The sequence below is a fragment of the Kribbella endophytica genome, from assembly GCF_054781295.1.
Window position 1 is genome coordinate 786,394 of record NZ_BAAGUR010000001.1, and the last position, 113,473, is coordinate 899,866.

A 113,473-nucleotide genomic window follows, 5' to 3' on the forward strand; every position below is an offset into this window, starting at 1 on the left:
CACCCCGGCGTGGCCGGCGTGCTCGACTACGACCTGCAGGGCGACCGGCCGTACCTGGTGACGCGCTTCATCCCGGGGCGACCGCTGGACGAGCAGGTGGACGACCGCGGGCCGCTGACGCCGCAGCGCTGGCTGCCGCTGGCCGGCTGCCTGGCCGAGTCGCTGCAGGCGATCCACCAGGCCGGAGTGATCCACCGCGATCTCAAGCCCGGCAACGTGATGATGTTCAACGGCAAGCCGGTGATGATCGACTTCGGCATCGCCCAGGCGGCCGACGACCTCCGGCTGACGCAGACCGGGCTCGTGATCGGTACGCCGGGCTACCTGGCGCCGGAGCTGATCGAGGGCGAGATGGTGTCCGAGTCGGCCGACTGGTGGGGCTGGGCGGCGACGGCTGCGTACGCCGCCACTGGTCGCAGGCCGTTCGGCAAGGGCCCGTTCGAGGTCGTGCTGAGCCGCGTCCACAGCGGGCAGGCCGACCTGGAGGGACTGGACCCGCGGCTGAAGCCACTGCTCGCCGCAGCCCTGTCGCCTGACCGACGGAACCGGCCGACCCAGCTCGAGATCATGACCGGCCTCAACCGGTACGCCGAGGGCCGCGACGCGCTGGTCCCGTCGACCGAGGCCAAGACGGTGCTGACCGCGCCCGAGACCATCCAGCTGCACCCACCGACCACGGTGATGCCTACTGCTGAAGCCGGCACTCAGGTCATGCCTGACGGCACCCGCGTGATGCCCGGTGATCCGGACCCGGCTGAAGTCGCTCAGCTGGTACCACCAGTCATTCCACCGTTGTCGGCCTTCGCTCCGCTCCGCGACAAGCTGCGGGACGTCGCCGCCGAGCAGAAGGCGGCGCGGCTGGCAGCGAAGGCAGTGCCGGTGCACCCTGCTACGTACAGCCCGGTCCCGGGCGCTGCTGCTCCGGCAGCCATGCCACTGCCGTACCAGGCTGCGCCTGCTGGTCTCGGTGGGCCCGCGACCGGGCCGAACTACGCTCCGCCGACCGGACCGATCTACGCCCAGCCGCAGAACTATCCGGTCCCGCAGCAGCAGCACCACCCCGTACCCCAGCAGAACAAGGCCTTGGAGCAGCGACCGTCCGGACCGCCGCTGCCGCCGGTATCGCGTGGCGGCCTGCTGTTCGCGATCCTGCTCGCTCTGGCCGCGCTGATCGCCGTACTGCCGGTCCTCGGCATGCTGGTCGCCGCCGCACTCACAGTGCTGGCCCGCATGGTCGACAAGTCCAGTACGGCGTTGCTGCGCCGACGCGAAGCGCGCGGCTACCGCGGCAGGTCGGACGGACTCATCGCTGTAGCCGCCAGCCCGGTTCACCTCGCCAGTGCGACGCTGGTGTCGCTGCCGAGCGCGCTGCTGCCGATCATCGTCGGCTTCAGCGTCGGTGGGATCACCACGCTGATCATCGCGCTGGCCATGGGCTTCGACTGGGCTCCACTGGCTCCGGCGAGTGTTGCTGTCGGCGCTGTGTTCGGACTGCTCACCGCGTGGGGTGGTCCGGGTGGAGGGTCGCTGCGGCGAGGTGCACGGGCTGGTCTGCGGTCGGTGTTCCGGCCGGCCTGGCTGAGCACTGTGGTGTCGATCGCGCTGCTGGGTGTCACTGTCGTGCTCGCCCTTCGCGCCTACGACACGGGCACGAACTGGACTCCGCTGGCCGACGCCTTCCGGCTGCCCGACCTGCCGAGCCCGACCATCGGCGACCTGCGTCAGCTCCCGGTCATCCGCGACCTGCCGTTCGTCAACTGAACAGGCTCCTCACAGCACGCTGTGAGGAGCCTGGTGTGCGTTCAGCTCAGTTGCGGGTGTCGAGCATGATGATCTGCGAACGCTCCGGGCCGACGCCGACCGCCGAGATCGGCGCGCCGCTCATTGCCTCGACCGTGCGGATGTAGGTCTGCGCGTTCTTCGGCAGGTCGTCGAAGTTGCGGCAGCCGGTGATGTCCTCGTCCCAGCCGTCGAGCTCCTCGTAGACCGGCTTCGCGTGGTGGAAGTCGGTCTGCGTCATCGGCATCTCGTCGTGCCGTACGCCGTTCACGTCGTACGCGACGCAGACCGGGATCTTCTCCCGCCCGGTCAGCGTGTCCAGCTTGGTCAGCACGAAGTCGGTGACGCCGTTGACCCGGGCCGCGTACCGCGCGATCACCGCGTCGTACCAGCCACAGCGCCGCGGCCGGCCCGTCGTCGTACCGAACTCGAAGCCCTGCTGGCGCAGCCACTCGCCGTCCGCGTCCAGCAGCTCGGTCGGGAACGGACCCTCGCCGACGCGCGTGGTGTAGGCCTTGACGACCGCCATCACCCGATCGATCCGGGTCGGCGGGATGCCGGCGCCGGTGCACGCACCCGCGGAGATCGCGCTCGACGACGTGACGAACGGGTAGGTCCCGTGGTCGACGTCGAGCAGCGTCGCCTGACCGGCCTCCATCAGCACGGTCTTGCCGGCGTCGAGCGCCTTGCCGAGCAGCAGGCTCGTGTCGGCGACCATCGGGCGCAGGCGCTCGGCGTACCCGAGCAGCTCGTCCAGGACCTCGGAGATCTCCACCGCGCGACGGTTGTAGACCTTCACCAGCAACTGGTTCTTCTGCTCCAGCGCGCCGGTGATCTTCTGCTCGAGGATCTTCTCGTCGTACAGGTCCTGGATCCGGATCCCGATCCGGTTCATCTTGTCGGCGTACGTCGGCCCGATGCCGCGGCCGGTGGTGCCGATCCGGCGGCTGCCGAGGAACCGCTCGGTCACCTTGTCCAGCGTCCGGTTGTACGGCGGGATGACGTGCGCGTTCGCGCTCACCACCAGCCGGCTGGTGTCGACCCCGCGGGCCTGGAGCGCGTCCAGCTCCTCGAACAGGACGCTCAGGTCGACCACCACGCCGTTGCCGATCACGGGGGTCACCCCCGGGGTCAGGATTCCGCTCGGCAACAGGTGCAGCGCGTACTTCTCGGTGCCGATGACAACGGTGTGGCCGGCGTTGTTGCCGCCGTTGAACTTCACCACGTAGTCGATCGCGGTCCCGGTGTTGCCGAGCAGATCGGTCGCCTTGCCTTTGCCCTCATCGCCCCACTGGGCGCCGACGAGCACGATTGCGGGCATCTCAGCCCTCCTCTTCAACGCGTCGACCCAAGGCGTCATCGCCTTCGAGGGTCGGCCGCTGACTGTATCCCTAAGGAAATGGTGAAGCCCGGCACACTTCACCAGACGTTCATCCGGTAAGCGTTCCAGGCTCTTACGACCGAAGCCTACCGGACCGGCGGACCGCGCAGAGGTTTCCGTGTCAGTGATCTGGACCGCGAACCGGGGTTGCCATTTTCCGTGATCACGTGCACACTCTTAGTCAGCGGCCCGCCGAAACTGCCGCAGGGGACGGTTCCGGCGGGCCGCTTCCTTGTGCCTGGGCTGATTCTGCGCCCGGGCTTTCTGTTGCCCTAGGCCTCGTCCAGCCCTTCCGGGTTCGACGCCAGCCACTCCTTCACCCGCCGGTCGGCCTCCTCCGGCGAGACGTTCTCGACCTTGGTCAGGATCGCCCAGCGGTGGCCGAACGGGTCGATCACCGTGCCGTACCGGTCGCCGGTCATGAACGTCGAGACCGGCTCGACCTGCCGCGCGCCCGCCTCGAGCGCCTTCGCGAACGTCGCGTCGACGTCCGGCACGTAGTGCACCAGCGACGAGTGCACCCACTCGCCGTTCGGGGCCCGCAGCCCGATCTGCGGCATCTGGTCGCTGAGCTGCAGCATCGAGTTCCCGAACCGCAGCTCGGCCTGCCCGAGCCGGCCATCGGGCATGTCCTGGCGGCTGACCACCTCGGCGCCGAAGACCTGCTGGTAGAACTCGATCGCCTTCGGCCCGTTGTCCACGGCCAGGTACGGGGTCAGCGAGTGATAACCGTCGGGGACGGGGTTTACCGTGTTCGTCGTCATGACGTTCAGTCAACGCCGTACCGGCCCTCCCGGTCTTGGAAGAAAGCGACAGCCACCGTGACGCAGCCCTCGGACAGCGAGAAGGGCATCCTGCACCCGCAGGAACAGGCCCGGCACCGCACGCTGAGCCGGCTCGCGCCCGGACCGACCGTCGGCCGGTTCGTCGAGTGGTACTGGATCGTCGAGTGGGAGCTGACCGAGCCGTACGTCGCCGAGGTGCTGCCGTACCCGAGCGTGAACGTCACCTTCGAGCAGCCCGGCGGCGCGTTCCTGAACGGGGTCTGCACGCGCAAGTTCGAGCGCGAGCTGGTCGGCCGCGGCCGGGCCTTCGGGGTCAAGTTCTGGGCCGGCGGGTTCGGGGCGCTGACCGGGCGCGACGTCGCGTCGTTCCGCGACCAGGTGCTGCCGCTGACCGACGTCTTCCCCGACGCGGCCTTGCTGGCGGACCTGGTCTTCGCCGAGGAGTCGGACGTACGGCGGCGCGCGGTGATCGAGGCCTACCTGGCCGACCACCTGGTCGCCGACGATCCGTCGTACGCGCTGGTCCGGCGGATCGTCGCCGCGATGGCCGAGGACCGCTCGGTGACCCGCGTCGACCAGGTCACCGAGCAGTTCGGCGTACCGATCCGCACCCTGCAACGCCTCTTCCGCCGGTACGTCGGCGTCGGCCCGAAGTGGGTCCTGCGCCGTTACCGCCTGCACGACGGCGCCGAGCTCCTGGCCCGCGGCGAGGTCACCGAGCTCGCCGACCTGGCCGTCGCCCTCGGCTACTTCGACCAGGCCCACTTCACCCGCGAGTTCAAGGACCAGATCGGCCTCACCCCCACCGACTACGCCGCGCGCACCGCCGCCGAACGCCAGATCACCTACCGGTGACGTTGTCGACGGACAGCCAGACCGAACAGCGTTGCCGTCAGCGCCGCCACGAGGGCGAGAGCGAAGCCGTGGCGGGCGGACTGGCCGTCCACGACCTGGCCGGCGAAGGCTGCGCCTAGGGCTACTCCGGCGGCGCCGCCGGAGTTGAGCCAGGTGAAGGCCTGGGTGAGGACACTCGGTGCCACCTCCTGCTCGGTCATCACCGCCGACAGGGTCTGGATGGGGGCGATCGCCAAGCCTGGAAGGGCTAGTGCGAGGCCCAGGGCCAGTGGGGTGTTGGCCAGGAGTAGCGGGACGGTGCTGATGGTCAGCGCTGTCAGGGCGAGGACGAACTGCTTCGACGGCTGCATCGGCCAGTGCTTGGCGCCGTACGCGAAACCGCCGAACAGGCTGACCAGACTGGTGATGGCGTAGAGCGGACCGGCCAGTGATGGGCTGCCGTTGCCGACGGCGAAGGCTGTGACTGACACCTGCATGCTGCCGAAGAACAGGCCCATGCCGATGCTGGTGGCAACCAAGGCGAGGAAGCCCTTGTGTAGAAGGCGCGCTGAGCTTTCTCTCTGGTGCGCCTGGGTTGTTGGTGGGGCCGTGCTGCGTTGTACGGCGAGTGACAGACCGCCTGTTACCAGGAGTCCTGTGGCCAGGGCTGAGCCGGCTACTGGGGTGGTGAGTGAGCTGACTGTGCCGATGAGGGCTGGGCCGACCATGAAGGCGACACCGGTGCTCAGGGCCTCCAGTGTGAAGGCTGTGTTGAGTCCTGGTCTGCCGCGGAGGGCGTAGGCCCAGCGGGCTGAGGTCTGCGCGCCTACCTGGGGCAGCGTGCCGCCGGCGAGGACGCCTGCGGCGATGAGCATGCTCTGTGGTTGGTGACTGGTGGTGAGAGTGATCAGCAGCGCGACCGCGGCCGCGTGGAGCAGCAGGGTGATCGGCAGCATGCGGGTCTGGCCGTAGCGGTCGATCAGCCTCGCCACCTGCGGGCCGGCCAACGCTTCGGCGACGGCGAAGCCGCCGGTCACGGTGCCGGCCACGGCGTACGAGCCGGTGGAGCCGTGCACCAGCCAGACGATGCCGAGGCCGGTCATGGCGATGCCGATGCGCGCTGGAGCCGCTGCCAGGAAGAACTTCCACGCTCCCGGCGTCCTGAGGACGCTGCCGTAGCTGGTGCGGGGCGTGCTGATCCGTCCGGTGAGTGCCGGCACGGGTGAGCCTTTCGCTACCCGGCGGGGCGGTGATCTGACCGTGGGCGTCCAGCTCGTTCGGTCCGTCAGTGCCGCCTACAACCGTCCATTTTCGGCAGGAAGCGGGGACGCACGCCGCCTGCCGGCTATGTCGCCGGGCAGAACATCGATGAGGGTGTTCTAGCGCGTTCAGTCTACTACGAAGGCCCCACCCCGCAGGACCGGAACGGACTGGCTGCTGCCCACCTCCGCCGCGATCGCCACGTCCTGCGGGAAGCTGTACTGCGTCAGCTCACGCCCACCCGCGCAGTCGTGCAGGAGCTCGGGCAGCTCGTCGGCAACATCCCTGTACGCCGCCGCAGCCGCTCGGGCTTCAGGCGAGAGCGGACCAACGCCGAGGTCTTCCAGCGCAGCGATGAAGGCACCTGCACCCCAAAGGTCCTCCACAGCTGGACGCAGCGACCCGTCAGCCCAGCGCTCACCAGCAGCGATAGCTACTACTTGAGTTGCTTGGGCTGCATGGTGTGCGGCTGCTTGGTAGTTCCGCAGGGAGACAGCCAGGACAGTGGAACCACTGTCCGCCAACTGTTGAGAGATGGTGGAGCCGTTGGGGCTGGGGAGGACCAGGCGTTGCACGTTCTTCGCCTGGCGGATGCTGGCTGGGGACAGGCTGATGCCGTCGGCGCCTGCCTCCGAGCGACCGACCGCTAGCGCGGCGGCGTGCTGTTCGGCGTACTGGATCGCGCTGCTGTCCCGCCAGCGGTACGGCAGGACCGTGATGCCGCGGTCGGCGGCGACCGTCACCGAGGTGGTGAACGAGAGGACGTCGACGACCGCGACGAGCGCACCGGGCACGGCGGCGGCACCGGCTGGTCCCCAGTCGAAGCCGACGCGGTACCCGGACTGCGAGTAAGGACTGGTCACCGGCGAGATGTTGCCCCGCCGGCGCCCGCCGTACAAGCAGGTTTCAGCTCAGGCTGTGTCAGCTCAGTACGTCGGCAGCAGTCGGCGACGAGTCGCGCAGGAAGGTGGCGCAGCGCTCGGCCTCCTCCTTCTCCTCGATCACCGCCGCCGCCTTGCCGAGCACCGCCAGGCAGCGCAGGAAGCCGCGGTTCGGCTCGTGCTCCCACGGAACGGGGCCGTGGCCCTTCCAGCCGTTGCGGCGGAGCAGGTCGAGCCCGCGGTGGTAACCGGTGCGGGCGTAGGCGTAGGCCTCGATGGTCCGGCCGTCGGCGAAGGCGGCCTCGGCCAGCTCCGACCAGGCCAGGGACGAGGTCGGGTACTTGGCGGCCGCGTCCACCGCGGGGAGTCCGGCGGCGAGTTCCGCCGCGGCCGGGTCCTCGGGGAGTAGGGTCTCGGGAGGACCGCTCAGCAGATTGTTCAATTCCATAGGCACATCTTCGCCGATCACGCAGCCGACCCGGCACGTGACCGTCTGACGAAATCCGTTGACCGTTCATGTACCGGCCACGGATGCTTGAGACCCTGCGTCGTACCGCCGTGGTTCCCAGCTACGGCCGGAAAGGAGGCACCGGATGAGTGTCATCGTCCTGAACGCGTCGTACGAGCCACTGCACACCGTCTCGATCCAGCACGCCATCCGGATGCTGGTGCGTGAGGTCGCGGTGGTCGAAGAGGCGCACGGCGAACGGACCATCGGCCCTTTTCCGGTCCCCAGGGTGCTCCGGCTGGTGCGCTACGTGGTCACCCACTGGCGCTATGCGGCCGGCCGGATGAAGTACAGCAAGCACGGCGTCCTGCGGCGCGACAGGTTCCGGTGTGCCTACTGCGGCCTGGACAATGCGGACACGATGGACCATGTCCAACCGAGATCCAGGGGCGGCCGCACGGAGTGGCTGAACGCGGTCGCCGCACATGCCGCCTGCAACGAGCGGAAGGGCAACCGGACGCCGTCCGAGGCCAACATGCCCCTCCTGTGGCAACCCTGGGTGCCAACCCGCGCGGAGCTCGTCATCGAGACATGACGGGCCTTTTTTATGCCCTTTTCCGGGGTCGTCCACAGGGCTGGTGAAGGTCGCCGTACGACGGGCTGATCGCGGCATCTTCTGAGGTGTGAACCCAACTCTCAACGTGCTCCGCGCGATCCGTGGCGGCGTCTTCACCCGCGCCGACGCCCGCGCCTGCGGCTACTCCGACCCCGACATCGACTCCCTGCTCAGATCCGGCGGCTGGCGCCGCATCCGCCCCGGCCGGTACGCCGGCTTCCGCGACCTGGCCCTGGTCACCGACGAAACCCTGCACGTCCGGCGGACCTTCCAACTGCTCCGCGAGTCCTCAGGCCGCACCGCCAGCCACCAGTCGGCAGCAGCCCTGCACGGCCTGCCCTTGTGGGGCCTAGACCTGTCCAAGGTGCACCTGACCCTGGAGGAGGTCCCCGAGGTACTCCGCGGCCGAGTGGTCGGCGGTGCGGACCGTACGCCGAGGGACCGTCAGCCGGCAGACCGCGCTGCCGACGTCGAACGGGCAGACCGCGCTGTCGACGTCGAACGGGCCGGCCGTGCTGTCGACGTCGAGCGGGCCGGCAGCGGCGGCAGCGCCCGGCGGGGCGTCGAGGACGACGATGTTGTCCGGCACGTGCGCAGCCCGTTGGGACCTGGCGTCGTCGTGTGGAACGGCCTGCGGGTGACCTCACCTCCGCGTGCGGTCGCCGAGGTCGCCGCGACCTGTCCACCTGCTCCTGCCCAGGCTGTCGCCGACGCCAGCCTGTACTCCGGGCTCGCCACGATCACGACGCTCCGGAAAGCGACCGACCACCTGACCGACGGGATCGAGCAGGCACGTTCCGTCGTCGCCCGTGCGACTCATGAGTCGGCCTCGGTCGCCGAGTCCCGGCTGCGTGTGATCCTCGCCGACGCCGGACTGCCCACGCCGTCCTCGTCTCCCCCACCAGGCGTCGACGCCGACCAGGTCGGCTGCTCGCTGTGGTTCCCGGCCGAGCGGACCGTCGTCGAGTTCGACCCACACCGCCCGTATTGGTCGAACGCCCCCGACGAAACCACCACTCCCGCCCTGGCCGCGTACCTGGCCGAGGCCGCCGACCGAGCCTTCGGCGTTCCCCGCCCCGGTCTCCCCGCCGATCCTTCGCCGGCCGGCTACTGCTGGATCTCCTGGCCCGACCTCGACGATCCACCCGCCGTCGTCGAAGAGATCCGCACAACCTTCGCAAGAGCCCTGCGCTCCACCGCCGTCAGGCCCTTCGACCCCGCCCGCCGAAAGCGACTACCTCGGGGCCGAATCCCCCGTCCGAGCTAGTCGCTTCACTCCCCGGAGGGATCTCCCCCGCCCCCAAAACGACAACGGTGGTTGAAGAAACCGAACCCAAGGAGCCGAACCAATGTTGTCCGCCCGACAAAGAGTCCTCCGCGCCACCACCGTCGGCCTAGCCGCCGCGAGCCTGCTCGCCGCCCTCACCGGGACGGCAGCACAGGCAACGTCCTCCACCCCGAGCGGTCCAACGGCCGCACCCCTCCGCGCTTCCCCCACCTCGACGATGCAGGTGAAGGGCAAGGCCGGTGGAGTCCTCGGCGAGGAGTGGGGCCCTGACTACGCGGGTGACCCGGTGAGCTTCGAGGTCGATGCCCGAGGCGACGACCCGCTGCACCCGACCGGCACGTTCCACGTCATCCATCGCAACCCCGACGGCAGTCTCGTCGCCGAGTTCAGCGGCAAGGTCTCCAGCCTGTACGCCGTCGACGAGGTCGGGATCCTCACCGGCACGATCGGCCGCGCCGACCACCCCGGCGTACCGCGGGAGTTCATCGGTAAAGAGATCGCCCTCACCGTGTACGACGGCGGGCGCAAGGGCGACCGGATCGGCTGGGTCTGGGGATTCTTCGACGCCCCGGTCAGCCGCGTCCAGGGCACCGCCCCGCACTTCCCCGTCACCTGGGGCAACTTCACCGTCCACGGTGACGCAGGCCAGCAGGCGTCACCCGCCGCCACCAACTCCTCTTCCCAGTCGTCGCCCGCCGCTACCAACTCCTCTTCCCAGCGGGTTGAGCTGAAGTCGGGCACCACCGGGACGAACGTCCTCGCCGTGCTCGGAGGAACGAGCAAGACCCCAGAGTTCAACGGCGACCCGCTGCGCTTCACGGTCGCCGCGCGGATCGCTCCCGGCGACAACGCCCTGCAGGTGAAGGGCGGCTTCCATGTCACGCACCACAAGCCCGACGGCCGACTCGTCGCCGACTTCCAGGGCCGCATCACTTGCCTAGCCGTCGGCGGTCCGGTCGGCGTCGCCACCGGCGTCGTCACCAAGTCCGCCGACCCCGCTCTGGTCGGCAAGCCCGTCTCGTTCTCGCTGAAGGACGGCCGCACCGACCGCCTCGGCTGGCTCTGGGGCTTCAGCTCCACCGACGAACCGATCACCGACTGCCAGTCGATCACGCCCTTCTACGCCCCCGACTGGGGAGGCCTCCTGGTCCGCTGAAACCAGAACGGACCCGCTGCAGGAGCAGCGGGTCCGTCGAGTGGAGCTGGTGGGCGGCGATCCGGCGCACCCGATCGTGCTTTGCTCAGGCGTTGAGCGAGGTGCCCGTCGAGCGCAGGTTCTCGCAGGCCTCGGCGACGCGCTGGGCCATGCCGGCCTCAGCCGCCTTGCCCCAGGCGCGCGGGTCGTACGCCTTCTTGTTGCCGACCTCGCCGTCGATCTTCAGCACGCCGTCGTAGTTGCTGAACATGTGCGCGGCGGCCGGGCGGGTGAACGCGTACTGCGTGTCGGTGTCGACGTTCATCTTGATGACGCCGTTGTCGACCGCGGCCCGGATCTCCTCCAGGGTCGAGCCGGAACCGCCGTGGAAGACCAGGTCGAACGGGCGGTCCTTGCCGACCTTGGCGCCGACCGCGTCCTGGATCTCCTTCAGGATCTCCGGACGCAGCTTGACCGAACCCGGCTTGTAGACGCCGTGCACGTTGCCGAAGGTGAGCGCGGTCAGGTAGCGGCCGTTCTCGCCGGTGCCGAGCGCCTCGACCGTCGCCAGGCCGTCCTCGACGGTCGTGTACAGCTTGTCGTTGATCTCGTTCGCGACGCCGTCCTCCTCACCGCCGACGACGCCCACCTCGATCTCCAGCACGATCTTGGCCGCGTGCGCGCGGGCCAGCAGGTCCTTGGCGATCTCGAGGTTCTCGTCCAGCGGAACGGCCGAGCCGTCCCACATGTGCGACTGGAACAGCGGGTTCTCGCCGCGGGCGACGCGCTCGGCGGAGATCTCCAGCAGCGGCCGGACGAAGCCGTCCAGCTTGTCCTTCGGGCAGTGGTCGGTGTGCAGCGCGATGTTGACGCCGTAGTTCTTGGCGACCTCGTGCGCGTACGCCGCCAGCGCGACCGAGCCGGTGACCATGTTCTTGATCGTCGAGCCGGACAGGTAGTCCGCACCGCCGGTGGAGACCTGGACGATGCCGTCCGAGCCCGCCTCGGCGAAACCGCGGATCGCGGCGGTCAGCGTCTGCGACGAGCTGACGTTGATGGCCGGGTAGGCGAAGCGGTTCTGCTTGGCCTTGTCCAGCATCTCGGCGTAGACCTCAGGGGTGGCAATAGGCATGTCTCGCGGTACTCCTCACAGCAAAGTTCATGTGGGTTGTAGCTCCAGTATTGCGGCCGGGCACCTCGTCGTACTCGGCGGGCCACCTGCTGAGCCGGCCGGGTGACCGGGGAGCGAACAGCAGGGAACAGACCAGTGGCCCAACAGGACAGGTCCAGTTGGATCAGGTGGAGGAACCGGTCCGCGGGCCGCGCGGGGTGAGGGCCATGTGCAACCGGTAGCGGTCGGCGCGGTAGGCCGACCAGGACAGCTCGACGACCTTGCGGCCGGCGAACGTCGTGCGCTCGAGGACCAGCAGGGGTGCCCGCCGGGCCACGCCGAGCACCCGGGCGACGTGACCGTCGGCGTTGTCCGCCCGGACGGTCTGCTCACCCGAGGTGACGACGACGTCGTACTCGCTGGCGAAGACGTCGTACAGGGTGCCGAGCTCACGGCCGAGCAGGCCGGGGAACAACGCGGACGGGTAGTACCCGACCTCGTACGCCATCGGGGACGCGTCGGCCGTGCGCAGCCGCTCGACCCGGATCACCTTCGTGCCCTTCGCGACCCGCAGCCCCTTGGCCGTCTCGTCGGACGCCTCGATCTCGGTGGCCGACAGCACCACCGTGCCGGGCTCCAATCCTCGGGCCCGCATCTCGCGGGAGAACGAGGTCAGGTGCAGCTGGGAGTCGACCTGCGGCCCGGTGACGAAAGTCCCCTTGCCGTGCACGCGTTCCAGCGCACCGGACTCGACCAGGTCGCTGATCGCCTGCCGGACGGTCACCCTGGAGACGTTCAGTTTGTCGACCAGCGCGCGCTCGGAGGGGATCGGGTCGCCGGGGTGCAGCTCGACGTCGATCAGCCGTTCCAGCACCGACCGGACCTGGGCCCGCTTGGTAGCCACCATCGAATCTCGATCCTCCAGACCATCGGCGTTGCCCGCGGGGGTGCCCCGGACGACCGCTCACTGCTATCGTGCGCAGCATACCTGTTAAGACCAGATAGGACCAGTGATCCCAGTGGTGTCTGTCCCCGCCTCTGCCACCCAGATGGCACGCGAGATCGCCGAGCAACCGGCCGCCTTGGCCGCGACGTTCGAGCACGTGCTGCCCAGCCGGCACGACATCACCCGGCTCGCTGCCGGGCGCCGGAACGTGATCTTTCTCGCCCGGGGCTCGTCCGACAACGCCGGCGTCTACGGCCGCTACCTGACCGAGATCCACGCCGGCCGGCAGGCCTCGCTGGCGGCGCCGTCCGTGGCGACCTTGTACGGCGCGAACCTCGACCTGTCGAACTCGCTGGTCGTCGCGGTCAGCCAGTCGGGCGCCACGCAGGAGATCGTCGACACCGCCGAGTGGGCCAAGCGCAACGGTGCCGCGATCGTTGGTATCACCAACGATGCGGACAGCCCGCTGGCGTCGACCGCCGACGTCGCGCTGATCACGCAGGCCGGCAAGGAACTGGCGGTGCCGGCGACCAAGACGTACACGACGCAGCTCGCGGCGATCACGGTCGCCGTCGACGCACTCGCGCAGAAGCCCGGCACGCTCGACGCCGACATCGCGCGCGTCCCCGACGCTGCCGCGAAGATGCTCGAGGGTTCCGTCGAGGCTGCCGCTGAGCTGCTCGCCGGCGCCCACGACGTCCTCTCCAGCGGCCGAGGCCTCACCTTCGGCACCACGCTCGAGGTAGCCCTCAAGCTCGAAGAGACCTGCCTCCAGCCGGTCCGAGGCCTGTCGTACGCCGACCTCAAGCACGGCCCGATCGCAGTGGTCGACGCCGACCTCGTCACCATCCTGGTCGCCGCCGCCGACGGCCCCGCCCTCCCCGGCATGACCGAGCTCGCCACCATCGTCCGCGAAAAGGGCAGCAAGATCCTCGGCATCGGCGGAGACGCCAAGTTCGCCAGCCTCTGCGACGTCAACCTGGCCGGCCCCGACCTCCCCGAAACCCTCGCTCCGTTGGCGCTGGTCATCCCCGCCCAGCGCGCCATCGAGGCCCTCGCCCGCAAACTCGGCCTCGACCCGGATGCTCCCCGCGGCCTCCGCAAGGTGACCCAGACCGACTGACCGAACTGCAGCCCGGCACGCCTGCGGCCGGGAATGTCTGCCGTGGCTGATGCCGCGGCGGCCGGACAACAGTTGTAGACGAAGCAATTGGCCTGAGGTTGAGGAAGCGGGGGAAGTCCCCCGCTTCCGGTCCCGCAGGAGCCTCAGATGCGGCCTCGTTGGCGTAGGGCTGTGCCGATCTGGTCCGCACACTCCTGCAACGGCTTCAGCGACTCGGTCCGCAGTGCCGCCTTCGTACTGCGGGAGGCGTGCGCCGAGACGTTCAGTGCGGCAGCCGCCCGGCCGCGCGAGTCCAGGATCGGTACGGCGATCGACCGCAGCCCCAGCTCCAGCTCCTGGTCGACCAGCGCATAGCCATCGACGCCGGCCCGCTTGATGACCTCCCGCAGCTCGTCCGGCGAGGTCAGCGTGTGCTCGGTGAGCTGCTCGGTCTCCACAGCCTCCAGGTACGCCGTCAGCTCGTCGTCGGGCAGCCCAGCCAGCAGCACCCGGCCCATGGACGTCGCGTACGCCGGCAGCCGGGCCCCGACGCCCAGGGCGACCGTCATGATCCGCCGGGTCGGCACGCGGGCGACGTACACGATGTCGGGCAGGTCCAGCGTCGCGATCGAGCAGGACTCCCGGGTCTGAGCGCTCAGCTCCTCCATGAACGGCCCAGCGATGTCACCGAGGTCCAGCGAGGACAGGTACGCCCAGCCCAGTGCCAGCACGCGCGGAGTCAGCGTGAAGCGCCGCCCGTCGCTCCGCACGTATCCGAGCTGCTCCAGCGTGAGCAGGATCCGCCGGGCGGTCGCGGGCGTGATGCCGACGTCGCGGGCGACCTCGCTGAGCGTCAGCGACGGCGTCTCCGCCGAGAACGCGCGAATCACCGCCAGGCCGCGCTCGAGCCCTTGGAGGAACGTGCCTGTGGACGCGTCACCGGACATCGGCTAGCCTTTTCGTTGAAAGAAGAACTTTTCGCTGAGCGAAATCCTAGCGGAGCTTCGATGCCGAGTCCAGTACTTCTCCACGACGCCATCGCCGAGCACGTGCACGACGGGGACACGGTCGCGCTCGAGGGCTTCACGCACCTGATCCCGTTCGCCGCCGCGCACGAGATCGCGCGCCAGGGCCGCCGGCACCTGACCCTGGTCCGGATGACGCCGGACCTCGTCTACGACCAGCTGATCGGACTGGGCGTCGCCGACCACCTGGTCTTCTCGTACGGCGGCAACCCGGGCGTCGGCTCGCTGCACCGCCTGCGCGACGCGGTCGAGAACGCCTGGCCGCACCCGCTGTCGGTGCAGGAGCACAGCCACGCCGGGCTCGCGAACGCGTACTCCGCCGGCGCCGCGCGGCTGCCGTTCGCCGTACTGCGGGGTTATCGCGGGACCGATCTCGAGCAGCAGCGCGACATCATCTCCCGCGTCACCTGCCCGTTCACCGGCGAGGAACTGGCCGCGGTGAAGGCGGTCAACCCCGACGTCACCGTGATCCACGCGCAGCTCGCCGACCGCGACGGCAACGTGATGCTCTGGGGCATCACCGGCGTTCAGCGCGAGGCCGTCCTGGCCGCGGACCGGGCGATCGTCACCGTCGAGGAGGTCGTCGACGAGTTCCCCGAGCGGACCGGTGCGGTGATCCTGCCGAACTGGGTGCTGTCCGCGGTCTGCGTCGTCCCGAACGGCGCCTGGCCGTCGTACGCCGCCGGCTACTCGGTCCGCGACAACGACTTCTACCAGCGCTGGGACGCCATCGCGCGGGACCGGGAGTCGTTCCTGACCTGGGCGGCCGAGAACGATCTGAAGGAGAGCGCGGATGTCTGACTGGGACAGCGCCGAGATGATGAACGTCGCGGCCGCGCGCGAGCTGTACGACGGCGACGTCTGCCTGGTCGGCGTCGGGCCGCCGAACCTCGCGGCCAACCTCGCCCGGCACACGCACGCGCCGAACTGCCGGCTGGTCTACGAATCGGGGGCGATCGACGCCAAGCCGCAACGGCTGCCGTTGTCGATCGGCGATGACGACCTGGCCGCGACCGCGACCGCCGTGGTGTCGGTGCCGGAGATGTTCAACTTCTGGGTCGGCGCCGGGCGGATCGACGTCGGGTTCCTCGGCGCCGCGCAGATCGACCGGTTCGGGAATATCAACACGACAGCGATCGGCGACCACGCGCATCCGAAGGTGCGGCTGCCCGGAGCGGGTGGCGCGCCGGAGATCGCGGCGGCCGCTCGGCGGGTGATCGTGATCGTGAAGCAGTCGCCGCGGACGTTCGTGGAGACCGTCGACTTCGTCTCGTCGGTCGGCTACGGGCCGACCGGGCAGGAGCGTCAGGCTCCGGGCGCTGGGCCGACGCTGGTGATCACCGACCACGGCGTGCTGGAGCCGGATCCGGTGACGCACGAGCTGACGATGACGCGACTGCATCCGGGGGTGACGGTCGAGCAGGCTGTCGCGGCGACCGGGTGGACGCTGAAGGTTGCCGACGACATCGAAGAGGTGCCGGCGCCGACCGGGCACGAGCTGGCGGTACTGCGGAAGCTGCGGAACCGGGAGCCGATCGATGCCTGAATCTTTCGTGCACACAGGGTTTTCGAGCCGGGTGGTTTTCGGGGCCGGGGCTTTGGATCAGGTCGCGGGTGAGGTGGAACTACTCGAGATCTCCCGGACGCTGGTGATTGCTACGGGGTCTGCTCGGGATGCGGCGGATGTTGTCGAGCTGGGGCTCGGGGAGCGGTTCGCGGGGCGGATCGACGAGGTGCGGCAGCACGTGCCGGTCGAGCGGGCGGACGCGGCGCGCGCGAAGGCCGCCGAGATCAGGGCCGACGGGATCGTCGCGCTGGGCGGCGGTTCGGCGATCGGACTGGCGAAGGCGATCGCTCTCTACAGCGGGCTGCCGATCGTCGCCGTACCGACGACGTACGCCGGTTCGGAGATGACCCCGGTCTGGGGCCAGACCGCCGACGGCAGCAAGACCACCGGCACCGATCTCGCCGTACTCCCCCGGACCGTTGTCTACGACCCGGTCCTCACTCGCGGCCTCCCGCTCGCCATCACCGCGGCCAGCGTCGCGAACGCGCTGGCGCATTGCGTCGAGGCGACCTGGACGGTCAAGGCCGATCCGATCACCGAGATCACCGCGGTCGAGGGAGCTCGCGCGTTGCACGACGGGCTGCTCGCCGTCATCGAGGACCGGAACGACTTGGATGCCCGAGGCAACCTCCTGTACGGCGCGAGCCTGGCCGGCTCGGCGCTCGCCTCGGCCGGGACCGGCCTGCACCACAAGCTCTGCCACCTGCTCGGGGGCACCTACGGCCTGCCGCACGCGGAGACGCATGCGGCCGTCCTTCCCCAGGTAACACACCTGAACGCGGCCGCCGTACCGCGCGCGAAATCGCGGCTGGAATCTGCCATCCAGGCGGAGGATCTGGCCACCGGTTTGTACGATTTCTTCAGCACCACAGGCGTTCCGACCAGCCTCCGCGCCCTCGGTCTCACCGAACAACAGGCCAGGGAAGCCGCCCGCCAGTTCGCCGCTACCAACCCGGTGAACATCGTGCCGGTTGACGAGGCGACCCTGACAGACCTCCTGCTCGCCGCCTGGTCCGGCGAACGTCCTTCGCTGCAAGGAGTTGGGCAATGACCTCCGCGTTCCTGTACGACGCCGTCCGCACCCCCGTCGGCAAGCTGGGTGGCGCACTGGCCGGTGGACGACCCGACGACCTCGCCGCCGTCACCCTGCGCGAATTACTCGTCCGCCACCCCGGCCTGGACCCGGCGGAGATCGACGACGTCTTCCTCGGCAACGCCAACGGCGCCGGCGAGGAGAACCGGGACGTCGCGCGCATGGCCGCGCTCCTCGCGGGCTACCCGACCAGCGTCCCCGGTACGACGGTCAACCGCCTCTGCGGCTCCGGCCTCGAAGCAGCGATCCAAGCAGCACGAGCCGTCGAGACCGGAGACTCCGGACTGGTCGTCGCCGGTGGCGTCGAGTCGATGAGCCGCGCGCCCTGGGTCCTGCCGAAGCCCGATCGAGCCTTCCCCCATGGCAGCATGACCGCGGAGTCCACCTCGCTCGGCTGGCGGCTGGTCAACCCCCGGATGCCGAAGCAGTGGACCGTCTCCCTCGGCGAGGCGACCGAACAGCTCGCCGAGAAGTACGGCATCACCCGCGAGGCGCAGGACCTGTTCGCGCTGGAGTCGCACGAGAAGGCCGCGAAGGCCTGGGCGGCCGGCACGTTCGACGGCGAGATCGTGCCGTGGGAGCACCTGGCGCCGTACCTGCCGGCAAAGACACAGCCCCTGACCCGCGACGAGTCGATCCGCGAGGGCGGGACCCCCGAGGTGATGGCCAAGCTCAAGCCGGCCTTCCGCGACAACGGGACGGTCACCGCGGGCAACGCCTCCACGCTGAACGACGGCGCGTCCGCCGTACTGATCGGCGATGAGCAGACCGCGCAGCGCCTTGGCATCAACCCGCTGGCTCGGATCGTCAGTCGTGGGGTGCACGGCGTCGAGCCGCAGTACTTCGGCATCGGCCCGGTCGAGGCGTCCCGCAAGGCGCTCGCGAAGGCCAGCATCGGCTGGGACGACCTGAAGCTGGTCGAACTGAACGAGGCGTACGCCGCGCAGAGCCTGGCGTGCCTGGGCGAATGGCCCGAACTGGACCGCGCGAAGGTCAACGTGAACGGCGGCGCGATCGCCCTCGGGCACCCGCTGGGCAGCTCCGGCACAAGGATTCTCACCACTCTCGCGCACGAGCTGCACCGGCGCGGCGGTGGCTACGGCCTGGCGACGCTGTGCATCGGCGTCGGCCAGGGACTGGCGATGGTGATCGAGGCATGAGGGGACACGACATGAGCGACAACCTGACCGACGAGGTGGTGGCCAGCTTCGACGGCAGCCCGGACGCGCGGACCAAGGAAGTGCTGGGCGCGCTGGTCCGGCACCTGCACGCGTTCGCGCGTGAGGTCGACCTGACCGAGGAGGAGTACTTCCGGGGCATCGACTTCCTGACCCGGACCGGGCAGATCTCGACCGCGACCCGGCAGGAGTTCGTACTGCTGGCCGACGTGCTCGGGTTGTCGATGCTGACGGTCGGGCTGGACACCAAGCTCCCGGCGGAGGCGACCGCGGCGACCGTGTTCGGCCCGTTCTTCGTCGAGGGCTCCCCGGCGTACGAGCTCGGCGACGACATCGCCAACGGCGCTCCCGGTACGCCGTGCCTGGTGAGTGGCCGGGTGCTCGACACCAAAGGCCAGCCGGTCGGCGGCGCGTTGCTCGAGACCTGGCAGGCCGACGAGGACGGCTTCTACGACGTCCAGAAGGATCTCGACGTCCCGCAGAACCGTGGCCACTTCACGACCGATGCCGAGGGAAACTTCTCGTTCTGGTCGGTCCGCCCGGTCGCCTACCCGATCCCGGACGACGGCCCGGTCGGCGAGCTGCTCCGCGCCGGCGGCCGCGGCCCGATGCGCCCGGCGCACATCCACTTCATGGTCACGGCACCCGGCTTCGCCCGCCTGATCACGCACGTGTTCGCGGCCGGTGACGAGCACCTGGTCGACGACGCCGTGTTCGGCGTGAAGGACTCGCTGATCGCCGAGTTCACCGAGCACCCCGCCGGTACGGCGCCGGACGGCCGCGCGGTCGACCAGCCGTTCGCGTCGGTGCACTACGACCTCGTACTCGCGACCACCGAGGAGACGCTGTGACGGATTCGTTCGAGACCGACGTCCTGATCGTCGGCACCGGTCCTGCCGGTGGCGCGGCGTCGCTGTTCCTGTCGTCGTACGGCGTGGACAACGTCGTGCTGACCCGCTACCGCTGGACCGCGAACACCCCGCGGGCGCACATCACCAACCAGCGCACGGTCGAGCTGATGCGGGACATGGGCATCGAGGACCAGATCACCGACAAGGGCACCGAGCATGCGCTGATGGGCCAGACCGCCTTCTGCACCAGCCTTGCCGGTGAGGAGATCGGCCGGATCCGGACGTGGGGAACGCACCCGCGCCGCCTGGCCGACTACACCGAGGCCTCACCGACGCTGCCGTGCGATCTCCCACAGACGCTGTTCGAGCCGATTCTGGTCAGTACGGCGGCCAGCCGCGGCGCGCGCGTCCGGTTCGACACCGAGTACTTATCGCTCGAGCAGGATGCCGACGGCGTCACCGCACACGTGCGCGATCGGCTCAGCGGCTCGGAGTACGACATCCGGGCCAAGTACCTGATCGGCGCGGACGGCGGCCGGAGCAAGGTCGCGCAGGACATCGGCCTGCCGATGGCCGGCCAGATGGACGTCGAGGGCTCGATGAACATCGTCTTCGAGGCCGACCTGTCCAAGTACGTCGCGCACCGTCCGAGCGTCCTGTACTGGGTGCTGCAGCCGGGCGCGCAGATCGGTGGCATCGGCGCCGGGCTGATCCGGATGGTCCGGCCGTGGAACGAGTGGCTGATCGTCTGGGGCTACGACATCAACCAGCCGCCGCCGGTGGTCGACGAAGCGATGGCGACCGAGATCGTGCACAACCTGGTGGGTGACGACACGATCGACGTGAAGCTCAAGGGCACCTCGGTGTGGAGCGTGAACCACATGTACGCCGAGCAGGCGTCGGTGGGCCGGGTGTTCTGCATGGGCGACGCGATCCACCGGCACCCGCCGAGCAACGGGCTGGGCTCGAACACGTCGATCCAGGACGCGTACAACCTGGCCTGGAAGCTGTCGCTGGTACTGAAGGGCCAGGCCTCGCCGACGCTGCTGGCGTCGTACGACGAAGAGCGGGTGCCGATCGCGCGGCAGATCGTCGAGCGAGCGAACAAGAGCCGGACACAGTTCGGGCAGATCTTCCGCGCGCTCGGCATGACGCCTGACGCGCCGGCCGGGCGAACGATCGACTCGCGCAAGGACGATACTCCCGAGGGCGTTGCCCAGCGCAACGAACTGCGGGAGGCGATCGAGCTGAAGGACTACGAGTTCAACGCGCACGGGGTGGAGCTCGGCCAGCGCTACGCCTCGTCGGCGGTCGTGCCGGACGGGACGCCCGAACCGGCGTACGAGCGGGATGCCGAGCTGTACTACCACCCGACCACCTGGCCGGGCGCGCGGATCCCGCACTGCTGGCTGACCCGCGGTTCGGAGACGGTCTCGACGCTCGACGTGGTCGGCAAGGGTCGCTTCACCGTGCTGACCGGCATCGGCGGCGAGTCCTGGGTGAAGGCCGCGCAGGCCGTCTCCGAGTCGCTCGGTCTCCCGATCGAGGCCGCGGTCGTCGGCCCGGGTCGCGAACTGGAGGACCTGTACGGCGACTGGGCGCGGCTGCGGGAGATCCCGGACAACGGCTGCCTGGTCGTCCGGCCCGATGCTCACATCGCCTTCCGGTCCAGCGACCTTCCGGAGGATCCGACGGCCGCCCTGCAGGAGGCTTTCGCGGCGGTCCTAGGTCGCTAGTTTCCAGCTGTGCGCTTCGACGACGGGCTCTGCTACTTCCACAGGGAAGCGGTAGGGCTCGTCGCCGACGTTCAGCAGGAGGGTGAGGCTCTGCCCGTCAGCGGCTGACCTCAACGCGACGGCTTCATTGGTGAGGTGTTCGACGGTGGTCCGTGCCCTGACCAGCCAGGGATTGCGACGGCGTACGCCGATCAGCTCCTGGTAGAGCGGATCGGGCTTGCCGGGCTTGTCCGGGAACTGCTGACGGATCGCGTCGTCGCCGCCTTCGCGGTCCTCCTTGACGCCCTGCCAGCCGAACTCGTCCCCGGCGTACACGCTCGGAATGCCGGCGACCGTGAAGAGGATCGCGACGGCATGCCCGAGGTGGCGCTCGTCGGTGAGCTTGCTGGCGATCCGGGTGACGTCGTGGTTGCCGACGAAGGTCTGTGGGACGAACGTGTCGAGCAGCTGGTCGTGCCGCTCGAGCGCGTAGGCCAGCTCGTAGAAGTTGCCGTCGTTCAGCGAGCTCCAGATCGCCTTCCACAGTTCGTACTGCGTGATCGAGTCGAGCGTGCTCTCCTGCGCGTACGCCGCGTAGTCGCCGTGGATCAGCTCACCGAAGAACCACGCCTCCGGGTACTGCGCGCGGACCTCGGCCAGCACGTCCCGCCAGAACGACGCCGGTACGGCGTACGCCGCGTCCAACCGCCAGGCGTCCACTCCGCGCGCCATCCAGTGCGTCATCACGTCCACGACGTACCGGCGTACGGCGGGCAGGTCGTGGTCGAGGGCCACCAAGTGGTCGTGCCCCTCGAAGTAGGCGAGCCCTTCGTCGGTCCGGCGGAACCACTCGTGCGGACCCGCGAACGACCGCGCGACGTGGTTGAAGACACCGTCCAGCGCCACCCGCAGACCCCGCGCGTGCGCGGCCGCGATCAGCTGGTCGAAGTCCTCGTCGGTGCCGAGCCGCGGGTCGATCCGGAAATGGTCGATCGTGTCGTAGCCGTGCGTCTCGGACGCGAACACCGGACCGAGCAGCAGGCCCGAGCAGCCCAGCTCGATCGCGTGGTCGAGCCAGTTCTCCACATGCTCGAACCGGTGCCGCGGCTCGGAGGTCAGGTCAGCCAGAGCCCGCTCGGCGCCGGTGAAGCCGAGCGGGTACACGTGCCACCAGATCGCATGGTCGGTCCACATCCTTCGACCGTACCGGCTCAGCCCGGTGGAGTGACGATGCCGTTCGTGATCGCGTAGGCGACCGCCTCCAGGCGGGAGTGCACGTCGAACTTGGACAGCACCGACTGGATGTGGGTCCTGACCGTCGTTCTGGAGATGTGAAGATCGGCCGCCATCGAGTCGGTGGTGGCGCCCTGGACGAGCAGCTCCAGGACTTGGCGTTCACGCTTGGTCAGGTACCCGGCGAGGAACTGGGCGTGGGCCCGGTCGGGATCGGTGTCGAGGCCGAGCGCGTCGCGCAGCAAGGTGTCGTCGCAGAACATCTCGCCCTCGGCGACCCGGCCGATCGCGCGCACCACCTCGTCGATGCTGCGGTCCTTGGACGCGACCCCGCTCGCACCGGCCGCCATCGCGTCCCGCAGCACCTCCGGCCCGGTCCGCGCGGTCAGGACGAACACCCGTACGCCGGGCGCCGCCTCCCGCAGCTTGCGGGTGAAGTCGATCCCGTCCGCGTCCGGGAAGCCCAGGTCCATCACGCACAGGTCGACCGGGTCCTCGGCCAGCAGCTTCACGGCGTGCCGCGGGTCCTGCAGTACGGCGGTCACGTCGTACCCATGACCGCGCAGGACCGCGGCCAGCGCCTCGGCGAACACCCGGTGGTCGTCGCAGACCGTCACACGGACGGGTCCGCCCGGGTCAGTTGAGGTGGGCAACGGGGAACGTCACTGTGACCCGGGCGCCGCCCAGGTCCGCAGTGCCGACCTCGAGACTGCCCCCAGCAGCCTCCACCAGCGTTCGAACGATGGTCAGCCCGCGGGACGCGAGCCCCGGCGGCCCGGCACCGAACCCCGGACCGGAGTCCGCGACCACCACCGCCAGACCGTTGTCAACGGCAACGGCCGACAGCTCGACCACGCCGTCCTCGCCGGCGGCGCGGATCGCGTTCTCCAGCAGGTTGCGCAGCACGCGACGCAGTGACACCCGCTCGATGCCGATCCGCAGCGCCGGTAGTTGCCCCGACACCCGCACCTGGGTGTGGGTGGTCGGTGCGACCGCGCGGACCAGGTCGGTCAGCGCGGCCGGCACGTACGCCGGCTCGGCTGTCTCCTGGTCGGTCCGCAACTGCCGCAGCAGCGCGGACACCGCCTCGGCCTCCGCCTCGATCAGCATCAGCATCGCCCGCCGGGCCGTCTCGTCGGACGCCCCCAGGGCAGCCGCCGTCAGGGCACGCACCGTCGCCATCTCGTGGGTCAGGTCGTGCCAGATGTCCGCAGGTTGTCGTGCTGCCGGTCGCGTCGCGACCGGCACCACCGTGATCCCGTCCAGATCTCCTGGTCGGTGCACGTACAGGCCAGAACTCACCGTCTTCCCCCCATGTCGTCGCAAACCCGGTACGGCACGCAAAGGCACGCGCCGTCCCCGCCCGAGTTGGGACAAACTTGTGTGTCGAAACCCCTGCCATCAGGCTTGGAGTCCGGAGCGACGGCCGGTCGAACACGACATTGCGACCAGACCACAGTCTGTCGGCGATCCCGTCTCGTCCCGCGTCACTCACCCTGCTAACGCGCCGATCGGCCAGGGGTTACGCGCAGTTCGAGCAGTTCATCGTCCGGTGACCGCCGGTACGCCGGCCCGGCGCCCGATCGCGGCCGCCTGCACCGCCGTCCGCGCCCCGAGCTTGCCCAGCACCCGCTGGACGTGGGTCCGCCCGGTGCTCTCGGCGATGCCGAGCCGATCGGCCAGCGCCCGCCGGTCCAGCCCACCGATCAGGCAGCTGAGCACAGTCCGCTCCCGCTCGGTCAGACCGTCCACCAGCCGCCGTGCGTCGTCCGAGCTCTCCCCCACCGACCGCGCCGGGCTGGCCAGCACCGCTGAGCTCACCCACATGCCACCCGTCCCGACAGCCCGTACGGCGGCCTCAACGTCCGTCAGCGGGTCCGTGGCTGCCACCCAGCCGTGCGCACCGGCCCGCAGGGCCTGCAGCACCGGCGCCGGGTCGGCCGCGTCAGCCACCATCAGCACCCGGGTCTGCGGTGCGACGTCACCGACCACCCGGACGATCGCCGCGGCCGCGAGACCCAGCTCGGCCGGCTCCACGATCGCCACGTCGGGCTTCTGGTCGGCCACGACCCGCAGCAGGTCGTCCAGCGTGGAGACGCTGCCGACGCTCTGCAGCCCGCGACAGCTGCCCAGGTGGAGTGCTACGGCCTCGCCGATCACCCGGACCCGGTTGCAGACGACGACGCTCAGCACGGCTGCCGATCCGGCCCGAGGTCGAGCGGTTTGCGCATCGAGCTCATCCGCAGTTCCCGTGCCTTCGCGCAGAACTCCTCGGTCGCCACGTCGTACTCGACGTGCAGAACGGCCTTACCTGCTTGAAGAAACGGCCGCAGCTCGTCGCACTCGTCGTACCGCATACACTCCTCGTTGACCGCGAAGTCGAAGTCGGGCTGCAGCTGCTCGATCTGGTCCAGGTCGTTCTTCAGCCCGACCGACATCCCGCGTTCGTGCGCCAGCGCGGCGATCCGCCGGTTGAAGGTCAGCTGGTCCTCGGCACTCAGCGGGAAGCCGGTGTCGTTGGCGTAGCCGTCGACGTTGTCCGGCTCGACCGCGTCGAACCCCTTGGCCCGGCACTGGTCGAAGCGGGCCGCCAGCAACGGCTTCAGCTGGTCCCACTGCCGGATGTCGAGCCAGCGCTCGTCCGGCCAGCCGTCCAGCGCCTTACCCAGTACGGCGGCCGGGAACTGCGCCTGGTCCGGCCGGAAGTTCTCGTACGAGCCGACGCTGACGTAACAGATCACCCGCCGGCCCTTCTTCTGCAGCTCGGCCACCTGCTCGGCCGACGTCTTCTCGTAGTCGACGTCGTACACCGGTACGTCCACCGAGAGGTCCAGGTCACCGGACAGCTGCCACTGCCAGGGCGCACCCTGCTCGGGCGCCCACAGGTCGCTGCTGCGGGGTTTGATCGGCTGCGTGGCCACCGGCTCGTCAGCAGCCGAGTCCGAGCACCCCGCCAGGATCAGCAGGAAGGCCGCGACACCTACCAAGGGCCTCAACATCGTGCGGACTCCCACGACGGCAGCCGGTCCCACGGATGCGGCGACGGCCGGTCCGTCACGAACACCAGCTCAGCACCCAGGTCACCGGCTCGCTCGGCCACGTGCTCCAGCTCCTCCACCGGTACGCCGTGCACCAGGTGCCAGCGCCGGGCGGTCGTCACCGGCGGCTCGATCCACGCGTGCGCGGCCGCGTCGTCCTCGAAGACACAGGTGATGTCGAACAGGTCCAGCAGTTCGGGGCACGGCTCGACGCCCGGGTTGGCGACCAGCGTCCGTACGCCGGCCCGCCGGGCCAGCAGCGCGAGGATCCGGTTCTGCCCGAGCGCCTCGACTCCGGAGGCGACCTGGTCGTACATGATCTCGTCGACGTCGTACAGGGCCTTCCAGCTCTCCACGTCGGCAGCGACCAGTGCTGGGCTGCGGCGGCCGTAGTCGACGTCCACGTAACCGAGCAGACGGATCCCGTGGGCGCGCAGCATCGCCAGCGCCTGCGGGTAGTAGGCGTCGCCAGGGAGTCCCGGGCCGTCGGCAACGTTCACGACGGCGAACTCGACCTGCTCCGCCAGCGACGCCAGCCGGCGCCACTGCTCCGGAGCCTCGGCCGGGTGGACGTACCAGGGCACGGCGAGCCGCGTCATCGATGGACCTCCACCCGTGTCAGTCGCTGCCAGGCCAGCACCGAAAGCGTTGTTGCCAGGGAACCACAGATCGCCAGGTACCACACGGCCAGGACGAACGCCTGATCCATCAGCAAATAGCGGCTGGCCGCCAGCACGACGCCCAGTCCGGTCACGACGACCACCGGCAGCACCTGGCGGTGCGCGACCAGTAGCAGCGCGGCCAGGAACGCCCAGCCGAGCATGACGGTGGACGCGAGGCGCAGTACGACGACTGTGGTCAAGTCGCTCGTTGCAGCAACCAGCACCGTCAACAGCACGAGAGCCAGCAGGTAGCCCGCCGCACACTTCAGCAACGCGCCACCGATCTGCCGAGCGAACTCACCAGCGGACGTGGTCGTCTGCAGAATCAGTCCGGCGCGACTGCGGTACTGCTCCAGCTGCCACTCGGCCACGACGACACCACCGACCAGCGGGATGAGCGTCAGCCCTACCCCAGGCGTGGGCGCGACGAGCCCGTCCACAAGTCCAAGCGTGAGCAGCATGGCCAGGCACGCACCATAGGCGGCGTACAAGCGGCAGTCGGACAGGACCGCTTGCCGGACCGGACGGCTGGGCGTTCGACCACCTCTGCACATCCACACCGCCGCGCCCACAGTCGCCGCGACAGTGACTCCAATGCCGGAGAGAACGAGCGGCCTGGGCAGCCCGGTGAACAGCAGGTCCGGCACCGCGACCAGCACTCCCGGCACCAGCGCCGCAAGCATCACACCGGGCCGCCTGAGCACGACCCCGATGGTCGAGCCGAGCACGTACGCGATCTGGCTGACGGCAACCGCCAGCACGTACCCGGCGGCGGGTAGCCGCCACCAGACGAGGCCTGCTCCGACCAGCGCGGGGATCAGTGCCAGGACCGCCAGATCACGCATCAATCGGCGGGCCTCGGGCAGGGACCCCGCGCTGGTCAGGGCATAACCGGCGTACGCGACGCCTTGGCCGGCAGCCCATCCGTAGGCCACCGCGGCCAGCAGGAGGACGACCTCCAGCTGAGCAGACCGGCCACCCATCGCCGAAGCGGTCAGCAGGGCCGGCAAGACGAAGACCAGTCCACGCTGCAAGGTCGGAACGACAAGCACCCGAGCAGCCCGTACGACGGGCGTATGGCCGACCGCCTCCATCCGCAACGACGGCAGCAGGTCAGCACCGAGCGCGAACACATCCGGGCGGCCGTACCGCTCGCGTGCTGTCCGGTCGCTGATCCCGCTGGCCTCCAGCGCGGCAGCGACCTCGTACGCGTCGACCGGCGGCGCCGAACCGGGCCGCTCGACCAGCTCGGACGCCTGCTGGTGGCGCTGGCCCGGCAGCAGGACGCAGTCAGCGCTCATGCGGGCAGCTCCAGGTCAGCACCGACCGTGGCCTCGTACAGCATCCGGTACGTGTCGATGGACTTGTCGAGCGTGAACGTGGCCAGCGCCCGCTCCCGCGCGGCCTGACCGACCCGCTGCCGCAGCTCCGCGTCCCGCAGGTAGACCAGGCAGGCATCGGCGAACGCCGACGGATCCCGCGGCGGTACGACGGCGCCCGCGGCGGCGACCGCCTCCGCCGTACCGCCGACGTCGGTCGAGACCGTCGCGCGGCCGCACATCATCGCCTCGATCACGGTGTAGGGCATCCCTTCCGAAATGCTCGACAGGGCCACCACGTGGCCGGCCTCGAACGCGATCCGGGACGACGGCACCGGCCCTTCCAGCACCAGCCCGTCCACCACCCCGAGCCGCTCGGCCAGCGCCAGGCAGCGGCGTTCGTACTCCTCGTTGCCGTCCGGCGTCGGACCGAACAGCCGCAGCCGGGTCTCCGGCAGCTGCTCCCGGACCAGCGCGAACGCCGCCACCAGGGTCTCCAGGTCCTTCAGCGGATCGACCCGGCCGACCCAGCTGATCGTCGGCACCTCCGGCTCGTCCTCGATCGCGGTGTACCGCTCCGGCTCCACCCCGTTGTAGATCGGCACGACAGCTGCCGGATCAGCACCGAGCCGGTGCTCCCACCGCGCGTTGAACCGAGCCACCGGTACGACGAAGTCCGCCGAGCGGTAGCCGAGCTCCGCGAGCTGCCGGAGGAAGCCGAGCACGATCGTCTTCACTCCGGCCGGGTAGTGCAGGTCGCGGAAGGCCAGGTAGCGCTCCCGCAGGTAGACCCCGTGCTCCGACATCACCAGCGGCGTCCCGCGCCGCCACTTCTCGGCCAGCCCGACCAGCGTGGGCAGACCGTTCGCCACCGCGTGGGTGAGCCCCAGGCCGGGGCCCAGGTCCACCCGCAGCGGCAGCAGCGAGCGCTCGACCAGTTCGGCCGCGACGATCGCGTCGTACACGGTCAACGGCTCGGCCGCCGGCCACAGGTCGAGCAGGTCACCGGCCAGGTCGCAGGAGCGCAGCACCCGGTCGAAGCCGGGCTCACCGGCCAGCCGGGCCAGCTCCCGCAGCCCCCACTCGAAGCTGACCGGCTGGGACAGCACCGACCCGGCCAGGACGGCCCGGGCGGCGTCAGCCACCCGAGCCCGGTTCCGGCCCCGCCGAGGCGTGGCGGCCGGTCCCCAGAGGGGGAACGGCTGCACCGCCTCAGCGTTGTCCGGCAGGTCCCACGTCTGCTTCTCGGTCCCGTTCGCGACCAGCGTGACGAGACGGAAGGTGTGTTCGGGCAGCCCGCGGATCAGCTTGTCGCACCACTGGCTGACACCGCCCTTGACGTAGGGGTAGGTGCCTTCGTTGATCAGTGCGACGTCCATGACCCGGTGATCTCGCCGGTCCGGAACGGGCCGAGCTTCGCCGACTCCCGCAGTACGGGCAGCTTCTTCTCCGGAGCCTTGACCACGGCCGTCGCCGGAGCCGGCGTGGCCGCCGGGACCGGGTAGCCCGCGCCGGACGGCAGGCCGAGCTTCAGCGAGCCGAGCCAGCCGAGCGACTTCTGCTCCGACCGCTCACCGGCGTACGCCGTACCGAACGCTCCGGCCGGCAGCCCGAGCAGGCCGAGCACTCGGGTGCCCTCCGGCATCGTGACCGGGACCGGGATGGTCGTTGACGAGTTGTTCTGCACCGTCACCGTGCCGCCGGTGACGTAGGCGGTCACGTTCTGCTTCTGGGTCTTCCAGATCGTTGCCTGCTGCAACAAAGTCGCCGACTCCTTCATCGTCGGGTGCAGCAGCGGGCTGTTCGCGGCGTACGCGGCGGCGAACCGGTCGATCACGCCGTCCAGGACCGGGTACACGATGCGGTCCTCGGCCAGGTTCGACTGGTGCGCGTAGTGCGGGCGCGGGTCGTTGCCGAGCACGTGCCGCAGCGCGATCCGGACCTCGAGCGGCACGATGTAGTCGCGGAAACCGGTGACCGTGCTCTGCGGCGCGATGCAGGTCGTCGTACCGGGGTTGTCCTCGCAGATCCCGCTGCCGCCGTTGGCGCGGCTGGTGTAGATCCAGTTGTACTCGTCCATCTCCTCGGCCTCGGTGGCCACGTTGTAGAAGATGTTCATCGGGTAGCGCGGCACGGTCAGCGCGTTGCCGATCGAGCGCTGCTCCTTCTCCCGCGACGCGTCCGAGGCGATGTACTTGATCCCGCGCTCGTTCAGGGCCGGGCCGAGGTTCGGGTTGTCGACGAGCATCTGCGGCAGCGTCTTCAGGCCCGAGTGCTCACCGGTGACCAGTTCGGACTTGTCCAGCGTCACGCCGTTCGTGGTGGCCCAGTCGGTGTTCTTCTTGATCTCGGTGGAGATCGTCGCCTTCGACGCGTACTGGATCGTGCCGGTGGTGTTGGTCGCGCACTTCCACGGCAGCGTGCTGAAGTCCTGCACGCAGCCCAGGTACGGGTGCGACCAGGTGTGGTTCAGCCAGCGGAACGAGGCCTTGTCCGCCTTGTACTTCGCGGCCAGCGCGGGCGCGGTCGCGACCCCGTCGGCGTTGTAGGTGACGTCCAGCGGCATCCCCGTCCGGGCCTGCCAGGCCTTCTGGAAGTCCACGTCCGCGGTGTTCATCAGGATCGGCGGTGTGTACGGCTGCACGTTCGGGTCGAGGTCGACGTTGCAGTTGTCGCCCGGCGTACAGTCACCGTCCTTGCTCCAGCGCAGGTCCTCCAGGAACACGTCGTCGATGTGCGCGGAGAAGTAGTTGCGCTCGTAGCCGAGGTGGACGCCCCGGGTCATCCAGCTGATGATGCCGTGCGCCAAGTACTGGAACTGCTCCTGGTACTCGTTGTAGACGAAGGTCAGGACGAGCTCCTCACGCCCGTCGTGGCTGTAGACCCCCATCAGCGAGCCGGTCAGGTCGGTGCCCGGGATCGGCGCGCCCACCAGCGTCTTGAAGTTCGCACCGGCCAGCGGGGTGGCCAGGTAGCCGTAGCTCTCGGAGTAGGTCTGGTCCGCGTCCTCGAAGCCGAGCGGCCCGTCCAGATAGCGCAGCTCGGCCGCACGGCCATCCGGGGTCGCCGTCGCGGTGACGCCGTCCAGGGTTCCGATGTAGCCCGGGTCCGCGGCGTAGTTGAGGCCGACGCCCGGGTGCGCCCAGGTGGAGGCGTTCACCTGGCGTACGGCGAAGTTGCGCTCGAAGGTCTGCAGTGCCGTCAGTTCGGCCGCGGTGAGGTTCGCGGGCGCTTCGTTCGGCAGGACGACGGCCTGGTACTTGGCGCGCGGCGTCGACCCGACCTTGTCGGACAGGAACGCGGCGGTGACGGCCGGCCGGGACCCGCTGTTGAGGTCGAGCTCGGTGTACGGCACGCCCTCGGCGTCCAGCTCGCTGGCGATCGCCTCGACCGGGGAACTGCCATCGTTGACCACCAGGACCTTCAGGTCGATCCGGGGCGTCACCGCGGCCCGGGCGCTGGGCAAAGGCGCCAGCAGACCGACCGCCAGGACGGTCAGCGCGGCGGCCCAGGCTCCGCGTCGTACGGATGGGCGGACAGTTGTCACTTCGAGCTCCTTCGGACGGGTCGCCACGACTGCGGCAGCATTCAGCGTGGCGGTCCGGCGGGCAGCGTGGATCAGGCCGTTGATGGAGTGCCGACTCGTCCATCTGCAGTACGCCGGGCACCGCCGAACGCCCGCACCGGCCTGGTCCGCGTGCACGTTCTGCCCGCGCCCGCGGGCAACCAGGCTTGGGCCATGACCTCGACCTGGCTGATCACCGGCGGCGCCGGCTACATCGGCGCCCACGTCGTGCACGCCCTGACCCGCGCCGGCCGCCGTACGGTGGTCGTCGACGACCTCAGCACCGGATCGGCCGCACGGCTACCCACCGGCGTACCGCTGGAGACCTGTTCCGTTCTCGACACCGCCGGACTGGCCGAGGTGATGACCCGGTACGACGTGACCGGCGTGATCCACCTGGCCGCGAAGAAGGCCGTCGGTGAGTCGGTCGACCGTCCGCTCTACTACTACGACCAGAACGTGCGTGGCACGGCCAGCCTGCTCGAGGCGATGCGCGCCGCCGAGGTACGCCGCCTGGTCTTCTCCTCCAGCGCCGCCGTGTACGGCGTACCGCCTGCTGGGCCGGTCACCGAGTCCACTCCGACCGCACCGATCAACCCGTACGGCACCACCAAGCTCGTCTGCGAGTGGATGATCCGGGACGCGGCTGCTGCACAGGGCCTGTCCTGGTTGAGCCTGCGCTACTTCAACGTATGCGGAGCGGGCAGTCCGTCACTGGGCGACCCGGGTGTGGCCAACCTGCTTCAGCTGACGCTGCGGGCGCTGACGGCCGGGCAGCGGCCGAAGGTGTTCGGTGCGGATCACCCGACGCCCGACGGCACCTGTATCCGCGACTACCTGCATGTTGCGGACCTGGCGGACGCGCATGTCGCCGCGGTGGAGGCGCTGCTCGGTGCTCGCGGTTTGGCTGAGTACTACAACGTCGGGACCGGCTTGGGCGCCAGCGTGCTCGACGTACTGGACACTGCTCGGGAGATCACCGGTCTGCACCAGCCGTACGAATTCACGGCCCGCCGACCGATCGATCCGCCCGAGGTGGTCGCCGACCCGACCCGCATCGCCGCTGAGCTGGGCTGGAAGGCGCAGTACGACCTGTCGGCCATGGTCGAGTCCGCCTGGGCCGCGTGGGAAAGCCCGGTCGCGGCGATCGCCTAAGGCTGCTGCTCGAAGGTGTGGCGGCGGATCCAGGCGTGCATGGCGATCGCCGCCGCCGCGCTGGCGTTGATCGAGCGCGTCGAGCCGTACTGGGCGATGTTGAGGACGTCGGTGCAGATCTCGTGGGCGGCCTCGGTCAGACCGGGGCCCTCCTGGCCGAACAGCAGGATGCAGGCCTCGGGGAGCTGATAGGTCTCCAGCGGCACGGATCCGGGCAGGTTGTCGATGCCGATCACCGGGACGCCCTGCTCTTCGGCGTACGCCGCGAGGTCGGCGAGCTGCGGGTGGTGCCGAACGTGCTGGTAGCGGTCCGTCACCATCGCGCCGCGGCGGTTCCACTTCCGGTTGCCGACGATGTGCACCTCGCGGGCCAGGAACGCGTTCGCAGTCCGGACGACCGAGCCGATGTTCAGGTCGTGCTGCCAGTTCTCGATCGCGACGTGGAACGGGTGCCGCTGGGCGTCGAGATCCTCGACGATCGCCTCCAGCCGCCAGTACCGGTACTTGTCCACCACGTTGCGGCGGTCGCCCTCGGCGAGCAGCTCCGGATCGAGCCTCGGATCGGTCGGAAGATCACCCTGCCAGGGGCCGACGCCGACCTCCGCGGTGCCGACCAGATCGGCTCCGACCAGGTCAGCGGCACTGTCACGATTAGCCTGTTGCACAGGTGGGGACGCTACCCTGTCGGCGTGATGATGCAGATGGCGATGCTCATGCCGAACTGGATGGACCCTGAGTTCCTGCTGAACTGGCTGGGCGACTGGGCTCTGTGGGGCACCGCCGCGGTCATCTTCATCGAGTGCGGACTCCTGTTCCCGATCCTGCCGGGTGACTCGCTGCTGTTCGCGGTCGGCCTGTTCGTCGCCCTCGGCACGATCGACATCCCGCTCTGGCTGGCCTGCGTGGTGCTCACCGTCGCGGCCTTCGCCGGCAACGTCTCCGGCTACTACATCGGCCGCGCGCTCGGGACGACGCTGTTCAAGAACCCGAACGCGAAGTTCCTGAAACCCAAGTACATCGAGGACACCCACGCGTTCTTCGACAAGTACGGCCCGCGCGCGCTGGTGCTGGCCCGGTTCGTGCCGATCGTGCGCACGTTCATCACCGTCACCGCCGGCGCCGGCCGGATGGACCCGCGCAAGTTCTTCTTCTGGACCGGCATCGGCGCCGTGCTCTGGGGCACCGGCGTCACGCTGCTCGGCCACGCGCTCGGCCGGATCAAGTTCATCCACGAGAACCTCGAGTCGGCACTGATCCTGCTGGTGTTCATCTCGATCATCCCGATGATCGTCGAGTACGTGCTGGCCAAGCGCCGCGCGAAGGCGCACGACAACGGCGCCGGCCACGACGAGCGCTACGACACCGAGGCCGAGCGCACCGCGGTGATGGAGAAGCTCAACAACGAGTGACCTCCCCCTAGTGGGCAAAGGGGAAGTGCGGCTCCGACCAGACGAAGTCGGTGCTCAGCGTGATCAGCGCGGCCACGGCCACCTCGCCGTACGGCAGCGGCCCGATCACCTGACCGGAGCCGAGTGAGCAGGCCACCCGGATCCGGTCCACCGCCTGGTACCAGACCAGCGCCCCCCGTGGCGCCGACCCCTCCCGCAGGAGGGCGTGGTGATCGAGCCACTGCAGTGCGTCGGCCGAGTCGTGCCAACCGCTGTCGTTGGCGTAGCCGAACGCCATCCGCTGGAACTTCAGCGTCCACTCCTGCCAGGCCGTGGAGCCGACGCGCTCCAGCTGCCAGTCCAGTGCGGACTCGGTGTCTCTCGGGTTCGTGACCCGTTCTGCCATCTGGCGCTCCATCACGCTCTCCCCCCGGCCGTGCTCCCCCGCCCGCCGGCCCTCACGCCGTGGCAGAACCAGCCTGTCGTGCCGGCATACAGCGTCCGTACATTCCAGATTTCAACGACGTACGGCGTACGGCGGGTGGGCCGAGGGGGAAGGTCAACGTCAGCTGACGGCGAGGTCGGTGCCCAGCTCGGTCAGCTGCACGCGGGCGTCGGCCACCCGGGCGTCGTTGCCGATCTGCTGCCAGGCCCGCACCGCGCGGTTCAGGTACCGGCGGGCGAAGTCGCTGTTGCCGGTCGTCGCGTGCAGCCGGCCGAGGTGGAACGCCGCCTCGCCCTCGACGCTGCGGTCGCCGAGCCGGTGGCCGATCTCGATCGCGTCCAGCAGCATCTTGCGGGCCGCCGCGTCCTCACCGACCGCGACCAGCGCCCGCCCGAGATCGGCCCGCGCGTACGCCGCGCAGTGGTCGTCGCCGATCTTGGTGAAGATCGCCAGCGACGCCTGCAGTTGGCGGACCGCCTGCTCCGGGCGGCCCTGGTGGGACCGCAGCGTGGCGATCCGTCGACGCACCTTGGCCTCCCGGTGCCGGTCGCCCCGCCGTACGCCGAGCAGGAACGCCTCGGCCAGGTAGCGCCCGGCGATCACCGTGTCGTCCCGGGCCAGCCAGATCGACGCGGTCGCGCTGCGGGCCACCGCCTCGCCGTTGGCGTCACCGACCTCGACGAAGGCCCGGACCGCGTTCTCGTAGTGGGTCAGTGCGTCGTCCGGCCGACCGCGCTCGCGCAGCCAGGTCCCGACGCCGACCGCGGCGATGCCCTCACCGAACCGGTCCCCGACCTCGGCGAACAGCTCGGCCGAGGTGGACAGGTGCTGCCAGGCCGCGTCCCAGTCGTCCTGGTAGAGCGCGAGCTGGCCGAGGTTGCGGTGCAGGATCGCGGCGCCGCGACGGTCGCCGCAGGCGATCGCGCTGAGCAGACCGGGCTGGTGCGACTCGTTCCAGTCGTCGAAACCCGCGCGCATGTCGAGGTACGGCCCCCAGGCAGCGGCCAGCCGCCAGGCGTGCTCGTGCAGACCGTTCTGGGCGGCGGCCCGGATGGCCGGGACGAAGCTGCTGCGCTCGCTGTCGAACCAGGCGATCGCATCCGTGTCGGTGAACGGCTGCGGGTCCGGTGACAGCAGCGGGCCCTCGTAGTCGAGGTTGCCGAAGTAGCCGAACGGCAGAGCCGCGGCAGCCCGTCGTACCTTCGCCAGCAGGGCGTCGAGCAGTGTGGCCAGGTCCTTCAGCGCGTCGGCCTTCTCGTTCTCGTTGCCAACGCCGATCGCGTGCAGCCGCAGCAGGTCGTGCACCCGGTAGCGCGCCTTGCCGGTGGGGTCGATCGAACTGATCTGCACCAGGTTGACCTCGATCAGCCGGTCCAGACTCCGCCGTACGACGGCCGGACTGGCCACCGGCTCCAGCACCCGAGCGGAGAACTCCCCCACCGCAAAGTGGCCGATCAGCCGGTAGAGCCGGGCCTCCTCCGGGCTGAGCGAGTCGTAGCTGAGGTCAGCGCTGGTCCGGACGGCCAGCTCGCCGATGGTCAGCTCGTCCAGCCGGTGCGTCTCGTCGCGGAGCCGCCGGGCCAGTTCGCTCGGGCTCAGGTCAGGCCGCTGGGCCAGACGGCTGGCGACGATCCGGATCGCCAGCGGCAGGTTCCCGCAAGCCAGCAGGATCTCCTCGGCCGCCGGAGAGCCCCGATCGATCCGTCCAGCGCCTGCAACGCGCAGCAGCAGCTCGGTGGCCTCGCCGTCGTCGAAGGTGTCCAGCGGCATCGGGTCAGCACCAGCGAGGTCCATCAGCCTGTTGCGGCTGGTCACCACGACTGCGGACGCTCCGGTGCCCGGCATGAGCGGCGCGACCTGGCTGGCCGACGCCACGTCGTCCAGGATGATCAGCACCCGTCGGCTGGCCAGCTCGGAGCGCAGCATCGCGGACCGGCGGTCCGGGTCGGCCGGTACGGCGAAGTCCGGCATGTTCAGGCTGAGCAGCAGGTCGGTCAGCGCACCCGCTGGATCGCGGGGATCGGTGGCCCCGCGCATGTCCAGGTAGATCTGCCCGTCCGGGAAGGATTCCCTGACCAGATGGCCCAGCCGAACGGCCAGCGAGCTCTTGCCTGTCCCGGGTGCTCCGGAGATCACCGCGATCGGCGGACGGACCGGGTCGCGTCCGCAGACCAGGTCGCGCAGCTGGTCCAGGTACTCGGCGCGGCCGCTGAAGTCGGCCAGGTCGAGCGGCAGCTGGGACGGCGGGCGTTGCGGCTCGGTCAGTGCGAGTGCGGACATCGGACCGGGTGGTTCGGTGGACTCCGGCTCCGGCGTACGGACTGCTGGGATGCCGGGGTCGGGCCAGTTCGCGGTGTGGCCGTTCTGGGCTCGTGCGCCGGATGCCTCGAGCTCCGGGCCTGGCTCGACGCCCAGCTCGTCAGCCAGCGTGCGGACTGCCTTGGTGTACGCCGCTCGCGCCTCGCTGGTCCGGCCGGCCGCCACCAGGGTGTCGACGAGCCGGCGCCAGAGCTGTTCGTCGTACGGGTCCTCGGTCAGGCGATCACTGAGCAGTACGGCGGCGCCGGCTGGGTCGCCGTACTGGAGTCGCAGGTCGAGCAGGCTGTCGACCAGCCCGCGGTGCTGCGCTTCCAGGCGGGCGATCGAGCCCTCCCAGGCCGAGGAGATGCCCAGGTCGGCCAGCGGGTGGCCGCGCCAGAGGTCGTAGGCCCGGGAGAGCACCTGCATGGCCTGGCGGGTGTCGCCCTCGTCGCGCAGGTGGCCGCCCTCGGCCAGCAGGGACTCGAACATGCTGGAGTCCAGCTCGTCGACGCCGACCTCGATGCTGTAGCCGGCGGCCGAGGTGTCGATCGGCGCGGGCAGGCCGGCGTCCTGGAGAGCGCCTCGGAGCGCGCGCACGTAGGTGCGGATGTTGGCGGTCGCGGAACGCGGCGGGGAGGTCTCCCAGAGCGCGTCGGCGATCAGGTCCGTGGAGACGAAACGGTTGGGGTGGAGGAGGAGGGTGGCGAGCAGCTGGCGGGGCTTACTGGCGCGTAACTGCTGGCTGGAGAGGTGCGCGACACGCAGAGGCCCGAGGATCTCGTACCTCAGACTGTCCACTTGGCTGCCCTCTCAACTGTTCCGCTCGCGCCCCATGTTGGCATCCCGAGGTCTGTCCGGGAAGCCTCGGCTTGATCGATGTACGCACCGATGTACGCCGGATGTATGCGGGCCGGGCAGTCTGGGAGCAGGTACCGGGGGGAGGGCAGGCCCGGGGATGACGGACTAGACGCCGTCGCCCCCGGGCCTGAATTTTCTTTTAACTATTTAATTTTTAGTAGTTTTTGTTGTCTGTTGAGTCCTGGGGCGGTAGCTGCGGGTTGTTACCACCCGGCATCTGCGGGTGGATCTGGCCCGAGGACTGGTTGCCGGCCGGCATCTGCGGCGGGGCCTGCTCACCGGCGACCGAGCCGATCGTGCCGAACGAGACCTGCGGCACCGAGCGCACACTCTCGTCCTTGACCTCGAAGTAGCCGGCCTTCTCGAACTTGAAGCTGCCCGCGATCAGGTTCGACGGGAACGCCTCGATCCGGGTGTTGTAGTCGCCGACGTTGGCGTTGTAGAACCGCCGCCCGGCCGCGATCCGGTCCTCGGTGTCGGTCAGCTCGCGCTGCAGCCCGAGGAAGTTCTGGTTCGACTGCAGCTGCGGGTACGCCTCGACGGAGATCATCATCTGCCGCAGCGCGCCGGACAGCTGTCCCTCGGCCGCGGCCCGCTGCTCCGGCGTAGCGCCCTCGGCGCCGACCGCCTGGGTGCGCAGCCGCGCGACCTCCTCGAACACGTGCCGCTCGTGCGCGGCGTACGCCCGCACGGTCTCGACCAGGTTCGGGATCAGGTCGTAGCGCCGGTGCAGCTCGACGTCGATCTGCCGCCAGGACTCCTGGATCAGGTTCCGCTGCTTGACGAACCGGTTGTACGAGACGATCAGCGCGATCGCCAGGATGACGACGAGCGCCACGACGATGATGATGACTGCGGTCATTTCCCTGCTCCCGTGGTCGGTTACCCGGCGACTCTAGTCCTCGGCGGGTCCGCTCCCGCGGTGCGGCGCGAGCGCGGTCAGATCGTCAGAACCAGCCGGCCCGCGATCTGTCCGGCCGCTTGGCGCTGCCAGGCCTCCGAGACCTCGGGCAGTCCGACGGTCTGGTGGGCGATCGTGATCGACCCGGCCGCGGCGTGCCGCAGTACGGCGGCCAGCGCCTCGGCCCGTTGCTCCGGCGTCAACGCGTTGTTCGTGTACCCGAGCACGCTCGCGGATCGGCTGCGCAGGACGGCCGAGGAGAACGTCGCCTCGTCGCCGGAGGCGCCACCGAGGTTCACCAGTCGTCCACCCGGCGCGAGCAGGCGGCTGGCCGCGGTCGCCGCCGTACCGAAGACGGGGTCGATCACCACGTCCACTGCACCTCCAGTCGCTGCCGCGAGACGCGCCGTGACCTCGTCGACGTCCGCAGTGAGCAGCACCGCTTCCTCCGCGCCGGCCGCGAGTGCGCGTTGCCGTGCCTCCTCGGACCGGCACAGGGCCGTCACCCGGCCGGCCTCCAAAGCACGCGCGGCCCCGATGGCGATCTGCCCGACCGCGCCCCCGCCACCGAGCACGAGGACCCGCTCCCCCGGCCGCGTCCCCGCCCGCCAGGTCAGCGCCATCCAGGCCGCGACCCCCGACAGACCGAGCGCCGCGACCACGGTGTCCGGGACGTCGTCCGGCAGGACGACGAGGTCCGCGTCCGGTACGGCGCAGCGCTCGGCGAAGCTGCCGTCCCCGGCCGCCATCCCGGCCGAGGTCGCGAAGAAGACCCGGGTCCCCGGCGCCACCGCCGCCGAGTGCTCGACCACACCGACCCCCTGGACGCCGGGCACGTACGGTACCGGCGGCGCACCGAAGTACGACGTACCGGAAGCGCACAACAGGTCGAGCGGTACGACGGGCGCGGCGACGACCCGGACGACGCTCCAGCCGTCGGCCCGGACCGGGTCCGGGTGGTCGGTCAGGGACGGGGGTTCACCCAGGATGCCCACTACTGCGGCGCGCACGACGTTCTCCTCGCTGTCAGGTGGCGATGTCGGGGTACGGCAGGGTGAGGTGCTCCATCGCCTTGGCGTAGGCGAGCTGGTACTCCAGCGGACCGTGGTCACGCTCGAACACCGCGATGAACAAGGTCAGCGTGAGGAACGGGTGAGCGCCCAGGCCGAACAGCGCCACGTGGTCTCGCTCGCGCAGCGCCGTACGTTCCTCCTCGGTGAAGGCCAGCCACGTCGTCCGCTCGTCGCTGGTGCAGTTCAGCAACTTGTTCGCCAGCTCCGCCTCCCACCACTCGACGGTTCCGGCGGGGTCCTCCCGGTAGCGCTCGACCAGCTCGGGATCGCGGTCGACGGTGTAGAGGAACTTGTCGAGCAGGTACTTGCTCATGCCGGCGCTCCGTTCGGGTACCAGGTGAAGTAGGCCTCCATCGTGTGGAACAGGTCGAGCGAGTCGACGTGGTCGGCCTTGGCGCCGTCACCGGCCGCGCCCATCATCAGCAGGAAGTCCATGAACCCGTGGGTCGCGTTGCCCGGCAGGTGCAGGCTGTCCAGCGTCACCTCCGCCAGCGCGCCCTCGATGTCACCGGAGCCGATCCACCCGACTGCCTTCCGGTCGAACTCCGGATCGGGGCCATGGGCACCGAACTGGCGCGGTCCACCGAGCTCGAGGGACAGGTGGCCGGTGCCGATGATCGCCACCCGCTGGTCGGTCGGCCAGGACTCGACCAGCTGCCGGATCGTCCGGCCCAGCTGCACGAACCGCTGCGGCCGCGGCAGCGGCGGCGCGAAGATGTTGGTGTAGATCGGCACGATCGGCAGGTCCGCCTCCGGCCGGAGCGTGATGATCGGGCAGGTGATGCTGTGGTCGATCCGCAGTTCGTTGCTGAAGGCAAGGTCGAAGCCGGCGTCCAGGCCGTCGCGCAGGATGTGCGCGGACAGGTCCTCCTGACCGGCCAGCGTCATCCGGGGCAGGCCGAACTCGCGTTCCTCGTTGTAGAAGTTCGCGTCGAAGTACGGCGCCTTGCCGACCAGGAACTGCGGCATGTTGTCCAGCCAGAGCTGGTGGAAGTGGTCGCTGCCGACCATCACCAGGACGTCCGGCCGGGCCTTGGTCAGCGTCTCGCGGAACGCCTCGATCTTGGCCACCCACTCGTCGGCGAACGGCGGCCGGTCGGCGCCGGTCGCCGTACTGGCGCGGTAGTAGAACGGGTGGTGCGTGGACGCGATGACCGCGACGACTTGGGCCATGACGTGCTCCTCGTGGTCTCAGGCGGTGGGGTCTCAGGCGGTGGGGTCTCAGGCGGTGGGGTCGACGTACACGGCGTTGCGGTCGACGGTCAGGTAGGCGTCCATGCCGATCGGGCGGCGGTGCTCCTCGGCGAGCTGCCCGAGCAGACCGGCGGCCCGGGCCAGCAGGGCGAAGCCGCGGAGCAGCTCGATCGGGAGCCCGAGGTCGGCCAGCGCCGCACCGCACACGCCGGCGCCGTTCAGCGGCAGGCGACGACCGAGGACCTGCTCGTGGACCCGCCCGATCGCCTCGAACAGTCGCAGGTGCGGGCCGTGGAGCCCTTCCTCCTCGGCGATGCCGATCAGTACCGGCGTTCGTGGATCGCGCACCTTGTGCACCGGGTGACCCAGCCCGGGCACGAAGCGCCGAGCCGCCTTCGCCTCGCGAACGACGTCGAGCGCGACGGCGTCCCAGCCTTCGTCGTCGTCCGGCAGTTCGCCGTCGAGTCGCTCGAGCGCCGCGTGCAGGAACGCGCCACAGTCCTCGGTCACCCCCAGGAAGCGGGAGCCGCCCCCGAGCAGGCCGGCCGCGAGGGCCCCCTGCAGCGAGTCCGGCGCGGACAGATAGGTGAGCCGGGCGGCGATCGCCGTCGGCGTGAAGCCGTGATCGGCCAGCGCGACGAGCACGGCCTCGAAGACCCGGACCTCGGAGGGCGTCGGGCGGCGCAGCGCGACCAGCCAGAAGGCCAGCTCGCCGAAACCGACCTTGCCCATCAGGTCCTCGGTCAGGTCCTGCCCGAGCAGCCGGATCTCGTCGGCCGTCGACGTCCCGAGCGAGGTCGGGAACCTGGGAGTCTCGGTCATACCGGTCCTTCCTCCGTACGCCGTTCGCTCGCGAGCCACCGCCGGATCTCGTCCCCGTGCTCGTCGAGCGCGGGAGGCGGCAGCAGGTAGTCGGCCGGCGTCTCCGAGAAGGTGATCGGGTTGCGCACGCCCGGTACGGCGTGGCCCGCCGAACCGACGGTCACCACCGGGTCGAGCCCGATCTCCTCGGCGAAGGCGACGCCGCCGTCCACGGTGTTGATCGGTCCGCACGGCACACCCGCGGCGATGATCGCGGCGAACCACTCGCTCTTCGTCCGCGTCCTCAGCCGCTCGACCAGCAACGGCCGCAACTCGTCCCGGTTCTCGGTGCGCTTCTCGTTCCGCTCGAACCGCGGATCGTCGGCCAGCTCGGGTACGCCGAGCACCTCGACCAGCTTCCGGAACTGGCCGTTGTTCCCCGCCGTGATGATCAGGTCGCCGTCGGAGCACGGCAGCGGTTCGTACGGGAACAGGCTCGGGTGGCTGTTGCCCATCCGGGTCGGGACGACGCCGCCCGCGACGTACGCGCTGGACTGGTTGACCAGGCCGGACAGGGCCGAGGACAGCAGGTTGACCTCGACGTGCTGCCCGCGACCGGTCGCGTGCCGGGCGTTGAGCGCGGACAGGACGCCGATCGTGGCGTGCATCCCGGCCATCACGTCGAAGACCGAGATGCCGGCCCGGAACGGCTCGCCGTCGGGATCGCCGGTCAGGCTCATCAGCCCGGAGATCGCCTGCACGATCAGGTCGTACCCGGGCAGCGCGGCACCCTTCGGCCCGCTGCCGAACCCGCTGATGGACGCGTAGACGATCTTTTCGTTGCTCGAAGCAACTGTGTCGTAGTCGAGTCCGAAGCGGGCCAGCCCGCCCGGCCTGAAGTTCTCGATCAGGACGTCGGCGCGCCCGGCCAGGGCCTGCGCGACGGCGAGGTCGTCGGGGTCCTTCAGGTCGAGCGCGATCGAGCGCTTGTTGCGGTTCACGGCCAGGTAGTACGTCGAGACGCCGTCGCGCACCGGCGGCTGCCAGGACCGCGTGTCGTCACCGCCGGGCGCCTCGACCTTGATCACCTCGGCGCCGAGGTCGGCCAGCAGCATGGTCGCGTACGGGCCGGCCAGGATCCGGGAGAAGTCGGCGACCACCAGACCGGCGAGTGGGCCGGAGCGCGGAGCGGTCATGCACCCAGCTCCTCCCGCTACGGACACTTGTCCGTTGAAGTCTCTGCGCCTTGCAGTCCGAGTGTCAAGGGCAGGCGGTTGAACTCTTGACAGCCTCGAACGACGCTTCGATAGTGAGGATGACCGTCATACGGACGCTCGTCCGCTGCTCCATCGGGAGGAATCCATGACCACATCCGAGGCTCCCGCGCCCGGCCGGCCGGTGGTGCTGCGCGGCGGCACCGTGCTGACCATGGACGACGCCCACACCGTGCTCGCCGAGGCCGACGTCCTGGTCGTCGACGACCGGATCGCGGCGGTCGGGCCCACGCTCGACGTGCCCGACGGGACCTTCGAGATCGACGCCCGCGGCGGCCTGGTGATGCCCGGCATGATCGACACGCACCGGCACATGTGGCAGACCGCGATGCGCGGGTACGGCGCGGACTGGACGCTGACGCAGTACTTCGTCTGGTACTACCTCGAGCACGGCAAGGTGTTCCGCCCCGAGGACATCCGCGCCGGCAACCTGCTGTCGGCCTGGGAGTCGCTCGAGGCCGGTGTCACCACCACCGTCGACTGGTCGCACGGGTTGCAGACCGTCGACCACGCCGAGGCCGCCGCCGACGCGCTGCAGGCCGTGCCGGGTCGCTTCGTGCTTGCCTACGGCAACATTCAGGCCGGGCCCTGGGAGTGGACCGCCGACCCGGCGGTCCGGTCGTTCCTGGACCGCCGGCGGACCGGGGCCGGAGACCTGTTCGGCGTCCAGCTCGCCTTCGACGTGACGGGCGACCCGGCGTTCCCGGAGCGGGCCGCCTTCGAGGTGGCCCGCGACCTCGGGCTGCCGGTGACGACTCATGCCGGCGTCTGGGGTGCGACCAACGACGACGGCATCAGGCTGATGCACGAGAACGGTTTCCTGACGCCTGAGACCGTTCTCGTGCACGCAGCCACCCTGACCACCGACTCCTACCAGCGGATCGCGGCGAGCGGCGCGTCGGTCTCGGTGTCGACGGAGTCCGAGCAGAGCGCCGGTCAGGGCTACCCGCCGACCTGGCAGGTCCGCCGGTACGGCATCGGGGTGTCGCTCTCGATGGACACCAGCGTCTGGTGGAGCGGCGACCTCTTCTCGGCGATGCGGACCACGCTCGGCGCCGACCGGTCCCGCGAGCACCTGGAGGCGCACGTCAAGGGCGAGACGGTGACGCACGTGCACCTGCGGGCCGAGCAGGTGGTCGACTGGGCCACCCGCGGCGGTGCCCGGGCGCTGGGCCGTGACGACCTCGGCAGTCTGGAGGTGGGCAAGAAGGCGGACGTCGTACTGATCAAGAACGACGCGTCACCGGTCTCCTTCCCGCTGCTGAACCCGTACGGCCAGGTCGCGTTCCAGGCCCAGCGCGGCGACGTCCACACGGTGCTGGTGAACGGCCGCGTCGTGAAGCACGAGCACCGGCTGGTCGGTGCCGACCTGCCCGCCGTACGGCGTGAGGTCGAGGCGACGGTCGAGCACCTGCGCTCGACGCTGGGCGAGGAGGCCTGGCTCGGCGGGATGAACCCCGGGCTGCCGGACGAGGACGTGCTGGACAACCCGTACCAGTACACGGCGTACAAGTCGGAGTCGACCCGGGAGGCGCGGGGCAGCATGTTCGGCGAGCCGGGCGCGGGGACCTGACCGGAACGCGCTCGCCGGGGCCTTAGGCTCGTCGGCGACGACCGGCCCGCGCCGCGGGCCGCGGCAGATGTGGAGGCAGGCACCGATGGCAGGACGAGGAGCGGGTCCCGATTTCGTCGAGTCACTGGCTCGCGGTCTCGACGTGCTCGCCTGCTTCGACGCCGACCGCCGGAGCATGTCGCTCAGCGAGGTCGCGACCGCGGCCGGGCTCGCCCGGCCCACCGCGCGCCGCCTGCTGCTGACCCTCGAGGAGCTCGGCTTCGTCCGCTCGACCGGCGGCGCTTTCCAGCTCACGCCGAAGGTGCTGACGCTGGGCATGGCGTACGTCGGCGCGCTCGGTCTGTGGGACATCGCCCGGCCGCACCTGGAGGACCTGGTCAGCCGGACCGGCGAGTCGTCCTCGATGGCGCAGCTGGACGGATCCGACATCGTCTACGTGGCGCGGGTGTCGGTGCCGAAGATCATCGCGCTCCGGGTGGACATCGGCACCCGGTTCCCGGCGGCGCAGACCTCGCAGGGCAAGGTGCTGCTCGCCGGGCTGTCACCCGACGAGCTCGAAGAGACCCTCGCGCAGCCGAGCCGGGCCGGGCTGCCGGCGTACATCGGCCGCTCGGCGGACCAGCTCCGCGAGCAGCTGACCGAGATCCGCGCCCGCGGCTGGGCGCTGGCCGACGAAGAGCTGGCGCCCGGCGTACGGTCTGTTGCTGCTCCGGTGCGGGACGGCACCGGAACGGTCCAGGCCGCCATGAATGTCACGGTGCACGCCGCCGAGACGTCGACCGACACGCTCCTGACTGACTACCTGCCCCTGCTCCTGCGCACCGCCGGTGACGTCAGCGCCGAGTGGGCCCTGTGGCAGTCACGCCCGCACGTCGAGCTCGATCGCGCTCAGGACTCCCGAGGGTCGACGCCTGCGTAGTCCCGCCAGACGTACGGCGGGACCTGGTCGATCACCTGCTGCAGCAGGTGCAGGCGGTTCGTCACTTCGGCGGGGTCGTGGGCGCCGCCGTCCCAGCCGATCAGGGAGTTGCCCTCGATGCGCCAGCCGATCTCGCCGCGGGCGAGGAGGAGCTCCATCATCCGCGGGTGCACGACGGCGTGGCCGAAGCGTTCGTCGTCGGCCTTGACGCGGAACGCGCGGTTGAACTGGTCGCTCTCGAACTGCAGGTCGCGGAAGCCGAGCGCGTTCGCGACGGCGCCGCCGAAGATGCCCTCGTGGGTGACCTGCAGGTGGGGCAGCGGGCCGGGCAGCTGCATCACCACGACGCCGAACTTGTGGGTCTGCGTCGTCCGCTGACCCTTCGAGTCGGTCGAGTGGGTCTGGTAGCTGTAGTCGAAGGCAACGATCTGCCGGCCCTGGAACGCACCGGTCAGCACGTTCTTGGCCCGCCGGTGGTCACCGCGCTCGAACGGCTCGCCGCTCCACTGCCTGGCCAGCCCGTTGTTCTCCGGTGTGTACGCCAGCCCCTGCTGGGCGGCGAAAGCGGCGAACTCCTCGCGCCGCTTCTTCGCCGCCGCGTAGTTGAACCAGATCACCGCACCGACGACCACCACGCCCAGTACGACGATCAGAACGGGATCCATCAGCTCAGCCCGAGGTCGTCCAGACCGAACAGCCAGCGGTACTCCAGCCCCTCGGCCTCGACCTTCTCCTGCGCGCCGGTCGCGCGGTCCACGATCACCACGACCGCGACCACCTCGGCACCGGCCTCACGCAGCGCCTCGACGGCGGTCAGCACCGAGCCGCCGGTCGTGGAGGTGTCCTCGACAGCGAGCACCCGGCGACCCTTTACCTCAGGTCCCTCGACCCGGCGCTGCAGACCGTGCGCCTTCTCGGCCTTCCGTACGACGAACGCGTCCAGCTTGCGTCCCTTCGCGGCGGCGGCGTGCAGCATCGCCAGCGCGACCGGGTCGGCGCCCAGCGTCAGACCGCCGACAGCGTCGTACTCCAGGTCGGCGGTCAGCTCGAGCAGCTGCGGCCCGATCAACGGCGCCGCCTCGGCGTCCAGGGTGACCCGGCGCAGGTCGACGTAGTAGTCGGCTTCCTTGCCCGACGCCAGCGTCACCTTCCCGTGCACGACGGCCTTGGTCTTCACCTGGTCCAGCAGGGCATCCCGATCTGAGCTCATGAACCGACAGCCTAAATCAGGACTTGTGCTCGGTTTTCACCAAGTGCGCGAACGCGACCGATCGGTCCGGGGAGTGGAACAGGTCCTGGCAGGTGGTGAGCGTGAGCATCGGAGTGGTGGCGGCCTGTTCCGGCTTGCCGGGGACCGGGTCGAGGACCCAGGTGTCGGCGGGCTTCACGGTCAGGTCCTTCGGGGAGCCGTCCAACTCGTAGGTGTAGACGGCGTCCGCGGTCTCGACGATCACCTGGTCGCCCTTGGTCAGCTCCAGCAGCTTCCGGAACGGCGATCCGTGGGTGACCCGGTGGCCGGCGAGCGCGAAGTTGCCCGGTTCGCCCGGCAGCGCGGTCTGCGGGTAGTGCCCGATCCCGCGGGACAGCTCGTCCTTGCCGACGCCCTCGACGACCGGCTTCTCCCAGTCCGGACCGAACTTCGGGATCCGCAGCAGCGTGATCGCCGTACCGGTCTCCGGCTTTTTGTCCGGAGCGATCGACGGCGCCTGCCAGCGGTCGCGCAGGTCCTGCTCGAGCTGGTCCATCGTCCGGTTCGAGGTGATCCCGGTGCCGAAGTACTGCCAGCCGACCCAACCGAGCAGCCCGACCCCGGCCAGCACCAGCACGATCCCCAGTCCTCTGACCAACCCCCGACCCATGGCGACCAGTATGCAGATCGACTGCAAAGCCTGTGTACGACGTGTCGATGGACGCGCACCGTTGCCGAGGACGACGATGTGACGGCGACTCGTCGAGGAGGATGCAGTGAAGGCGCTGGTGAAGGCGAAGAACGAGCCCGGCCTGTGGTTGCAGGACGTCCCGGAGCCCACGATCGAGGCCGACGAGGTCCTGATCAAGGTGCTGCGGACCGGGCTGTGCGGCACCGACCTGCACATCCAGAACTGGGACGCCTGGGCGCGGAAGAACGTGCCGGTCCCGATGGTCACCGGGCACGAGTTCTGCGGCGAGGTGGTCGAGATCGGCGCCGGTGTCCGCGACGTCGCGGTCGGTGACGTGGTCAGCGGCGAGGGTCACCTGGTCTGCGGCCGCTGCCGCAACTGCCGGGCCGGCCGCCGCCACCTGTGCATCAAGACCCGCGGCCTCGGCGTCCACGTCCCCGGCGCGTTCGCCGAGTACGTCGCCCTGCCGGCGATGAACGTCTGGGTGCACCGCGACCCGGTCGACCTGGACGTGGCCGCGATCTTCGACCCGTTCGGCAACGCCGTCCACACCGCGCTGTCGTTCCCGGTGGTCGGCGAGGACGTGCTGATCACCGGCGCCGGACCGATCGGGATCATGGCCGCGGCCGTCGCCCTGCACGCCGGCGCGCGGAACGTGGTGATCACCGACCTGTCCGACTACCGGCTCGACCTGGCCCGCAAGCTCGGCGTGACCCGGGCGGTCAACGTCGGCGAGGAGAGCATCGCCGACGCCCAGCGCGGGCTCGGGATGCGCGAGGGCTTCGACGTCGGGATGGAGATGTCCGGGCAGCCGGTCGCGCTGCGCGACATGCTGGCGAACATGAACCACGGCGGCAAGATCGCGATGCTCGGGCTGCCCTCGGACGAGATCGCGATCGACTGGGGCACGGTCGTGCTCAACATGCTGACGATCAAGGGCATCTACGGCCGGGAGATGTTCGAGACCTGGTACTCGATGTCGGTGATGCTGGAACGCGGCCTCGACCTGGCGCCGGTGATCACCCACCGGTTCGGGTACGCCGACTTCGAGCTCGCCTTCGACACCGCGCGGCACGGGCAGTGCGGCAAGGTGATCATGGACTGGACCACCCCGACGTACGAGGAGAAGCACTGATGCTCGGCCGGATGCGCGACGACCTGAAAACCACGATCGGCGAGATCCGGGACGCCGGGCTCTACAAGTCGGAGCGGGTGATCAGCTCGCCGCAGAACGCCGCCATCTCGGTGGCCTCCGGCCAGGAGGTGCTGAACTTCTGCGCCAACAACTACCTCGGCCTGGCCGACCACCCCGAGGTCGTCGGGGCGGCGCGCGACGCGCTGGACCGGTGGGGCTTCGGGATGGCGTCGGTGCGGTTCATCTGCGGCACCCAGGAGATCCACAAGGACCTGGAAGGTGCCCTGAGCAACTTCCTCGGCACCGACGACACGATCCTGTACAGCTCTTGCTTCGACGCCAACGGCGGCCTGTTCGAGACGCTGCTCGGCGCCGAGGACGCGGTGATCTCCGACGAGCTCAACCACGCGAGCATCATCGACGGGATCCGCCTGTCGAAGGCCAAGCGCTACCGCTACAAGAACCGCGACATGGCCGACCTGGAAGCGCAGCTGAAGGACGCCGCCGACGCGCGGTACCGGCTGATCGCGACCGACGGCGTGTTCTCGATGGACGGGTACGTCGCTCCGCTGGACGAGATCTGCGACCTGGCCGAGCGGTACGACGCGCTGGTGATGGTCGACGACTCGCACGCGGTCGGCTTCGTCGGCCCGGACGGCGCCGGTACGCCGTCGCTGTTCGGCGTGAAGGACCGCGTCGACGTCGTCACCGGCACGCTCGGCAAGGCCCTCGGCGGTGCCTCCGGCGGCTACGTCTCCGGCCGCGCCGAGATCGTCGAGCTGCTGCGCCAGCGCTCGCGCCCGTACCTGTTCTCGAACTCCCTGGCCCCGTCGGTGACGGCCGCTTCGCTGAAGGCTCTGGAGCTGATCGGCGGGTCCAGCGACCTGCGTGACAAGCTCGCCGCCAACACCGCCCTGTTCCGCACCAAGATGACCGAGGCCGGCTTCGACGTCCTCCCGGGCGACCACCCGATCTCGCCGGTGATGATCGGCGACGCCGCCGAGGCCGGCCGCCTGGCCGACAAGCTCCTGGAGCTCGGCATCTACGTGATCGGCTTCTCGTACCCGGTCGTCCCGCACGGCAAGGCCCGCATCCGCACGCAGCTCTCCGCGGCGCACTCCACCGAGGACGTCGAGAACGCGGTCGCCGCCTTCATCGAGGCCCGCGCCGCGCTCGCTTAAGGCTTGCCCGGCCCGCCCTCGATCGGGGGCGGGTCGGTGTGCCGCCGTACGGCGTCCAGGTAGATCCGGTCGGCGCGTTCCTGAACGCGCTCCTCCGACTCGATCCGCAGCTGCTCGCGCTTGGTCAGCTCACGCTCCCGGGCCATCGCCAGCTCGTGCTTGCGCTGGCGGCTCTGCGTGACACCCCAGATCAGCCAGCCACCGCAGCTCAAGCCGAGCACGAACAGGATCCCGAGCAAGGTCTGCAACAGTTCCATCAGGCCGCCTCCGTCGCTCTCCGCTTCCAGACTATGGCCCAGCGCAGCAACCCGCAGACCGCAACGGCCTCGACAGCCAGTACGGCGACAGCCGCGCCCGGGCTCCACAGGTCGGCCAGGGTGAGGTACCAGCTGCGGACCAGCAGCACGATCGCCGGCCCGAGGATCGCGGTCGCCAGTACGGCGTACCCGGTGTAGATCACCTTGGCCCGGCGCGGGTACCCGGCGATCCCGGCCGGTCCACGCCGCAGGAACGCCCCGGCGTACCGGAACGACTCTCCCTGCAGGTTCGACGTCGAGGTGGCGTGCTCGAGCATGTGGTACCCGTCCAGCTTGAGCACAGGGACGAGGTTCGCCACCGCCGCGACCACACCGAACAGCAGCAGCGCGGCCGCGAGGCCGTGCCACCAGCCCGCTTGCGGTCCCCACCGCCAGAGCGCGGCGAACGGGATCAGCGCGATCAGGTTGACGTAGATCCCGGCGAACGACGTGACGACGCGTTGGCCCGGCCGCGGGAACGTGACGACGTCGTCGACCTTGCAGTACGGCGCGATCATCGGGAACCGCCACATCACCCCGATCTCGGACGGGCGCCCGCCGTACCGGACGCAGGCGATGCCGTGGAAGAACTCGTGCCCGGCGATCACCAGCCAGCCGACGGTCAACCCGACCAGGGTCGCGGTCCAGCGCGAGGGCGAGTCGGCGACGGCCGACCACAGCGTTGACCAGTTCAGCAGGACCAGGACCGCTACCAGCGAACCGATCAGCGTGAGTGGCACCGCCGCCCACGGACTCAGCAGCCAACCGATTCTGCGAGCCAGCGGTACCGCGAGCTCGGCCGCGCCGGGAACGGGCCGACGCCACAGCAGCGGAGACCGTCCGGCGGCCCGACGGGCCACCGCGGCCTTCTCCCGTACGGCGTCCAGCTGCTCGGGCACGGCCGGCTCGACCAAGGCATGGGAGTGCAGCAGACCGAGCAGCTGCTGCCAGTGCGCCTCGCCCAACCGTTTGCCGAACTGCTCGGCGTAGGCGGTGCTGATCTCGGCCAGCGTCCGGCGACCGTCGAGCTGCGCCATCAGGAACGCCTCCCGCGGACCGACCTTCAGGAAGGCCTGGGTCTCGCGGTCGCCGATGATGTGAACGACCGAGGGCCCCTTGAGCAGACCAGGACCGATCCGGACCGTCGCGCGCAGGGCGGGCCGGGCCTCGGCCAGCCAACTGCCGGCCGTTGGGTCGCTGACGGTCGTCATACCGATGCCTGGGCCGCAGCGGGTTCCAGCGCCCGCTCGATCAGGTACGACAGGTAGATCTCGTCCAGGATCGCCACCCCGAGGCGGTTGTTGGTCATGTGGATGTAGGAGCTCAGCAGCACCGCCGCCCGCGCCCTCGGATCGGCGATCGGCTCGCGACCGGTGCCGCCTGTGCGGCTCGGGAACAGCAACTGGCCGGCCTCGGCGTCCACCTTGCTGCGGAGTTCGCGGCAGTGCGTCAGCCAGGTCCGCTCGATCCCGGACAGCTGCTGCCCGGACTCCCCCGCGCTGATCGTCCGGATCCGGTCGACCCGCTCGCTCAGCGACGCCCGGGTCAGCTCGAAGCTCTTGTCGAAGGAGTCGTGGTAGTCGTCCGACGGCTCCTGGTACGACGTCTCCCAGAACCCGCGGTAGCGCTGGAAGAACTCCCGCACCGCCTCGTCGGTCTCGAGGAACGAGTACGCCGTCAGCAGCGACAGCTGCGTAGCCAGCCCGAGCAGGACCGGCCGGACGTGCGTGTTCGAGGTGGCGAGCAGCTTGGCGACCAGGTCGCTGGAGGCCTCGAAGTGCCACTCGCCGAGCTCCATGCCGACGGGTCCGCCGTACCGGTCGAACTCCTGGTCGTACTCCATCAGCGCGACGCTGTTGTTCGGCCGGAACGGCATGACGCCGTCGACGCCGTACTCCTCGACGAAGCGCTCCTCGCCGTACTCGGCCAGGTACATCTTCTTGTAGATGTCGCCGAGGCCCTCGATGTCGGTGTCGTAGAGCGCCGGCCGCCGGGCCAGGAACGCCTCGACCGCCGCGGTCGCACGCTGCGTCACCTCCTCGCGCAGCTCGGGCCGGGACGGCCGGAACCTGATCCGCAGGTGCGGTCCCTCCATCCAGTACTTGATGAAGAACCAGCGATCGATCATCTTTTCGTCCCGTAGTTCGTCGACCAGCGGACGGACCGCCTCGACCAGGATCGGATTGGCGTCGCTGGCGTAGAAGACGTGCAGGGCCACCCATTCATTCGTCATCGTTGTCCCTCCCGGTGTCGTAGAGCTCCAGCAGCAGTTCGCAGACGTGCGGCCGGCCGTGCTCGTCGGTCAGCCAGAGTTCGTCGGTGTCCGGGTTCGCCTCGGTCAGCACGATCCGCGCCGAGGCGCCCATGGCCAGCTGTTCCAGCAGGTGCAGGGACATCCAGCTGTCGAAGTCCACCGGCAGCGGTTTGCGGCCGGCCTTGCGTTCGGCGCCGGGCGTCTCCGGGGCATCGGGTTCCGCGCCGTCGTCGACCGCGGACTTGGCCGCCGCGTTGTCGATCTGGGCGAACAGCCGCGCGGGCAGCCCGTGGTCGAGCCGCCATCGCCGTACGCGGAGCAGGTGCTCGGCGTCGGAGTGCCGCGGATCGCGGAACGGGAAGACCGCGGTGTTCAGCTTCCACATCCGCCGCTGCAGCACCAGATCGCCGAGGACCAAACGCGGGTACGACTGGATGCCGTCGACCGGGATCGGGTCGCCGGTCCCTGCCCACAGGTCGATCTGGGCCATGCCGCTGGGTGAGAAGCACAGCAGGATCTGCTGGATCTCCGGCAGCGCCATCGGCATCAGGAAGCCCAGGTAGACCGGCACGACCTCGCGACCCAGCCGGGTCGACATCAGCCGCACCCGGTCGGCCGCGGCGTCGTGCACGAGGAACAGGTCGTCCAGCGCGATCTGCTCGTCCTTCGGCCGCGTGCTCGCGTCGCCCGGACAGACGATCTCGTACTGCGTGACGGCCGGGTGCACGTTGAGGTTCGTCGTCTCGTAGCCGCCGCGCAGCTCGGCCAGGACCGCTCCGTCCGGCGCGTAGTCGCGCAGGATCTCGCTGATCAGGTCGCGCGCCCGGGTGCCCTCGGTGTCGAGGCTGTGCGCGAACCGCGAGAACATCAGCGTCAACCCGGCGTAGGCCTGGTTGAGGATCAGCCGACCCGGCTCACGGTCCCCTGTGGCCAGTTGGACGAAGAAGGACCACGGCTGCTGCTCACCCGGCGGCAGCTCACGTCGTACGGCGTCGACGAAGTCGGGGCCGAGACGGATCTCCTCGACCGGTCCGGGATCGTTCGAACGCAGGTCGCGCAGGTGCAGCGACGCGGCCTCGCGGGCCTTGTCGACCGCGACGATGTCCGGCAGCTTGAACCAGTTCTCCTGCGGCACGAACGCGTTGTCGTCGTCGAACTGCCGGCGCCGCAGCGATCGCCGCGTGTAGGGATCGAAGAAGTCGCGCTGGAACTCGTGGCAGAACCGGACGACGTCCTGGCAGTCGCCGCCGACGCCGTACCGGGCCTTGAAGAATCCCTTGGCAGTAAGGCGTCTGGACACGTTGAGGTCGAAGGCCGGCAGCAGATCCGCCAGGTCGGCGAGATCCGGGAGCAGCGTGCGCTCCCACAGCCCGCGGTCCACGTCCATCCCGTCAGCGGTGATCGTGGTGTCCTCGTAGATCACCGTCCGCGGCACGAGCTGGTCGGACGCACCGAGCTGCTCGAAGCACGCCCGGACGTGATCCCGTACGCCGCTGAGCATCGCCGCGCGACCGCGCGCCGGCGTACCGGGGTAGGCGTCGATCAGATCCACGGCGGACTGCAGCGAACCGGCCAGCTGCCGCAGGGCCGGGTGGTCCTGCGCTTCCAGCGCAGCGATCAGGACCTTGGTGGGGTCACTGGCTCGCAGGTCGATCTGGAGGTCGGGCGCGAGCAGAAAACCCAGCCGGAGCAGGTGCCCAATCAGCTGGTCCGCCTCGGCGAGCGTCCGCCCGTCGGCCTTGGCCGCGATCAGTCGGCTCAGCTCGGCCAGCGTCGGCCTGTCGTCGCGGGTCAGCTCCACCACGTCGTCGAGCGCCGGGCCGGTCGGCAGGAAGAACAGGTTCTCGTGAACGTTGTCGATGGCAACGACCGCGTCCGGGTCGCTGCTGGACGCCGTACGACGACGGACGTAGCGCATCGTCTCGCCGTCCGAGCTCGCACCTGGCGCGAGCGCCACTCGCAGACCGGAGCGCAGGGTGGAATCGGCCAGCACCACCGCGGAGAGCCGGGCCAGCACAGCGATGTTCAGTCGGACCGTCGAGCGCTGCTCCAGCGACGTGGGCTCGGGTCGCGGCCGCGTTGCCGTGTCGGAGAAGCGGCCGAGGCCGACCGAGGTCAGCGTGCTGAACGGACTGGTCTTGAGCGCCGCCCGGTAGAGCAGCTCCAGGAGCGTCCGCTCGACCTGGCGGCCGTGCTTGTCGACCTTGCGCGTCGGGTCGAGGTACCGGTCCATGTTCTTCTCGAGGACCTCCGACTGCAGCAGTACGGCGCTGCGCAGCTTGTCGTCGGCCAGGATCTCCCGGGCCCGAGCACGAGCTGCTGTGAGGTCCTCACCCAGTACGGCGACGCCCTGGTCGAGGAGCTCGCTGACGCGGTTGTACGCCGCGATCCACTGGTGCGTCAGGGCGCGGGGCGCATCCGGCAGCAGCGGCTCGGCGCGGGTCACCGTGGCCGGTCGCGGACGCCGTCCGTTGAAGGCGTCCCGGCGGAGGTTGATCAGCGCCACCCGGTCCGGGTCTTCCGGATCACGAGCCGCCAGGTCGGTTTCGAGCACCTCACGGACTTCGCTCGCCAGCGCATCCCGGGCGGCCTCGGCGGCGAGCACCTGCTCGGTCCAGGCGACGGCGGCCGGCGTACGCAGTACGGCGACCGCCTCGGCGGGCTGACCCGCGACGCGCAGCAGGAAGCCGGAGCCGAGCCGCCAGCCGGACGTCGTACCGGTCTCCGGGCTGTAGGGGTTCGAGAGGACGTCGGTCATCGTGGGTCTCCTTGGGCCGGACGGTGGTGCACGCCGTGGTCGTAGCCGGCCCGGCCGGCGCGTTCGTGGCCGAGCAGGAGGAAGAGCATGCTGCGCTCGTCCGTCTCCTCGAGGCCGAGGAACTCGTCGGCGGCAAGGTTGTCGATCCCGAGGACTGCTCCGATGCCCAGGCCGCGGGCGGTCGCGGCGAGGTAGCTGGTCTGGGCGAGCTGGCCGACCTCGACACTCAACATGCGATAGCCGTGGGCGCCGTAGGCCTCGACCAGCGCCTCCAGGCGTCCGGTGATCACCAAGACGGCGGCGACCTCGCTGAGGTTGTAGTTGGTCAGCGCGTAGTGCCGCTGGACTTCCCGGTAGTCGAACTCCCCGCGGGCGATCAGCTGGTGAGCTGCTGGGTCGTAGGCGTAGGCGCGCTTCTCCAGGCCGTCTACGGCGTTCGGCAGCACCCAGAGTCGCGTCCAGGGGTCCTGCCGCGGTGCCGGTTCGACGTCCGACCCGGCGCGAGTCATCTGGGCAGTGGTCGCCAGTACCGAACCCAGGTCGGCGGTCGACAGTTTGGGATGTGCGGAGAACAGGCCGAAGCTGGATCGCCTGGTGCGCAAGCTGGTGGTGAGGTCTTTCGTCGCCGGGTCGAGCGGAGGCAGCTGTACGACGGCGCCGGTGATCGGCGGTGGAGCGACCGAGGTGGCCCGGGGAGGCCTGGGCTGGTTGCCGACGAGGGCTGCTGCGTGGACACGCTCGACCAGCTCGAAGTCGCGGACGCGTTCGGACTTCTCCCAGACCCGCAGCTGTGGCGGCTCACCAGGCTGCGCTTCGGTCTTCATTGTTCGGCTGGGACCCAGCGGGACGACCACGAAGGGTCCTTCGGTGCGGCCGTCCACGGCGAGCGCCGTACTGACCGGTCCCTCGTCGAACCACAGCACCGGCTCGACCGTGTAGCCGGCCGCCGCGAGCACGAGCCGCCAGGAGGCGAGCAGCGCGCCCACGTCCTGGGTCACGACGTGGTAGCTGAACGAGTTGTACTTGAACGCGTTCTTCCAGAACTTCAACGTGGCCACGAGATACAGCCCGGCGTCGACGCCCGTTGCCGCTGCCAGCTCGGCGCAGCGGTTGGCCGAGGACAGGCGGTCGAGACTGTGGTGAGCCGTGTCGTAGTGGTAGACCCCGGCCCGCAGCGGCGCCTGGCCGCCGGCCACCAGGTAGCTCTCGGCCGGGTACATGCCTCCGCCGGACGCGGTCGGCCGAGCCCAGACCGGCGCCGCGGGCCGCAGCTTCGCGGCGCTGTCCTCGTTCCAGTTCAGCCCGGTACGCCGGTCGATCAGCCCGTAGCAGCCCAGCACCGAAGCCAGTACGTCGAGCGAAGGCATCCGGTCGTCCGCAGGACCGGCCGCACGCGCCGCGGCCTCGTCCACCCCGAGCGACGGCAGGTTCGCGAACGGTACGGGCAGCGGCAGCTTGGGCGCGTCGACGTACAGCTTGTGCCTGGACGGCTGGTCGCTCCAGTCCACCTGGAAGCCGAGCGGCGGCAGTGGCACCCGCTGGCGCTCGAACATCCGGCGTGCGTAGTCCATCGCGACTTCCGCGCGGTTCGGCCCGGCGGCGGCATCGATCTGGCTGGTCACCTGCGCTCAACTCCTACGGAAGACTGTTGATTGGCTACGGGAACGGGTGCGGCACTCGGTGCAGCTGCTCGGGCTCGAGCGGCTGGGAGGTCAGCCCAGCGGCGTACGGCGCCCACAGCGTGCGTGGCATGGTCAGCACCCGCTGGCGCCGCCAGCCGAAGTCGATCGGGATCAGACCGGGCACGATCGTGGCGACCGTGCGCAGGCCCATCGCGAGCTGCTCGGGCGTGGTCTGGTCCACCACGACCGTGTCCATCCCCCGCTCGGCGAACAGCGCGACGATCTCCTCCACCGGCTCCCGCAGGTCGGTGGCCGGAGCACGCCCGGTGGTCCAGTTTGCGAACACGTCGTCCAGCGAGGTGACCTCGGTCTGCCGCAGCCAGTGCTGCGCGTGCTCGGCCATCTCCGGCATCCCGAACAGCAGCGCGTGGTGCGCCAGCTCGCCGACGTTGCGGTAGTCGGTCACCATCGGCCGCACCTCGTCCAGGCTCTCGGTCACCCGCTCCTCGAACCCGGTGACGTACGACGCCACCTCACACACAGCAGCCCGTACGGCGTCCGCCGGATCCAGCGAGGCGCCTCCGGCGAAGCACAGCGTGCCCGGACCACCATCACGCCGTACGGCGACCGCCCCGACCGCCGGCACCGGCAGATCGACCCGGATGTCGAAGCAGCGCAGGTCGTAGCCGAGCAGGTCGACATGGGCCCTCATCTGGCGGACCAGCGGGCTGTCGACGGTGTCCAGGTCGATCTCGACCGGCGTGAGCCCGGAGTACCAGCTGATCAGGAAGGCGTCCCGCTCGATCAGTTCGAGCTGGCCGTGCAGCACGGCCTCGGTCACCGAGCTGCCGGAGGCGCACCCGTTCGAGCACTCCTGCACGGTGTTGCGGTGGTCCTCGCGATGGTCGAGGTAGTAGACGATCTGCTCCGGGACGAGCAACGCGCGATCGTCGCGAACGGACCAGCCCCAGACCCACGGGACCTTCGGGTTGGTTGCCCAGGGCACGTACTTGTCGGCGTGGTCGACGTAGAAGTCCGGGGTGTAGAGCCCGCACTGCTCCATCTCGACGTACGGGACGGTCAGCTCGGCGGGCGTGGCCCGGAGCGCGACGTCCAGACGGCGCGGCTTCTGACCGGTCTCGCGTTCCAGGCCTTCCAGGGCGCCCAGCAGCTCACTGCGCCGGTAGCTCTCGGCGTGGCCGCTCCACCACATCTCGTGCAGCCCGTACTTGCTCCGCACCTCGAAGTGGCCGCTCGCCGGGGCGGTCGCCGTGGCGTGGTACGCGCGGATCGCGGGCCCGCCGAGCATGCCGCAGACCGGGTTCGCCAGGGCGTCCATCGGGAGGTCGAGGTCCTCCGGCTTCCGCGACCGGCCGCTGCCGGGACTCGACGCCGGCGTGGAGACCAACTGGATCCGGGCGCCGTCGGCGGTGTCGGGTGTGGGCTCGGCGCAGACGTCGCAGGACGAGTCGCGGATGAGTCCGTAGCGCTCGACCTTCGCCGTACGGGTGTCGATCTCCCACACCGGGTACGACGGGCCGTCGGTGCTCGCCTCACTCGCGATCCGGCTCAGCGTGGCGGCGATCGCCAGCGCATGGTGGGCCGGAGTGGTCCACGCGGTGGTCAGTACGCCGTGCGGGTGGTCCAGGATGCGGCGCTCGACAGTCGGGCGGCAGACCACCCAGCGCCGGTCGAAGCAGGTCGGGCAGGGTCCGGCACCACCAGGGGTCGCGGCGACGACCAGGGTGCCGGCGTAGATCCGGATCGTCACTGTAGCGGCCGACTCCGGCGGACCGATCGTGGTCCGCTCCTCCTGGCCGGGCAGGCCGAGGACGGCGACGTCCAGCGTCAGCACCGGACCGGGCGGCAGCAGCGCGGCGATCGCCGTACCGACGGTGGTCGCCGTCGGAGGAGCCGTAGTTGTCTCTTCCACTGTTGTCACTGGGTGCTGCTCCTTCACGGTCCGGGGCGGGAGGGGTGAACATGCTGCGGACCAGGGCCCTTGGTCCGCAGCACTCAGCTCACGAGCACACCTGTCAGCCGCAGCTGGAGGTGCTGGTGCTCGTCGAGCAGCAGCTCGAGGTGCTGCAGGAGCAGCAGCTGGAGCAGCTGCAGGACGAGCTGGTGGCTGCGAGGTCGAGCGACGGGTCGGTGATCTCGTCGACCTCGAAGGTGACGGCCTCGAGGTCGAGCAGTTCGAGGCCGAGCGACTGAGTGCTCATAGCGGTCTTCCTTTCCTTGTCCTGCGCGGCTGGTCAGCCGCGTCTGGGCGGAGCGGGTCGTACCGTGCCGGCAACGGGCAGGGCGTCGCCGTACCGCGGGGTGGGCGGACGGCGGTCAGCCGCCGCCGCACCCGGTGCTGGTGCTGGTCGAGCAGCAGCTGGACGTGCTGCAGGACGAGCAGCTCGAGCAGGAGCAGCTCGAGCTGCACCAACCGGCCGCGTCCTGGCCGAGGTCGATGATGTCCTCGATCTCGAACGTCGCCGTCTCGAGCACGAGCAGCTCTTCGCGGAGCGCCATGGTGATTCACCTCCTTCCTGGGCGGGTAGGGCCGCCACCCGATCGGGCGGCGGAACCTTGGGGAGGCAGTACCTGGCTCTGGCTCAGCTGGTACTGCTGCAACTGCAGCTGGAGCATCCGCAGCAGCTGGACGTGCTGCAGGAGGAGCAGCTCGACGTACTGGTGCTGGAGCTGCACCAGCTCGCGGCCTCCATGCCGACGTCGGCGATCTCCTCCACCTCGAAGGTGACGGTCTCCAGCGACAGCAGTTCGGCGGTCAGATCAGTCATCACGACTCCTTCGCGGCGGGGGCGGTCGAGCGGAAGAGCAGCACCCGGGCGACGGCGGTGACACCGGCGAGGTCGGGTGGGGTCAGGTCGACGACGGCGGCCCGGAGGCCGATGCCGGTGTCGGCGCCGGTGAGGCCGGTGGCGGTGAGGGCGGCCAGGATCTCGTCGTCGGTGGTGTTGTGGGTCAGGTTGGCGGGCCCGGGGTCGGTGGCGCCGTGGGTCGGGTCGGCGGGCCCGGGGCCGGCGGTGCCGTGGGTCGGCTCGGGGTCAGCCGTGCGGAGGCCGGTGAGGTCGGCGTCCAGGCCGAGGCGGTGGTCGACGCGGGCGAACGGCGTACTGGTGAGCTGGCGTTCGCCGACCGCGGTGAGCAGTGCCGACTCGGCGGCCGCCCCCCAGGAGCTTGCGGCTCTGGCCAGCTTGGTCGTTCCCGCACCGTTGCTGACGGCAACTATGGCGACGGGGACGGCGCCACGGGCAAGCTGGAAGGAGACACGGTCGCCGGCGGCAGTCAGTTCGTTGACCAGGATCATCAGGCGGCGGTGCTGCTGCGGGTCGAGGGCCTGGGCGATCAGCTCATCCGGTACGGCGGTGACGGGCAGTTCACCGCGGGCCGCGGCGGCAACGGCGGCTGATCCGGCGGCTGCTACGAGGGCACGGGAGATCGCCTCGGCGGTGGTCGGTGCGGCGGCAAGGCCTCCCAGGTCGGGCTCGAACTCGGCAGCGTTCCAGTCCAGCGGCCCGGCCAGGACGGCTGCCCGGTCCACCGCCAAGGGCTCGCCTGTCCTGAGGTCAGCAGCTGCCGTCGGCACCGGCCGAGACGGCCCGACGCCAAGCCAGGTCTCCAGCAGCTCCGGTACGACGTACTCCGCGTCCGGCGCCGGCGCCTTGAGCAACTGACAGCGCCGGTGGAGGTTGAGCGCGTACCGCACCGCGGCTGCCTCCAGCGCAGCCAGCCTGGCCTCCAGCACCGTCTCGACCCCGAAAGTCACCAGGGGCTTGGCGTCGGCGGCGGGCGCGAGCAGCACCGCGGTCTTCACCGGAATCTGCGGTACGGCATCGTCGTCGAACCGCCGCATCAAGCCGACCGTGTCAGCCACCACCGAGTCGAAGCGCCGGTACGCGGTCTCGACACTGTCCGCCGCGAACTCTGCTACCCCGCCCGCTTCCGCGGCTCCGGCTGCCGCGGCTCCGAGTCCGGTGGCTCCGGCTTCGGTGGCTCCGACTTCCGTCGCGCTGGCCGGGACCGAGCTGCCCGCCGGGGACTTCTCCGCGGCGCTCACCGCGGCCGGCTCGACGGCCGGGTGGGCGACCACGTGTTCGGTGTGGACGGTTAGCCGGTCCGGATCGACCAGCACGACCGTCTCGTCCAGGTCTGACGGCATAGTCCCCGAGAGCTGTTTGAAGATCTCGAAGCCCACGACGTTCAGCAGCATCGTGGCCGCCACGCCCGGCAGTGCGGATCGTGCCGGCGCCGTCGACGGGCCGGCGACCGCGGCTTGCCAGAGTTCCGCCGTACCGGAGAGTGCGTTGTCGCTCATCCGCAGGAGGGCCGACTGGATCGAGACCGATCCTTGCCAGGGGCCCGCGACGAGTTGGTCGCCCACTCGGATCACCGGCAGGAACGCCGTACCGGCTTGTCGTGCTTGCTCGGCGAGAGCGAAGAGTTGCTGCGACGGACCGTCCAGCGCCAGCAGGCAGACCAGGTCGGCTGTTTCCCCTGCCTGGGTTGACGTTTTGACGAAGCCGTCGGCAGCCGAGCCGACACCATTGGCGGTCAGCGCGGCGGCGAGCGTCGCGGTGGACTCGGCATCCTCCCCGACCACAAGGACGCGAGCCGCGGCGACCCGAGCGAAGCCACTGCCGTCGTCCCCATGATGCTCGAGCAGCGCGATCTGGCTCGGGAAGCGTTCTCGCACCTCCTCGTCGACCACGGCGCCCGCGCCGTCGAGTACGACGCCGCGCGAAGCCAGCGTGCCGAGCAGGGACTTCACCGCGCCGACGTGCGCCTCGGGGAGTCCGGCAACGATTTCACTGAGCTCGTTGCTGCCGTCCAGGTGCGGCAGCAGCGCCGACAGGTACCGGTACGCACCGGCCCCGCGGATGACGAAGGGGCCGTCGGCACCTCGGACGTAGACACCGTCAAGCGTCTCCAGGAAGGCCACGTCCTGGCGCATCCGCGGACGGACGAGTTCATCGGGCGGGTTGGTCACGGTCGCTCCTCGGGCGGAAGGGAGACGGATCATCGGTGCTGATGGAGTCGGTGCGGGCGAAGTCGGTGCTGATGGAGTCGGTGCGGGCGGAGTCGGTGCGGGCGGAGTCGGTGCGGGCGGAGTCGGTGCGGGCGGAGTCGGTGCGGGCGGAGTCGGTGCGGGCGGAGTCGGTGCGGGCGGAGTCGGTGCGGGCGGAGTCGGTGGGGGGCGGAGTCAGGTGGTGGGCGGAGTCAGGCGCGGGGTGGGTCAACTGATGTCGCGACGCCGGATCAGTACGGCGGCGACGGTGGTGCTCACGACGATGTAGGCGACCAGAACGAGGCAGGCCGCGGGAGTGTTCAGGTAGTCGACGACGCCGGGAGTCCCGCCGTCGCCTTGGGTCGGTGCGCCCAGCCCGCCGACCAGCGAACCGCTGGCCGATCCGAGCAGGACGTAGCGGACGGGTTCGAGGCCGGGCAGGATCCCGGCGAGCCCGGACAGCGCGTTCTCCAGGCCGAGGGTCCACAGCAGGCCGGCGGCGAGCGCGACCGTCGTACCGCGGAAGATCACGCCGAGCGCGGCCCCGACACTCATCCAGGCAGCCGAGATCAGCGCCGCGGCGCCGAGTGAACCGGCCAGCGCGCCGGCTGACGGCCAGTCGGCCGATCGGCCCTCGACCGTCGCGATGATCGCGGAGGCCGCCACTGCGGCGACGGCTGCGGCCGCGGCGATCACGGTGGTCGCGATCGCTGCGGCGACGAGCTTGGCCAGCAGCACCGGCACCCGGCCCGGCCCTTGGCTCAGTCGGGCGGTCCAGGTGTTCCACCGGTACTCCGAGCCGGTCACCAGCACGCCGAGGATCAGCATGATCGCGCCGCCGAACAGCGGGTAGCTGCTCAGCGAGGTCGACGCGACGGCGTTCGGCAGCAGGATGTCGAGCAACTCGCCGCGGCTTGCGTCGGACGGGTCGAGGACGCTGTAGATGATGTACGGCACGACGAAGGCGAAACCGACGACCATCAGGATCCACGCGATCCCGATGACGACGGGCGCCATCCGCTTGCGCAGCAGCAGGCTCTCGGCGGCGACGGCGTTGATCATGAGTCCTCCGTCGGGTCGTCGTCGTGCGTGGTGAGGGCGAAGAAGACCCCTTCGAGCGTCTGACGTTCGCGCCGGAGCTCGTGGATGTCGATGCCTTCAGCAACCAAGGCCCGGACCAGGCCGGGAATGTCGTCGGGCGTCGCCTCGAGATGCCAGTGCCGATCCCCTGGATCACCTGCTTCGACAGGCGCCTGACCGGCGTACGCCGCGAGCACCCGGCCCGCCTGATCGGCGGGCGTCGCCCACAGATCCAGCGCCACGCTGCCCGGTTGATCCCTGATCGCGGTCACCGTGTCGTCGGCGATCACCAGACCGCGGTCGATCACGACCACGCGGTCGCAGATCTGCTGGACCTCGCCGAGCTGGTGGGACGAGAACAGCACGGTCGTCCCGCCGGCCCCGAGGGACCGGACCAGCTCGCGCATCGAGGCGACGCCCTCGGGGTCGAGTCCGTTGGTCGGCTCGTCCAGGATCAGCAGCTTCGGGCCACCCAGCAACGCGGCCGCGACACCGAGCCGCTGACCCATGCCGAGCGAGTAGCCGGTGAAGCGGTCGTTGCCGCGATGCTGGAGCTCGACGACTTCGAGGACGCGGTCCACCTCGGTGTCGGGCAGTCCTTTGGCTCGGGCCAGGACCTGCAGGTTGGTCCGGCCGGACAGGTGCGGGACGAACGCGGGGGTCTCGATCAGGGCACCGATCTGGCGCAGCGCTTCCGGCGTACCGGGTGGGCGGCCGAGGACGCTCACCGATCCCTCGTCCGGGCGGACCAGGCCGAGCAGGATGCGCAGCAGGGTCGTCTTGCCGGCGCCGTTCGGGCCGAGCAGGCCGTAGACCTGCCCAGGAAGGACTTCCAGGCTCACGCCGCGCAGCGCGTCGACCTTGCCGAAGCTCTTCCGGACACCGCTGACCTCAACGGTGGCGGTGGCCTCGACAACGCGTTCCGGCCGGGACGGGGCGGTCTCGGTGGGCACGGGGAACCTGCCTCTCGGGTCCGTTTCCTGAACAGACGGAACTCATCAAATGAACACCGTCGAATTCAGGCTCCCCAGCCGGGCAAGAGGCTAACAGAACAATTCCTCGACGGCGAGAACTTCTTTCGTTCTGCTCATGTTCGTCAACAGATCGTCAACCAGGCAAGGAAAATCTCGGCAAACACTCCCCTAATCCCACTGTTTCACTAGTCATTGAATAATCGCTTGAAGTGATCATTTGACAATTACTGTTCGTGAATACTGAAATTTGTTCACCCGGCGCCGCGCCGCCGATATCCCCGCGCCCGGCCGTGGCGTAATCTCGGGCTCATGCTGACTGCGCGACGTGGCTTGGCCACGGCCATCGACTACGCGGCGATGGCCGTCCCGCTCGGCGTACTGGCCGCGATCACGCTCGCCCGGCAGCGCCGACACCCCCTCCCCGACGTCTCCCCCGCCAAGGTCCGCGTCCTGGTCGCGGTCGGCCTGACGCTGCCGCTGAGCGCAGCCCTGGCAGCCGCTGAAGCGACCGGCGGCTCCCCCGGCAAACGAGCACTGGGCCTCACCCTGCGTGACGAGACCGTTGCCCAGAGCCCGACGTACTCGCAGGCCTTGATCCGGACCCTGGCCAAAACCGCAGTCCCCTGGGAGCTGGGCCACCAGGCCGTCTGGGAGTTCCGAGCAGACAACACCCGCCGCGGCGCCGTCCTTGCCGCCGGCTCCTACCTGGCCATCGGCCTCCAAGCAGCCGCCATCCTCCGCAACCGCCGGACGTACCCCGACCACCTCGCCCAAACCCGGGTCACCTCGGCCTGACCGAGCCCATCTGTCGGTGGGGTCCGGCAGGATGAGTTCATGGTGGTGCTGAGTGCGAAGGCGATCAATCGGGCGACGTTGGGGCGGCAGTTGCTGCTGGAGCGGGCCGAGGTCGGACCTGCCGAGGCGGTACGGCGCTTGGCGGGGATGCAAGGACAGGAGCCCAAGCATCCGTACGTCGGGTTGTGGACTCGCCTCGACGGGTTCGCAGACGCGGATCTGACGGCGGCGGTCGAGGCGCGAGACGTCGTACGGGCGACGTTGTTCCGCGGGACGCTGCATCTGGTGACTGCCGAGGACTACCTGCGCTTTCGTACGACGCTGGCGCCGGTGCTCGAGGCCGGGTTGAAGATGCTGAAGGAACGCGGCGAGGGGCTCGAGCCGGCGAAGGTGGTTGCGGCGGCGCGGAAGTTGCTCGCGAAGGAACCGCTCACGTTCACGCAGGTGCGCGACGCGTTGCAGGAGCAGTTCCCCGAGGTGAACGACCGCGCGCTCGGGTTCTGCACGCGGATGATGGTGCCGCTGGTGATGTACCCGACGGACACCCGCTGGGGCTGGCCGGCGAACGCGCGCTTCACACCGGCCGAGCAGTGGATCGGTCGCAAGCCGTTCCTCGACGCCGTACCGGAGGAGCTGGTCATCCGATATCTGGACGCCTTCGGCCCGGCGACGCCGGCGGACTTCCAGACCTGGTCGGGCTTGCCCGGCGCGAAGGCGGTCTTCGACGCAGCCGAACTGGAGCGCTTCGAGGACGAGAACGGGCGCACGCTGTACGACGTACCGAATGCTCCCCGACCCGATCCGGACACTCCCGCACCCGTGCGATTCCTGCCCGAGTTCGACAACCTGCTGCTCGCGCACGCCAAGCGCGAACGGGTGATAGCCGACGCCTATCGCCCGGCGGTGTTCACGAAAAACCTGCGGGTGAAGGCGACCTACCTCGTCGACGGACAGGTCGCCGGGCTGTGGACGGCCGAGAAGAAGCGCGCTGTGGCGACTCTCACGCTGGCCCCGTTCGAGCCGGTCGCCAAGCGCGTGACGACCGCGCTGGAGCGTGAAGGCGAGGCGTTACTACGGTTTCTCGAGCCGGATGCGAAGACCTACGCGGTGGTTACGGCCGGTTGATGAGGTTGTTGTCACACGTCGGATGACTGGGCTGGAGACCCCGCGCCCAGTGAAATAGGCAGATGAGCACAGTCCCCACGATCACTCTGGACAACGGCGTCGAGATCCCCCAGCTGGGCCTGGGCGTCTGGCAGGTCGACGACGGGATCGTCACCGGTGTCGTCGAGGCGGCCTTCGAGGCCGGCTACCGGCACATCGACACGGCCGCCGTCTACGGCAACGAGCAGGGCGTCGGTCGCGCGATCGCGAACGCCGGCCTGCCCCGCGACGAGCTCTTCGTCACCACCAAGGTGTGGAACAACGACCAGGGCTACGACTCGACCCTGCGCGCCTTCGACAAGAGCCTCGGCAAGCTCGGCCTCGAGACGGTCGACCTCTACCTGATCCACTGGCAGTCGCTGAAGCAGGACAAGTACGTCGACACCTGGAAGGCGATGGAGCAGCTGTACGCCGACAAGCGCGTCCGCGCGATCGGCGTCTCCAACTTCCACCTCCCGGCGCTGCAGCGGCTCTTCGACGAGACCGACCTCCGGCCGACGGTGAACCAGATCGAGCTGCACCCGGCGCTGCCGCAGGACGAGCTGCGCGCGTTCCACGCGGAGAACGACATCGTCACCGAGTCGTGGAGCCCGCTGGCCTCCGGCGAGCTGATCGGCCACCCGGTGCTGAAGGAGCTCGGCGGCAAGCACGACAAGTCGCCGGCCCAGGTGATGATCCGCTGGCACCTGCAGCTCGGCAACGTGGTGATCCCGAAGTCGAAGACCCCGGCGCGGATCGCGGAGAACATCGACGTCTTCGACTTCACCCTCGACAACGAGGACATGGCCGCGATCGCCGACCTGGAGACCGGTCAGCGCACCGGCGGCGACCCGGACACCTTCGGCTGATCAGCTGAGCCGCAGGAACTGCCGTAGTACGGGCGACTGATTGTTCGGCGACCAGGCGACCGAGAGCCGCCACGGCGGCAGGTCGTCGGACAGCTCGCGGTAGACGACGGCCGCCGGGTCGATCGGTGGGGTCGGTGCGATCAGCAACGACACCCCGAGCCCGGCGGCGACCAGTGACACGATCGTCTGGACGTCGGCGCCCTGCTGGCTGATCCGCGGCGTGAAGCCGGCGTCCTGGCAGTAGCTGACGATCACGTCATGCACGGACGGCCCGGTCGCCCGGGTGTACAGGATGAACTCGTCCTCGGCCAGGTCCTTCAGCGCGATCCGGCGCCGCTTGGCCAGCGGGTGCTTGGCCGGCAACGCGGCGACCAGCGGGTCCTCGGACACGACCTTCGACAGCAGCCCGGGTTCGTCGTACGGGAAACGCAGCAGGCCGACGTCGATCCGGCCGTCGCGCAGCTCCTCGGTCTGGCGAATCGTCGTCATCGTCTCCAGGTCGAGCACGACCTCCGGGTACGCCGTACGGAACGCCCCGAGCAGCCGCGGCAACGCCTCGAACGTCGCCGACTGCACGAACCGCAGCCGCAGCGACCCGACCTCACCGCGCTGCGTGCGTTGCGCGGTCCGTACGGCGTCGTCCGCGCGCCGCAGCAGGTCCCGCGCGTCGTCGAGGAACGCGGCGCCGGCCGCGGTGAGCACGAACCGCTTCTTGACCCGGGCGAACAGCTCGACCCCGAGATCTCTTTCCAGGGCAGCGATCTGGCGGCTGAGCGAGGGCTGGGTCAGGTGCAGGCGGACCGCCGCGCGGCCGACGTTGAGCTCCTCGGCGACGACCACGAACGACTGCAGCTGGCGGAGTTCCATGGTCTAGATCATGCCTCAGACGCATGAAATAGGGCCAGAACTTTCATTGGACGTATGAACACGCGCGAACCTACCGTCGGAGAGACGAAAGGAACCACCGTGTACGTCTTCCCCGTGACCGTGATCGAGAAGATCCACCGCGAGTCCCGCTCCGGTCGGCCCAACGCACCCGTCCTGCCGTACGTCCCGCCCCGCCGTCCTCTGCGCTCGCTGATCCGCTGGGTCCGGCGCCCGCGTGAGACCGTGTGCGAAGCTGATCGCCGTGATCGAAGTGCGCAGGTTGCGAGTACTGCGGGCCCTTGCTGACCACGGCACCGTGACGGCGGCCGCCGAGGTCCTGCACCTCACGCCGTCCGCCGTCTCCCAGCAACTGGCCGCCCTCGAGTCCGAGGTCGGCCAGGAACTGCTGGAACGCCGCGGCCGCCGGGTCGCGATCACCTCGGCCGGCCGTCTGCTGCTCACCCACGCCGACACGATCCTCACCGAGGTCGAACGCGCCGAGGACGCGATGCGCCTGTACGCCGACGGCACCAACGGCGAGCTCCGCATCGCCGCCTTCGCCACCGCGATCAGCCTGCTGGTCGCACCGTCGCTGGCCCGCCTCCGCGAAACCACCCCCGGCCTCCGCCTCGTCGTCCAGGACGCCGAGGGCCATCAGGCCCTCACCCAACTCCTCGACGGCGAGGTCGACCTGGCCGTCACCGTCGACCACCGAGGCTCCCCGCGTCCCACCGACGACGACCGCCTCACCCTCACTCCCCTGTACGCCGAGCCCTTCGTCGCGGTCCTCCCGCCAACTCACCCGGCCGCTTCCTCCCCGGCGGTAGACCTCACCGCCCTGGCCACCGACGACTGGGTGATGACCTCGGTCGGCAACCCCATCCGCGACGTGGTCCTCCTCGCCTGCGAACAAGCCGGCTTCCAGCCCCGCATCGTCCACACCTCGGACGACTTCCGCTCAGTCGCCGCCCTCTGCGCCGCCAACGCCGGCGTCTCGCTGGTCCCCCGCCTGACTCTCCCGCCCACCACCCCGGCGATCATCCGTCCCCTGCAACCCCCGACCCCCACCCGCCGGGTCCTCATCGCCACCCGCCGAGCCCGAGCCGACCACCCCCTGATCACCGCCACCCTCAAAACCCTCGCCGAAACGGCTGCCCACCTCGAGCTCTGAAAGCAGCTCCCGTACGACGCTTGCCCGCGGATCCGCGACGCGCTCGTACAAGGTGATCGCTCGTTGCCAGGCTTGGTGGGCCTGGGCTGGTTGGCCGAGGGCGGTCAGGACTTTGCCGTAGGTGTGGAGGAGTGGGGCTTCGCCGCGTTCCTCGGGGTGGCGGCCGGCGAGGTGGATTCCGGTTTCGAGGACTTCGGCGGCGCGGGGGAGGTTGTTCATGGCCAGGAGGACGGTGCCGAGTTCGCCGCGGGCGGTGGCTTCGATCGGTTCGGCGGCGAGGGTTCGGGCGTCGGCGATGACGCGGTCCAGCATCGCGACGGCTGCGTCGTACTGGCCGGTCTGGCCGAGGGAGCTGCCGATCAGGGTGCGGTGGACCGTGGCGGGTCCGGGGGCGGAGCGTTCGGGCATCAGAGCGAGGGCGTGGTCGAACGACGCCCGCTGGCGGTCCACGTCGCCGACGAGGCCGGCCAGGTAGCCGACGACGATGTTGGTGCCGACCTCGAACCTCTCGACGCGGGACTCGGCGACGACGGTCAGCGCCTCCTCGCCGTACGGGAAGGCCTCTTCGAGTCGGCCGAGGTTCCCCAGCATGTGCGCCAGGTTGATCAGGCAGGCGACGAGCTCGGGCGGCGTGCCTCCGGTCCGGATTGCCGCGAGCGCTCGTTCGAGCCAGGTGATCGCCTCGTCGTTGAGATCGACCGAGCCGCTGAGGAAGCCCGCCTGGTAGAGCCGTCCAATCTCCAGGTCAGCCGGCAGGTCGACGTCGAGGTCAGCGACCGCCATCACGGCTTCGCGCGCGTCGGCGAACCTCAGCAGCTGTACGGCGAAAGCCGGCATGCCCAGCGCCAGCCGGATGGCGAGCAGCTTGTCGTCGGCGTCGCCTGCGGCCGCCGTACGGACGAGTCTGACCAGGTTGGGCAGCTCGTCCTTCAGCCAGCGCGCGGCCTCGTCGAGGTCCACGATGTCCTCGGCACCCGCGGCCCAACCGGCGCTCGATCCGTACCTCTCGGCGCCGCCCTTCAGGACGTCCCATCGCCACAGCATCGACAGGTAGCAGTTCAGCTCGCGCCGGCGATGCTCGATCGGGTCCGCGGGGTGAAGCTCCCGGCCGACCTCGCGGACCAGGTCGTGCATCCGGTACTGGTTGACGGCCGGGGTCTCGACGAGATGGACGTCGACCAGGCGTTCCAGCAGTTCCTCGGCCTCGTCGAGCGGAAGGTCCAGCACCTTCGCCGCGGCACGCAGCGGGAACCGCTCGCCGTCGAAGTGCGACAGCGCGGGAAACACCTTCGCGGCCAGGCGATCGGTCGAGCGGCTGCTGCTCGCGAGGTGGTCGAGCGACAGCGAGATGCTGCGCCGCACGCTCACGTCGGGGCCGGTGAGCACCGCGAGGCCGTCCGCGGCGAGCTCGTCCGCAAGCTCGCGCAACCCGCCGGCCCTGAGCTGGCCGCCCGCGATCCGGATCGCCAACGGCAGCAGGCCGCAGCGCCGTACGACCTCGGCGGCGGCCGTTGGTTCCGCGTCGACGCGTTCCTGGCCAGCGACTCGCGCCAGCAATTGAACGGCTTCCGGCTCAGTCAGTACGTCGAGCGAGATGCGTGCGGCACCCGGCAGCGTCGAGAGCGGACTCCGGCTGGTGATCACGACGACAGCGCCCGGCGTACCGGGCAGCAACGGGAGGACCTGCTCGCCGCTGCCCGCATCGTCCAGCAGCAAGAGGATTTGCCGGCCTGCCAACGCGGTCCGGTACCGCGCGGAAATGGCCTGTACGTCGTCCGAGTCCGCCGCGAGAGTGACGCCGAGGGTCTGCAGCAACTGGCGTAGCGCGTCCACGCTCCCGAGCGGGTTGCCGCCGCCACCCCGGAGGTTGAGGTAGAGCTGCCCGTCCGGGAACACGTCGGTCACCTGCCGAGCCGCCTGCACGGCCAGCGTGGTCTTCCCGACCCCACCCATCCCACCGACCGTCGACACAACGATCCCGGGAGCCGCCGCGGCCGGAGAGCGCAGCAGCGCGACCAGACTCGCGAGCTGCTGCTCCCGGCCGGTGAAGTCGCCGATCCCGGGCGGCAGCCGGTGAGCGGCTGACCCGATCTTGGGCCGCCGGGCCGCGGTCGCGAGCCGCTGCCGGTCGTCGGCCGAAGCCTCCAGCGCGTCGGCCAGACGGTCGAGCGTGGTCGGTCGGGGGTACTGGCGACGACCGCCTTCGAGGGCGCCGATCGCCTCGACGCTGATGCCGGCGCGCTCGGCGAGCGCCTCCTGCGTGAGGCCCGCGTCCTGCCGGAGCCGGCGCAGCAGGGCGGCCAAGGACGTCACCGGGGCGGGCACGTCCGCATCGTAGCCGCGGCGCGGACGAGCTGAAGCCTTGTACGCCGGAGGCGTCGGCCGGCGCCTCAGGTGCTCACGGCAACGTCAGGCGCGGGCGTCGTCGTACTGGATCCGGGCGTCCTGGACCTCGGGGACCTTGGACTCGACCCACTCCGTGATGCTGCGGACGTGGGTGGCGGCCTCGATGCCGAGCGGCGTGAGCGAGTAGTCGACGCGCGGCGGGATGACCGGCTGGGCGACGCGGTGGACGAAGCCGTCGCGCTCCAGCGACTGCAGCGTCTGGGCGAGCATCTTCTCGCTGACGCCCTCGATGTGGCGGCGGAGCTCGCTGAAGCGGTACGAGCGGTCGAGCAGGGCGACCAGGACCAGGACGCCCCAGCGGCTGGTGACGTGCTCCAGGATCACGCGGGACGGGCAGCCGACGCGGTTCACGTCGGGAGATACGACAGTCATGGAGGTCCTCCTCACTCGAAGACTAGTACCTTACTTCAAAGTGGGTACTTTCGTAAAGTTAGTACCCCGATTACGGTGAGTGGTACAGGCACTCAACCGGAGGAAGAACAAAGCTATGAGCATCGTTGTGACGGGGTCGACCGGAGCGCTGGGCCGGCTGGTCATCCAGGACCTGCTGGACGCGGGGGTGCCGGCCGGGGAGATCAAGGCCGTTGCCCGGAGCAAGGAGAAGGCGGCCGACCTGGCCGAGCAGGGCATCCAGGTCGCGATCGCGGACTACGACCAGCCGGAGACGTACGACGGCGTCTTCGCCGCGGGCGACCGGGTGCTGCTGATCTCGGGCAGCGAGCCGGGCCGGCGCGTCCCGCAGCACCAGGCGGTGATCGACGCCGCCAAGGCCGCGGGCGTCGCGCAGCTCGCGTACACGGGAATCTTCGGCGGCCCCAAGGCCGACTTCCTGCTCGCCGCGGACCACCGCGCGACCGAGCAGGCGATCCTCGACTCGGGGCTGCCGTACACGTTCCTACGCAACAACTGGTACGTCGAGATGCTCGTCAACGACCTCGCCGGCGTCGTCGAGCGCGGCGCGGTCGTCAACGGCGTCGCGCCGGGCAGCCGGATCGCGACGGCGACCCGGGACGACTACGCCGCGGCGGCGGCCGTCGTACTGCGGACCGACGGGCACACCAACCAGGCGTACGAACTGGGTGGGGACGTCGCGTGGACGTTCGACGAGTTCGCGGCCGAGATCGCCGGGCAGACCGGGAAGCCGGTCGTGCACACGGCGCTCAGCCACGACGACAACCTCGCGCTGCTGGTCAAGGTCGGCGTCCCCGAGGGCTTCGCGCAGGTGCTCGCCGATGTCGACGACGCGATCTCCCGCGGCGCGCTGGCGGGTACGCCGGGCGAGCTGTCGCGGCTGATCGGCCGTCCGACGACGCCGCTCGCGGACTCGATCCGCGCCGCACTGGCCTAGAACAAAGGGGGATCCACGGACCGATGAGTCCGTGGATCCCCCTTCCCCCAGGTCTCAGGCCAGGTGGGCCGCCGCCGAGCGCGCGATCGCCTCGAAGTTGGCGGGCTTGATGCCCTTGCCCATCTCGCGGAAGGCGACCACCGACACGATCGCGCCCTTGCGCGTCACGGCGTACGGGAAGCCGCCGTCCTCGCTGCCCTGGTCCGACGGCAGCGGGTAGTCGTACCAGCGGACGATCCGGGTCGCGTCGCCGACCGCGACCGCGCGGTCCTCGGTGATCTTGCGCGCGTGCGTCGGAGCCGGCCGGGCCGACTTGCACGAGGCGATCGTCTTCAGGATCGAGTCGTACGCCGCTTTGGCGGTCGCCGCGTCCTTGTACCGGGTCAGCCACTGACCGCCCGACGCGTCGAGCCCGTTGGTGTAGTTGCGGCTGAGCGCGCCGAGCACTCCGTCGCCGCGGGTCGACCCGCGGCCACAGATCGGCGTACTGGCGCTGCCGGCGGTCGCGGCCCAGCCGCGCTTCGGGTCACCCTTGGCGACCTCGCCGCCGGTCAGCAGCATGTTGTTGGTCAGCCGGATCGGCTTGACGGGCGTCGGTGTCTCCACTGGTTTCCCCGGAGTCTTGGTCGGCGTGGGCACGCCGGTGGGTGTCGCGGTGGGCGTCACCGACGGGTTCGCCGACGGCGTCCCTGACGGTGTGCTTGACGGTGTCTGGGTCGGCGTCACACTAGGCGCCGGCGTGTCGATCGAAGCAGCCGGTGCCCCGGAACTGCCCGTTCCCGGCTTGTCGCTGCCGCACGCGACCAGCGCCAACGGCAGCAAGGCCAACCCGGCCGCGTACTTCCATCCCCGTACGGACATCTCGCCAACCTTCTGCTCGTCACTCCTGACCAGATGGACGCTAGCGAGCACGGTTTGGTTGGCGACGGATTTTCCGCCGGTTTCGGTGTCTCAGTTCCCGATCAGGTGCCAGTGCTTCAGGTGACAGGGATCAACCGCGGCGGCGGCCGTCGAGGCCGAGGGTGGAGAAGCGCGCGATCAGCGTGCGCGGGACGTAGCGGGCGCCGGCCGAGATCAGCTTGTAGCGCCAGGACGGGATCGAGATCGCCTTGCCCTGCATCAGGTCCTTCCAGGCTTCGTCGACCAGGTCGGTTGCGTCCAGCCAGAGGAACGACGGGATGACCGTCTTGTCCATCCCCATCCGCTCGTGGAACTCGGTGTGCACGAAGCCCGGCGCCAGCGCCATCACCGCGACGCCCTTGGCGTGCAGCTCGACCGCGAGCCCGGCGGAGAAGTTCGTCACCCACGACTTGTGCGCGCTGTACGTCCCGCGCGGCACGAATCCGGCCACGGACGACACGTTCACCACCGCACCGGATCCCCGCTCGATCATCGGCAGCACCGCGGCGTGCGTCAGCCGCAGTACGACGCGCACCAGCAGGTCGAGCTGCTTCTCCTCCTGCTCGACCGTGTTCGCCCAGAACGGCTTCTTCTGCCCGAATCCGGCGTTGTTCACCAGCACCTCGATCGGCCCGTCCGCAAACCGCTGCTCGACGACCGCGAGCTCATCCGGATCCGTCAGGTCCGCCGCGAGCACCTCACAAGCCACCCCGTGCAGCCGGCTGATCTCGGTCGCGACCTCCTTCAGCCGCTCCCCGTCCCGAGCGACCAGCACCAGGTCGTACCCCTCCAGAGCCAGCTTGTCCGCAAAAGCCCGCCCGATCCCCGCCGTGGGCCCGGTAACCAGCGCAGTAGCCACGCCACTATCCCTCCGTCGGTGAAGCCCCCAGTCTGTCACTATCCTGACGAGAGGCATCGACCCCGAGGACTACCTCGCCTTCGAGCACCGCATCGACTACACGGTGCTCGAGCCGGATCCGGCCCTGAACGAAGCACTGGCAGCACTTCCAGGTCGAAAGCTCGTCTACACCAACGGCACGGCAAGCAAGTGTGGGTCGGTGGGTCACCCGGCAGCGGCGGTGCGGCGTACGAGGTGCTTGGCGAGCGCCGCTGGCGGGTGTGGGAGCTGAGCGCTTTCCTTTACTCCTTGACGGCTCCTGCGGTGAGGCCTTGGACGATGTAGCGGCTGGCTACGGCGAACAGGACCATGGTGGGGATGATCGAGAGGACGGCGGCAGCCGACATCGAGCCCCAGTCGATGTTGTAGCTGGAGATGAAGCCGTTCAGGGCGGCGGGGACGGTCTTGTTGCTGTCGCTGTTGAGCAGGGTGACGGACAGGAACAGCTCGTTCCAGCAGTTCACGAAGTTGAAGATGTACGACGCGGCGATGCCCGGTGTCATCACCGGGACGAGCACCCGGAAGAGCGCGGACAGGCGCGAGCAGCCGTCGACCATCGCGGCCTCTTCCAGCGACTGCGGGACGTTCTCGAAGAAGCCGCGCAGCATCACCGTGCAGAGCGGGATCGAGACCGCGACGTACACGAGGATCAGGCCGACCCGGCTGTCGACCAGGTACAGCCTGGTCATCAGGATGTACAGCGATCCCAGCGCGATGAACCCGGGGATCATCTGGGTGACCAGGAACGCGCCCATCACCGCGCCCTTGGAGACGAACTCGAACCGCGCCAGCACGTACGCCGCCAGCAGCGACACCAGGGTCGCCAGCGCGGCCGCGACCAGTGACACGATCAGGCTGTTGCCGATGAACACCCCGAAGTTCGACTGCTCGAACAGCCCGGTGTAGTTGTCCAGCGAGAAGTTCGTCGGCCAGTACTTCAACGGGTAGGCGAAGATCGAGCCCGGGTCCTTGAACGACGTGACCAGGATCCAGTACAGCGGGAACACCGTGAGCACCAAGCAGATCCCGAGCCCGGTGAACTTCGCGACCTTGCCGGCCAGGGTCTGGTCGAGAATCATCCGGCCACCACCTTCCGTCGAGTGCGCGGCGTTCGGGTGCGGACCGCCAGCAGGTAGAAGACCGCGAACAGCACCAGCACGAACACCACCATCACGCCCATCGCGGAAGCGCGGCCGTAGTCGCCCTCCTGCGTCACCTGGATCATGTACGACGTGACGATGTGCGTCTCGTTCGCGGGACCGCCACCGGTCATGCCGAAGATCAGCTCGGGCGAGTTGAACGTCCAGATCACCCGCAGCAGCACGGTCAGCGCGAGCGTGGTCCGGATCGACGGGATCGTGATGCTGAACAGCGTCCGGACCTTGCCGGCGCCGTCGATCGCCGACGCCTCGTACAACTCGTCCGGCACCGACTGCAGCGCGGCCAGGATCATGATCGCGAAGAACGTCACGCCGTACCAGACGTTCGCGGCGATCACCGCGACCATCGCGTACTTCGCGTCGGCCAGCCACGGCACGGGGGTGTCGATCAGGTGCGTCTTCATCAGCAGGTCGTTGACCACGCCGAACTCGCCGTTGAACATCCAGCGGAACAGGATCCCGATCAGGAACCCCGACACCGCCCACGGGAAGAACACCAGCGCCTGGTACGCGCCGCGGAAGCGGAACTTGCGCCGCAGCCAGAGCGCCATCGTGAAGCCGATCAGGAACTGCGGCACCAGCGACCCGACCACCCAGACGATCGAGTTGCGCACTGTACCGCGGAACATCTCGTCGCCGACCAGCGTGCGGAAGTTCTTCAGCCCGACCCACGAGGTGTCGGACAGGTCGTTCAGGTTGTAGTTGCGAAACGCCATCGAGATGCCGTTCAGCAACGGGTAGTAGGTGAACAGCCCGACGAACACGATCGCGGGCAGCATGAAGGCGAGCAGCACCAGCGCGGTCCGGCCGGTGAAGCGCCGCCGTCCTCCGGCCGGGGGCCGCGAGCCCGCCGTACGGCGGGAGCTCGCGGCCGGCCGGGCGTCAGTCACGGCCATGAATCAGTTCCCGGCCCACTTCTTGGTCCAGTACTCGTCCCAGCTCTTCAGGATCTCGGCCGGCTGGGCCTTCCCGGTGATCAGCTTCTGCACGTCGGCGTCGGCCTTGTTGCCCCACTCGGTCGACCACGGCACGCCACGCGGCTGGGTGACCACGACGTAGGTGTCCGGCGAGGCGTTCATCGCGACGTACGACGCCCACGGGCCGTCCTTGAAGAACGGGTCGTCGGCGGCGGACTTGAGGATCGGGACCAGGCTGTTCTCCTTGGAGAACGTCAGCGCGGCGTCGCCCGAGGTGAGGAACTTGACCAGCTTGACCGCCTCGGCCTTGTGCTCGCTGCCCTGCGCGACACCCCAGCCGGCGTTGGCCAGCGGCTGCGCGGCCTTACCGGTCGGACCGACCGGCAGCGGCGCCGTGCCCCACTGGTCCTCCTTGATGGTCTTGGACTCGCGGACGGTCGCGATCACCTCGGGGTCCTGGAGCAGGAAGCCCGTCGTACCGGAGGTGAAGCCCTGCACCATTTCCGGGTAGCCCCAGCTGACCGAGGACGGCGGGGAGGCGTTCTTGAACAGGTCGAGGTACAGGTTCAGCGCGTCGACCGCCTTCGGCGACGAGAAGATCGTCTTGCCGCTGGTCAGCTTGAACGCGTTGTCCTTGTTGATGTCGTCGATCACGTACCCGGAGATCACCGCGATCGCGTTGCCCGCGCCGCCGAGCCCGCCGCGGAACGAGTAGCCGTACTTGTTCTTGGTCGGGTCGTTGATCTTCTTGGCCTGCTCGACCATCTCCGACCAGCTCTTCGGCGGCCCGGCGAACCCGGCCTGCTGGACGAGATCCTTGCGGTAGAACAGCGACAGGCCGTAGAAGCCGTACGGGACCATGAACGACTTGCCGCCCTGCTGCGTCACGGCGAGCGCGTTCGGCGTGAGGGCCTGCAGACCGTCCCAGCCCTTCAGGTCCGGGGCCATGTCGTAGATCCACTTGTTGGTCGAGAACGGCCCGACGGTGGTGTCGCGCACCTCGAGCACGTCGACACCCTTGCCGGACTGCAGCATCTGCTGGATCTTCTGGTCGGCCTGGTTGGTCGGCGGCGAGATCAGCTGGACCTTGACGCCGGAGTTGGCCGCCTCGAAGTCGGCGATCAGTTTCTTCAGCAACGCCGTACGGGTCGGGTTGGTCAGGCTCTCGACCATCTGGAGCTTGACCTCACCGCCGCTCTGGGCCTTCTCGGCCGGGCCGGGACCGCAGGCGGTGAGCGCCAGCGTGGCGGCCGCGAGGGCTGCGGTCAGAGGTGCGAGCATCTGTCGGTGACGCATGGCGCTTCTCCTCAGGGGATGTGGGCCAGGAGTGGGGACATCAGACGAATTGGTCAACCGTTGTCCGCACATTAACCGGATCTGCGCGGGGTGGACAAGAACTTGCCGAAGATGTGACCGTAAGTGGTCTGAGGACTTAACATCAGTACGCCGGTACGTCGGGCGGCAAGGGGAGGAGGCGGCGATGGCGGCGACAGATCGCGCGCTGACCGGTCTGCGGCAGATGATCGCGTCCGGCGAGCTCGGCCCGGGGGCGAAGTTCCCGCCCGAACCGGAACTGTGCGACCACCTCGGAGTCTCCCGCAGCTCGTTGCGTGAGGCAACGCGATCGCTGGCCGCGCTGGGCGTGATCGAGTCCCGACACGGTTCGGGCACGTACGTGTCGGCCCTCGACCCGGCCGAGATCATCAGCCGCTTCTCGCTGTCGGTCGAGCTGATCCCGCTCGAAGGCGTGCTGCAACTGCTCGAGGTCCGGCGGATCCTGGAGGCGCATGCCACCGCCGCCGCGGCCGCGCGTCAGGATCCGGCATTAGCCGAGCGGCTGGCCGACATCCTCGACCGGCTGGAGAAGACGACCGACGCCACCGAGATCCAGACGCTGGACGCCGAGTTCCACGGCGCGATCTGCGAAGCCGGCGGGAATCCCACGGTCACGGCGCTCACCGGCGTGATCCGCGGGCGTGGCGGGCACTACCGGATCTTCGAGCCGGGCGCGGATTTCGACGCGATCAAGCGGACCAGCGATCTGGGGCATCGCGCGATCCTTGCGGCGATCACTCATCGCGATCCGGCCGCGGCCGCGACTGCCGCGTCGGCTCACATCGCGCAGACCGAGCTCTGGCTGCGGGCGCTGCGGCCGGTGCCGCAGGTCGATCTGCCTTAATCCGCGGCGATCCGGACGACGGCGATCGAGGCCTCAGGCCACGGCGATCGCGACGATTCCGGCTAGTACGACTGCGCTCCCGATCAGTCTGCGTCGCGCGTCTGCTTCACCCAGGACGAGCCAGGCCGCTAGCCCGCTCAGCACGATGCTCACCTCGCGCGCCGGCGCGACCAAGCTGACCGGCGCGAGCCGCATCGCGTACAGGACCATCAGGTACGCGATCGGTGACAGCAGCCCAACGACGAGGATCTCGCGCCAGTTCTCCTTCCAGAGCAGCCTTAGCGGCTCCGGCTTGGACAGCACCTGGGGTGCGAGCAACAGGCTCTGCAGGATCGATGCGACCCCGAAGTAGATGAGCGGTGGGACGGCCAGGTCGGTCACTGAGTACGCGTCCCACAAGGTGTACGCCGCGATCAGCGCGCCTGTTGCTACGCCGTACACGATGCCGGCCTTCACTCCACCGCGCGCCGATTGTTGCCTTCGGCCACCACTGATGCCGAGCACGCCGGCGATGATCAGGGCTGCGCCGATCAGGCCGAGTACGCCGGGGCGCTCGCCGAGGAGGAGCACGGCGAAGGCGACCGAGAGCAGCGGACCGGTTCCTCGGGCGACCGGGTAGACGACGGACAGGTCGCCGACGTCGTAGCCGCGTTGCAGGACGATGCCGTAGCCGATGTGCAGCACCGCCGTGACCAGGGCTGCGACGAGCCAGTTCCAGTGCGGATGCACGTCGCTCGTGATCAGTGCGATCACGAGCGCGGGGAGCAGGAGGATGCTCGCGGCTGTGTAGTAGGACCAGACGAAGGCCGCGCCGCCCCGCCGTACGCGCTTGGCCGCGAAGTTCCAGGCGGCGTGCAGGACGGCTGCACCGAGGACGAGGGACAGAGCTGTTGAGTTCACCGCCTGACAGTCTCCCACCCGGTGCGCCTGCCTGGAAATTTCTTTCTACTGTCGAGATCTTGCAACGATCCGTCGTACAGCCGTACTGTCCGGGCACCAACGTCCGAGGGGGTCCCCTTGTCCCACCACCCGAGGTTCCGTCGCCGCCTGGCGGTGACCGGCGTCGTGATCGGCGCTCTGCTGTCCGGCTCTGCCCTGACCGCCAGTGCTGTTCCCCGCCCCGCGCCCCGCGAGACCCGCGCCGGCCTCGACCCGGCGCTCGTCCAGGGCCGCGGCGCGACCGTCCCGTTCGTCGAGCAGGAAGCCGAGAACGCCTACACCAACGGGGAGCGGATCGGCCCCAGCCGTGAGGCGTACACGCTGCCCGCCGAGGCCTCCGGGCGGACCGCCGTACGGCTGACCGAGCGTGGTCAGTACGTCGAGTTCACGCTCACGCGGCCGGCGAACGCGCTGACGCTGCGCTACAGCATCCCGGACACCGCGGACGGCGGCGGTCTGCGCGCGCCGCTCGACGTGACGGTCAACGGCAAGCGCAAGCAGACGATGACGCTGACCTCGGAGTACGCCTGGCTGTACGGGATGTACCCGTTCTCCAACGACCCGGATGTCGACCCGAACCCGGGCTGGTGGAAGCCGGAGCCGGACCCGGTGACCAAGCCGTTCCGGCCGAACCACTTCTACGACGAGCAGCGGCTGCTGCTCGGGAAGACCTATCGCGCGGGCGATCGGGTGCGGTTCGAGATCCCGCGGAACACGCCGGCGTCCTGGTACGTGCTGGACGTCGCGGACTTCGAACTGGTCGCTGCGCCCAAGCGGGCTCCTGCTCGGTCGCTGGACATCCGGCTCTTCGGTGCTGATCCGACCGGGCGGCGGGATGCTGCGCCGGCGATCGATCGTGCTGTGGCCGCCGCTAAAAGGATCGGCTGGTCGGTGTTCATCCCGGCGGGGACGTTCCAGGTGAACCGGCACATCGTCGTCGACAAGGTGACGGTCCAGGGCGCGGGGAACTGGTGGTCGATCATCAAGGGGTCGGTGCTTCCCTTGGCATCGCCGGCGCCTGACAAGTCGGTGCATTCGGCGCCTGGGTTCTACGGGAAGTACGCCGAGGACGGCGGCAGCACTCGGGTGCACCTGGCCGACTTCGCGATCGAGAGCGACGTACGGGACCGGATCGACACCGACCAGGTGAACGGCGTCGGCGGTGCGATCGGTGGTGGTTCGTCGATCCGTGGGCTGTACCTGCACCACACGAAGGTCGGGATCTGGCTGGACGGCCCGATGGACGGGCTGCTGATCCGCGACAACATCATCGTCGACCAGATCGCGGACGGGATGAACCTTCACCTCGGTGTGTCTGGGGTCCGGGCGACGAACAACTTCGTCCGCAACAGCGGGGACGACGGGCTGGCGATGTGGTCCGAGGTGAACGCCGCCGGGCTCGTGAACCACAACAACGTGTACGACCACAACACGGTGCAGACGCCGGTGCTGGCGAACAACATCGCGATCTACGGCGGCCGCGACAACGCCGTCACCGACAACCTGGTCGCCGACCCGATCCGCGAAGGCAGCACGCTGCACGCCGGCTCCCGCTTCACCTCCACGCCGTTCGAGGGCAAGCTCGTCTTCGCCCGCAACACCACCGTCCGAGGCGCTCCCCGAGACCTCAACTGGGACCTCGGCCTCGGCGCGATCTGGCTCTACGCCCTCCAGTCCGACATGGAAGGCCAGATCGAGATCACCGACAGCTCGTTCCTCGACTCGACGTACAACGCCTTCATGTTCGTCGTCGACTGGCCCGTCAAGGACGAGTACTCGCTGTCGAACGTCACCGTCCGCAACATCAAGGTCGACGGCACCGGCACCAACGTCGTCAACGCCCGAGTCGGCGGCGCCGCCACCTTCGAGAACGTCGACGCCCGCAACGTAGGAGCCCCCTTCGTCAACAACTGCGGCACCTTCCACTTCAACGGCCCACCCGAGTTCGACGTCCACCTGCTGGAGGGCAACGACGGCGGCTGGACCAACGGCTCCTGGTGCGAAGACCGCCCGCCGGTCGTACCCCCACCGGCTCCCTCCCCCTGGAGCTGACCCCTCCCCTCCCGCCGCGCCGCCTTGGACACCCGGGGCGGCGCGGCGGGTCGTCGTACTAGGGTCGAGGTATGCGTGCACATGCTCAGCGGCTGGATGGGCTCGGGACGACGATTTTCGCCGAGATGTCGGCGCTTGCGGTGCGGACGGGGGCGGTGAACCTCGGGCAGGGCTTTCCGGACACCGACGGGCCCGACTCCGTGCTCGAGGCGGCGATCGACGCGATCCGCGCGGGGGCCAACCAGTACCCGCCGGGCCGCGGCATCCCGGCGCTCCGGCAGGCGATCGTCGACCACCAGAAGCGGTTCTACGGGCTCGAGTACGACCCCGACACGCAGGTGCTCGTCACCACCGGCGCGACCGAAGCGATCGCCGCCGCGCTGCTCGCGTACGTCGAACCAGGTGACGAGGTGATCGCCCTCGAGCCGTACTACGACTCGTACGCCGCCTGCATCGCGATGGCCGGCGGCCGCCGTGTACCGGTCACGCTGCGCACCCCGGACTTCCGCCTCGACCTCGACGAGCTCCGCGCCGCGGTCACCCCGCGGACGAAGGTCCTGCTGATCAACTCCCCGCACAACCCGACCGGCACCGTCCTCACCGACGAGGAACTGCGCGGCATCTCGGCGATCGCCGTCGAGCACGACCTGGTCGTGATCACCGACGAGGTCTACGAGCACCTCATCTACGACGGCGGCCAGCACCGCCCGCTCACGGCGTACGAGGGCATGGCCGACCGCACCGTCTCGATCGGCAGCGCCGGCAAGACCTTCTCGGTCACCGGCTGGAAGATCGGCTGGGTCACCGGTACGCCGGAAGTGGTGACCGCAGTGAACACCTCCAAGCAGTTCCTCACCTACGTCTCCGGCGCTCCCTTCCAGCCCGCCGTCGCCGGAGCCCTTGCCCTAGGCAACGACTACTTCGACGGCCTGCGCGCCGACCTCCAGCAGCGCCGCGACCTGCTCTGCGACGGCCTCGAGTCCCTCGGTTTCGGCGTCCACCGTCCGCAGGGCACGTACTTCGTGACGACCGACATCCGCCCCCTCGGCCACACCGACGGCGTCGAGTTCTGCCGCATGCTCCCGGAGAAGACCGGCGTCGTCGCGATCCCCCACCAGGTCTTCTACGACAACCTCGACGCCGGCCGCCCGCTCGTCCGCTGGGCCTTCTGCAAGAAGCTCGAAGTCCTCGAAGAAGCCCTCAACCGCCTCACGAAACTCTGACCAGCATCTTGCCGGTGTTGTCGCCGCGCAGCATCGCCAGGAACGCCTCGACCATCGACTCGAACCCGTCCACCACCGTCTCGTCGGACACCACCCGACCGGACTGCAGGTGCGGCATGAGGAGCTCCTCCAGCTCGGCCTGCGCGTCACGATGCGACCGGACCAGGAACCCCTCGAGCCGGATCTCCTTCTCCACCAGGTCGTAGAGGTTGTACGGCGCGGCCGGCGGCTCCGCGCTGTTGTACGGCGCGGCCGGCGGCTCCGCGCTGTTGTACTGCGAGACCGCGCCGCACCACGCGATCCGCCCGCGCGGCCGCAGGACCTCGATCGCCGCGGCGAGATGATCGCCGCCGACGTTGTCGAAGTACACGTCGATGCCGTCGGGCGCCAGCTCGGCCAGCGACTTGCCGATCGGCCCGTCCCGGTAGGAGAACGCGGCGTCGAAGCCAACGACCGACGTCAGGTGCTCCGCCTTGCGCGCACTACCGGTGCTGCCGATCACCAGACCAGCACCGAGCAGCTTCGCGATCCGGCCGACCGCCGTACCGACACCGCCCGCGGCGGCCGAGACGAACACGCTCTCGCCCGGCTGCAGCTTCGCGATCCGCGTCAGCCCGACGTACGCGCTCAGCCCGGTGCCGCCGAGAATCCCCAGGTACGCCGACAGCGGCACCCCGTCGCGCTCGACGATCGGGCGGATCTCCTCAGGCGTCACCACCGCGTGGGTCCGCCAGCTCTGCCGGTGGAACACCACGTCGCCCACCGCGAGGGCGGGGGTCCGCGACTCGGTGACACGACCGATCGCCCGACCTTCCAGCGGGGTGTGCAGGTCCCACTCGCTGTCCATGCACTCGCGCATGTACGGGTCGACCGACAGCAGCAGGTTCTCCACCAGCGCCGTGCCGGGCCTGATGTGGGGCTCGGTTTCGGCGAAGGCGAACAGGTCGGCGGTGGGAAATCCGGTCGGGCGGGCGATCAGGTGGATCTCGGTCATGGCGTCGATCGAAGACCGTCGGGGCCTGGCGCCGCTAGAGAGTTAGCCTGGGACTAAATGATCAGCTACCGACTCGGTGTGGACGACCTGGCCGACATGCGGTTCGCGTGCTCGCCGCTGCTCGAGACCGCGACGAGTCTGTGGGCTCTGGCGGAGCCCTCTGCCCACCTGCTGCACCTCCCCTGGATCCGCCGGACCAGGAGCCTGCTGCAGGACTGGCCTGCTGCGGACCGGGAGCTACTGCTGGCTCTGGTCGCTCCTGAGGTCCAGTGGCTGCCGGACTTCGTCACGCCGCGGCCGTCGTCACCGCTGCAGGAGGCGGAGGAGGAGCTGGCCCTGGTCCGGGCCACGCCTCCCACCAGGGCGGTGGCCGACGTACGGCGTGCGTACGACGGCCGGCCGCTGCCCGCCGCACTGGCGGAGCTCTGCGAGACGCCGCGCCGGCTGCGGGACCGGATCGGCGCGCTGCTCACGGCGTACTGGGAGCACGCCGTCCGGCCCGACTGGCCGAGGATGCGGGCGGTGCTGGAGGCCGACATGGTCTACCGGGCCCGGCTGCTCGCCCGGGACGGGGCGGCCGCCGTACTGACTGGGCTGGACCCCAGTGCGCAGTGGGCCGACGGGGTGCTGCGGCTGCGCGTCTCGTCGTACCGGCTCGAGTACGAGGCGATGGTCGGGGGACGCGGGTTCTGGCTGGTGCCGACGCTGTTCGCCAAGCACGCGATCAGCCCGGTCGGCGCCGACGAACCACCGACCGTCGCCTACCCGGCGCGAGGCGTCGGCACACTGTGGGAGAGCCCGCGCTCCGGGGCTCCGGACGCCCTCGAGGCGTTGATCGGCCGGCCGCGCGCGAGCCTGCTGATGGCGCTGGAGTCACCCGCCTCGACCCTCGAACTCGCCCGGGTCCGCCAGGTGAGCCCGAGCGCCGTGTCGCAACAACTCGCGACCCTGCTGGCGAACGGCCTGGTCAGCAAGGCCCGCGCCGGGCAGGTCGTCCTCTACGCCCGCACGGCGCTGGCCGATCAACTCATCGGGCCTTACTGACCGTAAGCCTTCGCGGTCCAGCCGAGCGCGCCGAGGGAGCCACCCTTGATGTCGGTGCCGATCTGGTCGGTCGCGTTGGCGTCGAAGTAGACCGACGCGCTGCCGGTCGAGGCGACGCCGAGGAGCGGCCGCCCGGCCGGGTGCGAGCCGCAGTAGCCGGTGCTGAGGGCGGCGAACGAGCTCCACCCACTCGCCTGCAGCACGGTCGAGCCGATCGTGGTCGGAGTCGCGAGGTTGATCCGCCACTCCTTCAGTTCGCCGTTCGTCTTCGTGCCGACCAGTACGTCGACAGCCGCGGCGCCGGTGCCCTCGGTGCGCTCGAAGGTCAGCGTCTTCACCGAGTCCCAGCCGGTCGTCTTCAGCGTCGTCGGCGCGGACAGCGTCGGTACGCCGTTCGGCCAGGTCAGCTGGTACCGGTAGAGCGAGGTGCCCGCGACCCGGTACAGATAGGTGCCGCTGGCAAGGATCCGGGTGTTGGCGAAGCCGGACTTCATCCGGGTCGCGGTGTTCTGCGTCATCTTCCAAACGCCGTTCGTCCGCTCACCCCGCCGATCGAGGCGGTACAGGTAGCCGTCGGTCGGGTGCGCCGCGACCTCGGTGCTGATGAACAGGTCCGTGTCACCGGCCCCACCGAGCTGCTGCTGCGCGGACGGCACCCACGCGAGCTTGTCACCCGGGTACGACGTGATGCTGGTCTTGTTGCCGTTGTACCCGTACGACAGCCGTTGACCGTCCGAGCGGTACGCCGACATGTAGACGCCGCAGTCAACCGGTACGTCGGCCACCGCCGCGACGGCGTACTGCTGAGTGCTGAGAACAAGTCCCGTCGCGGTCAGAGCGGCGGCGAGCAGTGCTTTGCGCATGAAATTCCTCCCGAGTCAGCGGGGGCCTAGGACATCAACCGTCCACCCCCGCGCGGTCCTCGGACGTACGGCGACCCCGCGACGGTTCCCGCGACTCCTCAGGCTGGAGGGAGGAAGCGGGCGAGGGTTTCGGGGTCGCGGGCTACTGCGGTGGTGCCGTCGTCGGCGGTGATGATGGGGCGCTGGATGAGGATCGGGTCGGCGACCATCGCGGCGATCCAGTCGGCGCGGTGCTCGGCGTCCTTGGGGATGGATTTGAGGGCCTTCGCCGCGGGCTCGTTCGTGCGGACGATGTGCCAGGGGTCGAGGTCGAGGCGTTCGAGGGTCGCTTCGAGTTCCTCGGCGGTCGGCGGATCGTCCAGGTACCGCCGTACGGTGTAGTCGATGCCGGCTTCGTCGAGCGCGGCGGTGGCGGCTCGGCACTTGGAGCAGGCCGGGTTGACCCAGATCTCCATCAGCGGTGGGTGAACCAGAGCTTGGTCGGCTGCTGCAGCATCATCACCAGCAGCGCGACGTGCAGCGCCAGCCCGAGCAGGCTGCCCGGCAGCGCGCTGACGCCGCCCATGATCCCGAGCGCCGCGACCACGATCAGCATGATCCGCGCCCACGGCCGCCGCTTGCGCAGGTAGATCGCCGGCAGGATGTACGCCGCGCCGCAGATCAGGATCACCGCGACGACCAGTCCACGCGCGCCCGCGTCCCCGGTCAGCGTCTCGGCGATCTCCTCACCTGCCGACGTCAGCGCGAACAGCCCCAGCAGAATGCACAACCCACCCAGCGCGAACGAGATCACCGAAGCGATCGTCACCTGCTTGGGCGGCGCCACCGGTCCCGCCTGATGCCCGTACGGCGCAGGCTGTGCCCAGGCGTTCCCCGGCGGCGTCCCCGGCTGCTGCCCATAGCCGCCCTGCCCGCCCGCAGGCTGCCCGAAAGCCCCGCCGTACGGACCAGGCCGCTCAGCCCCTGCTGCCGGGTCGTACTGCGGCCCGGGCGGCGCCGCCTGGCCGCCCGCCCCGAACACCCCTCCGTAAGGCCCGGGGCGCTCACCCGTGGGCTCGCCGGGCCGGGGGCTCCGTGAGTCGCCGGTGGGAGCCGGCCGATCAGGATCGTGCGGCTGGGGGTCGTCGGGGCTGCTGGGGTGGTCGCTCATCTGAGTGGTCTCCTCCGCTTCTCCCCTGATCCTCCCAGATCAGCCAACCACCCGACCGCCCCGTACGACTGTCCGCACGCTCAGCACACCGTCCCCCGGGGCCCAGTCGAAGCACAGCAGGTCCGCCGGTGCGCCCGGTCGCAGTAGTCCGCGCCCGCCGGCGAACCGGCCGGGATTCGCGGTCGCCATCCGCACCGCGTCCCCCAGACCGACCCGGGCCAGCGCGACCGCCGACGCGACGTCGTCGGCCAGGCACCGGGCGGCGCCCGCGAGGTACGGCGTACCGGCGTACGAAAGCCGCCCTTCGGCCGACAGGTGCACGATCCCGCCGACAGCTGTCTCGTAATCGCCCGGCGGAGATCCGGCGAGGGCGACCGAGTCGGAGACCAGGAAGCTACGCTCGATCCCCTTGGCCCGGATCATCGCGGTCAGCGCGTCGGCCGGGAGATGGTGGCCGTCGGCAATGAATCCGGCGGACAGCCGGTCGTCGGACAGCTGGGTCCACAGGTGGTTCGGGTGCCGCGGCAACACGGCAGCGGCGCCGTTACCGAGGTGCGTGGACATCACCGCGCCCGCATCGACGGCCGCAGTGATCTGCTCCGGCGACGCCGCTGTGTGCCCGAGCGCGACGATGACATCGGCGCGACTCACAGCCCGTACGTACGACGCAGTCTCCGCGTAGTGCGGCGACACCGTGACCAGGCCGACGATCCCGCCGCAGGCCTCCTGCCACCGGTTGAACTCGTCCAGGGACGGCGGCCGGAGCTGCTCCAGCGGATGAACCCCGCGCGCCCCGTCCTCTGGCGACAGGTGCGGACCTTCCACGTGGACGAAGGGAATCGCGTGACGGGTCGCCCGATCAGCCTCCCGCGCGGCCGCGACAGCGCGGAGCGAGGCGATGATCTCGTCCTCGGCCGCGGTGATCACCGTCGGCGCGAAGCTGGTCGTCCCGACCGCGGCCAGCGCCCGGCCGAGCTCGATCACGGTCTCGGGAGTGACCTCCGGCCCGTTGACGTCGTACCCGCCGAACCCGTTCACCTGAAGGTCGACCAGCCCGGGCGCCAGCCACCCGTCGACCGGCCCGGACGCCTCCGTGACCTCCGCGACGCGGCCGTCCTCGACCCGGACGGACAACGCCCGCCCGGTCGCGGGATCGCGCCCGACGTACGACGTCACAGGGCTTTGACCCGCTGCCGGAAGCGCCCGACGAAACGGTTGTTTGCCTCGTCCCCACCCGGTGCGTTCCCGCTCCGCCAGACCGGCGGCTCGATGCCCCGGGCAACCAGTGTCTGCACGGTGTGCAGGGTCAGCGCGTTGAGCACGAAGGCGTTCGCGAAGGTCGACACCGCCGCGATCCGCTCGGAAGCACCCGGTACGTCGACCACGGCGTCACCGATCGGCACCTTCGAGTCGATCGCCACGTCCACCAGGTCGTGCAGGTTCTGCCGGGTCGGATGCCGGGCCGGGTGCTCCGGCGCGGTCTGCTCGGCGTGCGCCCGCGAGCTGATCCCGATCAGCCGCACGCCCCGCTCCCGGGCCTCCAGCGCGGCGTCGATCAACGCCGCGTTGATCCCGTAGGCGTTCACCAGGATCAGCAGGTCGCCGTCGCCCAGCTCACGATCCCGTACGACGATCCGCCCGTACCCCGGGGTCCGCTCGATCGCCATCGACCGCAGCGCGCCGTTCGACAGCAGCGTCCCCTCGTCCAGGATCGCGGCGATGTGCATCAGCCCGCCGGCCCGGAAGAACACTTCCTGCGCCGCCAGGTTGGAGTGCCCACCGGGCCCGAACACGTGCACCAGCCGGTCGGCGGCGACCTGGTCGGCCAGCAGCCCGGCCGCCGTCGCGATCGCCGCCGTCTCCTCGGTCTGGATCCGGAGCAACAGGTCGTGGACCTGCGCCAGATAGCCCCCGGTCAGCTCCTCGGCCGTCGTCACCATGCTGTCATCGGACATGAGCGGAGGACTCCTTGTCGAGGTAGAGCGTGCAATCGGCGTGCCGCCGCAGCGCGGTCGCCGGACAGGCCGGGCCGATCGGGTCCTGCAGCGCAGCCCGGACCGCGTCGGCTTTCGCAGCACCCGGTACGACGCAGAACAGGCGCGCCGCGTCCAGCAGTCTCGGAATCGTCAGCGTCACCGCCTGGGTGGGTACGTCCTCGAGCCGATCGAAGCAACCGTCGTCAACCTGCTGCTGGCGGCTGGCGTGGGCCAGTTCGACCGTGCGGACCGGCACCGGATCGTCCAGGTCCGCGTCCGGCGGATCGTTGAACGCCAGGTGCCCGTTCACCCCAATCCCCAGCACCACGACATCGATCGGCGCAGCGCTCAGCAGTTCGGCGTACTGGTCGGCGGTCACGCCAGGTTCGAGCAGGTAGCTCCTGCCCAGCGGCACGCGGTCGAACAGCGTCGTCTTCAGCCACTCGGCGAACCGTTGCGGCGCACCGGCCGGCAGGCCGACGTACTCGTCCATGTGAAAGGCCGTGATCCTGCGCCAGTCGATGCCCTCGGCAACTCTCAGCCGCTCGAGCGTCTCGCGCTGGCTGGGCGCGGACGCGAAGATCATTCGCACCAGGTCCTGGCTGGTCAGCCGCCGTCGCAGCTCCGCGGCGAGGTCGTCGCCGGCCTGCCGGCCGAGCTCCTGCCGGTCGGGAAACACCTTCACCGTCACTGGATCTCCTTGTCTAGTTCGACCAGCAGCAGGAGCGACCGGGCGATGTGGAACGGGTCCTTCACGGGCAACGCGACCACCTCGTCCAGCGGGCTGCCGTCGCGGCGCCTGATCTGGATCCATTCCTCTCCAGGCCCGGCCGGGAAGGTCTTCAGCGTGTAGTCGCGGAGCCGCCCGTGCCAGCGGTCGAGCTCGGCCCGGCCGGCGGCGCGCCCGAGCAGCGCGGTCGTGTAGAGCGCTTCGGCGTGCGGCCACCAGAGCTTGGTGTCCCACGTCCCGGCCACCAGCGCTTCGTACGGATCGTCCGTACGACGCCCGGACGGCGCACCGCCATCGCTGTCGACGAAACGGAGCAGGCCGCCGTACTCGTCGTCCCAGTCGAGCTGACAGGCGTGGACGGCGAGGTCGCAGAGCCGATCGGTGTCGGCGGCCAGTGTGCCGGGCGCCAGATCCCTTGCGTGATGGAGAAACCACAGCGCTTCGAGGGTGTGCCCGGGCGCTCGATGCCGCCCGAGCAGACTGTCGTCGTACGGCGGCATCTCGACCACCTCGTCGCCCTGCACGAAGGCCGTCTCGATCGCGGCCACCGCCTGCCGCACGATCTCGAGCGACCGGGCCGAACCGGTGGCGCGATGCACCTGTTCACCGACCCCGATCAGGATCATCGGCAGCGCGAACGACCCGCGCCCCTCGGGAACCGGGTAGGGCTCGGAGCGGAAGGTGTCGTCGGCGATGCGTGCAGCGGCACTCAGCAGGATCGACTCGGCCGGTTCGGACCACTCGGGATCGTGCGCGGCCAGCCCGGCGAAGCCGAGCGCCACGAACAGGTCGGCGAACACGCTGACGCTGATGCCCTGCCCAGCGACCGGCTCCTTCGGCGTACCGGCTCGGTCGGTGACGTACGCCGTACTGCCGTCCGGCAGGAGCGCGTGATCGCGGACGAAGACGGCGGTCGATCGCGCTTGGCTGAGGTAGCGCTCCGCGTCGACTCCGAGCACGTCGGCCTGGGCGGCCACGCGGGCCATCAGCCAGATCCAGCGGCCCTGCGACCAGGTGTACTTGTCCGTCGACACGAGCGTCGTACCGGCGTTGTCCCAGCAGGTCAGGACGCCGCCGTACTCCGGATCGGGGCCGTGCGTCATCCACCAACCGAGGACGTCGTCGACCAGGTGGTCACGCCAGGCCGATGTTTCAGGCACCGGGTCAGGCATTGGCACCGGCCTCGACGCTGTCCTTGCCTAAGGCATCGACCAGCGCGTCGGAGTCCGGGTCGTGCCACGGCCGGATCAGGCCGACCAGCACGAACACGATCAGCGAGCAGATCACCGGTCCACCGACCTGGACCGCGGTGATCTTGTCCTTGCCCAGCTCCGCGACCCAGCCGTCGACGACGTACCGGGTGATGAAGAAGACCAGCAGGCCGACCGCCCAGGAGATGATCGCCGCCGACGGGCCGCACCGCCGGAACGCCGGCAGCAGGCCGAGCAGCATCGGGATCGCGATCGGGCCGACCAGCCCGCCGAACCACAGGATCAGCAGCCCCAGTACGCCGCCGAAGCTGTCCGCCGTCAGCGCGATCGCCATGCTGAGCGCGATGAACGCGAAGGTGCTGAAGCGGCCGACCATCAGCTCGGCCCGGCTGGTCAGACGGTGCGCACCGCGCCAGATCGCCGGGAGGATGTCACGGGTGACGACCGCCGAGATCGCGTTGGCGTCCGAGCCGGTCATCGCCATCGTGTGCGAGAACAGGCCGGCCAGGACCAGCCCGATCAGGCCCATCGGCAGCAGTTCCTGGGTGAGCAGGGCGTAGGACTGGTCCGGCTTGGCGAGGTTCGGCAGCAGGATGGGGGCGGCCCACATCGGGAAGAACATCACCAGCGGCCAGACCAGGTACAGCCCGGCGGACAGCAGCGCGGCGCGGCGGGCCGAGCTCCCGGTGGGTGCGGCGATGAACCGCTGCGCGAGGTTCCAGGTGCCGCCGTTGTAGGACAGCGTGTTGATCAGCAGGTAGACCATCACGAACAGCACCGTGTACTGACCGTTGAACGGCTTCGCGTTGCCCTCGGGAAGGTCGCCCCACATGGTCCAGATCGAGGAGACCCCGCCGAGCTTGGCCAGGACGGCGACGAACAGCACGATGCCGGCGACCAGCTGGATGACGAACTGGCCGAGGTCGGTGAGCGCGTCGGCCCACAACCCGCCGATGGTGGAGTAGATCAGCGTGACGCCGCCGGTGATCAGCACGCCCCAGCCGAGCGGGACCCCGGCGAAGACGTTCAGCAGCAGCGCCGTGGCGGTCCACTTGGCGCCGACGTCGAAGACCTTCAGCGCGGTACCGCTCCAGGCGAGCAGCTGCTGGGTCGGCAGGTTGTAGCGGATCTTCAGGTACTCCAGCGGGGAGATGACGCCGAGCCGCTGCCGCAGCCGCGGCCAGCGCGGTGCGAAGACGAACGCGCCCACCACCATCGCGAAGGTGATGCCCAGCGCCCACCAGATGTAGAGCACGAAGCCCTCGGTGTAGGCGATCGCCGCGTAGCCGACGAACACCGCCGAGCTGTACCCGGACATGTGGTGCGAGATCCCGGACAGCCACCACGGCATCCTGCCGCCGGCGGTGAAGAAGTCCGCCGCGTTGTGGACCCGGGCCTTCGCCCACAGGCCGATCGCCACCATCACGAAGAAGTAGCCGCAGACGACCACCCAGTCCAGCGCTGCCATCGTCAGTCTCCTCTGCCGGGCACGATCCAGGCACCCGTAGTTCTGTGCAACCATGCCGTGCAACCGGTTGCACGTCAAGCAGGTCAGCGAATTTCGTCCGCCGATGCGGTGGCTTGCCGGTTGTCCGGGAAACCTTCCGGCACGGTGCGCGGCGCGCAACTCCCGCGACGTACAGTGACCTGGTGACTCAGCAGCGGGGGCCGACCATCAGTCAGGTGGCGGCCGCGGCAGGCGTGTCGAAGTCGACCGTCTCGCGCGCGTTCTCGCGGCCCGAGATGATCACGGCCGAGACCGTCGCACACGTGATGGAGGTCGCCGCCCGGCTGGGCTACGTGCCGAACCACACCGCGCGCGCCCTCAGCACCGGCCGCGCCGGCACGGTCGCGATCGTCGTACCGGACATCGCGAACCCGTTCTTCCCGCCGCTCATCCGGGGCGCGCAGGCGGCGGCCGACCAGGCGGGTTTCAGCCTGCTGCTCGGGGACTCCGACGAGGATCCGACCCGCGAGGACATCCTGGTCAGCAAGTTCGCGCCGCAGACCGACGGGATCGTGCTGGTCTCGTCGCGGATGACCGAGGAGCAGATCCGCGCCCACGCCGAGCGGCGGCCGTTGGTCCTGGTCAACCGCGACGTGAGCGGGCTGCCCCGCGTACTGATCGACACCGCCACAGGCATCGCCGCCGCGGTCGAGCACCTCGCCGAACTGGGGCACCGCCACCTGGTCTACGTGAGCGGCCCGACCTCCTCCTGGTCGAACTCCGAACGCCGCCGCGCCGTCCGCGCCGCCGGTCGCCGGCTGGGCCTGCAGGTGAGTGCCGTGGCCGCCCGCCGCTCGACGTACGACGCGGGCGTGCAGCAGGTCGACGCGATCCTGGGCTCGGGTGCCTCGGCGGCGATCGCCTTCGACGACCTGCTCGCCCAGGGAATCCTCGCCGGCCTGGCGACCCGGGGCATCGCGGTCCCCACCCAGTTCAGCGTGATCGGCTGCGACGACGTACTGGCCGCGACCATGTCCCCACCGCTGACCACCGTCTCCGCCCACGGCGGCGACGCCGGCCGGGCAGCCGTCGACCTCCTGGTCTCGTCCCTCGACGGCAACCACGACGACCCCCGCCGCGTGCTGGACACCTCGCTGGTACTCCGGTCCACCACCGCGCCACCCCCGTGAGCCGCCCGCCGCGGCCGTCGCCTCATCGCGGGTCGGCTGACCACCGTGGCCCGGCGCCACCACCGCGTCGTACCCGGACTTCGCCGCGTGCAGCGCCGCGACCGGCAGCTCGAACGAGCCCGGCACGCGGATGATCGAGTAGTCGGTAACCTCCGACTCGCCCAGCGCCCGCACGGCGCCGGCGACCAGCGCTTCGGTCACCTTCGGGTGCCACTGCGCGGCGACGACCGCGACCCGGGCGCCCTCCATCCGTGGCGTCTCGAGCGTGGGTGCTCCACTTCCGCCACAGGTCGGCTGACCACCGGGGCCCATTGCTGCCGCAGCTCGGTTGACCGCCGGCCGTATCTAGACTCGGCCGAGTGACCAAGGAACTCGACGACCACGCCCGCAAGCTGCTGGACGGCGCCAACCTCGCCGTGCTGGCAACCATCAACACCGACGGCAGCCCGCAGACCTCCGCGATCTGGGTGGGCCGCGACGGCGACGACGTCGTCATCTCGTCGACCGCCGGCCTGCGCAAGATCCGCAACCTCGAGGCCGACCCCCGCGCCAGCCTGATCGTGATCGACGCGACCGATCCCCTCCGGTACGCCGAGCTCCGCGGCACCGCGACAGTCACCGAAGACGTCGACCGAGCGGTCGCCCAAGCCCTGGCCACCAAGTACCAGGGCCCCGAAGCAGCCGCCGAGTACGCCGCCCTCCCCCCAACCGTCCACCGCGTCGTCGTCCGCATCACCCCCCACCACGTCGTCAGCCGCGGCTGACCCTTGGTGGGCCGAGAGCGCGATGACCGCCGGCCGAGAGAACAGCGCAACGTCCGAAGAACCCGAGGCCTATAGCCTCGGGTTCTTCGGACGCAACCAGCTTCTTCGGACGCAAGGGCCTGCGCCGGACCCCAAGGGCGAGACCCAACACCACCAGCCCGCGCGAGCGCGGGCGCCACGCGAGAGCCCGGGAACGCCGGCGCCACGCGACAGCACGGCCGAGTTGTCGCACGGCAGTTCGCCGCCCGTCACCTCGCGCTTGAACGGATCGACGCCCCCACCGACCCGATCGCCGGGCGCTGACGAAGACGCCGGCCTACGCGGAACAGCAGCCCCGTCAGCTCCCTCGCCGGGCGTTGAGGAAGAGGTTGTGCTGCGGGGAGGACGGATGACTCGTGGGGTTGTGCGGGTTGGAAGCACGGTACGTCGGCCGTCCTCGCCGTTTGCCGCTGCGGTGCTTCGGCATTTGGAGCAGCGCGGATTTGCGGGAGCGCCTCGCTGGCTCGGCCAAGATGATGCCGGGCGGGACGTGTTGAGTTACCTGCCAGGCATGGTGCCGGCGAAGTTTCGAACCTGGTCTGATGCGCAGGTTGGGGCGGCTGGGGCGTTGGCTCGGGAGTTGCATGAGGCGACTCGTGGGAGTCGGCTGGCGGGGAGTCAGGCGGTGGTTTGCCATCACGACCTGGGGCCCAACAACGCGGTGTTTCGGGACGGCGTGCCGGTTGCGTTCATCGACTTCGATCTGGCGGCGCCGGGGAGTCCGTTGGAGGACCTCGGGTACATGGCGTGGGTGTGGTGCGTTTCGTCGAAGGCGGGAGCGCCTTCGGTGAAGGCTCAGGCGGCGCAGGTTCGGGTGCTGGCGGATGGATATGGGTTGGCCGCAGACGAACGGGCGCTGCTGGTCGACGCGATGTTGGAACGGCAGAGTCGGAACGCGCGCTTCTGGGGTGAGTTGCCCGACGGAAGCGTCGACGCGACCGCGGAGCAGATCGCAGAACGGATTGCATGGTCTCGGCGGGAGCATGCGTTCACGGCTGAGCATCGTGAGGCGTTTGCTGCGGCCCTTGGCTGAACATCGTGAGGTGTTCGCTGCGGTTCTCGGCTGAGGCCGGACGGGCAGCTGCCCGGGATCATCGATCCCGGGCAGCGGTGAGGTCAGCTGACCTCTAGGGCGTCCTTGGACTCGTTGAGGTGGACCCGGACGGTGTCGCCGTCGCGGACCGTGCCGGAGAGCAGGCCTCGGGCGAGTTCGTCGCCGATGGCCGACTGGACCAGGCGGCGGAGCGGGCGGGCGCCGTACACCGGGTCGTACCCGGTCATCGCCAGCCACTCCAGCGCGTCCTCGCCGACGTCGAGCGTGATGCGGCGGTCGAGCAAGCGCTTCTGCAGGGCGGTGATCTGGAGCGCGACGATCTTCGTCAGCTCCTCGCTGCCGAGCGCGTCGAACAGCACGATCTCGTCGAGCCGGTTGATGAACTCCGGCTTGAACGACTGCCGTACGACGGCCATCACCTGGTCGCGCTTGGCCTTGTCGTCCAGCGTCAGGTCGGCCAGGTACGCCGAGCCGAGGTTGCTGGTCAGGATCAGGATGACGTTCCTGAAGTCGACCGTGCGCCCCTGCCCGTCGGTCAGGCGACCGTCGTCCAGGACCTGCAGCAGGATGTCGAAGACCTCGGGGTGCGCCTTCTCGACCTCGTCGAGCAGGATCACCGAGTACGGCCGCCGGCGGACCGCTTCGGTCAGCTGGCCACCCTCCTCGTAGCCGACGTACCCGGGCGGGGCGCCGACCAGCCGCGAGACGCTGTGCTTCTCGCCGTACTCCGACATGTCGATCCGGACCATCGCCCGCTCGTCGTCGAACAGGAAGTCCGCCAGCGCCTTGGCCAGCTCGGTCTTGCCGACACCCGTCGGGCCGAGGAACAGGAACGAACCCGTCGGCCGGTCCGGGTCGGAGATGCCCGCGCGGGCCCGCCGGACGGCGTCGCTGACGGCGGTGACCGCCGGACGCTGGCCGATCAGCCGGTTCCCGAGCTCGTCCTCCATCCGGAGCAGCTTGCCGGTCTCGCCCTCGAGCAGCCGGCCGGTCGGGATGCCGGTCCACATCGCGATCACCTCGGCGATCTCGGTCGGGCCGACCTCCTCGTTGACCATCGCGTCGGGACCGTCGGTGACCTCGGGCTCGGCGGCGGCCGCCTCCAGCTCCTTGGTCAGCTCGGGGATCTCGCCGTACAGGATCTCGGAGGCGCGCTGCAGCTCGCCGTCGCGCTGGGCGCGCTCGGCCTGGCCGCGCAGCTCGTCGATCTGCTCCTTGATCTCACCGACCCGGTTCAGGCCGGACTTCTCCTTCTCCCAACGGGCCTCGAGCGCACGCAGCTCCTCCTCGCGGTCGGCCAGGTCGGCGCGCAGCCGCTCGAGCCGCTCACGGCTGGAGGCGTCGTCCTCGCGGGACAGCGCCAGCTCCTCCATCTTCAGCCGGTCGACGGTACGGCGCAGCGAGTCGATCTCGACCGGGGACGAGTCGATCTCCATCCGCAGCCGGGACGCGGCCTCGTCGACCAGGTCGATCGCCTTGTCGGGCAGCTGTCGACCGGAGATGTACCGGTTGGACAGGGTCGCGGCCGCGACCAGCGCGCTGTCGGAGATGGCGACCTTGTGGTGCGCCTCGTACCGCTCCTTCAGGCCACGCAGGATCGCGATCGAGTCCTCGACCGACGGCTCGCCGACGAACACCTGCTGGAAGCGTCGCTCCAGCGCGGGGTCCTTCTCGATCCTGGTCCGGTACTCGTCGAGTGTCGTCGCGCCGATCATCCGCAGCTCGCCGCGGGCCAGCATCGGCTTCAGCATGTTGCCGGCGTCCATCGCGCCCTCGCCGGACGCGCCCGCGCCGACGACCGTGTGCAGCTCGTCGATGAACGTGATGACCTGGCCGTCCGACTCCTTGATCTCGGTCAGCACCGCCTTCAGCCGCTCCTCGAACTCACCGCGGTACTTCGCGCCGGCCACCATCGCGCCGAGGTCGAGGCTGATCAGCCTCCGGCCGCGCAAAGATTCCGGTACGTCGCCGGCCACGATCCGCTGGGCGAGGCCCTCGACGACGGCGGTCTTGCCGACGCCGGGCTCACCGATCAGGACCGGATTGTTCTTGGTCCGCCGGGACAGCACCTGGACCACGCGCCGGATCTCGGAGTCGCGCCCGATCACCGGGTCGAGCTTGCCGTCGCGGGCCCGCTCGGTCAGGTCGATGCCGTACTTCTCCAGGGACTTCGTCGTGCCCTCGGCCTCCGGCGAGGTGATCCGCCGGTTGCCGCGCATCTTGTCGAACGCCTGCAGCAGCGCGTCCGGCGTCACGTCGAGCGCGGACTTGGCCACGCCCTCGACGGTCGCCAGAGCGATCAGCAGGTGCTCGGTCGAGACGTACTCGTCGCCGAGTCCGAGCGCGCGCTGCTCCGCCTGGTTCAGCACGTCGCTGGTCTTCGGCGAGAGGCTCGGCGCCTGCACGCTGCCGCCGCTCGCCTTCGGCAGGCGGGCGAGCTGCTCGGCGGTCTTGCGCCGTACGGAGTCAATGTCGCCGCCGGCTGCCTCGAGCAGACCGACCGTGGTCCCCTCGGGCTGTGCCAGCAATCCCGACAACAGGTGAATAGGCTCCACGGTCGGGTTGCCCGCCGCGGAGGTCTGACGGATCGCGACCGACAGGGTTTCCCGGGCTAGCGTCGTCAACCGCTGAACATCCATCTGGTTCCAGCCTTTCAAGTTCTACTAACAGCAGTCTCTATCTACAACCTACCGAAAGTTGAGTCCATTCCACTCAACTCTGCCAAAACCTGGGGAAAACTCAGGGTTGCACCCGATCGGCGCCGGCGGACGACCGGGCGGACAGGCCTGGGTGCGGTGCGTGAGTGGATGGTTGGGCGGTCTGGTCGAGTGTTGCCGGAGGGGTGCCAGTGACAGGTGAGGAGTACGAGCAGCTGTCCGCGGTGGCGATCGGAGCTGCTGTTGCGGCGGGTGAGTTGTCGGCGGTTGCGGTGGTCGAGGCGGCTCTTCGGCGAATCGGGGAGCTGGATGGGCGGGTACGGGCGTTTCGGGAGGTGTGGCCTGAGCGGGCGCGGGCGGCGGCGCGGGAGATCGACCGGGACGTTGCCGGAGGGGAGGTGCGAAAGCAACTGCTCCTTGGAGTGCCGGTGGGGGTCAAGGGGATGGGCAAGCAGGTTGAGCGGCTGGTTGCGGCTGGTGCTGTGCCGGTTGGTGCGACGGCTGTGCCAGGGACTGGGACCGCGTGGCAGACCTGGGGTTGGACCGATCGCGGGCCGACGGTGAATCCGTGGGATGGCTCGTTGGTGCCGGGTGGGTCTTCGGCTGGGGCCGCGGTTGCTGTGGCGACTGGGATGGTGCCGTTGGCGACCGGTAGCGATGGGGCTGGGTCGGTGAGGATTCCGGCGGCTTGGTGTGGGGTGCTGGGGTTGAAGGCGACGAACGGGACGGTTCCGCCGGTGGATGCCAGCGGGCTTGGGGTCGGAGGGGTGCTGGCGCGGGAGGTTGAGGATCTGCGGGCTTGGCTTGCTGTGCAGGGGCGGGCGGTGAGTGAGGTACGCGTCGGAGGTCCGCTGCGGGTTGGCTGGTCGGCTGACCTCGGGTTCGCTGAGACCTCGCCGGAGATCGCGGCGATCGCCCGCGAAGCGCTGGAGAGGATGTTCGCGACTGGCGCGCTCGTCGAGGTGCCGGTGGAGGTGGAACTGCTCGACCCGGAGCCGGCCTGGACTTCACTCCGTGGGACCAGGACTGACGGCACCGGGATTCGGGCTGAGAACGACAAGCGGTTGGAGGAGGTCTTCAGCGAGGTGGAGCTCCTGGCTACGCCGACGACGCCTAATCCGCCGCATGGGCACGAAGGGCCTGGGCGGGTGATGAGTGTGGCGTTGACGTGGGCTTTCAATGTGAGTGGGCATCCGGCGGTCAGCGTGCCGGCTGGGCTTACCGCGGGCGGGGCTCCGGTGGGGTTGCAGTTGGTGGGGCGGCGGGATCGGGAGGGGGATCTGCTCATTGCGACAGAGGCGGGAGCAGGCGGACGGGGATCACCTCGGTGGACTGGTGGGTGAGCTGTACGACGTACGGGCCGGGCGGCAGGTTGGTGATGTCCAGGGCCAGGCTGGCAAGGGCCACGCGTGCTTGTCTGATCACCTGGCCTGAGCGGTCGAGGAGCTCGATGACGACGGGGCGAGGCTCGAACAACAAGGCTGGACCCTCGCCGGGGCACGGGTCGTACAGGTAGCGGGTGGTCGGCTCCGTCAGGAGGAGTGGGGGTGGGTCGGACCACCACTTCGGGAGGACCTCGATCTCGTGGTGGGGGCCTGCGATGACAGGGGTGTCGAGGGTCATCGCGGTGCTGATGCGGTACGGCGTGGGGCTGCTGACGGTGAGATAGCTGGTGGACCACTCCGGTGGATGGATGGTGAGGCGCGCGCCGACGGAGGACCAGCGCTCCAGCTCGATGCGGCGGTCGTCGTACAGCACGACCTCCAAGGAAGAGCCCGAGATGGTGACGGTCGGGCGGGTGTAGATGGTTCGTTGGGGAACCTTCAGGCGGAAGTGGCCGGACGTTGCCTCGTAGGTCCCAGGGCCCCAGCTCTGGCGGAGGCACGGACTCCAGCGGACGGCCTGGAACAGCATCAGCGCGGCGGTGTCGAAGGACCTTCCAGTCGCGAGTGGGTCGACAGACGAAGAAGGACAGACCAGGTCGAGTGACGCGCACCGGCCGTCCAGGCGGTGCCGTGCGGCCAGCGCGGCGACCGCCGCGCCCATGTCGGACGTGACCACCACGTCTCCGCGGAAGTCCAACGCCATCAGCGACAGCAGGGCGTCCTGCCCCTCCACACGTGGCACGTCGCAAAACTTCACGCGCTCCCCGTCGACCAGCAACTCGTCGGCCGCGAACAGCAGCGCCGTACCGTCCTCAGGTCCCAAGCCGGCCACGGATCTGCCCGTCCTGCGCCCGACCCACTCGGCGTGGTGAGCGAGCAGCCCCCGGTCATCCAGACGCACTGCCATGGTGTCCCCCTCCCGTATGCCGAGTGTGCTCCCGGCAACCGCTTTGCGACAGACATCGAATCTTTCGCCTTACAGAACCAAGATGCCTGCGGAGAGCGTCTTCCAGCGTGACCACTTCTCTGCCTGTGGAGGACTCTTGCGTCATCGCTGGATCACACCCGCCCTGGCAGTCGCCCTGAGCGCACTGCCAATGACCACCCAAGCCGCCCAAGCTGTCCCGATCCCACTGCCCAAGAACAAGCCCGCCGAGCTGACCACCCGGATCACCCTGGTCACCGGCGACCGCGTGCAGGTCACCACTCGCCCTGGCCAACCGGAGAAAGTCACCTTCGAGCCAGGACCGACCAGCCGCTCAACGGCCGCCGTCACCAGCTACACAGGCGGTCACACTTACGTCGTACCGGAAGCTGCCCGGAAGGACGTCTCCGCAGGCCGACTCGACCGAGCGCTGTTCGACGTCACCACGCTGCTCGCCGAGGGCCAGGACGACGCCAAGTCCAAGACCCTTCCGGTCATCGTCCGGTACGGCGCACAACCCAAGCAGCTCAAGGGCATCACGAACTCGCGCACCCTGAAGAGCATCAACGCCCAGGCCACCAAGGTCGACAAGACCAAGGCCGCCGACTTCTGGACCACCGTCCAGGGCGTCCAGAAGGTCTCCCTGGACCGCAAGGTGACGGTCCAGCTCGACCAGAGCGTGCCGCAGATCGGCGGACCGGCCGCCTGGGAACGCGGCCTGACCGGCAAGGGCGTCAAGATCGCCGTCCTCGACTCCGGGATCGACCCGAACCACGCCGACTTCACCGGCCGGATCGGCGCCCAGCAGAACTTCACCGACACCGCCGACACGGTCGATCACCACGGCCACGGCACGCACGTCGCCAGCATCGCGGCGGGCACCGGCGCGGCCTCCGGCGGCAAGTACAAGGGCGTCGCACCGGACGCGACGCTGCTGGTCGGCAAGGTCCTCGACGACACCGGCTCCGGCAGCTTCTCCGGCATCATCGCCGGGATGGAGTGGGCCGCCGCGCAGGGTGCCGACGTGGTCAACATGAGCCTCGGCAGCCAGGGACCGTCCGACGGCACCGACGATCTCTCCCAGGCCGTCAACCGCCTGACCCAGACCACAGGCACGCTGTTCGTCGTTGCTGCTGGCAACTGTTTCTTCCCGCAGCCCGGCACGATCACCTCCCCCGGTGCGGCCGACGAGGCCCTGGCGGTCGGCAACCTCCTGCGCGACGGCTCGGTGAGCGACCGCTCGTGCCGTGGCCCGCGCGCAGGGGACGGCGCGATCAAGCCCGAGCTGTCCGCGCCCGGTACCGACATCGTCGCCGCCCGCGCCGCGGGCACCGAGCTGGGCGATCCGGTCGACGACAACTACACCACCCTGAGCGGTACGTCGATGGCGTCGCCGCACGTCGCCGGTGTCGCCGCACTGGTCGCCCAGCTCCACCCGGAGTGGAAGGCCAACCAGCTCAAGGCCCAGCTGATCTCCACTGCCGACCCCCAGCAGGGCAGGGTCGACGAGGAGGGCGCAGGACGCGTCGACGCCGACCAGGCGACCGACCAGTCCGTCACCGTCGACACCGGTGAGCTGGAACTCGGCACGCTGCGCTGGCCCTTCCCCGCCAAGGAAGAGCTGGCCAAGACCCTCACCTACAGCAACCCGACCAGCGAGCCGGTGACGCTTCAGCTCCAGGCGTCCACCGAGGCGACTCCCAAGTTCAGCACGCCCCAGCTCGTCGTACCGGCCAACGGCACGGCGACGGTCACGGCCACCTTCGACCGTGCCGCGGCAGGTGTTGGCAAGTACTCCGGCCGCATCACCGCAACGCCAACCAATAAAGACCCGATCGTCACGACGTACGGCTGGTACGCCGAGCCCGAGATGTACGACCTGACCATCCAGGGCATCGCCAAGGACGGCAGCGCCGCGCAGACCGACGTCAACATCGCCCGCCTGGACGGCGACCCGATGCCGGACAACACCCTGCCCCTGCGCGACGGCAAGGTGACCGCACGGCTGGCGCCGGGCCGGTACGTCGTCTCGACGGTCCTCTTCACCGACCCGACGGAAAGCAGGGCGCAGGAGTACTCCGTCCTGTCCACCAACGAGATCCACGTCGACAAGAACCTCGCCACCACCCTCGACGCCCGCAAGGCCAAGCCGATCGACCTGACCGCTCAGGGCGCCACCGGACTGCCGGCCAGGGAACGTGCGATGGGCTACACCCTCAAGAACACCGACGGCCTGATCACCGGCGGCACCGGCATCTCCTGGACCGGCGCGGCCCGCCTGACCAGCGCCACGCCGACGGCCAAGCTCACCACCGGCAGCTCCGAGTTCGCCTTGGGCGCGAGGCTCGAGCGCGCGCCGTACCAGGCCAAGGCCAACGGCAAAGCGTTCGAGGTCCTGGACTTCTACTTCGGTCCGCGCTTCACCGGCACCAAGAACCTCCCCCTGTACGACGCAGGCACGGCAACCCCGGAAGAGCTCGAGGGCGTGAAGGGCAAGCTCGCCCTGATCAAGCTGAGCGACTCCGATCCGCGGTGGAACGGCCAGGTCACCCGGGCCGCCGAGGACGCCGGCGCGGCCGCCGTACTGTTCTACAACCCGGACGTCCCCGGCATGAACGGCCTGTTCAGCTACTGGGCGTACGACGACCGGGACGCGACCATCCCGGCCATGCGCACCTCACGGGCCAACGCCCAGGCCCTGCTCAGGACCAAGCCCGCCACCGTCCAGGTGACCGGTCTGGCGAGTACGCCGTACGTCTACGACCTCATGCAGCCGTGGACGAACCAGATCCCGGCCGCCGGCACCCACACCGTCAAGACCAACCAGCTGGCGACGGTGGACGAGACGTTCGGCAGCCACAGCCAGGGCATGCAGACCTCGGAAGCACGAGGCACGCTGACCCCAGGTGGCAATCAGTACGGCGGCTGGCTCGTACCGACCTTCGCGACACCGTTCCACCGGGTCTCCTACGTCCAGGCCAACCACGGCCTCAGCTGGGACAGCGGCGTCTACTACAACAACAGCGGCGTCGGCGAGGCGATGGAGTCGCACAATGCTCCGACCGTCTACCGCCCAGGTCACCGGACCACTGAGCGCTGGCTGGCCCCGGTGCTGCTCAGCGGGCTGCCGGAAGGAGTGCAGTACACCTACCGAGTCGAGGGCGGGCTGCAGTTCCAGGTGAGCCCCCTCCAGCACCAGCAGGAGTGGGCCGTTCCGTTCAACAACCCGGACAGCCTGCTCACCTTGGAGCGCAACGGTGAGCAGGTCGGCACGGCTGAGGACACCGGGATCTGGCTGGAGCTGCCGGACGATGCCGCGAGCTACAAGGCGACGCTCGACACCCGCCGGGAGCACGACTACTGGAAGTACTCCACCCAGGTGAAGTCCACCTGGACCTGGAAGAGCAAGGGCGGCGCCGACGAGGTGATGCCGCTGGTCCTGGCCGACCTCGACGTACCGCAGGCGGATGCGGCGAGCCAGGTCCGCACCGGCAGGCCGACAACGATCACCTTCGGCCTGCGGCACCAGACCGGTTCGCAGAGTACGGCGAAGTTCACCAAGGCCACGCTGTCGCTCTCGTACGACGGCAGCCGGTGGACCGACCTGCCGCTGAAGAAGACCGCCGACGGCCGCTGGACCACGACGGTCACCCACCCGACCAGCCAGGCCGGCCGGGCGCCGTCGCTCCGGCTGACCGGGACCGACGCCGACGGCAACGCGCTGGAGCAGGAGGTGAGCCGGGCCTACGGGCTGGTCCGCTGATCCAGCGGCCGGGGCTCGACGAGGCCGGTGTCGTAGGCGAGGATCACCGCCTGCACCCGGTCTCGCAGCCCGGTCTTGGTCAGCATCCGGCTGACGTGCGTCTTGACCGTGTGCTCGGTCAGGTGCAGCGCCGCGGCGATCTCCGCATTGGAGTTGCCCTCAGCAACTAGTCGGAGCACCTCGCGCTCGCGCGCGGTCAGCTCGTCCAGCCGGCCGGACTCGTCAGGGTCCGGCCGGCTGCGCGCGAAGCGGTCCAGCAGCCGCCGCGTCACCGGCGGCGCGAGCAGCGCGTCGCCGTCGGCGATCACCCGGACCGCGTTGATCAGCTCGTCGCGCGAGGACCGTTTGAGCAGGAACCCGCTGGCCCCGGCGCGCAGCGCGTCGTACACGTACTCGTCGAGGTCGAAGGTGGTCAGGATCAGCACCTTCGGCGGGTTCGGGCCCTGGACCAGGCGGCGGGTCGCCTCGATCCCGTCCATCACCGGCATCCGGACGTCCATCAGCACCACGCGCAGATCCAGCAGCGCGGCGGCCTGCCGGATCGCGTCGGCGCCGTCGACGGCCTGCGCGGCCACCTCGATGTCCGGCTGCCCGTCCAGGATCATCGAGATCCCGTCCCGGACCAGGTCCTGGTCGTCGACCACCATCACCTTGATCATCGGGAAACCTCAGCAGTCAAAGGGATCCGGGCCGCGACCGTCGTACCGCGCCCTGGTGCCGCGTCGATCGTCAGCGTGCCGTGGTGGATCCGGACCCGCTCACGCATGCCGGCCAGGCCGTGCCGACCGCCGGTCCGCGCCACCTCTGGGTCGAACCCGTGCCCGTTGTCGCTGACCTCCACGCGCAGTTCGTCGACCTGGACCTCCAGCGTCACCACCACCTTCGTCGCCTCCGCGTGCCGGACCACATTGGTCAACGCCTCCTGCACCAGCCTGTACGCCGCCAACTGGTGCCCCGTCGGCGCCAGCTCGGTCTCCCCCTGCACGCCCAGCTCGACGGTGAGTCCGTCGTGCGCCACGTCCTTCCCCAGCCGTCGCAGGTCGGACAGGCCAGGCTGTGGAGTCAGCTCCGGGTCCGGTACGCCCTCCGCATCGCGCAGTGCCGACAGCATCCGGTCCAGCTCCCCCAGCGCTCGCCGTCCGGCGTCACCGATGCGCTGGAAGCCCGCCAGCACGTCCTGGTCGCCCCGGGCGATCAGGTCCGGCCCGGTCTCGGCCTGGATCACCATCAGGTTCACCGCGTGCGCCACCACGTCGTGCAGGTCTCTGGCGATGTGCGACCGCTCGGTCAGTACGACCTGCGCCGCGTCCTGCTCCGCCGCGGCCCGTTCCAGCGCGGCCTCCCGCTGCGACGCCTCCCGGTTGCGCCGGTACAGCCTGGCCAGGAAGCCCAGTGACAACGGCAGCAGCAGGAGCAGCGACAGGGACAGCGGCCACTTCCGGTCGACCACAGCCTCGTACGCCGTGTTGTGCAGGCCGCCGTCACCGAAGTCCCCGAAGTAGAACGGCTGCTTGTCCAGCTCGGGGAAGATCAGGGTCATCTGCGCATAGCGGACGACCCGCGCGATCACCGGCAGCGCAGCGAGCACGCCGACCGCGGTCACGATGACCCACCGCGGCTTGAGCCGCCCGGCCGCCAGCGAGTACACCGCGAGGCCGAGAGCGCCCAGCACCGACCAGCTGTCCCAGGTCTGCCAGTACGTGAGCAGAGCGCTGACAGCGAGCACGACGACCGGAATTACTGGCCAGCGTCGTCGTACGACGAGGGTGAGGGCGGAGCACGCGACGGCGTACGGCATCCAGCCGGGCGCGGTCCACCAGTTGCCGTCCTTGGCGATGTCGCGGACCAGGTCCAGCGCGATGAACGAGCTCATCACCGCAGCCAGCAAGGCATCCAGGACCAGGGTCCGATCCGGTCGCCGCAGGAAGGCCGCCAGCTCCTGCCTGCGCTGCCACTCGGCCTTCACCTCGACCCGCTCGCCGCGCTGCGACCACCACCGCCACGCGGTCACACCGACGAGCAGGAAGAGCACCGAGTACCACCACGGCCAGGACAGGTCGTAGATCCGCTCGATGTGGTCCCGCGCGATCCCCCTCATCTCGCCGGCCGGTGCGCCGGTCTCGTCGTAGAGGGTTTCGAAGACCTCCGGCAGGGCCATCGTGACCAGGTCGATGCGGATCAGGTTGAACGCGAACGGCACTGCCGTCACCGCCGCCACGGTGAACAGGACCGTCCGCCGGTCGCAGCGGGCCGGCAGCCACCACAGTGCGAGGCAGCAGCCGGCCACCACGACCCAGTTGACGTTGCCGATCAGCAAGGACCCGAACGCCCCGGCAGCCAGCCCCACCGCGGCGATCATCGGCTCGATCCTGCACAGCGCGATCAGCACCGGCACCGCCGCCACGAACAGCGGGAAGCCCAGCCGGGCGTAGATCCAGTCCTCCGTGGACAGTAGGAACCACACCTGGGTCAGCCCGACCGCCAGCACCGCCGGTACGACGTCAGCGGCTGGGTCGGCGAGCAGGCCGCGCACCCGGCTCATCGGCTCTCCCCCAGCGGCAGCCAAGCGCTGATCTGCGTGCCCTGGCCAAGCCGGGACTCCACCTGCAGCGTGCCTTCGTGGACGCGGACCCGCTCGCGCATGCCGGTCAGGCCGTGCCGACCGTCCGGTGTGGTCGTCGGGTCGAAGCCCTGCCCGTCGTCGGTGACTCGCGTGGTCAGGCCGTCCGGCGTCACCTCGACGTCCACACTGACCCGGCCGGCCCGAGCGTGCTTCACCACGTTGGTCAGCGCCTCCTGCACCAGCCGGTACGCCGTGAGCTGCACGCCGTCCGGTACGTCGTCCGTCTGTCCGCGCAGCTCGAAGGTCACCGGCAGGTGCTGGTCTGCCAGGCCGTCGACCAGCGCTCGGAGGTCGGCCAGCCCAGGCTGCGGGGTGAGCGCCGGGTCGGGAATGCCGTTGGCGTCGCGGAGGGCGGACAGCATCCGGTCCAGCTCGCCGAGCGCCTTCCGGCCGGCGTCACCGATCCGCTGGAACCCCTGCAGCACGTCGTCCCGGTCCCGCTGCATCAGGTCCGGGCCGGTCTCGGCCTGGATGACGATCAGGTTCACGTGGTGCGCCACCACGTCGTGCAGGTCCCGGGCGATCTGCGAACGGCCTTCCAGCAGGACCTGCAACTGCTCCTGCTCGTGGGTCTTCTGGACCAGTGCCGCCTCCCGCTGAGCGGCCCGCCGGTTCTGCAGCGCGAGCCGGGCCAGCAGGCCGATCGCCCAGGCCAATGCCATCGCCACGGAGAGCCAGACCGGCCAGATCCGCTGCATCAACTCGGTCGTGCGGCGGTCGCCGACGGAGTACAGCTGGTCCACGACCAGCCGGGCCGACGGTCCGTCGTGGAGCAGCCAGCTGATCACGCGGAGCGCGAGCAGCGTCGTACCGGCGTACAGGGCGGACTTCCACCAGGTGCGGTGGACTCCGACCGAGTAGAGCGCCAGGGCGAAAGCGGTGATCAGCACCCACTGCGTCTGCGCCAGCGGGTAGACCACCAGACAGGTGAAGGCCAGCACACCCAGCGGGATCTCGGGGATCCTCCGACGCAGCGCCAGGGAGGCCGGGGCCGCGGCGGTCAGCAGCAGCACCCACTGCTGGGCGTCGGTCCAGTCACCACCCACCGGGTCGTTCTGCAGCTCACGGACCATCAGTACGACCAGACCGGCGGCCATGACGCCGTCCACCCAGGTCCGCACGACAGGGTCGTCCAACAACCGCGGCAGCCTGTTGCCCAAGGCAGCGGATGTCCAACCGCTGCGGCGCACGAGCCCACCGGCTGCTGCGCTCAGTGCCAGCGCGCAGAGGACGATCAGCGTCGACGACCAGGCCAGCGGCAGCTCGGAGTTCAGGTAGTCGAACGACCGGAACGACAGCACCTGCCGCACAGTGGGGATCGCCAGTACGACGAGCGCTGCCAGGGCTGCCTGCCGCCGCGGACGTCCGAGCCCCAGGAAGAACATCGCGAGCGCCGCACAGGCCAGCACCGGTACTGGTTCGAGAACGGGTGAGGCGATGACCGAGGCAACCGTCAGCACCACGGCGGGCACCTCGGGTCGGCGGCGGAGCAGGACCAGCGAGAGCGGCGAGAGCATGGCCAGCTGGGCCGAAGCCGACGACGGCGGGTAGAGCGAGTTCCAGGGCGGGCTGGTCCACACGTAGTAGCTGTCGACGGCGAGCGTGACGACCGCCGTGACCACGGCGTCCAGCACGAGCGGACGGACCGCACGGCGGCGCGGGGGCGCGGCGGGCACGGCTTCTGCGGTCACTCAGCCATTCTGCGGGCGCGCAGGGTCCCAGGCCGTCACTCTTTGGAGTGATCCCCCGGCGTGGCGGATCACTCCAACCGGCGACCGGAGCTGGCTCCTGGCGGCGATGTGGCGGCGGGGGTCGCGCGGCGAGGGTCTAGAGCATGACCATCAGTCCCCCCGTTCCTCCGGCCGGCGACACCGCCGTACGGACTCGTCGTCCAGTCCTCCTCCTGGTTGCCGCAGGCATCGTCTTCCTAGGGCTCTGCCTCTGGAACTGGGCGCCGATCTCGCTCCAGTACGACCTGCGCGTGTACGTCGTCTCGGCCCAGGCGTTCCTGCACGGCCAGGACATCTACACCGCCCACCTGGCCTACCCGAAGGACATGGCGCTCGGCTTCACGTACCCGCCGTTCGCCGCGCTGGTGTTCGCACCGGTCGCACTGCTCGGTACGTCGGGTGGCCGCGTCCTCATGTCGCTGGTGAACGCGTCGGCCTTGCTGGTGATCGGCATGGTCACGCTGCGTGCACTGCGGCCGCAGTGGCCGCGCTACCGCGTCGCCGCGATCGGCATGGCCGTCGGAGCCGCTGGTGTGGCGCTGGAGCCGGTCCGGTCGACCTTCGACCTCGGCCAGGTCAACCTGATCCTCACCGCCCTGCTCCTGGTCGACCTGCTCGGCCACCTGCCGTACCGGCTCCGCGGCGTACTGGTCGGCATCGTGACCGGCATCAAGCTGACGCCGGGCATCTTCATCGTCTACCTGCTCGTCACCCGTCGCTACCGCGAGGCGGGCACGGCGGCCGCGGCGACGATCGGCACGATGGTGGCCGGCGCGATCGCGATGCCGGACGCGTCGCGGCAGTTCTGGGGCCACTACATCTTCGACCCGAGCCGGCCGGGCGCGACGCACTTCATCAGCAACCAGGCCTGGCGCGGGGTCTTCGCCCGGATCAACGGTGGGATCGACGGCATCGCGCCGTACTGGCTGCTGGCGGTCGCGATCACCCTCGCGCTCGGGTTCTTCGCCGTACGGCGTGCGTACGAGCAGGGGCTGGTGCTCGAGTCGGTCCTGCTGACCTCACTGGTCGGCGTACTGATCTCACCGATCTCCTGGACCGGGCACTGGGTCTGGGCCCTGCCGATCATCGCCGTACTGGTGCACCGCGCGCTGCAAGCCCGCAACTGGGCACTTGGCGGCTTGGCACTGGCCTGGCTGGTCTCGACAGGCTTCGGCCTGCCCTGGCACACGCCGTACCTGGGCGACAAGGAGTACACCCACCACGGCCTCCAGTTGGTGGCCGGCAACTCCTACGCGCTGTGTGCTGTCGCGACGATCGCCGTGGCTCTCTACGGGATGCGCCGCCGTGCTGCGTGACCGCCGCATCCTCGTCCTGGCCGGGCTGGTCGCTCTGCTGCCGATCGTCTACGCACTGTACGCCGGTTCGCTCGACCTCAAGGTGTACCGGACCGGCGGCTACGCCTGGCTCCACGGAGTCAGCCTCTACTCCGAGCAGTTCGCCGACCTCGTCCCCGGCATCCGGCTGCCGTTCACCTATCCCCCACTCGCCGCGATCCTCTTCACCTCCCTGTACGCCGTACCGTTCACCGTCGCCGAACTGCTGATGAACGCGGCCAGCGTCGCCGGCCTCGCGGCGACCCTGCTGGTAGTCAGTGCTCGCCTCCACGGCTGGAACAGGCGTGCGGTGGTCATCGGGCTGTCCGGCGTACTGGCTGCGATGGTGCTGGAGCCGGTGCGCTCCACAATCGGCTTCGGCCAGGTGAACCTGATTCTGATGGGCCTGGTCGCGCTGGACTGCCTGCTGCCGCGCACGCGTTGGCCACGCGGTCTCCTGATCGGTCTGGCCGCTGCGATCAAGCTGACGCCGGCCGTCTTCGTCGTCTTCTTCCTGGTACGACGGGACTACCGCTCCGCGGCCGTGTCGGCAGCGAGCTTCGCCGGCTTCACCCTGCTTGCCTGGGCACTCGCACCGGGAGACTCACGCAGCTACTGGTTCGGCGTGCTCTTCGACCCGGACCGGATCGGCGGCGCGACGTACGCCTTCAACCAGTGCTTCCAGGCCGTGCTGGCGCGAGTCATGGACGAGGGCCTTGCCCGGACCGTGGTCTGGCTCGCGCTGGTGGCTACGAGCGGCGCACTGACCTGGCTGGCCGCCTGGCGGCGTAGAGCCGAGGGCGACGACGTCACCGCGCTGCTGGTCGTCGCCGTCTGGGGTCTGCTCGCCTCACCGGTCAGCTGGTCGCACCACTGGGTGTGGATCGCTCCGGCGGTGCTGGTGCTGCTGACCAAGCACCGGTTGCTCTGGACAACGGCGCTGGTCTTCGTGGTCGGCCCACACACGCTCCTGCCAGCAGAAGGGCGTGACTGGTCGCTGCTCGAGCACGTCGTCGGATCGGCGTACGTGCTGCTGGGTGTGGCGTTCTTGATCAGCCAGAGCGTCGTACAGGCTCAGGCGGAGAGGAAGTCGGCCGCCCTGATCCGGTAGACCTGCAGGTTGAGGTCGTAGTACTTGTCGGTCTCCCCGACCCACTCCATGCCGAGCCGCTTCGCGGTCGCGATGGCCCGTTTGTTGTGCGGGCGCGCGACCGCGTACAGCTCGTCGGTGTCCGCGTCGTCGAAGGCCCACTTCATCAGGGTCCGGCTCGCCTCGCTCGCGAAGCCCTGCCCCCAGGCGGCCGGCTTCAGCTGCCAGCCGATCTCCAGGTCCTCCTCGTACGGCGGCAGCAGGCGGATCAGCATCCCGCCGATCACCTCGTCGGTGTCCTTGCGGACGACGGCCCAGCGCCCGGCCGGCACGACGAAGTTCGGCTGGGCCTCGATCCATGCCCCCAGCACCATCTTCATCGTCGCCGCGTCCGCCACCCGCTCGATCGCCGGCGACAGCCACTGCGCGACGTCCGCCGCCCCGTAGATCTCGAGCGCGGCCTCCGCGTCCCCCTCGTTCCAGTCCCGAATCAACAGCCGCTCAGTCTCCAGAGTCACCGTCACCTCTCCAAGGTAATCGGCAACCGTCCGCCCGCAAGCTTCTCGACATGAACAACTTGGGTGAGAACAGCAAGAAGCCCGGCGCGAACTCCTCGCGCCGGGCTTCGAATGCTGACTACCGCGGGCCGATCTCCAGCGGCTCGGTGCGGATCCACCGCGTGGTGGTCTGCTGCCGGCCCATCGCGATCACGTCCCCCGCGGGACCGGCCGAGAACACCCGGCTGGCCGTGCTCCGCCGGGAGACCCCGACCCCGCGCTGCACCTCCGCCAGGAGCTGGTTCACCCGGTGGCGGAGCCCCTCGACCTCGGACTGCAGCTCGAGGATGTGCCGGATTCCGGCGAGATTGACGCCTTCCTCCTGCGACAGGTGCTGGACGTACCGCAGCCTGGCGACGTCGTACGCCGAGTAGCGGCGGCCCCGGCCGCTCGCGCGGCTCGGGACCACCAGGCCCAGACGGTCGTACTGCCGCAGGGTCTGCGGGTGCATGCCGGCCAGCTGGGCCGCCACCGAGATCACGTAGATCGGGGTGCGGTCGTCCCAGGTCGGCACCTGACTGAACGGGATGCTCATCACGCGCTCCCGAACAACCCGGCCCGCAGATCAGGCTGGCCCGACGCCGTGCTGAACTCCTGCAGCTTCTCGCGCTGCTCGTCGGTCAGCTCGTGCGGGACCTGCACCTCCATCGTCAGCAGCAGGTCGCCCTTGGTCCCGTCGCGGCGCACCGAACCCTTGCCGCGGACCCGCAACTTGCTGCCGTTCGCCGTACCGGCCGGGATCCGGACCGTCACCGGCAGACCGTCGAGCGTCGGGACCTTGATCTCGGCGCCCAACGCGGCCTCGGTGAAGCTCACCGGGACCGCCAGCGTCAGGTGCTCACCCTGGCGGCCGAAGATCCGGTGCGGGGTGACGTGCACGGTGACGTAGAGGTCGCCCGCGGGGCCACCTCGTTCGCCGGCCGCACCCTTGCCCTTGAGCCGGATCCGCTGCCCGTCCTGCACGCCCGCGGGGATGCGGACCTGCATGGTCTTGCTCGACTGGCCGCGGCCGGAGCCGTGGCAGGTCTCGCACGGCTGGTCGACGACCAGACCGCGGCCCTTGCACTCGGTGCAGGGCTCGGTCATCGCGAACACGCCACCCTGGACCGAGGTCTGCATGCCGGTGCCTTCGCACTTGAGGCAGACCTTCGGGACGGTGCCGTACTTCGCGCCGGTCCCGCGACAGGTCTTGCACGGCTCGTCGCTGGTCATCCGGAGCGCGACGGTGACGCCGTTCACGGCCTCGCCGAACTCGATCGTCGCCTCGGTCTCGATGTCGGCACCCCGGCGCGGCCGCGCGGTCGACGTGGTGGTCGTCGTGCGGCCACCACCACCGAACATGCCGCCCAGGATGTCGCCGAGCCCGCCGCCCGCCGTACCGGTGTTGGCTCCGCCACGGTTGAACAGGTCACCGACGTCGAAGCCGAAGCCACCGCCCTGCGCCCCGCCGCTGCCCGGCATCCGGAACCCGCCGTTGCCGAACAGCCGCCGCGCCTCGTCGTACTCCTTGCGCTTCTTGACGTCGCCGACCACGTCGTAGGCCTCGGAGACCTCCTTGAACTTGGCCTCCGCCGACGCGTCCCCGGCGTTGGAGTCCGGGTGGTACTTGCGCGCCAGCTTGCGGTACGACTTCTTGATCTCGTCGGGTTCGGCGGTCTTGGAGACGCCGAGCACCTTGTAGAAGTCCTTCTCCAACCAGTCCTTGGTACTCATCGACGTCCCACCTCCCGCCGGTTACTCCGCAGGCTTGTCTGCGGCCTGGTTGTCGTCATCGTTGCCTTCAGCCCCGTTCTCGGCGCCGGCCGGCAGCTGCTCGGTCGGTTCCGACACCGCCACCCGGGCCGCCCGCAGGATCCGCTCGCCCAGCCGGTAGCCCGGCTGCATGACCAGCGTCGCGGTCGGTCCGTCGACCTCGTCGGAGTAGTTGTGCAGCAGCGCTTCGTGGATCCGCGGGTCGAAGGGGTCGCCCACCTCGCCGTACTTCACCAGCCCGAGCTTCTCGGTGACCCGCTCGAGCGACTCGGCGACCGCCTTGAACGCGCCCTCCAGCTCACCCGCCTCGCGGGCCCGGCCGACGTCGTCCAGGGTCTGCAGCAGCTCGGTCAGCACCGAGCCGATGACGACCTCACGGTTGGCCTCGCGGTCCCGGTCGACGCGGCGCTTGTAGTTCACGTACTCGGCCTGCAGTCGCTGCAGGTCCGCCGTACGCTCGGACAGCGCCTCGGTCAGCAGGGCCTCCTGAGCCGACGGCCCGATCAGGTCGGACGGGTCCCGCGGCGGCTGGGCGCCCGGCGTACCGGGCATGCCGGCCGCGGCACCACCCGCGGGGGCCGGCGAGACAGGCTCGCCGGGCTCCCGCAGGTTGCCGGTCTCCGGGTCGATCCGGCGCTTGTCCCGGACGACGGGGTCCCCGTCGCCGAACTCGCTTCCAGGGTCGGACGGACGATCGGTCACTTGGTGTCCTCGGGCTTGCTGTCCTGCGGGCGGTCCTCGTCCACGATCTCGGCGTCGACGACACCGTCGTCGTCGTTGGTGCTGCCGGTCGAGCTGTCGTCGGAGGACGTGCTCTCCTCGGAACCGCCGGCCGCCTGGGCGTTCGCGTACATCGCGGCGCCCATCTTCTGGCTGGACTGGGCGAGCTTCTCCGAGGCTGTCTTGATCACCTCGGCGTCGTCACCCTCGAGCGCCTTCTTCAGCTCCGCGACGCCGTCCTTGACCTCGGTCTTGACGTCGTCGGGGACCTTGTCCTCGTTCTCTTCCAGGAACTTCTCGGTCTGGTAGACCAAGCCCTCCGCCTGGTTGCGGGACTCGACGGCCTCGCGGCGCAGCCGGTCCTCCTCGGCGTACTGCTCGGCGTCGCGGACCATCTGGTCGATGTCGGTCTTCGGCAGCGCGGAGCCACCGGTCACCGTCATCCGCTGCTCCTTGCCGGTGGCCAGGTCCTTGGCGTTGACGTGCACGATGCCGTTGGCGTCGATGTCGAAGGTGACCTCGATCTGCGGCACGTTGCGCGGCGACGGCGGCAGGCCGGTCAGCTCGAAGTTGCCGAGCGACTTGTTGTCGCGGGCCATCTCGCGCTCGCCCTGGTAGACCTGGATCATCACCGACGGCTGGTTGTCCTCGGCCGTGGTGAAGATCTCCGAACCCTTGGTCGGGATCGTGGTGTTGCGCTCGATGATCTTGGTGAAC

103 protein-coding genes and 2 pseudogenes (2 of these 105 running past the window's edge) are annotated in these 113,473 nt (G+C 69.7%); 35 read left to right on the forward strand and 70 right to left on the reverse strand.

Features of this window, described 5'->3' with window-relative positions; all coding sequences use genetic code 11:
• Positions 1–1,761 carry the 3' portion of a serine/threonine-protein kinase gene (locus ACYVIO_RS03830; protein WP_460649228.1) on the forward strand. Its footprint begins 231 nt before the window's first position, so 1,761 of the gene's 1,992 nt are visible here — the last part of the coding sequence; the start codon falls outside the window, past its left edge; it ends in the stop codon at positions 1,759–1,761.
• A gap of 46 nt (positions 1,762–1,807) precedes the next feature.
• Here the strand turns inward: ACYVIO_RS03830 and ACYVIO_RS03835 are convergent, their stop codons facing one another.
• Positions 1,808–3,100, reverse strand: coding sequence for an adenylosuccinate synthase (locus ACYVIO_RS03835; protein WP_460649229.1), 1,293 nt, complete (start codon positions 3,098–3,100; stop codon positions 1,808–1,810).
• Positions 3,101–3,432: 332 nt separating this feature from the next.
• Positions 3,433–3,924 carry a VOC family protein gene (locus tag ACYVIO_RS03840; RefSeq protein WP_460649230.1) on the reverse strand — a complete coding sequence of 164 codons (492 nt, stop codon included), beginning with the start codon at positions 3,922–3,924 and terminating at the stop codon, positions 3,433–3,435.
• Positions 3,925–3,981: 57 nt separating this feature from the next.
• On the opposite strand from ACYVIO_RS03840, the gene ACYVIO_RS03845 reads away from it, so the two are divergent.
• On the forward strand, positions 3,982–4,800 hold the full coding sequence (locus ACYVIO_RS03845) for a DUF6597 domain-containing transcriptional factor (protein WP_460649231.1): 819 nt from the start codon (positions 3,982–3,984) through the stop codon (positions 4,798–4,800).
• Here ACYVIO_RS03845 and ACYVIO_RS03850 read toward each other — a convergent pair.
• The 3 genes from ACYVIO_RS03850 to ACYVIO_RS03860 all read right to left on the reverse strand — a co-directional run bounded on the left by ACYVIO_RS03850 (position 4,791) and on the right by ACYVIO_RS03860 (position 7,368).
• Positions 4,791–5,999, reverse strand: a complete 1,209-nt coding sequence (locus tag ACYVIO_RS03850) for an MFS transporter (protein WP_460649232.1) — start codon at positions 5,997–5,999, stop codon at positions 4,791–4,793. The genes ACYVIO_RS03845 and ACYVIO_RS03850 overlap by 10 nt on opposite strands.
• A gap of 168 nt (positions 6,000–6,167) precedes the next feature.
• Positions 6,168–6,902: a 2-phosphosulfolactate phosphatase gene (locus ACYVIO_RS03855; protein ID WP_460649233.1), complete on the reverse strand. Its 735-nt coding sequence runs from the start codon at positions 6,900–6,902 to the stop codon at positions 6,168–6,170.
• Between the two features lie 58 nt (positions 6,903–6,960).
• Positions 6,961–7,368, reverse strand: a complete 408-nt coding sequence (locus tag ACYVIO_RS03860; protein ID WP_460649234.1) for a DUF3151 domain-containing protein — start codon at positions 7,366–7,368, stop codon at positions 6,961–6,963.
• Positions 7,369–7,513: 145 nt separating this feature from the next.
• Between ACYVIO_RS03860 and ACYVIO_RS03865 the strand changes: the two genes are divergently transcribed.
• The 3 genes from ACYVIO_RS03865 (at position 7,514) to ACYVIO_RS03875 (ending at position 10,428) form a co-directional block, all read left to right on the forward strand.
• Entirely contained in the window at positions 7,514–7,963 is a 450-nt protein-coding gene (locus ACYVIO_RS03865) for an HNH endonuclease (RefSeq protein ID WP_077018696.1), read from the forward strand.
• A gap of 88 nt (positions 7,964–8,051) precedes the next feature.
• Positions 8,052–9,251, forward strand: a complete 1,200-nt coding sequence (locus ACYVIO_RS03870) for a type IV toxin-antitoxin system AbiEi family antitoxin domain-containing protein (RefSeq protein WP_460649235.1) — start codon at positions 8,052–8,054, stop codon at positions 9,249–9,251.
• Positions 9,252–9,333: 82 nt separating this feature from the next.
• On the forward strand, positions 9,334–10,428 hold the full coding sequence (locus ACYVIO_RS03875; protein ID WP_460649236.1) for a hypothetical protein: 1,095 nt from the start codon (positions 9,334–9,336) through the stop codon (positions 10,426–10,428).
• 85 nt (positions 10,429–10,513) lie between these two features.
• On the opposite strand, the gene fbaA is transcribed toward ACYVIO_RS03875, so the two are convergent.
• Together fbaA and ACYVIO_RS03885 are read right to left on the reverse strand one after the other, a co-directional pair.
• On the reverse strand, positions 10,514–11,539 hold the full coding sequence (gene fbaA, locus ACYVIO_RS03880) for a class II fructose-bisphosphate aldolase (RefSeq protein ID WP_460649237.1): 1,026 nt from the start codon (positions 11,537–11,539) through the stop codon (positions 10,514–10,516).
• Positions 11,540–11,702: 163 nt separating this feature from the next.
• Positions 11,703–12,425, reverse strand: a complete 723-nt coding sequence (locus ACYVIO_RS03885; RefSeq protein ID WP_145803939.1) for a GntR family transcriptional regulator — start codon at positions 12,423–12,425, stop codon at positions 11,703–11,705.
• A gap of 142 nt (positions 12,426–12,567) precedes the next feature.
• On the opposite strand from ACYVIO_RS03885, the gene ACYVIO_RS03890 reads away from it, so the two are divergent.
• The gene (locus tag ACYVIO_RS03890) at positions 12,568–13,587 is read left to right on the forward strand and encodes an SIS domain-containing protein (RefSeq protein WP_460649238.1); all 1,020 of its coding nucleotides are present in this window, start codon (positions 12,568–12,570) and stop codon (positions 13,585–13,587) included.
• A 143-nt stretch (positions 13,588–13,730) separates the two neighbouring features.
• Here ACYVIO_RS03890 and ACYVIO_RS03895 read toward each other — a convergent pair whose 3' ends face one another.
• Positions 13,731–14,513, reverse strand: a complete 783-nt coding sequence (locus ACYVIO_RS03895) for an IclR family transcriptional regulator domain-containing protein (protein WP_460649239.1) — start codon at positions 14,511–14,513, stop codon at positions 13,731–13,733.
• A 60-nt stretch (positions 14,514–14,573) separates the two neighbouring features.
• On the opposite strand from ACYVIO_RS03895, the gene ACYVIO_RS03900 reads away from it, so the two are divergent.
• From ACYVIO_RS03900 to ACYVIO_RS03925, 6 genes are read left to right on the forward strand one after another with little or no spacing between them, the layout of a single operon-like run.
• Positions 14,574–15,392 carry a CoA transferase subunit A gene (locus tag ACYVIO_RS03900; protein ID WP_460649240.1) on the forward strand — a complete coding sequence of 273 codons (819 nt, stop codon included), beginning with the start codon at positions 14,574–14,576 and terminating at the stop codon, positions 15,390–15,392.
• Entirely contained in the window at positions 15,385–16,137 is a 753-nt protein-coding gene (locus ACYVIO_RS03905; RefSeq protein WP_460649241.1) for a CoA-transferase subunit beta, read from the forward strand. The genes ACYVIO_RS03900 and ACYVIO_RS03905 overlap by 8 nt, the downstream gene beginning before the upstream one ends.
• Positions 16,130–17,209, forward strand: coding sequence for a maleylacetate reductase (locus ACYVIO_RS03910; protein ID WP_460649242.1), 1,080 nt, complete (start codon positions 16,130–16,132; stop codon positions 17,207–17,209). Before ACYVIO_RS03905 ends, ACYVIO_RS03910 begins: the two co-directional genes overlap by 8 nt.
• The gene (locus tag ACYVIO_RS03915) at positions 17,206–18,411 is read left to right on the forward strand and encodes a thiolase family protein (RefSeq protein ID WP_460649243.1); all 1,206 of its coding nucleotides are present in this window, start codon (positions 17,206–17,208) and stop codon (positions 18,409–18,411) included. The genes ACYVIO_RS03910 and ACYVIO_RS03915 overlap by 4 nt, the downstream gene beginning before the upstream one ends.
• Positions 18,412–18,422: 11 nt before the next feature.
• A complete protein-coding gene (locus ACYVIO_RS03920; protein ID WP_460649244.1) occupies positions 18,423–19,280 on the forward strand; it encodes an intradiol ring-cleavage dioxygenase in 858 nt (285 codons plus the stop codon).
• Complete coding sequence (locus ACYVIO_RS03925; RefSeq protein ID WP_460649245.1) at positions 19,277–21,016, forward strand: FAD-dependent oxidoreductase; 1,740 nt, start codon at positions 19,277–19,279, stop codon at positions 21,014–21,016. The genes ACYVIO_RS03920 and ACYVIO_RS03925 overlap by 4 nt, the downstream gene beginning before the upstream one ends.
• Here ACYVIO_RS03925 and ACYVIO_RS03930 read toward each other — a convergent pair.
• From ACYVIO_RS03930 to ACYVIO_RS03970, 9 genes are all read right to left on the reverse strand, one after another.
• The gene (locus tag ACYVIO_RS03930; RefSeq protein WP_460649246.1) at positions 21,005–22,189 is read right to left on the reverse strand and encodes an alpha-amylase family protein; all 1,185 of its coding nucleotides are present in this window, start codon (positions 22,187–22,189) and stop codon (positions 21,005–21,007) included. The genes ACYVIO_RS03925 and ACYVIO_RS03930 overlap by 12 nt on opposite strands.
• Positions 22,190–22,206: 17 nt before the next feature.
• Positions 22,207–22,845, reverse strand: a complete 639-nt coding sequence (locus ACYVIO_RS03935; RefSeq protein ID WP_460649247.1) for a response regulator — start codon at positions 22,843–22,845, stop codon at positions 22,207–22,209.
• Positions 22,846–22,864: 19 nt separating this feature from the next.
• Complete coding sequence (locus tag ACYVIO_RS03940) at positions 22,865–23,530, reverse strand: sensor histidine kinase (protein ID WP_460649248.1); 666 nt, start codon at positions 23,528–23,530, stop codon at positions 22,865–22,867.
• 240 nt (positions 23,531–23,770) lie between these two features.
• On the reverse strand, positions 23,771–24,421 hold the full coding sequence (locus ACYVIO_RS03945; protein WP_460649249.1) for a LuxR C-terminal-related transcriptional regulator: 651 nt from the start codon (positions 24,419–24,421) through the stop codon (positions 23,771–23,773).
• Positions 24,415–25,227, reverse strand: coding sequence for an endo alpha-1,4 polygalactosaminidase (locus tag ACYVIO_RS03950; protein WP_460649250.1), 813 nt, complete (start codon positions 25,225–25,227; stop codon positions 24,415–24,417). Before ACYVIO_RS03950 ends, ACYVIO_RS03945 begins: the two co-directional genes overlap by 7 nt.
• The gene (locus ACYVIO_RS03955) at positions 25,221–25,865 is read right to left on the reverse strand and encodes a spherulation-specific family 4 protein (RefSeq protein WP_460649251.1); all 645 of its coding nucleotides are present in this window, start codon (positions 25,863–25,865) and stop codon (positions 25,221–25,223) included. The genes ACYVIO_RS03950 and ACYVIO_RS03955 overlap by 7 nt, the downstream gene beginning before the upstream one ends.
• Positions 25,862–27,229, reverse strand: coding sequence for a hypothetical protein (locus ACYVIO_RS03960; RefSeq protein WP_460649252.1), 1,368 nt, complete (start codon positions 27,227–27,229; stop codon positions 25,862–25,864). The genes ACYVIO_RS03955 and ACYVIO_RS03960 overlap by 4 nt, the downstream gene beginning before the upstream one ends.
• Positions 27,226–28,626 (reverse strand): GT4 family glycosyltransferase PelF, encoded by a 1,401-nt coding sequence (gene pelF, locus ACYVIO_RS03965; protein ID WP_460649253.1) that lies wholly within the window; start codon positions 28,624–28,626, stop codon positions 27,226–27,228. Before pelF ends, ACYVIO_RS03960 begins: the two co-directional genes overlap by 4 nt.
• Entirely contained in the window at positions 28,611–30,794 is a 2,184-nt protein-coding gene (locus ACYVIO_RS03970) for a hypothetical protein (RefSeq protein ID WP_460649254.1), read from the reverse strand. The genes pelF and ACYVIO_RS03970 overlap by 16 nt, the downstream gene beginning before the upstream one ends.
• 192 nt (positions 30,795–30,986) lie before the next feature.
• On the opposite strand from ACYVIO_RS03970, the gene galE reads away from it, so the two are divergent.
• Positions 30,987–31,967 carry a UDP-glucose 4-epimerase GalE gene (gene galE / locus ACYVIO_RS03975; RefSeq protein ID WP_460649255.1) on the forward strand — a complete coding sequence of 327 codons (981 nt, stop codon included), beginning with the start codon at positions 30,987–30,989 and terminating at the stop codon, positions 31,965–31,967.
• On the opposite strand, the gene ACYVIO_RS03980 is transcribed toward galE, so the two are convergent.
• Positions 31,964–32,632, reverse strand: coding sequence for a TrmH family RNA methyltransferase (locus tag ACYVIO_RS03980; RefSeq protein WP_460649256.1), 669 nt, complete (start codon positions 32,630–32,632; stop codon positions 31,964–31,966). The genes galE and ACYVIO_RS03980 overlap by 4 nt on opposite strands.
• Positions 32,633–32,659: 27 nt before the next feature.
• Here ACYVIO_RS03980 and ACYVIO_RS03985 point away from each other — a divergent pair, with 27 nt between their 5' ends.
• Positions 32,660–33,376: a DedA family protein gene (locus ACYVIO_RS03985; RefSeq protein WP_460652059.1), complete on the forward strand. Its 717-nt coding sequence runs from the start codon at positions 32,660–32,662 to the stop codon at positions 33,374–33,376.
• 7 nt (positions 33,377–33,383) lie between these two features.
• Here ACYVIO_RS03985 and ACYVIO_RS03990 read toward each other — a convergent pair whose 3' ends face one another.
• The 8 genes from ACYVIO_RS03990 to ACYVIO_RS04025 all read right to left on the reverse strand — a co-directional run bounded on the left by ACYVIO_RS03990 (position 33,384) and on the right by ACYVIO_RS04025 (position 42,124).
• Entirely contained in the window at positions 33,384–33,761 is a 378-nt protein-coding gene (locus tag ACYVIO_RS03990; RefSeq protein ID WP_460649257.1) for a hypothetical protein, read from the reverse strand.
• A 159-nt stretch (positions 33,762–33,920) separates the two neighbouring features.
• Positions 33,921–36,899, reverse strand: coding sequence for an AfsR/SARP family transcriptional regulator (locus tag ACYVIO_RS03995; RefSeq protein ID WP_460649258.1), 2,979 nt, complete (start codon positions 36,897–36,899; stop codon positions 33,921–33,923).
• A gap of 214 nt (positions 36,900–37,113) precedes the next feature.
• Positions 37,114–37,821: a LemA family protein gene (locus tag ACYVIO_RS04000; protein ID WP_460649259.1), complete on the reverse strand. Its 708-nt coding sequence runs from the start codon at positions 37,819–37,821 to the stop codon at positions 37,114–37,116.
• Positions 37,822–37,898: 77 nt separating this feature from the next.
• The gene (locus ACYVIO_RS04005; protein ID WP_460649260.1) at positions 37,899–38,870 is read right to left on the reverse strand and encodes a quinone oxidoreductase family protein; all 972 of its coding nucleotides are present in this window, start codon (positions 38,868–38,870) and stop codon (positions 37,899–37,901) included.
• Positions 38,871–38,886: 16 nt separating this feature from the next.
• On the reverse strand, positions 38,887–39,246 hold the full coding sequence (locus tag ACYVIO_RS04010) for a hypothetical protein (RefSeq protein ID WP_460649261.1): 360 nt from the start codon (positions 39,244–39,246) through the stop codon (positions 38,887–38,889).
• Positions 39,243–40,106, reverse strand: coding sequence for a DODA-type extradiol aromatic ring-opening family dioxygenase (locus tag ACYVIO_RS04015; protein WP_460649262.1), 864 nt, complete (start codon positions 40,104–40,106; stop codon positions 39,243–39,245). Before ACYVIO_RS04015 ends, ACYVIO_RS04010 begins: the two co-directional genes overlap by 4 nt.
• 48 nt (positions 40,107–40,154) lie before the next feature.
• Positions 40,155–40,949 carry a citryl-CoA lyase gene (locus ACYVIO_RS04020; RefSeq protein WP_460649263.1) on the reverse strand — a complete coding sequence of 265 codons (795 nt, stop codon included), beginning with the start codon at positions 40,947–40,949 and terminating at the stop codon, positions 40,155–40,157.
• The gene (locus tag ACYVIO_RS04025; protein ID WP_460649264.1) at positions 40,946–42,124 is read right to left on the reverse strand and encodes a CaiB/BaiF CoA transferase family protein; all 1,179 of its coding nucleotides are present in this window, start codon (positions 42,122–42,124) and stop codon (positions 40,946–40,948) included. The genes ACYVIO_RS04020 and ACYVIO_RS04025 overlap by 4 nt, the downstream gene beginning before the upstream one ends.
• A gap of 166 nt (positions 42,125–42,290) precedes the next feature.
• On the opposite strand from ACYVIO_RS04025, the gene ACYVIO_RS04030 reads away from it, so the two are divergent.
• Together ACYVIO_RS04030 and ACYVIO_RS04035 are read left to right on the forward strand one after the other, a co-directional pair.
• A complete protein-coding gene (locus ACYVIO_RS04030; RefSeq protein WP_460649265.1) occupies positions 42,291–43,775 on the forward strand; it encodes an amidohydrolase family protein in 1,485 nt (494 codons plus the stop codon).
• 85 nt (positions 43,776–43,860) lie between these two features.
• Positions 43,861–44,694 (forward strand): IclR family transcriptional regulator domain-containing protein, encoded by an 834-nt coding sequence (locus ACYVIO_RS04035; RefSeq protein ID WP_460649266.1) that lies wholly within the window; start codon positions 43,861–43,863, stop codon positions 44,692–44,694.
• Here ACYVIO_RS04035 and ACYVIO_RS04040 read toward each other — a convergent pair.
• Genes ACYVIO_RS04040 through ACYVIO_RS04050 form a run of 3 tightly spaced genes read right to left on the reverse strand, consistent with a single transcriptional unit; the run spans position 44,664 to position 46,553 of the window.
• Positions 44,664–45,359: a hypothetical protein gene (locus ACYVIO_RS04040; RefSeq protein WP_460649267.1), complete on the reverse strand. Its 696-nt coding sequence runs from the start codon at positions 45,357–45,359 to the stop codon at positions 44,664–44,666. The genes ACYVIO_RS04035 and ACYVIO_RS04040 overlap by 31 nt on opposite strands.
• Positions 45,359–45,904: an orotate phosphoribosyltransferase gene (pyrE, locus tag ACYVIO_RS04045; RefSeq protein WP_344178549.1), complete on the reverse strand. Its 546-nt coding sequence runs from the start codon at positions 45,902–45,904 to the stop codon at positions 45,359–45,361. Before pyrE ends, ACYVIO_RS04040 begins: the two co-directional genes overlap by 1 nt.
• Before the next feature lie 16 nt (positions 45,905–45,920).
• On the reverse strand, positions 45,921–46,553 hold the full coding sequence (locus ACYVIO_RS04050) for a class E sortase (protein ID WP_460649268.1): 633 nt from the start codon (positions 46,551–46,553) through the stop codon (positions 45,921–45,923).
• Positions 46,554–46,659: 106 nt separating this feature from the next.
• Here ACYVIO_RS04050 and tdh point away from each other — a divergent pair, with 106 nt between their 5' ends.
• Both tdh and ACYVIO_RS04060 read left to right on the forward strand, forming a co-directional pair.
• Positions 46,660–47,709 (forward strand): L-threonine 3-dehydrogenase, encoded by a 1,050-nt coding sequence (gene tdh, locus ACYVIO_RS04055; RefSeq protein ID WP_460649269.1) that lies wholly within the window; start codon positions 46,660–46,662, stop codon positions 47,707–47,709.
• Positions 47,709–48,890, forward strand: coding sequence for a glycine C-acetyltransferase (locus ACYVIO_RS04060; RefSeq protein ID WP_460649270.1), 1,182 nt, complete (start codon positions 47,709–47,711; stop codon positions 48,888–48,890). Before tdh ends, ACYVIO_RS04060 begins: the two co-directional genes overlap by 1 nt.
• Here the strand turns inward: ACYVIO_RS04060 and ACYVIO_RS04065 are convergent.
• The 10 genes from ACYVIO_RS04065 to ACYVIO_RS04110 form a co-directional block, all read right to left on the reverse strand.
• Positions 48,887–49,147 carry a LapA family protein gene (locus ACYVIO_RS04065; RefSeq protein WP_460649271.1) on the reverse strand — a complete coding sequence of 87 codons (261 nt, stop codon included), beginning with the start codon at positions 49,145–49,147 and terminating at the stop codon, positions 48,887–48,889. The two genes, ACYVIO_RS04060 and ACYVIO_RS04065, sit on opposite strands and share 4 nt — an antisense overlap.
• Positions 49,147–50,397, reverse strand: a complete 1,251-nt coding sequence (locus ACYVIO_RS04070) for a hypothetical protein (protein WP_460649272.1) — start codon at positions 50,395–50,397, stop codon at positions 49,147–49,149. Before ACYVIO_RS04070 ends, ACYVIO_RS04065 begins: the two co-directional genes overlap by 1 nt.
• Positions 50,394–51,419 (reverse strand): thiopeptide-type bacteriocin biosynthesis protein, encoded by a 1,026-nt coding sequence (locus tag ACYVIO_RS04075; protein WP_460649273.1) that lies wholly within the window; start codon positions 51,417–51,419, stop codon positions 50,394–50,396. The genes ACYVIO_RS04070 and ACYVIO_RS04075 overlap by 4 nt, the downstream gene beginning before the upstream one ends.
• Positions 51,409–54,198, reverse strand: coding sequence for a lantibiotic dehydratase (locus tag ACYVIO_RS04080; RefSeq protein ID WP_460649274.1), 2,790 nt, complete (start codon positions 54,196–54,198; stop codon positions 51,409–51,411). The genes ACYVIO_RS04075 and ACYVIO_RS04080 overlap by 11 nt, the downstream gene beginning before the upstream one ends.
• A complete protein-coding gene (locus tag ACYVIO_RS04085; RefSeq protein WP_460649275.1) occupies positions 54,195–55,820 on the reverse strand; it encodes a SagB/ThcOx family dehydrogenase in 1,626 nt (541 codons plus the stop codon). The genes ACYVIO_RS04080 and ACYVIO_RS04085 overlap by 4 nt, the downstream gene beginning before the upstream one ends.
• 34 nt (positions 55,821–55,854) lie before the next feature.
• Positions 55,855–57,762: a TOMM precursor leader peptide-binding protein gene (locus tag ACYVIO_RS04090; RefSeq protein WP_460649276.1), complete on the reverse strand. Its 1,908-nt coding sequence runs from the start codon at positions 57,760–57,762 to the stop codon at positions 55,855–55,857.
• Between the two features lie 94 nt (positions 57,763–57,856).
• Positions 57,857–58,042: a hypothetical protein gene (locus ACYVIO_RS04095; RefSeq protein WP_077018662.1), complete on the reverse strand. Its 186-nt coding sequence runs from the start codon at positions 58,040–58,042 to the stop codon at positions 57,857–57,859.
• Positions 58,043–58,157: 115 nt separating this feature from the next.
• Complete coding sequence (locus tag ACYVIO_RS04100) at positions 58,158–58,340, reverse strand: hypothetical protein (RefSeq protein ID WP_077018661.1); 183 nt, start codon at positions 58,338–58,340, stop codon at positions 58,158–58,160.
• 83 nt (positions 58,341–58,423) lie between these two features.
• Complete coding sequence (locus ACYVIO_RS04105) at positions 58,424–58,609, reverse strand: hypothetical protein (RefSeq protein ID WP_344178525.1); 186 nt, start codon at positions 58,607–58,609, stop codon at positions 58,424–58,426.
• A complete protein-coding gene (locus ACYVIO_RS04110) occupies positions 58,609–60,819 on the reverse strand; it encodes a hypothetical protein (RefSeq protein WP_460649277.1) in 2,211 nt (736 codons plus the stop codon). The genes ACYVIO_RS04105 and ACYVIO_RS04110 overlap by 1 nt, the downstream gene beginning before the upstream one ends.
• A gap of 35 nt (positions 60,820–60,854) precedes the next feature.
• On the opposite strand from ACYVIO_RS04110, the gene ACYVIO_RS04115 reads away from it, so the two are divergent.
• Complete coding sequence (locus ACYVIO_RS04115; RefSeq protein ID WP_460649278.1) at positions 60,855–61,073, forward strand: hypothetical protein; 219 nt, start codon at positions 60,855–60,857, stop codon at positions 61,071–61,073.
• On the opposite strand, the gene ACYVIO_RS04120 is transcribed toward ACYVIO_RS04115, so the two are convergent.
• Entirely contained in the window at positions 61,066–61,899 is an 834-nt protein-coding gene (locus tag ACYVIO_RS04120; RefSeq protein WP_460649279.1) for an ABC transporter permease subunit, read from the reverse strand. The genes ACYVIO_RS04115 and ACYVIO_RS04120 overlap by 8 nt on opposite strands.
• Positions 61,896–62,870 (reverse strand): ABC transporter ATP-binding protein, encoded by a 975-nt coding sequence (locus ACYVIO_RS04125; RefSeq protein WP_460649280.1) that lies wholly within the window; start codon positions 62,868–62,870, stop codon positions 61,896–61,898. Before ACYVIO_RS04125 ends, ACYVIO_RS04120 begins: the two co-directional genes overlap by 4 nt.
• 330 nt (positions 62,871–63,200) lie before the next feature.
• On the opposite strand from ACYVIO_RS04125, the gene ACYVIO_RS04130 reads away from it, so the two are divergent.
• From ACYVIO_RS04130 to ACYVIO_RS04140, 3 genes are all read left to right on the forward strand, one after another.
• Complete coding sequence (locus ACYVIO_RS04130; protein ID WP_460649281.1) at positions 63,201–63,686, forward strand: RDD family protein; 486 nt, start codon at positions 63,201–63,203, stop codon at positions 63,684–63,686.
• A gap of 39 nt (positions 63,687–63,725) precedes the next feature.
• Positions 63,726–64,811 (forward strand): winged helix DNA-binding domain-containing protein, encoded by a 1,086-nt coding sequence (locus tag ACYVIO_RS04135; protein ID WP_460649282.1) that lies wholly within the window; start codon positions 63,726–63,728, stop codon positions 64,809–64,811.
• A 62-nt stretch (positions 64,812–64,873) separates the two neighbouring features.
• The gene (locus tag ACYVIO_RS04140; RefSeq protein WP_460649283.1) at positions 64,874–65,698 is read left to right on the forward strand and encodes an aldo/keto reductase; all 825 of its coding nucleotides are present in this window, start codon (positions 64,874–64,876) and stop codon (positions 65,696–65,698) included.
• Here the strand turns inward: ACYVIO_RS04140 and ACYVIO_RS04145 are convergent, their stop codons facing one another.
• Positions 65,699–66,565, reverse strand: coding sequence for a LysR family transcriptional regulator (locus tag ACYVIO_RS04145; RefSeq protein ID WP_460649284.1), 867 nt, complete (start codon positions 66,563–66,565; stop codon positions 65,699–65,701). It abuts the gene before it with no gap.
• Between the two features lie 262 nt (positions 66,566–66,827).
• Between ACYVIO_RS04145 and ACYVIO_RS04150 the strand changes: the two genes are divergently transcribed.
• Positions 66,828–67,736: a LysR family transcriptional regulator gene (locus ACYVIO_RS04150; RefSeq protein ID WP_460649285.1), complete on the forward strand. Its 909-nt coding sequence runs from the start codon at positions 66,828–66,830 to the stop codon at positions 67,734–67,736.
• Positions 67,737–68,276: 540 nt separating this feature from the next.
• On the opposite strand, the pseudogene ACYVIO_RS04155 reads toward ACYVIO_RS04150, so the two are convergent.
• A pseudogene (locus ACYVIO_RS04155) lies at positions 68,277–70,061 on the reverse strand (helix-turn-helix domain-containing protein); the annotation flags it as partial.
• 84 nt (positions 70,062–70,145) lie between these two features.
• The gene (locus ACYVIO_RS04160; RefSeq protein WP_460649286.1) at positions 70,146–70,514 is read right to left on the reverse strand and encodes a winged helix-turn-helix transcriptional regulator; all 369 of its coding nucleotides are present in this window, start codon (positions 70,512–70,514) and stop codon (positions 70,146–70,148) included.
• 115 nt (positions 70,515–70,629) lie between these two features.
• Between ACYVIO_RS04160 and ACYVIO_RS04165 the strand changes: the two genes are divergently transcribed.
• Positions 70,630–71,490 carry an SDR family oxidoreductase gene (locus tag ACYVIO_RS04165; RefSeq protein ID WP_460649287.1) on the forward strand — a complete coding sequence of 287 codons (861 nt, stop codon included), beginning with the start codon at positions 70,630–70,632 and terminating at the stop codon, positions 71,488–71,490.
• Between the two features lie 54 nt (positions 71,491–71,544).
• Here the strand turns inward: ACYVIO_RS04165 and ACYVIO_RS04170 are convergent, their stop codons facing one another.
• The 5 genes from ACYVIO_RS04170 to ACYVIO_RS04190 form a co-directional block, all read right to left on the reverse strand.
• On the reverse strand, positions 71,545–72,351 hold the full coding sequence (locus tag ACYVIO_RS04170) for a hypothetical protein (RefSeq protein WP_460649288.1): 807 nt from the start codon (positions 72,349–72,351) through the stop codon (positions 71,545–71,547).
• Between the two features lie 130 nt (positions 72,352–72,481).
• The gene (locus ACYVIO_RS04175) at positions 72,482–73,249 is read right to left on the reverse strand and encodes an SDR family NAD(P)-dependent oxidoreductase (RefSeq protein ID WP_460649289.1); all 768 of its coding nucleotides are present in this window, start codon (positions 73,247–73,249) and stop codon (positions 72,482–72,484) included.
• A 281-nt stretch (positions 73,250–73,530) separates the two neighbouring features.
• Positions 73,531–74,367: a carbohydrate ABC transporter permease gene (locus ACYVIO_RS04180; protein WP_460649290.1), complete on the reverse strand. Its 837-nt coding sequence runs from the start codon at positions 74,365–74,367 to the stop codon at positions 73,531–73,533.
• Entirely contained in the window at positions 74,364–75,344 is a 981-nt protein-coding gene (locus ACYVIO_RS04185; RefSeq protein ID WP_460649291.1) for a carbohydrate ABC transporter permease, read from the reverse strand. The genes ACYVIO_RS04180 and ACYVIO_RS04185 overlap by 4 nt, the downstream gene beginning before the upstream one ends.
• Positions 75,345–75,347: 3 nt before the next feature.
• Positions 75,348–76,661, reverse strand: coding sequence for an ABC transporter substrate-binding protein (locus ACYVIO_RS04190; RefSeq protein WP_460649292.1), 1,314 nt, complete (start codon positions 76,659–76,661; stop codon positions 75,348–75,350).
• A 184-nt stretch (positions 76,662–76,845) separates the two neighbouring features.
• On the opposite strand from ACYVIO_RS04190, the gene ACYVIO_RS04195 reads away from it, so the two are divergent.
• The gene (locus tag ACYVIO_RS04195) at positions 76,846–77,544 is read left to right on the forward strand and encodes a FadR/GntR family transcriptional regulator (protein WP_460649293.1); all 699 of its coding nucleotides are present in this window, start codon (positions 76,846–76,848) and stop codon (positions 77,542–77,544) included.
• Between the two features lie 33 nt (positions 77,545–77,577).
• Here ACYVIO_RS04195 and ACYVIO_RS04200 read toward each other — a convergent pair whose 3' ends face one another.
• The gene (locus tag ACYVIO_RS04200) at positions 77,578–78,444 is read right to left on the reverse strand and encodes a DMT family transporter (RefSeq protein ID WP_460649294.1); all 867 of its coding nucleotides are present in this window, start codon (positions 78,442–78,444) and stop codon (positions 77,578–77,580) included.
• A gap of 117 nt (positions 78,445–78,561) precedes the next feature.
• On the opposite strand from ACYVIO_RS04200, the gene ACYVIO_RS04205 reads away from it, so the two are divergent.
• Positions 78,562–80,535, forward strand: a complete 1,974-nt coding sequence (locus ACYVIO_RS04205; RefSeq protein ID WP_460649295.1) for a glycosyl hydrolase family 28-related protein — start codon at positions 78,562–78,564, stop codon at positions 80,533–80,535.
• Positions 80,536–80,606: 71 nt separating this feature from the next.
• A complete protein-coding gene (locus ACYVIO_RS04210; RefSeq protein WP_460649296.1) occupies positions 80,607–81,758 on the forward strand; it encodes a pyridoxal phosphate-dependent aminotransferase in 1,152 nt (383 codons plus the stop codon).
• Here ACYVIO_RS04210 and ACYVIO_RS04215 read toward each other — a convergent pair.
• Positions 81,745–82,752 (reverse strand): NADP-dependent oxidoreductase, encoded by a 1,008-nt coding sequence (locus tag ACYVIO_RS04215; RefSeq protein WP_460649297.1) that lies wholly within the window; start codon positions 82,750–82,752, stop codon positions 81,745–81,747. The genes ACYVIO_RS04210 and ACYVIO_RS04215 overlap by 14 nt on opposite strands.
• 57 nt (positions 82,753–82,809) lie before the next feature.
• On the opposite strand from ACYVIO_RS04215, the gene ACYVIO_RS04220 reads away from it, so the two are divergent.
• Positions 82,810–83,796: an ArsR family transcriptional regulator gene (locus tag ACYVIO_RS04220; RefSeq protein ID WP_460649298.1), complete on the forward strand. Its 987-nt coding sequence runs from the start codon at positions 82,810–82,812 to the stop codon at positions 83,794–83,796.
• Here the strand turns inward: ACYVIO_RS04220 and ACYVIO_RS04225 are convergent.
• The 8 genes from ACYVIO_RS04225 to ACYVIO_RS04260 all read right to left on the reverse strand — a co-directional run bounded on the left by ACYVIO_RS04225 (position 83,790) and on the right by ACYVIO_RS04260 (position 91,194).
• Positions 83,790–84,659: a hypothetical protein gene (locus ACYVIO_RS04225; protein WP_460649299.1), complete on the reverse strand. Its 870-nt coding sequence runs from the start codon at positions 84,657–84,659 to the stop codon at positions 83,790–83,792. The two genes, ACYVIO_RS04220 and ACYVIO_RS04225, sit on opposite strands and share 7 nt — an antisense overlap.
• A 98-nt stretch (positions 84,660–84,757) precedes the next feature.
• Positions 84,758–85,114 carry an ArsC/Spx/MgsR family protein gene (locus ACYVIO_RS04230; RefSeq protein ID WP_460649300.1) on the reverse strand — a complete coding sequence of 119 codons (357 nt, stop codon included), beginning with the start codon at positions 85,112–85,114 and terminating at the stop codon, positions 84,758–84,760.
• Positions 85,114–85,809, reverse strand: coding sequence for a hypothetical protein (locus tag ACYVIO_RS04235; protein WP_460649301.1), 696 nt, complete (start codon positions 85,807–85,809; stop codon positions 85,114–85,116). Before ACYVIO_RS04235 ends, ACYVIO_RS04230 begins: the two co-directional genes overlap by 1 nt.
• A gap of 39 nt (positions 85,810–85,848) precedes the next feature.
• Entirely contained in the window at positions 85,849–86,985 is a 1,137-nt protein-coding gene (locus ACYVIO_RS04240) for an N-acetylglucosamine-6-phosphate deacetylase (protein ID WP_460649302.1), read from the reverse strand.
• Positions 86,982–87,764, reverse strand: coding sequence for a sugar isomerase domain-containing protein (locus ACYVIO_RS04245; protein WP_460649303.1), 783 nt, complete (start codon positions 87,762–87,764; stop codon positions 86,982–86,984). The genes ACYVIO_RS04240 and ACYVIO_RS04245 overlap by 4 nt, the downstream gene beginning before the upstream one ends.
• Positions 87,754–88,476, reverse strand: coding sequence for a 6-phosphogluconolactonase (locus tag ACYVIO_RS04250; protein WP_460649304.1), 723 nt, complete (start codon positions 88,474–88,476; stop codon positions 87,754–87,756). Before ACYVIO_RS04250 ends, ACYVIO_RS04245 begins: the two co-directional genes overlap by 11 nt.
• Positions 88,473–89,675: an AGE family epimerase/isomerase gene (locus ACYVIO_RS04255; RefSeq protein ID WP_460649305.1), complete on the reverse strand. Its 1,203-nt coding sequence runs from the start codon at positions 89,673–89,675 to the stop codon at positions 88,473–88,475. The genes ACYVIO_RS04250 and ACYVIO_RS04255 overlap by 4 nt, the downstream gene beginning before the upstream one ends.
• Positions 89,676–89,679: 4 nt before the next feature.
• Positions 89,680–91,194 carry a sodium:solute symporter family protein gene (locus ACYVIO_RS04260; RefSeq protein ID WP_460649306.1) on the reverse strand — a complete coding sequence of 505 codons (1,515 nt, stop codon included), beginning with the start codon at positions 91,192–91,194 and terminating at the stop codon, positions 89,680–89,682.
• Positions 91,195–91,376: 182 nt separating this feature from the next.
• On the opposite strand from ACYVIO_RS04260, the gene ACYVIO_RS04265 reads away from it, so the two are divergent.
• On the forward strand, positions 91,377–92,363 hold the full coding sequence (locus tag ACYVIO_RS04265; protein WP_460649307.1) for a LacI family DNA-binding transcriptional regulator: 987 nt from the start codon (positions 91,377–91,379) through the stop codon (positions 92,361–92,363).
• Between the two features lie 60 nt (positions 92,364–92,423).
• On the opposite strand, the pseudogene ACYVIO_RS04270 reads toward ACYVIO_RS04265, so the two are convergent.
• Positions 92,424–92,675: pseudogene (locus tag ACYVIO_RS04270) on the reverse strand (6,7-dimethyl-8-ribityllumazine synthase); the annotation flags it as partial.
• Positions 92,676–92,722: 47 nt separating this feature from the next.
• Here ACYVIO_RS04270 and ACYVIO_RS04275 point away from each other — a divergent pair.
• Positions 92,723–93,127 (forward strand): PPOX class F420-dependent oxidoreductase, encoded by a 405-nt coding sequence (locus tag ACYVIO_RS04275; RefSeq protein WP_460649308.1) that lies wholly within the window; start codon positions 92,723–92,725, stop codon positions 93,125–93,127.
• Between the two features lie 550 nt (positions 93,128–93,677).
• The gene (locus ACYVIO_RS04280) at positions 93,678–94,199 is read left to right on the forward strand and encodes a phosphotransferase (RefSeq protein ID WP_460649309.1); all 522 of its coding nucleotides are present in this window, start codon (positions 93,678–93,680) and stop codon (positions 94,197–94,199) included.
• 83 nt (positions 94,200–94,282) lie between these two features.
• On the opposite strand, the gene clpB is transcribed toward ACYVIO_RS04280, so the two are convergent.
• Entirely contained in the window at positions 94,283–96,859 is a 2,577-nt protein-coding gene (clpB, locus tag ACYVIO_RS04285; RefSeq protein ID WP_460649310.1) for an ATP-dependent chaperone ClpB, read from the reverse strand.
• A gap of 209 nt (positions 96,860–97,068) precedes the next feature.
• On the opposite strand from clpB, the gene ACYVIO_RS04290 reads away from it, so the two are divergent.
• Positions 97,069–98,220, forward strand: a complete 1,152-nt coding sequence (locus tag ACYVIO_RS04290) for an amidase (protein WP_460649311.1) — start codon at positions 97,069–97,071, stop codon at positions 98,218–98,220.
• Here ACYVIO_RS04290 and ACYVIO_RS04295 read toward each other — a convergent pair.
• Positions 98,162–99,169, reverse strand: a complete 1,008-nt coding sequence (locus tag ACYVIO_RS04295; protein WP_460649312.1) for a hypothetical protein — start codon at positions 99,167–99,169, stop codon at positions 98,162–98,164. The genes ACYVIO_RS04290 and ACYVIO_RS04295 overlap by 59 nt on opposite strands.
• A 190-nt stretch (positions 99,170–99,359) precedes the next feature.
• Here ACYVIO_RS04295 and ACYVIO_RS04300 point away from each other — a divergent pair, with 190 nt between their 5' ends.
• The gene (locus tag ACYVIO_RS04300) at positions 99,360–102,950 is read left to right on the forward strand and encodes a S8 family peptidase (protein WP_460649313.1); all 3,591 of its coding nucleotides are present in this window, start codon (positions 99,360–99,362) and stop codon (positions 102,948–102,950) included.
• On the opposite strand, the gene ACYVIO_RS04305 is transcribed toward ACYVIO_RS04300, so the two are convergent.
• Genes ACYVIO_RS04305 through ACYVIO_RS04315 form a run of 3 tightly spaced genes read right to left on the reverse strand, consistent with a single transcriptional unit; the run spans position 102,932 to position 107,264 of the window.
• Positions 102,932–103,609, reverse strand: coding sequence for a response regulator transcription factor (locus ACYVIO_RS04305; RefSeq protein WP_460649314.1), 678 nt, complete (start codon positions 103,607–103,609; stop codon positions 102,932–102,934). The two genes, ACYVIO_RS04300 and ACYVIO_RS04305, sit on opposite strands and share 19 nt — an antisense overlap.
• Entirely contained in the window at positions 103,606–105,492 is a 1,887-nt protein-coding gene (locus ACYVIO_RS04310; protein ID WP_460649315.1) for a sensor histidine kinase, read from the reverse strand. Before ACYVIO_RS04310 ends, ACYVIO_RS04305 begins: the two co-directional genes overlap by 4 nt.
• Positions 105,489–107,264 (reverse strand): sensor histidine kinase, encoded by a 1,776-nt coding sequence (locus tag ACYVIO_RS04315; protein WP_460649316.1) that lies wholly within the window; start codon positions 107,262–107,264, stop codon positions 105,489–105,491. The genes ACYVIO_RS04310 and ACYVIO_RS04315 overlap by 4 nt, the downstream gene beginning before the upstream one ends.
• 143 nt (positions 107,265–107,407) lie before the next feature.
• Between ACYVIO_RS04315 and ACYVIO_RS04320 the strand changes: the two genes are divergently transcribed.
• Complete coding sequence (locus ACYVIO_RS04320) at positions 107,408–108,619, forward strand: glycosyltransferase 87 family protein (protein ID WP_460649317.1); 1,212 nt, start codon at positions 107,408–107,410, stop codon at positions 108,617–108,619.
• Positions 108,609–109,748, forward strand: a complete 1,140-nt coding sequence (locus tag ACYVIO_RS04325; RefSeq protein ID WP_460649318.1) for a glycosyltransferase 87 family protein — start codon at positions 108,609–108,611, stop codon at positions 109,746–109,748. The genes ACYVIO_RS04320 and ACYVIO_RS04325 overlap by 11 nt, the downstream gene beginning before the upstream one ends.
• Here ACYVIO_RS04325 and ACYVIO_RS04330 read toward each other — a convergent pair.
• The 5 genes from ACYVIO_RS04330 to dnaK form a co-directional block, all read right to left on the reverse strand.
• Positions 109,712–110,251, reverse strand: a complete 540-nt coding sequence (locus tag ACYVIO_RS04330) for a GNAT family N-acetyltransferase (RefSeq protein ID WP_460649319.1) — start codon at positions 110,249–110,251, stop codon at positions 109,712–109,714. The genes ACYVIO_RS04325 and ACYVIO_RS04330 overlap by 37 nt on opposite strands.
• A gap of 112 nt (positions 110,252–110,363) precedes the next feature.
• Positions 110,364–110,819, reverse strand: coding sequence for a heat shock protein transcriptional repressor HspR (locus tag ACYVIO_RS04335; protein WP_460649320.1), 456 nt, complete (start codon positions 110,817–110,819; stop codon positions 110,364–110,366).
• Positions 110,819–111,997, reverse strand: coding sequence for a molecular chaperone DnaJ (gene dnaJ / locus ACYVIO_RS04340; RefSeq protein ID WP_460649321.1), 1,179 nt, complete (start codon positions 111,995–111,997; stop codon positions 110,819–110,821). The genes ACYVIO_RS04335 and dnaJ overlap by 1 nt, the downstream gene beginning before the upstream one ends.
• Before the next feature lie 21 nt (positions 111,998–112,018).
• A complete protein-coding gene (gene grpE / locus ACYVIO_RS04345; RefSeq protein ID WP_460649322.1) occupies positions 112,019–112,738 on the reverse strand; it encodes a nucleotide exchange factor GrpE in 720 nt (239 codons plus the stop codon).
• Positions 112,735–113,473: the end of a molecular chaperone DnaK gene (dnaK, locus tag ACYVIO_RS04350; protein WP_460649323.1), read on the reverse strand. 1,136 nt of this gene lie beyond the right edge of the window; 739 of the gene's 1,875 nt are visible here — the last part of the coding sequence; its start codon lies beyond the right edge, outside the window — the gene reads right to left on this strand; its stop codon occupies positions 112,735–112,737. Before dnaK ends, grpE begins: the two co-directional genes overlap by 4 nt.

Coding starts and splice junctions, on each gene's coding strand:
- ACYVIO_RS03835 (WP_460649229.1), bottom strand. CDS start 3,100: ATGCCCGCAATCGTGCTCGTCGGCGCCCAGTGGGGCGATGAGGGCAAA.
- ACYVIO_RS03840 (WP_460649230.1), bottom strand. CDS start 3,924: ATGACGACGAACACGGTAAACCCCGTCCCCGACGGTTATCACTCGCTG.
- ACYVIO_RS03860 (WP_460649234.1), bottom strand. CDS start 7,368: ATGGAATTGAACAATCTGCTGAGCGGTCCTCCCGAGACCCTACTCCCC.
- ACYVIO_RS03865 (WP_077018696.1), top strand. CDS start 7,514: ATGAGTGTCATCGTCCTGAACGCGTCGTACGAGCCACTGCACACCGTC.
- ACYVIO_RS03875 (WP_460649236.1), top strand. CDS start 9,334: ATGTTGTCCGCCCGACAAAGAGTCCTCCGCGCCACCACCGTCGGCCTA.
- fbaA (WP_460649237.1), bottom strand. CDS start 11,539: ATGCCTATTGCCACCCCTGAGGTCTACGCCGAGATGCTGGACAAGGCC.
- ACYVIO_RS03885 (WP_145803939.1), bottom strand. CDS start 12,425: ATGGTGGCTACCAAGCGGGCCCAGGTCCGGTCGGTGCTGGAACGGCTG.
- ACYVIO_RS03890 (WP_460649238.1), top strand. CDS start 12,568: ATGGCACGCGAGATCGCCGAGCAACCGGCCGCCTTGGCCGCGACGTTC.
- ACYVIO_RS03895 (WP_460649239.1), bottom strand. CDS start 14,513: ATGTCCGGTGACGCGTCCACAGGCACGTTCCTCCAAGGGCTCGAGCGC.
- ACYVIO_RS03900 (WP_460649240.1), top strand. CDS start 14,574: ATGCCGAGTCCAGTACTTCTCCACGACGCCATCGCCGAGCACGTGCAC.
- ACYVIO_RS03905 (WP_460649241.1), top strand. CDS start 15,385: ATGTCTGACTGGGACAGCGCCGAGATGATGAACGTCGCGGCCGCGCGC.
- ACYVIO_RS03910 (WP_460649242.1), top strand. CDS start 16,130: ATGCCTGAATCTTTCGTGCACACAGGGTTTTCGAGCCGGGTGGTTTTC.
- ACYVIO_RS03915 (WP_460649243.1), top strand. CDS start 17,206: ATGACCTCCGCGTTCCTGTACGACGCCGTCCGCACCCCCGTCGGCAAG.
- ACYVIO_RS03920 (WP_460649244.1), top strand. CDS start 18,423: ATGAGCGACAACCTGACCGACGAGGTGGTGGCCAGCTTCGACGGCAGC.
- ACYVIO_RS03930 (WP_460649246.1), bottom strand. CDS start 22,189: ATGTGGACCGACCATGCGATCTGGTGGCACGTGTACCCGCTCGGCTTC.
- ACYVIO_RS03950 (WP_460649250.1), bottom strand. CDS start 25,227: ATGTTGAGGCCCTTGGTAGGTGTCGCGGCCTTCCTGCTGATCCTGGCG.
- ACYVIO_RS03955 (WP_460649251.1), bottom strand. CDS start 25,865: ATGACGCGGCTCGCCGTGCCCTGGTACGTCCACCCGGCCGAGGCTCCG.
- ACYVIO_RS03960 (WP_460649252.1), bottom strand. CDS start 27,229: ATGAGCGCTGACTGCGTCCTGCTGCCGGGCCAGCGCCACCAGCAGGCG.
- pelF (WP_460649253.1), bottom strand. CDS start 28,626: ATGGACGTCGCACTGATCAACGAAGGCACCTACCCCTACGTCAAGGGC.
- galE (WP_460649255.1), top strand. CDS start 30,987: ATGACCTCGACCTGGCTGATCACCGGCGGCGCCGGCTACATCGGCGCC.
- ACYVIO_RS03985 (WP_460652059.1), top strand. CDS start 32,660: ATGATGCAGATGGCGATGCTCATGCCGAACTGGATGGACCCTGAGTTC.
- ACYVIO_RS03990 (WP_460649257.1), bottom strand. CDS start 33,761: ATGGCAGAACGGGTCACGAACCCGAGAGACACCGAGTCCGCACTGGAC.
- ACYVIO_RS04000 (WP_460649259.1), bottom strand. CDS start 37,821: ATGACCGCAGTCATCATCATCGTCGTGGCGCTCGTCGTCATCCTGGCG.
- ACYVIO_RS04010 (WP_460649261.1), bottom strand. CDS start 39,246: ATGAGCAAGTACCTGCTCGACAAGTTCCTCTACACCGTCGACCGCGAT.
- ACYVIO_RS04015 (WP_460649262.1), bottom strand. CDS start 40,106: ATGGCCCAAGTCGTCGCGGTCATCGCGTCCACGCACCACCCGTTCTAC.
- ACYVIO_RS04020 (WP_460649263.1), bottom strand. CDS start 40,949: ATGACCGAGACTCCCAGGTTCCCGACCTCGCTCGGGACGTCGACGGCC.
- ACYVIO_RS04025 (WP_460649264.1), bottom strand. CDS start 42,124: ATGACCGCTCCGCGCTCCGGCCCACTCGCCGGTCTGGTGGTCGCCGAC.
- ACYVIO_RS04030 (WP_460649265.1), top strand. CDS start 42,291: ATGACCACATCCGAGGCTCCCGCGCCCGGCCGGCCGGTGGTGCTGCGC.
- ACYVIO_RS04035 (WP_460649266.1), top strand. CDS start 43,861: ATGGCAGGACGAGGAGCGGGTCCCGATTTCGTCGAGTCACTGGCTCGC.
- ACYVIO_RS04040 (WP_460649267.1), bottom strand. CDS start 45,359: ATGGATCCCGTTCTGATCGTCGTACTGGGCGTGGTGGTCGTCGGTGCG.
- pyrE (WP_344178549.1), bottom strand. CDS start 45,904: ATGAGCTCAGATCGGGATGCCCTGCTGGACCAGGTGAAGACCAAGGCC.
- ACYVIO_RS04050 (WP_460649268.1), bottom strand. CDS start 46,553: ATGGGTCGGGGGTTGGTCAGAGGACTGGGGATCGTGCTGGTGCTGGCC.
- ACYVIO_RS04060 (WP_460649270.1), top strand. CDS start 47,709: ATGCTCGGCCGGATGCGCGACGACCTGAAAACCACGATCGGCGAGATC.
- ACYVIO_RS04065 (WP_460649271.1), bottom strand. CDS start 49,147: ATGGAACTGTTGCAGACCTTGCTCGGGATCCTGTTCGTGCTCGGCTTG.
- ACYVIO_RS04070 (WP_460649272.1), bottom strand. CDS start 50,397: ATGACGACCGTCAGCGACCCAACGGCCGGCAGTTGGCTGGCCGAGGCC.
- ACYVIO_RS04075 (WP_460649273.1), bottom strand. CDS start 51,419: ATGACGAATGAATGGGTGGCCCTGCACGTCTTCTACGCCAGCGACGCC.
- ACYVIO_RS04080 (WP_460649274.1), bottom strand. CDS start 54,198: ATGACCGACGTCCTCTCGAACCCCTACAGCCCGGAGACCGGTACGACG.
- ACYVIO_RS04095 (WP_077018662.1), bottom strand. CDS start 58,042: ATGAGCACTCAGTCGCTCGGCCTCGAACTGCTCGACCTCGAGGCCGTC.
- ACYVIO_RS04100 (WP_077018661.1), bottom strand. CDS start 58,340: ATGGCGCTCCGCGAAGAGCTGCTCGTGCTCGAGACGGCGACGTTCGAG.
- ACYVIO_RS04105 (WP_344178525.1), bottom strand. CDS start 58,609: ATGACTGATCTGACCGCCGAACTGCTGTCGCTGGAGACCGTCACCTTC.
- ACYVIO_RS04120 (WP_460649279.1), bottom strand. CDS start 61,899: ATGATCAACGCCGTCGCCGCCGAGAGCCTGCTGCTGCGCAAGCGGATG.
- ACYVIO_RS04130 (WP_460649281.1), top strand. CDS start 63,201: ATGCTGACTGCGCGACGTGGCTTGGCCACGGCCATCGACTACGCGGCG.
- ACYVIO_RS04135 (WP_460649282.1), top strand. CDS start 63,726: ATGGTGGTGCTGAGTGCGAAGGCGATCAATCGGGCGACGTTGGGGCGG.
- ACYVIO_RS04140 (WP_460649283.1), top strand. CDS start 64,874: ATGAGCACAGTCCCCACGATCACTCTGGACAACGGCGTCGAGATCCCC.
- ACYVIO_RS04145 (WP_460649284.1), bottom strand. CDS start 66,565: ATGGAACTCCGCCAGCTGCAGTCGTTCGTGGTCGTCGCCGAGGAGCTC.
- ACYVIO_RS04160 (WP_460649286.1), bottom strand. CDS start 70,514: ATGACTGTCGTATCTCCCGACGTGAACCGCGTCGGCTGCCCGTCCCGC.
- ACYVIO_RS04165 (WP_460649287.1), top strand. CDS start 70,630: ATGAGCATCGTTGTGACGGGGTCGACCGGAGCGCTGGGCCGGCTGGTC.
- ACYVIO_RS04170 (WP_460649288.1), bottom strand. CDS start 72,351: ATGTCCGTACGGGGATGGAAGTACGCGGCCGGGTTGGCCTTGCTGCCG.
- ACYVIO_RS04180 (WP_460649290.1), bottom strand. CDS start 74,367: ATGATTCTCGACCAGACCCTGGCCGGCAAGGTCGCGAAGTTCACCGGG.
- ACYVIO_RS04185 (WP_460649291.1), bottom strand. CDS start 75,344: ATGGCCGTGACTGACGCCCGGCCGGCCGCGAGCTCCCGCCGTACGGCG.
- ACYVIO_RS04190 (WP_460649292.1), bottom strand. CDS start 76,661: ATGCGTCACCGACAGATGCTCGCACCTCTGACCGCAGCCCTCGCGGCC.
- ACYVIO_RS04195 (WP_460649293.1), top strand. CDS start 76,846: ATGGCGGCGACAGATCGCGCGCTGACCGGTCTGCGGCAGATGATCGCG.
- ACYVIO_RS04210 (WP_460649296.1), top strand. CDS start 80,607: ATGCGTGCACATGCTCAGCGGCTGGATGGGCTCGGGACGACGATTTTC.
- ACYVIO_RS04215 (WP_460649297.1), bottom strand. CDS start 82,752: ATGACCGAGATCCACCTGATCGCCCGCCCGACCGGATTTCCCACCGCC.
- ACYVIO_RS04220 (WP_460649298.1), top strand. CDS start 82,810: ATGATCAGCTACCGACTCGGTGTGGACGACCTGGCCGACATGCGGTTC.
- ACYVIO_RS04225 (WP_460649299.1), bottom strand. CDS start 84,659: ATGCGCAAAGCACTGCTCGCCGCCGCTCTGACCGCGACGGGACTTGTT.
- ACYVIO_RS04230 (WP_460649300.1), bottom strand. CDS start 85,114: ATGGAGATCTGGGTCAACCCGGCCTGCTCCAAGTGCCGAGCCGCCACC.
- ACYVIO_RS04235 (WP_460649301.1), bottom strand. CDS start 85,809: ATGAGCGACCACCCCAGCAGCCCCGACGACCCCCAGCCGCACGATCCT.
- ACYVIO_RS04245 (WP_460649303.1), bottom strand. CDS start 87,764: ATGTCCGATGACAGCATGGTGACGACGGCCGAGGAGCTGACCGGGGGC.
- ACYVIO_RS04260 (WP_460649306.1), bottom strand. CDS start 91,194: ATGGCAGCGCTGGACTGGGTGGTCGTCTGCGGCTACTTCTTCGTGATG.
- ACYVIO_RS04280 (WP_460649309.1), top strand. CDS start 93,678: ATGGTGCCGGCGAAGTTTCGAACCTGGTCTGATGCGCAGGTTGGGGCG.
- clpB (WP_460649310.1), bottom strand. CDS start 96,859: ATGGATGTTCAGCGGTTGACGACGCTAGCCCGGGAAACCCTGTCGGTC.
- ACYVIO_RS04295 (WP_460649312.1), bottom strand. CDS start 99,169: ATGGCAGTGCGTCTGGATGACCGGGGGCTGCTCGCTCACCACGCCGAG.
- ACYVIO_RS04300 (WP_460649313.1), top strand. CDS start 99,360: ATGACCACCCAAGCCGCCCAAGCTGTCCCGATCCCACTGCCCAAGAAC.
- ACYVIO_RS04305 (WP_460649314.1), bottom strand. CDS start 103,609: ATGATCAAGGTGATGGTGGTCGACGACCAGGACCTGGTCCGGGACGGG.
- ACYVIO_RS04310 (WP_460649315.1), bottom strand. CDS start 105,492: ATGAGCCGGGTGCGCGGCCTGCTCGCCGACCCAGCCGCTGACGTCGTA.
- ACYVIO_RS04320 (WP_460649317.1), top strand. CDS start 107,408: ATGACCATCAGTCCCCCCGTTCCTCCGGCCGGCGACACCGCCGTACGG.
- ACYVIO_RS04335 (WP_460649320.1), bottom strand. CDS start 110,819: ATGAGCATCCCGTTCAGTCAGGTGCCGACCTGGGACGACCGCACCCCG.
- dnaJ (WP_460649321.1), bottom strand. CDS start 111,997: ATGAGTACCAAGGACTGGTTGGAGAAGGACTTCTACAAGGTGCTCGGC.